104 protein-coding genes, 1 tRNA gene and 1 pseudogene (2 of these 106 cut by a window edge) are annotated in these 115,343 nt (G+C 37.4%); 69 read left to right on the top strand and 37 right to left on the bottom strand.

What is annotated here, in order from left to right; genetic code table 11:
* Both H6607_01710 and H6607_01715 read right to left on the bottom strand, forming a co-directional pair.
* A protein-coding gene (locus tag H6607_01710; protein ID MCB9261077.1) for a hypothetical protein crosses the window boundary here: on the bottom strand, nucleotides 1-35 show its start. The gene continues 2,752 nt to the left of window position 1, outside the view; 35 of the gene's 2,787 nt are visible here — the first part of the coding sequence; the start codon lies at nucleotides 33-35; its stop codon lies beyond the left edge, outside the window.
* Nucleotides 36-47: 12 nt separating this feature from the next.
* A complete protein-coding gene (locus H6607_01715) occupies nucleotides 48-581 on the bottom strand; it encodes a sigma-70 family RNA polymerase sigma factor (protein MCB9261078.1) in 534 nt (177 codons plus the stop codon).
* Nucleotides 582-702: 121 nt separating this feature from the next.
* On the opposite strand from H6607_01715, the gene H6607_01720 reads away from it, so the two are divergent.
* The 4 genes from H6607_01720 to H6607_01735 all read left to right on the top strand — a co-directional run bounded on the left by H6607_01720 (nucleotide 703) and on the right by H6607_01735 (nucleotide 5,022).
* On the top strand, nucleotides 703-1,167 hold the full coding sequence (locus H6607_01720; GenBank protein MCB9261079.1) for a hypothetical protein: 465 nt from the start codon (nucleotides 703-705) through the stop codon (nucleotides 1,165-1,167).
* Nucleotides 1,168-1,248: 81 nt separating this feature from the next.
* Nucleotides 1,249-1,617 carry a DUF1801 domain-containing protein gene (locus H6607_01725; protein MCB9261080.1) on the top strand — a complete coding sequence of 123 codons (369 nt, stop codon included), beginning with the start codon at nucleotides 1,249-1,251 and terminating at the stop codon, nucleotides 1,615-1,617.
* 112 nt (nucleotides 1,618-1,729) lie between these two features.
* Nucleotides 1,730-3,805, top strand: a complete 2,076-nt coding sequence (locus H6607_01730) for a tetratricopeptide repeat protein (protein MCB9261081.1) — start codon at nucleotides 1,730-1,732, stop codon at nucleotides 3,803-3,805.
* Between the two features lie 11 nt (nucleotides 3,806-3,816).
* Nucleotides 3,817-5,022 carry an adenylate/guanylate cyclase domain-containing protein gene (locus tag H6607_01735; protein ID MCB9261082.1) on the top strand — a complete coding sequence of 402 codons (1,206 nt, stop codon included), beginning with the start codon at nucleotides 3,817-3,819 and terminating at the stop codon, nucleotides 5,020-5,022.
* Between the two features lie 4 nt (nucleotides 5,023-5,026).
* Here the strand turns inward: H6607_01735 and H6607_01740 are convergent, their stop codons facing one another.
* Nucleotides 5,027-7,873: a response regulator gene (locus tag H6607_01740; protein ID MCB9261083.1), complete on the bottom strand. Its 2,847-nt coding sequence runs from the start codon at nucleotides 7,871-7,873 to the stop codon at nucleotides 5,027-5,029.
* Between the two features lie 435 nt (nucleotides 7,874-8,308).
* Between H6607_01740 and H6607_01745 the strand changes: the two genes are divergently transcribed.
* Complete coding sequence (locus tag H6607_01745) at nucleotides 8,309-9,409, top strand: T9SS type A sorting domain-containing protein (GenBank protein MCB9261084.1); 1,101 nt, start codon at nucleotides 8,309-8,311, stop codon at nucleotides 9,407-9,409.
* A 363-nt stretch (nucleotides 9,410-9,772) separates the two neighbouring features.
* A complete protein-coding gene (locus tag H6607_01750) occupies nucleotides 9,773-11,080 on the top strand; it encodes an adenylate/guanylate cyclase domain-containing protein (protein ID MCB9261085.1) in 1,308 nt (435 codons plus the stop codon).
* A gap of 44 nt (nucleotides 11,081-11,124) precedes the next feature.
* Here H6607_01750 and H6607_01755 read toward each other — a convergent pair whose 3' ends face one another.
* From H6607_01755 to H6607_01765, 3 genes are all read right to left on the bottom strand, one after another.
* A complete protein-coding gene (locus H6607_01755; GenBank protein ID MCB9261086.1) occupies nucleotides 11,125-12,879 on the bottom strand; it encodes a patatin-like phospholipase family protein in 1,755 nt (584 codons plus the stop codon).
* A gap of 23 nt (nucleotides 12,880-12,902) precedes the next feature.
* Nucleotides 12,903-13,388: an HD domain-containing protein gene (locus H6607_01760; protein ID MCB9261087.1), complete on the bottom strand. Its 486-nt coding sequence runs from the start codon at nucleotides 13,386-13,388 to the stop codon at nucleotides 12,903-12,905.
* A gap of 108 nt (nucleotides 13,389-13,496) precedes the next feature.
* The gene (locus H6607_01765) at nucleotides 13,497-14,381 is read right to left on the bottom strand and encodes a YitT family protein (protein MCB9261088.1); all 885 of its coding nucleotides are present in this window, start codon (nucleotides 14,379-14,381) and stop codon (nucleotides 13,497-13,499) included.
* A gap of 216 nt (nucleotides 14,382-14,597) precedes the next feature.
* Here H6607_01765 and H6607_01770 point away from each other — a divergent pair, with 216 nt between their 5' ends.
* The 10 genes from H6607_01770 (at nucleotide 14,598) to H6607_01815 (ending at nucleotide 23,471) form a co-directional block, all read left to right on the top strand.
* Nucleotides 14,598-14,918: a hypothetical protein gene (locus tag H6607_01770; GenBank protein ID MCB9261089.1), complete on the top strand. Its 321-nt coding sequence runs from the start codon at nucleotides 14,598-14,600 to the stop codon at nucleotides 14,916-14,918.
* Between the two features lie 3 nt (nucleotides 14,919-14,921).
* Complete coding sequence (mutL, locus tag H6607_01775) at nucleotides 14,922-16,733, top strand: DNA mismatch repair endonuclease MutL (GenBank protein MCB9261090.1); 1,812 nt, start codon at nucleotides 14,922-14,924, stop codon at nucleotides 16,731-16,733.
* A gap of 6 nt (nucleotides 16,734-16,739) precedes the next feature.
* The gene (locus H6607_01780; protein MCB9261091.1) at nucleotides 16,740-17,480 is read left to right on the top strand and encodes a rhomboid family intramembrane serine protease; all 741 of its coding nucleotides are present in this window, start codon (nucleotides 16,740-16,742) and stop codon (nucleotides 17,478-17,480) included.
* A gap of 15 nt (nucleotides 17,481-17,495) precedes the next feature.
* Complete coding sequence (locus H6607_01785) at nucleotides 17,496-18,410, top strand: rhomboid family intramembrane serine protease (GenBank protein MCB9261092.1); 915 nt, start codon at nucleotides 17,496-17,498, stop codon at nucleotides 18,408-18,410.
* Nucleotides 18,411-18,456: 46 nt separating this feature from the next.
* Complete coding sequence (locus tag H6607_01790) at nucleotides 18,457-19,494, top strand: endonuclease/exonuclease/phosphatase family protein (GenBank protein ID MCB9261093.1); 1,038 nt, start codon at nucleotides 18,457-18,459, stop codon at nucleotides 19,492-19,494.
* Complete coding sequence (locus tag H6607_01795; GenBank protein ID MCB9261094.1) at nucleotides 19,494-20,138, top strand: O-methyltransferase; 645 nt, start codon at nucleotides 19,494-19,496, stop codon at nucleotides 20,136-20,138. The genes H6607_01790 and H6607_01795 overlap by 1 nt, the downstream gene beginning before the upstream one ends.
* A gap of 155 nt (nucleotides 20,139-20,293) precedes the next feature.
* A complete protein-coding gene (locus H6607_01800) occupies nucleotides 20,294-20,863 on the top strand; it encodes a peptidylprolyl isomerase (protein MCB9261095.1) in 570 nt (189 codons plus the stop codon).
* 96 nt (nucleotides 20,864-20,959) lie between these two features.
* Nucleotides 20,960-21,613 carry a peptidylprolyl isomerase gene (locus H6607_01805; GenBank protein ID MCB9261096.1) on the top strand — a complete coding sequence of 218 codons (654 nt, stop codon included), beginning with the start codon at nucleotides 20,960-20,962 and terminating at the stop codon, nucleotides 21,611-21,613.
* Nucleotides 21,613-22,818, top strand: coding sequence for a phosphoglycerate kinase (locus H6607_01810; protein ID MCB9261097.1), 1,206 nt, complete (start codon nucleotides 21,613-21,615; stop codon nucleotides 22,816-22,818). Before H6607_01805 ends, H6607_01810 begins: the two co-directional genes overlap by 1 nt.
* A gap of 62 nt (nucleotides 22,819-22,880) precedes the next feature.
* A complete protein-coding gene (locus tag H6607_01815; protein MCB9261098.1) occupies nucleotides 22,881-23,471 on the top strand; it encodes a hypothetical protein in 591 nt (196 codons plus the stop codon).
* Here the strand turns inward: H6607_01815 and H6607_01820 are convergent.
* From H6607_01820 to H6607_01840, 5 genes are read right to left on the bottom strand one after another with little or no spacing between them, the layout of a single operon-like run.
* Nucleotides 23,468-24,571 (bottom strand): DNA alkylation repair protein, encoded by a 1,104-nt coding sequence (locus tag H6607_01820; GenBank protein ID MCB9261099.1) that lies wholly within the window; start codon nucleotides 24,569-24,571, stop codon nucleotides 23,468-23,470. The two genes, H6607_01815 and H6607_01820, sit on opposite strands and share 4 nt — an antisense overlap.
* 1 nt (nucleotide 24,572) lies before the next feature.
* Nucleotides 24,573-25,142: a nicotinate-nucleotide adenylyltransferase gene (locus H6607_01825; protein MCB9261100.1), complete on the bottom strand. Its 570-nt coding sequence runs from the start codon at nucleotides 25,140-25,142 to the stop codon at nucleotides 24,573-24,575.
* A complete protein-coding gene (gene gmk, locus H6607_01830; GenBank protein MCB9261101.1) occupies nucleotides 25,139-25,711 on the bottom strand; it encodes a guanylate kinase in 573 nt (190 codons plus the stop codon). Before gmk ends, H6607_01825 begins: the two co-directional genes overlap by 4 nt.
* Nucleotides 25,711-26,580 (bottom strand): YicC family protein, encoded by an 870-nt coding sequence (locus H6607_01835; GenBank protein ID MCB9261102.1) that lies wholly within the window; start codon nucleotides 26,578-26,580, stop codon nucleotides 25,711-25,713. The genes gmk and H6607_01835 overlap by 1 nt, the downstream gene beginning before the upstream one ends.
* Nucleotides 26,577-27,467, bottom strand: coding sequence for a DMT family transporter (locus tag H6607_01840; GenBank protein ID MCB9261103.1), 891 nt, complete (start codon nucleotides 27,465-27,467; stop codon nucleotides 26,577-26,579). Before H6607_01840 ends, H6607_01835 begins: the two co-directional genes overlap by 4 nt.
* Before the next feature lie 179 nt (nucleotides 27,468-27,646).
* On the opposite strand from H6607_01840, the gene H6607_01845 reads away from it, so the two are divergent.
* Nucleotides 27,647-28,243, top strand: coding sequence for a nicotinamide mononucleotide transporter (locus H6607_01845; protein MCB9261104.1), 597 nt, complete (start codon nucleotides 27,647-27,649; stop codon nucleotides 28,241-28,243).
* Here H6607_01845 and H6607_01850 read toward each other — a convergent pair.
* The 6 genes from H6607_01850 to H6607_01875 form a co-directional block, all read right to left on the bottom strand.
* Entirely contained in the window at nucleotides 28,227-29,405 is a 1,179-nt protein-coding gene (locus H6607_01850) for a hypothetical protein (GenBank protein ID MCB9261105.1), read from the bottom strand. The genes H6607_01845 and H6607_01850 overlap by 17 nt on opposite strands.
* A gap of 2 nt (nucleotides 29,406-29,407) precedes the next feature.
* Nucleotides 29,408-30,793, bottom strand: coding sequence for a hypothetical protein (locus tag H6607_01855; protein MCB9261106.1), 1,386 nt, complete (start codon nucleotides 30,791-30,793; stop codon nucleotides 29,408-29,410).
* Nucleotides 30,790-31,716, bottom strand: a complete 927-nt coding sequence (locus H6607_01860) for an ABC transporter ATP-binding protein (GenBank protein MCB9261107.1) — start codon at nucleotides 31,714-31,716, stop codon at nucleotides 30,790-30,792. The genes H6607_01855 and H6607_01860 overlap by 4 nt, the downstream gene beginning before the upstream one ends.
* Nucleotides 31,717-31,800: 84 nt before the next feature.
* Entirely contained in the window at nucleotides 31,801-32,367 is a 567-nt protein-coding gene (gene frr / locus H6607_01865) for a ribosome recycling factor (protein ID MCB9261108.1), read from the bottom strand.
* Between the two features lie 44 nt (nucleotides 32,368-32,411).
* Entirely contained in the window at nucleotides 32,412-33,359 is a 948-nt protein-coding gene (locus H6607_01870; protein ID MCB9261109.1) for a hypothetical protein, read from the bottom strand.
* On the bottom strand, nucleotides 33,356-34,858 hold the full coding sequence (locus H6607_01875) for a hypothetical protein (GenBank protein ID MCB9261110.1): 1,503 nt from the start codon (nucleotides 34,856-34,858) through the stop codon (nucleotides 33,356-33,358). The genes H6607_01870 and H6607_01875 overlap by 4 nt, the downstream gene beginning before the upstream one ends.
* Here H6607_01875 and hflX point away from each other — a divergent pair.
* From hflX to H6607_01900, 5 genes are all read left to right on the top strand, one after another.
* Nucleotides 34,807-36,081 carry a GTPase HflX gene (gene hflX / locus H6607_01880; protein MCB9261111.1) on the top strand — a complete coding sequence of 425 codons (1,275 nt, stop codon included), beginning with the start codon at nucleotides 34,807-34,809 and terminating at the stop codon, nucleotides 36,079-36,081. The genes H6607_01875 and hflX overlap by 52 nt on opposite strands.
* A gap of 234 nt (nucleotides 36,082-36,315) precedes the next feature.
* Nucleotides 36,316-37,518 carry an ATP-binding protein gene (locus tag H6607_01885; protein ID MCB9261112.1) on the top strand — a complete coding sequence of 401 codons (1,203 nt, stop codon included), beginning with the start codon at nucleotides 36,316-36,318 and terminating at the stop codon, nucleotides 37,516-37,518.
* A gap of 92 nt (nucleotides 37,519-37,610) precedes the next feature.
* Nucleotides 37,611-38,519, top strand: coding sequence for an ATP-binding cassette domain-containing protein (locus H6607_01890; protein ID MCB9261113.1), 909 nt, complete (start codon nucleotides 37,611-37,613; stop codon nucleotides 38,517-38,519).
* Nucleotides 38,520-38,580: 61 nt separating this feature from the next.
* Complete coding sequence (locus H6607_01895) at nucleotides 38,581-39,849, top strand: ABC transporter permease (GenBank protein MCB9261114.1); 1,269 nt, start codon at nucleotides 38,581-38,583, stop codon at nucleotides 39,847-39,849.
* An 88-nt stretch (nucleotides 39,850-39,937) separates the two neighbouring features.
* On the top strand, nucleotides 39,938-42,430 hold the full coding sequence (locus tag H6607_01900) for a transglycosylase domain-containing protein (GenBank protein ID MCB9261115.1): 2,493 nt from the start codon (nucleotides 39,938-39,940) through the stop codon (nucleotides 42,428-42,430).
* A gap of 5 nt (nucleotides 42,431-42,435) precedes the next feature.
* On the opposite strand, the gene H6607_01905 is transcribed toward H6607_01900, so the two are convergent.
* Nucleotides 42,436-44,505 (bottom strand): ComEC family competence protein, encoded by a 2,070-nt coding sequence (locus H6607_01905; GenBank protein ID MCB9261116.1) that lies wholly within the window; start codon nucleotides 44,503-44,505, stop codon nucleotides 42,436-42,438.
* Between the two features lie 30 nt (nucleotides 44,506-44,535).
* Nucleotides 44,536-45,252 carry a hypothetical protein gene (locus H6607_01910; GenBank protein MCB9261117.1) on the bottom strand — a complete coding sequence of 239 codons (717 nt, stop codon included), beginning with the start codon at nucleotides 45,250-45,252 and terminating at the stop codon, nucleotides 44,536-44,538.
* A gap of 153 nt (nucleotides 45,253-45,405) precedes the next feature.
* On the opposite strand from H6607_01910, the gene H6607_01915 reads away from it, so the two are divergent.
* A complete protein-coding gene (locus H6607_01915; protein ID MCB9261118.1) occupies nucleotides 45,406-45,999 on the top strand; it encodes a thymidine kinase in 594 nt (197 codons plus the stop codon).
* Nucleotides 45,996-47,294: an HTTM domain-containing protein gene (locus tag H6607_01920; GenBank protein MCB9261119.1), complete on the top strand. Its 1,299-nt coding sequence runs from the start codon at nucleotides 45,996-45,998 to the stop codon at nucleotides 47,292-47,294. Before H6607_01915 ends, H6607_01920 begins: the two co-directional genes overlap by 4 nt.
* Nucleotides 47,295-47,325: 31 nt before the next feature.
* Here H6607_01920 and H6607_01925 read toward each other — a convergent pair.
* A tRNA-Val gene (locus H6607_01925) sits at nucleotides 47,326-47,400 on the bottom strand.
* 311 nt (nucleotides 47,401-47,711) lie between these two features.
* On the opposite strand from H6607_01925, the gene H6607_01930 reads away from it, so the two are divergent.
* Entirely contained in the window at nucleotides 47,712-50,123 is a 2,412-nt protein-coding gene (locus H6607_01930) for a hypothetical protein (protein ID MCB9261120.1), read from the top strand.
* Here H6607_01930 and H6607_01935 read toward each other — a convergent pair whose 3' ends face one another.
* From H6607_01935 to H6607_01960, 6 genes are read right to left on the bottom strand one after another with little or no spacing between them, the layout of a single operon-like run.
* Nucleotides 50,124-50,312, bottom strand: a complete 189-nt coding sequence (locus tag H6607_01935) for a hypothetical protein (protein MCB9261121.1) — start codon at nucleotides 50,310-50,312, stop codon at nucleotides 50,124-50,126.
* Complete coding sequence (gene lptC, locus H6607_01940; protein MCB9261122.1) at nucleotides 50,309-50,884, bottom strand: LPS export ABC transporter periplasmic protein LptC; 576 nt, start codon at nucleotides 50,882-50,884, stop codon at nucleotides 50,309-50,311. Before lptC ends, H6607_01935 begins: the two co-directional genes overlap by 4 nt.
* A 17-nt stretch (nucleotides 50,885-50,901) precedes the next feature.
* Entirely contained in the window at nucleotides 50,902-52,224 is a 1,323-nt protein-coding gene (locus H6607_01945; protein MCB9261123.1) for a hypothetical protein, read from the bottom strand.
* An 18-nt stretch (nucleotides 52,225-52,242) separates the two neighbouring features.
* Entirely contained in the window at nucleotides 52,243-53,508 is a 1,266-nt protein-coding gene (locus tag H6607_01950) for a hypothetical protein (protein MCB9261124.1), read from the bottom strand.
* Nucleotides 53,509-53,554: 46 nt separating this feature from the next.
* On the bottom strand, nucleotides 53,555-54,271 hold the full coding sequence (locus tag H6607_01955; protein MCB9261125.1) for a type III pantothenate kinase: 717 nt from the start codon (nucleotides 54,269-54,271) through the stop codon (nucleotides 53,555-53,557).
* Nucleotides 54,262-55,050, bottom strand: a complete 789-nt coding sequence (locus H6607_01960; protein ID MCB9261126.1) for a biotin--[acetyl-CoA-carboxylase] ligase — start codon at nucleotides 55,048-55,050, stop codon at nucleotides 54,262-54,264. The genes H6607_01955 and H6607_01960 overlap by 10 nt, the downstream gene beginning before the upstream one ends.
* A 9-nt stretch (nucleotides 55,051-55,059) precedes the next feature.
* Here H6607_01960 and rsfS point away from each other — a divergent pair, with 9 nt between their 5' ends.
* Nucleotides 55,060-55,428 carry a ribosome silencing factor gene (rsfS, locus tag H6607_01965; GenBank protein MCB9261127.1) on the top strand — a complete coding sequence of 123 codons (369 nt, stop codon included), beginning with the start codon at nucleotides 55,060-55,062 and terminating at the stop codon, nucleotides 55,426-55,428.
* A 1-nt stretch (nucleotide 55,429) separates the two neighbouring features.
* Here the strand turns inward: rsfS and H6607_01970 are convergent, their stop codons facing one another.
* Nucleotides 55,430-56,056 carry a hypothetical protein gene (locus H6607_01970; GenBank protein ID MCB9261128.1) on the bottom strand — a complete coding sequence of 209 codons (627 nt, stop codon included), beginning with the start codon at nucleotides 56,054-56,056 and terminating at the stop codon, nucleotides 55,430-55,432.
* 6 nt (nucleotides 56,057-56,062) lie between these two features.
* On the opposite strand from H6607_01970, the gene H6607_01975 reads away from it, so the two are divergent.
* Nucleotides 56,063-57,367, top strand: coding sequence for a chromate transporter (locus H6607_01975; GenBank protein ID MCB9261129.1), 1,305 nt, complete (start codon nucleotides 56,063-56,065; stop codon nucleotides 57,365-57,367).
* A gap of 28 nt (nucleotides 57,368-57,395) precedes the next feature.
* Nucleotides 57,396-58,061: a carboxypeptidase-like regulatory domain-containing protein gene (locus H6607_01980; protein MCB9261130.1), complete on the top strand. Its 666-nt coding sequence runs from the start codon at nucleotides 57,396-57,398 to the stop codon at nucleotides 58,059-58,061.
* Nucleotides 58,062-58,072: 11 nt separating this feature from the next.
* Here H6607_01980 and rfbC read toward each other — a convergent pair whose 3' ends face one another.
* Nucleotides 58,073-58,720: a dTDP-4-dehydrorhamnose 3,5-epimerase gene (gene rfbC, locus H6607_01985; protein ID MCB9261131.1), complete on the bottom strand. Its 648-nt coding sequence runs from the start codon at nucleotides 58,718-58,720 to the stop codon at nucleotides 58,073-58,075.
* Nucleotides 58,721-58,741: 21 nt separating this feature from the next.
* Between rfbC and H6607_01990 the strand changes: the two are divergent.
* Nucleotides 58,742-61,006, top strand: a pseudogene (locus tag H6607_01990) (UvrD-helicase domain-containing protein).
* Here H6607_01990 and H6607_01995 read toward each other — a convergent pair.
* Nucleotides 61,003-61,374, bottom strand: a complete 372-nt coding sequence (locus H6607_01995) for a response regulator (GenBank protein ID MCB9261132.1) — start codon at nucleotides 61,372-61,374, stop codon at nucleotides 61,003-61,005. The pseudogene H6607_01990 and the gene H6607_01995 overlap by 4 nt on opposite strands.
* 134 nt (nucleotides 61,375-61,508) lie before the next feature.
* Entirely contained in the window at nucleotides 61,509-61,928 is a 420-nt protein-coding gene (locus H6607_02000; protein ID MCB9261133.1) for a DNA polymerase III subunit psi, read from the bottom strand.
* 467 nt (nucleotides 61,929-62,395) lie between these two features.
* Between H6607_02000 and H6607_02005 the strand changes: the two genes are divergently transcribed.
* Nucleotides 62,396-63,508 carry an OmpA family protein gene (locus H6607_02005; GenBank protein MCB9261134.1) on the top strand — a complete coding sequence of 371 codons (1,113 nt, stop codon included), beginning with the start codon at nucleotides 62,396-62,398 and terminating at the stop codon, nucleotides 63,506-63,508.
* On the opposite strand, the gene H6607_02010 is transcribed toward H6607_02005, so the two are convergent.
* Entirely contained in the window at nucleotides 63,505-65,382 is a 1,878-nt protein-coding gene (locus H6607_02010; protein ID MCB9261135.1) for a hypothetical protein, read from the bottom strand. The genes H6607_02005 and H6607_02010 overlap by 4 nt on opposite strands.
* 47 nt (nucleotides 65,383-65,429) lie before the next feature.
* Here H6607_02010 and H6607_02015 point away from each other — a divergent pair, with 47 nt between their 5' ends.
* Nucleotides 65,430-66,509, top strand: coding sequence for an FAD-dependent oxidoreductase (locus H6607_02015; protein ID MCB9261136.1), 1,080 nt, complete (start codon nucleotides 65,430-65,432; stop codon nucleotides 66,507-66,509).
* A gap of 449 nt (nucleotides 66,510-66,958) precedes the next feature.
* Here H6607_02015 and H6607_02020 read toward each other — a convergent pair whose 3' ends face one another.
* The 3 genes from H6607_02020 to H6607_02030 are packed head-to-tail and all read right to left on the bottom strand — an operon-like array spanning nucleotide 66,959 to nucleotide 68,038.
* Nucleotides 66,959-67,465 (bottom strand): HAD-IIIA family hydrolase, encoded by a 507-nt coding sequence (locus H6607_02020; GenBank protein MCB9261137.1) that lies wholly within the window; start codon nucleotides 67,463-67,465, stop codon nucleotides 66,959-66,961.
* 3 nt (nucleotides 67,466-67,468) lie between these two features.
* Complete coding sequence (gene iscX, locus H6607_02025) at nucleotides 67,469-67,705, bottom strand: Fe-S cluster assembly protein IscX (protein MCB9261138.1); 237 nt, start codon at nucleotides 67,703-67,705, stop codon at nucleotides 67,469-67,471.
* 6 nt (nucleotides 67,706-67,711) lie between these two features.
* Nucleotides 67,712-68,038: a 2Fe-2S iron-sulfur cluster binding domain-containing protein gene (locus H6607_02030; protein ID MCB9261139.1), complete on the bottom strand. Its 327-nt coding sequence runs from the start codon at nucleotides 68,036-68,038 to the stop codon at nucleotides 67,712-67,714.
* A 107-nt stretch (nucleotides 68,039-68,145) separates the two neighbouring features.
* On the opposite strand from H6607_02030, the gene H6607_02035 reads away from it, so the two are divergent.
* Together H6607_02035 and H6607_02040 are read left to right on the top strand one after the other, a co-directional pair.
* Nucleotides 68,146-69,285, top strand: coding sequence for a hypothetical protein (locus H6607_02035; protein MCB9261140.1), 1,140 nt, complete (start codon nucleotides 68,146-68,148; stop codon nucleotides 69,283-69,285).
* Entirely contained in the window at nucleotides 69,257-70,015 is a 759-nt protein-coding gene (locus H6607_02040) for an SIMPL domain-containing protein (GenBank protein MCB9261141.1), read from the top strand. Before H6607_02035 ends, H6607_02040 begins: the two co-directional genes overlap by 29 nt.
* On the opposite strand, the gene H6607_02045 is transcribed toward H6607_02040, so the two are convergent.
* Nucleotides 70,002-71,264: an aspartate kinase gene (locus tag H6607_02045; GenBank protein ID MCB9261142.1), complete on the bottom strand. Its 1,263-nt coding sequence runs from the start codon at nucleotides 71,262-71,264 to the stop codon at nucleotides 70,002-70,004. The two genes, H6607_02040 and H6607_02045, sit on opposite strands and share 14 nt — an antisense overlap.
* Before the next feature lie 92 nt (nucleotides 71,265-71,356).
* On the opposite strand from H6607_02045, the gene fbp reads away from it, so the two are divergent.
* The 6 genes from fbp to H6607_02075 all read left to right on the top strand — a co-directional run bounded on the left by fbp (nucleotide 71,357) and on the right by H6607_02075 (nucleotide 76,675).
* Nucleotides 71,357-72,328 carry a class 1 fructose-bisphosphatase gene (fbp, locus tag H6607_02050; protein ID MCB9261143.1) on the top strand — a complete coding sequence of 324 codons (972 nt, stop codon included), beginning with the start codon at nucleotides 71,357-71,359 and terminating at the stop codon, nucleotides 72,326-72,328.
* A gap of 4 nt (nucleotides 72,329-72,332) precedes the next feature.
* On the top strand, nucleotides 72,333-73,208 hold the full coding sequence (locus H6607_02055) for a YegS/Rv2252/BmrU family lipid kinase (GenBank protein ID MCB9261144.1): 876 nt from the start codon (nucleotides 72,333-72,335) through the stop codon (nucleotides 73,206-73,208).
* 84 nt (nucleotides 73,209-73,292) lie between these two features.
* The gene (locus H6607_02060) at nucleotides 73,293-73,754 is read left to right on the top strand and encodes a hypothetical protein (GenBank protein ID MCB9261145.1); all 462 of its coding nucleotides are present in this window, start codon (nucleotides 73,293-73,295) and stop codon (nucleotides 73,752-73,754) included.
* Between the two features lie 63 nt (nucleotides 73,755-73,817).
* Nucleotides 73,818-74,789: a flotillin-like protein FloA gene (gene floA, locus H6607_02065; GenBank protein MCB9261146.1), complete on the top strand. Its 972-nt coding sequence runs from the start codon at nucleotides 73,818-73,820 to the stop codon at nucleotides 74,787-74,789.
* Nucleotides 74,790-74,869: 80 nt separating this feature from the next.
* The gene (locus H6607_02070; GenBank protein MCB9261147.1) at nucleotides 74,870-76,141 is read left to right on the top strand and encodes a T9SS type A sorting domain-containing protein; all 1,272 of its coding nucleotides are present in this window, start codon (nucleotides 74,870-74,872) and stop codon (nucleotides 76,139-76,141) included.
* A gap of 75 nt (nucleotides 76,142-76,216) precedes the next feature.
* Complete coding sequence (locus tag H6607_02075) at nucleotides 76,217-76,675, top strand: DinB family protein (protein ID MCB9261148.1); 459 nt, start codon at nucleotides 76,217-76,219, stop codon at nucleotides 76,673-76,675.
* Nucleotides 76,676-76,899: 224 nt separating this feature from the next.
* Here the strand turns inward: H6607_02075 and H6607_02080 are convergent, their stop codons facing one another.
* A complete protein-coding gene (locus tag H6607_02080) occupies nucleotides 76,900-77,436 on the bottom strand; it encodes a dCTP deaminase (GenBank protein ID MCB9261149.1) in 537 nt (178 codons plus the stop codon).
* Nucleotides 77,437-77,536: 100 nt separating this feature from the next.
* Between H6607_02080 and H6607_02085 the strand changes: the two genes are divergently transcribed.
* A complete protein-coding gene (locus H6607_02085; protein ID MCB9261150.1) occupies nucleotides 77,537-78,118 on the top strand; it encodes a 4'-phosphopantetheinyl transferase superfamily protein in 582 nt (193 codons plus the stop codon).
* Nucleotide 78,119: 1 nt separating this feature from the next.
* On the opposite strand, the gene H6607_02090 is transcribed toward H6607_02085, so the two are convergent.
* On the bottom strand, nucleotides 78,120-79,802 hold the full coding sequence (locus H6607_02090; GenBank protein MCB9261151.1) for a thioredoxin family protein: 1,683 nt from the start codon (nucleotides 79,800-79,802) through the stop codon (nucleotides 78,120-78,122).
* Nucleotides 79,803-79,893: 91 nt separating this feature from the next.
* Between H6607_02090 and H6607_02095 the strand changes: the two genes are divergently transcribed.
* The 29 genes from H6607_02095 to H6607_02235 all read left to right on the top strand — a co-directional run.
* Nucleotides 79,894-80,151 (top strand): hypothetical protein, encoded by a 258-nt coding sequence (locus H6607_02095; protein MCB9261152.1) that lies wholly within the window; start codon nucleotides 79,894-79,896, stop codon nucleotides 80,149-80,151.
* A gap of 258 nt (nucleotides 80,152-80,409) precedes the next feature.
* Nucleotides 80,410-81,768 carry a LysM peptidoglycan-binding domain-containing protein gene (locus H6607_02100; GenBank protein ID MCB9261153.1) on the top strand — a complete coding sequence of 453 codons (1,359 nt, stop codon included), beginning with the start codon at nucleotides 80,410-80,412 and terminating at the stop codon, nucleotides 81,766-81,768.
* Complete coding sequence (locus H6607_02105; protein MCB9261154.1) at nucleotides 81,765-83,222, top strand: sodium:solute symporter; 1,458 nt, start codon at nucleotides 81,765-81,767, stop codon at nucleotides 83,220-83,222. Before H6607_02100 ends, H6607_02105 begins: the two co-directional genes overlap by 4 nt.
* Entirely contained in the window at nucleotides 83,206-83,913 is a 708-nt protein-coding gene (locus H6607_02110) for a TIGR00730 family Rossman fold protein (protein ID MCB9261155.1), read from the top strand. Before H6607_02105 ends, H6607_02110 begins: the two co-directional genes overlap by 17 nt.
* A gap of 120 nt (nucleotides 83,914-84,033) precedes the next feature.
* Nucleotides 84,034-85,203, top strand: coding sequence for an ATP-binding protein (locus H6607_02115; protein MCB9261156.1), 1,170 nt, complete (start codon nucleotides 84,034-84,036; stop codon nucleotides 85,201-85,203).
* 19 nt (nucleotides 85,204-85,222) lie between these two features.
* Nucleotides 85,223-85,729, top strand: coding sequence for an ORF6N domain-containing protein (locus H6607_02120; protein MCB9261157.1), 507 nt, complete (start codon nucleotides 85,223-85,225; stop codon nucleotides 85,727-85,729).
* Nucleotides 85,730-87,079, top strand: coding sequence for a tRNA uridine-5-carboxymethylaminomethyl(34) synthesis GTPase MnmE (mnmE, locus tag H6607_02125; protein MCB9261158.1), 1,350 nt, complete (start codon nucleotides 85,730-85,732; stop codon nucleotides 87,077-87,079). It begins immediately after the preceding gene.
* Nucleotides 87,080-87,296: 217 nt separating this feature from the next.
* Nucleotides 87,297-87,692, top strand: coding sequence for a helix-turn-helix domain-containing protein (locus tag H6607_02130; GenBank protein ID MCB9261159.1), 396 nt, complete (start codon nucleotides 87,297-87,299; stop codon nucleotides 87,690-87,692).
* A gap of 7 nt (nucleotides 87,693-87,699) precedes the next feature.
* Complete coding sequence (locus tag H6607_02135; protein MCB9261160.1) at nucleotides 87,700-88,806, top strand: site-specific integrase; 1,107 nt, start codon at nucleotides 87,700-87,702, stop codon at nucleotides 88,804-88,806.
* Nucleotides 88,806-89,879: a hypothetical protein gene (locus tag H6607_02140; GenBank protein ID MCB9261161.1), complete on the top strand. Its 1,074-nt coding sequence runs from the start codon at nucleotides 88,806-88,808 to the stop codon at nucleotides 89,877-89,879. Before H6607_02135 ends, H6607_02140 begins: the two co-directional genes overlap by 1 nt.
* Nucleotides 89,880-90,000: 121 nt before the next feature.
* Nucleotides 90,001-90,303, top strand: a complete 303-nt coding sequence (locus H6607_02145; protein ID MCB9261162.1) for a helix-turn-helix domain-containing protein — start codon at nucleotides 90,001-90,003, stop codon at nucleotides 90,301-90,303.
* Nucleotides 90,304-90,365: 62 nt separating this feature from the next.
* On the top strand, nucleotides 90,366-90,584 hold the full coding sequence (locus tag H6607_02150) for a helix-turn-helix domain-containing protein (protein ID MCB9261163.1): 219 nt from the start codon (nucleotides 90,366-90,368) through the stop codon (nucleotides 90,582-90,584).
* A 25-nt stretch (nucleotides 90,585-90,609) separates the two neighbouring features.
* Nucleotides 90,610-92,856 carry a DUF3987 domain-containing protein gene (locus H6607_02155; GenBank protein ID MCB9261164.1) on the top strand — a complete coding sequence of 749 codons (2,247 nt, stop codon included), beginning with the start codon at nucleotides 90,610-90,612 and terminating at the stop codon, nucleotides 92,854-92,856.
* Nucleotides 92,857-92,940: 84 nt separating this feature from the next.
* A complete protein-coding gene (locus H6607_02160) occupies nucleotides 92,941-93,231 on the top strand; it encodes a helix-turn-helix transcriptional regulator (GenBank protein MCB9261165.1) in 291 nt (96 codons plus the stop codon).
* A 10-nt stretch (nucleotides 93,232-93,241) separates the two neighbouring features.
* Nucleotides 93,242-95,293, top strand: a complete 2,052-nt coding sequence (locus H6607_02165; GenBank protein ID MCB9261166.1) for a hypothetical protein — start codon at nucleotides 93,242-93,244, stop codon at nucleotides 95,291-95,293.
* On the top strand, nucleotides 95,293-95,706 hold the full coding sequence (locus H6607_02170; protein MCB9261167.1) for a transcriptional repressor: 414 nt from the start codon (nucleotides 95,293-95,295) through the stop codon (nucleotides 95,704-95,706). Before H6607_02165 ends, H6607_02170 begins: the two co-directional genes overlap by 1 nt.
* Before the next feature lie 444 nt (nucleotides 95,707-96,150).
* Nucleotides 96,151-100,470 carry a CusA/CzcA family heavy metal efflux RND transporter gene (locus H6607_02175; protein ID MCB9261168.1) on the top strand — a complete coding sequence of 1,440 codons (4,320 nt, stop codon included), beginning with the start codon at nucleotides 96,151-96,153 and terminating at the stop codon, nucleotides 100,468-100,470.
* An 11-nt stretch (nucleotides 100,471-100,481) separates the two neighbouring features.
* Nucleotides 100,482-101,714 (top strand): efflux RND transporter periplasmic adaptor subunit, encoded by a 1,233-nt coding sequence (locus H6607_02180; GenBank protein MCB9261169.1) that lies wholly within the window; start codon nucleotides 100,482-100,484, stop codon nucleotides 101,712-101,714.
* A gap of 10 nt (nucleotides 101,715-101,724) precedes the next feature.
* Nucleotides 101,725-102,315, top strand: a complete 591-nt coding sequence (locus tag H6607_02185; protein MCB9261170.1) for an isoprenylcysteine carboxylmethyltransferase family protein — start codon at nucleotides 101,725-101,727, stop codon at nucleotides 102,313-102,315.
* A gap of 62 nt (nucleotides 102,316-102,377) precedes the next feature.
* Nucleotides 102,378-102,740, top strand: coding sequence for a hypothetical protein (locus tag H6607_02190; GenBank protein ID MCB9261171.1), 363 nt, complete (start codon nucleotides 102,378-102,380; stop codon nucleotides 102,738-102,740).
* A gap of 94 nt (nucleotides 102,741-102,834) precedes the next feature.
* A complete protein-coding gene (locus H6607_02195) occupies nucleotides 102,835-103,728 on the top strand; it encodes a DUF3347 domain-containing protein (GenBank protein ID MCB9261172.1) in 894 nt (297 codons plus the stop codon).
* A gap of 51 nt (nucleotides 103,729-103,779) precedes the next feature.
* Nucleotides 103,780-104,493 carry a heavy-metal-associated domain-containing protein gene (locus tag H6607_02200; protein ID MCB9261173.1) on the top strand — a complete coding sequence of 238 codons (714 nt, stop codon included), beginning with the start codon at nucleotides 103,780-103,782 and terminating at the stop codon, nucleotides 104,491-104,493.
* 12 nt (nucleotides 104,494-104,505) lie between these two features.
* The gene (locus H6607_02205) at nucleotides 104,506-106,746 is read left to right on the top strand and encodes a multicopper oxidase domain-containing protein (GenBank protein ID MCB9261174.1); all 2,241 of its coding nucleotides are present in this window, start codon (nucleotides 104,506-104,508) and stop codon (nucleotides 106,744-106,746) included.
* A gap of 10 nt (nucleotides 106,747-106,756) precedes the next feature.
* A complete protein-coding gene (gene cadA / locus H6607_02210) occupies nucleotides 106,757-108,781 on the top strand; it encodes a cadmium-translocating P-type ATPase (protein ID MCB9261175.1) in 2,025 nt (674 codons plus the stop codon).
* A 38-nt stretch (nucleotides 108,782-108,819) separates the two neighbouring features.
* Nucleotides 108,820-109,365, top strand: coding sequence for a helix-turn-helix transcriptional regulator (locus tag H6607_02215; protein MCB9261176.1), 546 nt, complete (start codon nucleotides 108,820-108,822; stop codon nucleotides 109,363-109,365).
* Between the two features lie 252 nt (nucleotides 109,366-109,617).
* A complete protein-coding gene (locus H6607_02220; protein MCB9261177.1) occupies nucleotides 109,618-109,896 on the top strand; it encodes a hypothetical protein in 279 nt (92 codons plus the stop codon).
* A gap of 87 nt (nucleotides 109,897-109,983) precedes the next feature.
* A complete protein-coding gene (locus tag H6607_02225; protein ID MCB9261178.1) occupies nucleotides 109,984-113,721 on the top strand; it encodes an efflux RND transporter permease subunit in 3,738 nt (1,245 codons plus the stop codon).
* Nucleotides 113,711-114,949: a TolC family protein gene (locus H6607_02230; GenBank protein MCB9261179.1), complete on the top strand. Its 1,239-nt coding sequence runs from the start codon at nucleotides 113,711-113,713 to the stop codon at nucleotides 114,947-114,949. Before H6607_02225 ends, H6607_02230 begins: the two co-directional genes overlap by 11 nt.
* A 10-nt stretch (nucleotides 114,950-114,959) precedes the next feature.
* Nucleotides 114,960-115,343 carry the start of an efflux RND transporter periplasmic adaptor subunit gene (locus tag H6607_02235; GenBank protein MCB9261180.1) on the top strand. Its footprint extends 1,416 nt past the window's final position, so 384 of the gene's 1,800 nt are visible here — the first part of the coding sequence; its start codon is at nucleotides 114,960-114,962; its stop codon lies off the right edge, out of view.

The raw sequence follows: 115,343 nt of genomic DNA on the forward strand, positions 1-115,343 counted from the left end.
GTTCCGGTCAAATATTTTTCGATTATCTCTTCCATTGTCTGTTTTCGTTATTGATTGTAAAACTCTAACGCCTTTTGTTTGGCAAATTGTAAACACTTGTATTTCTGTGTCTTAGCCGATTGGTCGGATGTAAAACCGAGTTTTTTGGCAATGTCGGTCATGCTGATTTGTTTTAAGTAAAACAACTGCAACAACTGTCTGCAACGGTCAGAAATAGCCTCCAACGCTTTAAAAGCGATGTGCAATTTGGTTTCCTTTTCTTTGTGTTCGTCCACATCGTTCGAGGCGGCCAGTTCCACCTCTGAAAGTTCGGCAGCTTCGGGCTTTTGAAGGCGTTTTTGGTTGTAAAAAACAAACCTCGACACCCCAAAAAGATAGGTTTCTATACTGCTGGTAAGCTCGAAATTGGGTTGACGGCATTTTTGACAAAATACCAATAAAGCCTGCTGATAAATATCGGCGGCATCATTTTTAGAGCAGCCATTTGCCAACAGCCACTTTTTTACCACCGGAAAATAGGCATATAGTTTCTTCGAGACCTTGCCTTCTTTTACCTGTTCTATCAATTTATTTGTTTCCATTTATCAGTTTATGTAACCAAAGTGGAAAGGTAACCGAAATTTTTTTTAGCCTGATAAAAATCCTTTCAAGGGTTTCAAACCCTTGAAAGGATTTTTGGCAATTTTCTTACTTTCGTAAACTATGATTCAAAAAATTCTATCTTCTTCAATGTTGACCCTATTTGTTTTGGGCGGTACAACCCACTATGGTTGCCAACATGTACAAAAGAAGATAGCAGTTAAGAATGAAATTACCGATTCAATCGAAACAAGTTTTCCATTTTATGCAATCCAAAATGGCAAAGCCAAAATCAGTCATATCGAATACAAAATCGGAGACGAACCCCATGTGGATGTATACATGAATTTGAATACGGTATTTGTATTAGACTCTATTTCAAAAGACTATGCGTTAAAACTTGTCTCATACTTTATCCAGTTTTGTGGGAATACCCCTCTAGAAATTACGGAAAAACAAGCTGAGGAATTTTTGGTCAACGAAAAATACGCAATGGAGCTGCATTACGAAGTAAAAAATAAAGAAACGGTTTCAATAACTTGTCTATTTTGGAGTTCGGATAGGTACGTATTTTTTTATTTGAATTAGACCTGATAAAAAATCCCTTCAAGGGTTTCAAACCCTTGAAGGGATTATAAAAAACAATAACTTCGGCCAAAAATTAAAAATATGAAGTCAGACATAAGCTCGGTGGAGCAGTATATAGAATCTTTTCCTTCTGAAGTTCAAACCATGTTGAGAGCCATCCGGGAAATAATTATCCAAAAAGCACCTGAAGCGGCTGAAAGCATTTCGTATGGCATGCCGGCCTATAAAACCTTTGGCAAACCTTTGGTTTATTTTGCGGGATATGCCAAGCACATCGGCTTTTATGCCACACCAACGGGTCATACCCAATTTGCAGAAGAATTGGCAAAATATAAACAGGGTAAAGGGTCGGTGCAGTTTCCAATAAATGAGCCATTGCCAACAAATTTGATTGCTCGAATCGTTGAGTTTCGGGTGGCCGAAAACGCTCTAAAAGCCGCCAAAAAATAGAATTTTATTCAACAGCCTTCCTGCATTTTATTTTCGAACGACGCGGCAAAGTGGACGTAAATGGAAAAGGTTGATTGACATGGATTTTGTACATTTGGCGTAATTTTTTGTTATGAAAATTCTCAAGCTGGCGTTTGTCGCTTTGTTTTTAAGTATCCCGTTTCTATGTCAATCTCAAACCAAGCGATTGGACTCGTTACTCAGCGTATGGCACAGCACGACTAAATCAGATAGCATTAGAATAAGTTCCTACCAAGAATATTTGAATCTTAAATACGCCCAAAAACCAGATTCTGGTCTGTTAATGATTAAGGAGTTGGAAGAATTTGCAACTCAAAAAAACGAAAAATATGGCTTGGCAAACGCCATGATGTATAAAGCCACATTGCTCGATAAAATTGGAAGACTTGATGAGTCTATTGAATTAAACCAAAAGGCAAAGAAAATATTTATTGAGTTGAAAGACTCTGCAAAATTGGGACTAATTATGCTAAACATAGGGGCTAGTTATTCTACTTTGGGAAATCAAAAAGAAGGATTGTATTATGCAAAACAAGCACTTGACATTTACAAAAAAACCAAGAATAGCCAATTGGTTGTGGCCACAAATAATTTAGCAACAATTTACCACAAAATGGGCGACTACAACAGTGCCATAAAATATTATCAAGAGGCACTGGAATTGAACAAAAAGAAAAACAATGCTAAAATGCAAGCGTCGCTAAATATAAATCTTGGTGGACTATACACCGACATATTGAATGATTATGCCAAAGGGCTACAATATTTTGAAGAAGGTTTAACTATTTCCAGAAAAAATAATCTGAAATCGTATGAAGGTTTGTGTTTGCTAAATATGGCCGTAAATTATGATAAAAGAAAACTCAAAGATAAAAGCAAAACGTTGCTCAATGAGGCCATTATGTGCTTCGAAAAAGTTGGAGACGAACAAAAATTAAACTACTGCAGAGGGCTAATGGCCGATCATTACATTGCAGAAAAAGAGTATAACAAGGCAAAAGTGTTGTTGGATTCTATAATGTATTTTGCAAAAGAAACCGACAACGAAGGGTTGATTATGCTTACAAATCAATCGTATGGTATTATATGTCAGAATCAGGGAAAATTAGAGTTAGCCAAATCACACTTTCTTTTGGCATATCAACTTGCCAATAAACTTCAAGAATTCACTTCTCAATCGGAATTAAGTGAGAGTTTATATGAAGTGTACAAACAATTGAAAGATTACAAGAATGCTCTTTATTATTTTGAGGAGTCTAAAATGTATTACGACTCCTTAAATCAAAATGATGTTGCAAAAAAAATGCAGCAGCTCGAATTTGATAAAAAACTGTTTGCAGATAGTTTGAAGCAAGCCCATGAAAAACAAGAATTGGAACTTTTGCACAAACAAGAAATAACCAAACAAAATAGAATCCGTAACACACTCATTGGTGTTGGACTTTTTGCCTTGCTCTTGGCGGGAGGGTTTTTTAGTCGTTGGAAGTATGTAAAACATACCAATGAGATTATTGCCTCCGAAAAAGAACGGTCTGATAATTTATTGCTCAATATTTTACCTGCCGAAGTAGCCGAAGAACTCAAACAAAAGGGTGAAGCAGAAGCACAAGATTTTAATGAAGTAACCGTTTTGTTTACCGATTTTGTGTCGTTTACTAAAAAATCAGAAAGCATGACGGCTCAGGATTTGGTTTCCGAAATAAATTATTTTTTCAAAGCATTTGACGAAATAAGCACCAAATACAACATCGAAAAAATTAAAACCATTGGTGATGCATACATGGCCGCAGGTGGGCTTCCCGTTCCGTCAGCCAATTCGGCAGTGAATACAGTGCTGGCAGGATTGGAAATGCAACAATTTGTTTTAGACTACCAAAAAAAGCAACGTTCCGAAGGCAAAGAACTCTTTGAAATGAGGGCAGGAATAAATACCGGCCCAGTAGTGGCTGGTATTGTGGGTATCAAAAAATTTCAATACGACGTATGGGGCGACACCGTAAACACTGCTTCCCGAATGGAAACCAATGGCGTATCGGGCAAGGTGAATATTTCGGAAACCACGTATCATTTAATTAAAGACGACAACCGATTTGTTTTTGAACCACGCGGCAAAATGGACGTAAAAGGAAAAGGCATGATTGATATGTATTTTGTGGGATTGGCATAGGTAATATTTCAATGAAATTACAGAATAATATTCTAAAACAATCGGGCTTGTCAGACAAGCAACTTCAATACCACAATAGAGGATTGTCGGCCAATTTAATGGCTATATCCTATTGGTTTATGGTTTTGGTCTATTTTCTCCTTAACCATATTTATGATTGTGTGCCAATTTTACTTTTTAGCATATTATCATTCGTAGCTACGCTCATCATGTGGCATCGAAGAATTTACAACACCCCATGGGTATTTGGCAATATCGTTGTGCTGGTTTTAATCTGCTACCTTACCATTAAAGTAGGCTGGAAGGCTGGCTTTCAATTTATACTTTTCCCCAGTATAATTTTTGGGGAGGTAAATGGGCGGAAACACTCAAATTTGCTCACCTTGGTACCTGTTCTTTTGGCTATTGTCTTTTGTGTACTGGGTTTTGTAACCTTTAACCAAGTACCTGATATTACATTACCTAAAAATCATCTTTTGTATCTATTTGAGTTTAATGTAATGGCGGCACTTTTTGGTCCAATTTTTTCGCAAAGAGCTTACTTAATAAAAACGTCAGACTTAGAAGAGCAATTAGAACATTCCCTCTCGGAAAATGAAAAACTACTCCACAATATTTTACCCAATTCCATTGCCGATAGATTAAAAAATGAAGATGACGAGATCGTAGAACGCTTTGACAACGCCTCCATCCTATTTGCCGACATTGTTGATTTTACGCCATTTGCCGAAAGTCATTCGCCAGAAGAATTAGTTCAAATATTAAATGGTTTGTTTTCAAGATTTGATATTCTTACCGAGAAATATGAATTGGAAAAAATAAAAACCATTGGCGATGCCTACATGGTGGCCTCCGGTGTACCGGTTCATCGAGCTAATCACGCAGGTATTTTGGTCAAATTTGCACTTGAAATGTTAGAAGAGTTGGAAAAATACAACAGTATTAAAAATAAAAACCTAAAACTAAGAATTGGCGTGAGCAGTGGCCCATTAATTGCTGGAGTAATTGGCAAAAAGAAATTTAGCTACGATATGTGGGGCGACACGGTAAATATGGCTGCACGAATGGAGACAAGTGGGCAGGCGAGCAAAGTGAATATATCTCAATCCACTTTTGAAATACTACAATATGACACCAGTTTTGTCTTTGAACCACGCGGCAAAGTGGATGTAAAAGGAAAAGGAATGATTGATATGTATTTTGTTCGTTTGGCTTAAATTTTTAAAAATAATCCGATACTTTTTTGCCAAATCGTTTGTAAAACTCCGTGTTAAAATAATGCGGATTGGAATAGCCCACGGCATTGCTTATTTCTTTGAGTGTGCTGTATTTTTGAGTTTGAACCAGTTTTTGAGCTATGTTCAATCGGATTTCTTTGATGTAATCGGAGCATGAAATGCCAATGGTTTTAAGCAGTTTTCTGTCCAATGTTTTTTCGGTAGTAAAGGTAAGGTCGGCAATTAACGTTCGGCTCAAATTTCGGTCGTCTATTTTTTTGGTAATTGTTTCTTTGATATTTAGCAACCATTCAGGTTCTATGTTTTCTTCGACAATTTCTTCTGTTGAATTGCTGTTATGCAATTTGCGGTTTTCTAAGTTAGTGAGAATATTGCTTATTCGAGCCAATAGCTCCCGAGCATAAAAAGGCTTGTTCAAATAATCGTCCACACCCATTTGAAGGGCTTCCAATTTGTTTTCATTGTCGGCCAATGAGGTGAGCATAATTACGGGAATATTTTTATATCGTTCGTCCGATTTTATCTGTTTTACCAGTTCAAACCCATTCATTTGGGGCATCATTACATCGCTGGTAATCAAATCGATACGTTCACTTTGCAACAATTGCAACGCGTCATTACCGTTGGCCGCTTCCAATATTTTAAACTTGGTTTGCAGTGTGGATTTTATAAATTGTCGTATTTCAACATTGTCTTCCACCACCATAACGGTGTATTTGTAATCGTCTATTTTAGATGACCACTCAACCAATGATTCGTTCTCAAAATTGGTGGGTAATTCATAGTCAACCGCTTCTTTTTCAACTTGTTCTATGTATTTTTCGGCGGTAAATGTGCAGTCAAAAGTTGCTCCACCTTCTATATTGGTTCGCACTTTTATATCACCACCAAGTAGTTTGGCCAATCCTTGACTAAGTGGCAAACCAATTCCACTTCCTCCTTTTATTTTGCCTTCTTCGGTTTGTGCAAACCGCTCAAAAATTTTGTCCACTTCGGTTTCGTTAATGCCTTTCCCCTGATCGGATATTTCAACGTGATACGTATTGTTTTCGTTAAACAGATGCACCTGAATCACCCCTTTTTCGGGCGAATGTTTGAGTGCATTGTCGATTAAATTGATGATAATTTTTTCAATTTTCAATAGGTCGGTAAAAAGGGTTAAATCCTTACCCAAAGCGGTGTTTAGCACTATTCGAACTTCTTTTTTTTGTGCCAACGATTCAAAACTTTGTACGATTTCTTGCACAAGCTGAATCAATTTAACAGGCACCAAGCTCACGTCCATTTTGCCTTCCTCCAATTTGCTTAAATCCAGTATTTCATTGACCCTTATTTTTAACTTTTCGGCATTTTTTAGGCTTAAATTTAAAAGAGCTTTGGCCGATTCAGTCAAATTGTTTTTTTCGTCATGCAACACATTTTCAATAGGACCCACCATCAAGCTGAGCGGAGTTCTTAGTTCGTGATTAATGTTGGTAAAAAACTCGGTTTTGGCGATATCCAATTCTTTCAGAGATTTGGCATTATTTTCAGCTCCTAATTTTTCGTAGGCCATTTCTTCTTTTTGTCTATTTAAAAGTATATACCTGTAAATTATGGACAAACTAATTGCTATAACAATGGAAAAACCTATTACAGCTCTGAGTATTCCTTGATGAGTTTGGTCCGTGTTTTGTGAAATGTTCACCATAATAAGACCTGCAAGCATCACAAAACTCAAAACAAAAACACCGCCACTCATATATTTAACCAGAGGTTTGCCCTTTATAAGAAGATATCCAGCCATTACGAGTAATGGCACAAAACCCAAACCTAAAAATATATGTGCATTATTGCTCCAAATACTCCACTTAATATTGGCCAAACGCAACCAAGTGTTTACAATGGCAAATCCCAACATATAGGACATACAGTATTTGATGTATTTATTAATTCTTTTATGTGCGTTAAATGTTGTTATCGTGGTTGACCAAATTTGCAACAGCGATATATAAAAACCAATAGATACAAGGGAAAAAAAGAATATAAGAAGAAGGGGATGCTCCGGGAAAACCAGCCGAAAAATACTGTTTACAAAACCTAAGTAAGCCTGGTCGGTTATAAAGGCAACCAAAAAAATGATATACCACAGATATATATTCTCCCGAAGATTGACATAAAAAAAGAAGGAAATAATTAAAAATACAATCACTGCACCAGCAACCATGAGGATAAAAGACCTTGTTAAATTTTGTTCAGCACCCAAGTTGCCATGCTTATTCAGCAATTTTAATTGAGGTTTTAACACAAATGATTCTCTCAATTTGAATCGAATCCACACGTCACATTTGGAATCATTAATTTTGTCTAACGACAATATGGTTGGGAAAAATATCTCGGGTTCGTCCCTTTTAGATGCGGGCACACTCGTTCCTGTACTGCCTAATTTTACAAGTTTATTGTCTTGTACCAAAAACATGTCTATTTTATCAAAAGTAATTCCCCAAGGCATGCCGTTCCCGTTTCGGTAGAGACCTAAAACCTTATGGTTTATGTCATCATTATTTTGAAATTGGATTTTAAACCAATAGTTGGTATGGGCATCGTATGCGAAACTGCCTTTTTTTGAAAGTTCAATATATTGAGCATCAGCAAATTGATGACCAATTAAATGTTGCTCGGTCAATGGAACATTTCCTTCTTTTAGCACCCATTTTAATGCGGGCAAATATTGGTTTTCAGGATAATTTGCATCTATTATTAATGACGGTTCAATGGGTTGAGTTTCACATGTTCCGCCAAAAGGAAACAAAACTATGAACAAAAGGAACGACCAAATTCTACTTTTCATGTCTATTTTATGGGTTTTATCATACAAGCATACCAATTTAGCTCACAGAATACTAATAAAATTGATGTCGATGGACATTTTAACATATAACTACTACTACCAAAATGATTGAATTTTGTATAAACACAAAAGAAAACAATTTTTTTCCAAATCGGTGCAGTTTACCCCAAGTTGTCCAATTATTGAGTGGTTTTGTCCAACTTTTGAGTGTTTCAAGGTAAAAACTTTTTATCAAAATAATATTGTTAAACCTCTATTTTTCAATACTTTAAACATTTTATACCACACACTTTTTTCCTTTTTTGGAACAGAAAAATTTAATTGTCTAAAAAAATTAATCAACCCATATTTTGTCGCATTTCTGAGCTTTTTTGTCCAATCTACCTTTTGAACGCCCCATAGGTTTGCAGTATCAAATTTTTAAAAAAGTCAATTATGTTAAGTAGTAGTTTAAAAGTAGTGGTTACAAATATTTCAGATAATATTAACCAGTCGATTGCAAGTTCAATTCAAGTTTCAAAAGTATTAGCAGCAGCTCTTGTGCTTGTGTGTGTATCATTTAGTAGCAAAGCTACCGTATATACCTCGGTAGGAACGGGAACAAGTTCAACTCCTTTAAAATGGAAAGACTCCACCTCATGGACAACCAGAAGCAATGCCGGAAGCAACATTTACATTATCTCGGCCAACGACACCGTGGATGTTGATGTAAATACCGCAGCCAGCATTTTGGTAGATACGGTTTACGTGTATGGGCATTTGTATTTAAACAAGGTAATAAATATGGCTCCTACCGGAATAATTTATGTGCTCAACGGAGGTTCAGTTATAACCGATGCATCTGCCGGAAAAATAAGTTTTGGCTCAGGTGCAAGCTGTCACATTGGTGGTGGATACGAAGTATTTGGCCCAAACGAAACAGTTACAACCATTAATTGCACCAGTCCATCTCATTGGAAATATGCCACAATACCTCTACCAGTAGAGCTTATTCGTTTTAACGCCACCGTAAAACAAAACCAATTTATATTGTTGGAATGGTCAACTGCATCAGAAACCAATAACAGCCATTTTGAGGTAGAACGTAGCTTGGACGGACAAAATTTTGAAGCCATTGGAAACGTGCAAGGTAACGGAACCAGCTCAACCATTTTAAATTATAGTTACACTGATTTAAATGCATTTGGAAACAGCAACATTGCCTATTACCGCATCAAACAAGTGGATTATGACGGCAACTTTGAATATTTCGATGCCATTAAAATCGATTTGTCTGAAATGAACGGAACGCTTTCAAACCAAGTATCAATGTACCCAAATCCATTTACCGATAATGTAAACATATCGATAAAATCGGACAGCGAATACGATGCAACGCTTACAATTACCAACAGTTTTGGACAAGAGGTAAAAGTGATAAACCTTGGATATGGCGACAACCAAATTCAAACCAGCGACCTCGCATCTGGTGTATATTATTTTACCCTAAACACGGGCATTTCTTCCAATGTATTTACCTTATTTAAAGCCAATTAGTATAGATATAAGATTTACGTTTAATTATAGGCAATAGAATAAATATACTCTACAATGATGATTAATCAGCTCTGTTTCAAAAAAAAAATGGTAGCATAATGAAATGGAGAAATGATGAAAGTGGGCAGCAATGCCCACTTTTTTATTCTGAGTTTTAATAAAGATGAATGACATATTAAAAGGAATTGGCATGAATACGGCAACATATCCCATCATTTTAAACATTTCTGCAAAATGTATTTGATATTTAAGAAATCAATCACTTGTTTTGAACATCACATGAAAATCAAAAGCCTGATTTCCTCTTTTATCGTTCGGTCTGCTATCAGATTTGGGTTTGTGTTCATTTTTTGCTTTTCAACTATGGCAAAGGCAGAATCGATAGAGCAGCTGGAAGGTTTGCTATCTCAGGCCACCAACAAAAAGGACAAGGTAATAGCTAGTTTGTTGCTGGGCGATTGGTATAAAAATCAAGACAAGACACGGAAAAGTTTAGAATACTATCTATTGGCCGAAGAAAATTTAAGCGGCAACAACATAGATTTGTCTGTGCATCTTGAGGTGTATCAAAAATTGTTAGACACCTACAAAATTTTACACAAACAGCCCAAGGTAGAAGACTATGCGGCCAAAATTGACAAACTGAAGCTGCAACTATCTAATCAAGATTTGGAAAAGAATAAAAACAAGTTAGAACAATCAAGAGCAGAACTTAGTAAGCAAGAATTGGTCATAGACCATCTGATGCAAGATAAAGAGGTGCATTTGGACTCGATTATAAAACTGGGTTTTGAATCAAACTTGTTAAAAGAACGGTTGTTTCTCGACTCATTGCTGCTTTTTGAAAAAGAGCAACGATTGCAAAATGAAGTGAAATTGCACGAAATTACTTCGCAAAAAAACAAACAACTAACCTATGGATTAACCGCAATAGCCACGCTTGTTTTAATACTTTTGGCCGCATTTTATGGAATTAGTAAGCGAAACAAGGTTATTGCGTCGCAAAAGCAGGAATCAGAACGGTTGCTGCTCAATATTTTGCCAAAAAGTATTGCCGAAGAGTTAAAAACAATGGGTAGTGTGAAACCCAAAAAGCATAAAAATTGCACTATTATGTTCACTGATTTTGTTGATTTTACCAAAATTTCTGAAAAATTAAATCAGTCGGAACTACTTGATTTAATAAACGAATATTTTACCGAGATTGACAATATTTTACTAAAGCACAACATTGAGAAAATAAAAACCATTGGCGATGCCTATCTTGCCGTTAGCGGTTTGGATGATAAGGATACCTCCGACAGCATTTACGACATGATTTATGCTTCTCAGGATATTTTGCAAATTATTGAACAAAAAAAGGAGGAGAAAATTAAAGCCGGATTGGCATATTTCGACATCCGAATAGGCATTCATACAGGTATGGTATTGTCGGGTGTGGTGGGTAAAGTGAAATATGCCTACGATGTGTGGGGGCATTGCGTGAATATAGCCGCCCGAATAGAAAAAGCATGCAATCCAAATTCGGTTACCGTATCAAAAGAAGTGGCAATAAAAACCAATAATAAATTTAGGTTTGACAGCCCCAAAACGGTTACAATCAAAAATACAGAAGGGTTGGAGTGTTATCAACTTTTGGGCGAAAAAGAAAATCACCAAACCCATACGTAGAGCAGGTTTGGCTTAATCTTAAAACTGGGTAAAAATCAATAAATTTAGGGCAATTCCAGCAATTCGGGTAAACTTTCGTTTTGCAGCACATGTTTCATTTCGTCATAGCCTATTTTTAGAATCTGATTCATCGATTTCCAATCCAACAGCCCATGTTTTATTTCCGGATTAATATAAATATCAGAGAGTTCTTGCATTTGTTGCTGTTTGTTGTTGCTACCCAACGTAATGGATTGCATGATTACCGATATGACCGATGGAACATATTTTTTATCGATACCCAAAAGTCGTTTAAAATATTGTTGGTTATTCAAATGGTAAATCTCTTTTATTTTCCGAATCTTAGCTTTGTTCAAATCAATGGTAATATTATAACCTTGAAAATAATTTCGCATAATATCTACCGGAACATTGTGCATTATTCCGCCATCAACCAAAAGTTCTTCATGCACCAATTTGGGCGGCAACACACCCGGAATGGATGCACTGGCAGCAATGGATGTATCCATATTGCCTGCTAAAAATACCTCAATATTTTGAGTAGATAGGTTTGAGGCCACACAAAAAAAGTTCTTCCAAGTATTTTCGATTTTTATGTTAAAATGTTTTTTGCATAATTTTTCCATTTTATTTCCTCTCACCAAAGAGACAAATGGAAATGTATAATCACTTAGTGGGTTTGATTGGCTAATGTCTGCACGCACTTTATCTTCAATTTCGGCATACGTCCAATCTTGCGATACGGCACCGGCTATGATGGCTCCAAAACTTGTTCCACCCACAATGTCAATTGGTATATTTGCCTCGTTAAGGGCTTTAAGAACGCCCAAATGTGCAAATCCTTTGGCTCCACCACCACCCAAAATTAGACATATTGGTTTTCCGGCAATAATTCTGGCTATTCTGTCTAAATGCAGTTGGTTTGTTGTTTGGCATTTGAAAATTTTTTCGGCTCCAAAATGGGGTAGCCATTGTTCCACATTTGTTGGAGATTCGTTTTCGTTGTAGGTTAGCACTAAAAAATTATTGTCGGTTGCCGCAGAGGTGTTTAACAACTCAAAACGGACTGTATCGTCTTCTTTTCCAACATAATAAGCATGGTCGCAGTTGTTCATAATCCAATTGTTCCATTGCTCATTTTGCGTAGAAAGCATAAAAATAAAGTCGCATTTTTGCTCCAAATGATACAGTTGCAGCTCGCTTTTTGTGGCACTGTTGTTTTCAAAATAGGAGCTGTTAAACCGGCCAATCCTAAATTTTGAAGACCAATATTGAATAAAATATTCCTTAATGTCGGCATGTAAATTTCCTCCAATATCCATGAGGGCTATTACCTTGCAGAAATTCGCTTTTTCATGTAGGTTTTTGTTTTTTTTGTTTAATCTGTCAATAATGGTGTTTGATAGTTGAATAATAACATCTGGATGTTGGGCATATAAATTCTTGAAGTTGTTTTCAGATATCTTAATCAAGGTGCTATCGCGGGCAGCACGTATAGAGGCAGTTCTTAAACCCTTTTGTAGCAAGGCCGTTTCTCCAACGCATTCACCAATGTTGATGTGGGCAATAGGTTTTTCTGAGGATGAGACGATTACGTGAAGTTTGCCGCTTATCAGAACATACATGTCATCGGCCGGGTCGTTTTCATGAAACAAATATTCTGTTTTGTGCAATTTTACGACCGATAGTTGATGGATGAAATTACCGATATTCTGGCCAAAATAATTGCTCAAACATTTTTCAATATGGTCTAAGTCGTTTTGTTCAAAAAAAATATTACCTAAATTTAATTTTTCCATAACAGTATGGCTGTTTTACAATTTTATACCCCGTATTTTTTCTTTAATTTTAGAAGATGTCTTAACTTCAAAGCTTCATAATGCTCAATGCAAAAGCGGGTATGATAATGATGCTTGCCAATAAAATCTATCTGTATCATATCCCATTCTTCTATTAATAATTTGTTGTTAAAGTGGTTCATTTCTTTAAAAAGAAGTGCAGATTGATTGATGAATTGTGGTGTTCCGAGGTATGAAAGATCGGCATCAGCCACAATTGTATCCAGCCTATTTTGAGGCGATTGGGGTATTTTGGTGGCCATAATCATGGAGCAAATTTGATCAATTTCAGAAGTCGTAATTCCAAAATTAGGCAGTTCCTTTTTAACTAATTGACAGCCTATTTCTTCGTGATTTTGTCTTTGCACAGTGTGGCCGATGTCGTGTGTAAGTGCGGCAATTTTTACCAGTTTAAGCGTTCGGCCAGTTACGTTCTCACTTTTTGCTATCAGGGCAGCTTTGTTTATCACGTACTCAACATGCCAAATGTTGTGATAAAATAGCCATTTCGGAAAATTCTTCCTTTGATACTCAATGAAGTGTCGATATATTTTACTATTCCTATTCATTTTGTCGCTTTAATGATGGGCTTTGCGTTTTACCTCGCCACCTCTCACTTCTTTAATGGTTTGTAAAAAAATAAAAGCATGGGGGTCTATTTCAAATACTGCATCCTGAATTTTTCGGGTTTCCAGTCGGCTCACAACCGTTACAATTATATCGCAATCATCCTTTATATGAAAGCTGGACGGCAGATAGCCGCGTTCTCCTTTATACACCGAAATGGCTTTTTTGAAATCATTCACAATCACCTTTTTTATCTCTTCTTCTTTGCGACTAACAATAGAAATGGAGGTATATTCTTCAAACCCTTCCACCACATAGTCGGCGGTTTTTATTGCCGTAAAAAAGGTAAGAATGGAATACATGGATTTGTCCCACCCAAACTCAATGCCGAGCAAAATAAACACTACCGACACCACGGTAATCATAATTTCGTTGGTGGTAAATTTTGATTTTTTTCGGGTATAGAGTGCCAATATTTCAAGTCCGTCTATTACACCTCCGGCTCTGATAACCAAGCCAATCCCTAAACCAATAAACAAACCACCGAATATAGCTATCAACACCTTGTCGTAAGTAACTGGTTGAAATTGTACAAAATGGGTTGCGGTGGCCAAAAGAAGAACGGCTAAGAAAGCCTGAGCAGCAAAGGTTTTATTAATTTTATAATAACCAATGGCAATAAACGGGATATTGAGCAACACCAAAGGGATTGCCAAATTAATATCAAATGTTTCTGATATGAGTATCGATATGCCGTTTATTCCACCATCAATAAAATGGTTTGGAATCATAAAACCCTTAAAGGCAAACACCGCAGAAGCTACGCCAGCTAGGGTAAATAGGAGATTTTTGGGCGAAAAAACGTGTCGCCAATTAACAACATTTTTGTCGCTCATTAGTGTTTCGTGATTTTTAGTAGTAAATACAAATTCATATAAATGTTCGACTAAAGTAGCGTATTTTTATCAAAACAATCGACTATTCAAGTGTTCTATTATTCACAGTAAAAAATAAATGAACAGTAGTATTCAAACATCTGTCAAAATTAAACTAAAAAGTGCCGTTGGTCAAATATCAATATATGGTTTATTACAAATCACTACCTTTGAACTATGGAATTACCTCGAGTAAAAATTGGCAGAAGGCATCATAAGCAGTTTAACTATATACCTGTTTTTTATGATGAAGATAAAGAGGATTTGCACAACCGAATTGAGAAAGCTAAATCCGAAAGAGACGGAACGGTGGAAGGATTTGAAAACCGGATAAGAATGGCTTATAAACACCGTGATGTAGTGCCAATCGATAATCATGCCCGCAAAATGAAGCTGGTTTCTCAACTTAGGGTACTCATGTTTGTCATTGTTTTTAGCATGATTGCCTACTTAGTTTTCTATACCAACACAATTAATATTATTTTCGAGGCATTCTAAGAAATGCCCGATTTAATTCGTTTACTTCCCGAGTCTATTGCCAACCAAATTGCCGCCGGAGAGGTGGTGCAGCGACCTGCTTCGGTAGTAAAGGAGTTGCTCGAAAACAGCCTCGATGCCGGTGCAACCTCGGTTAAACTCATTTTTAAAGATGGAGGGCAAACCCTCATTCAAGTTATAGACAACGGCAAAGGCATGACCGAAACCGATGCCCGTATGTGTTGGGAACGACATGCCACATCCAAAATAAAAAAGGCCGATGATTTATTTAATTTGAGCACTTTTGGGTTTCGAGGCGAGGCCTTGGCCAGCATTGCGGCGGTGGCTCAGGTAGAAATGAAAACGAAGCAACCCACATCCGATTTAGGTACTCAAATTATTATTGAGGCATCTGAAGTAAAAAGTCAGCAGCCTGCAAATACACCGGTTGGCACCTCTATTGCGGTAAAAAATCTTTTTTTTAATATTCCGGTTCGGCGAAATTTTTTAAAGTCAATTTCGGTAGAAACCAAATACATCATTGAAGAATTTCAGCGGGTGGCGTTGAGCCGCCCCGATGTAGAAATGCACCTTTTTAATGGACAAAATGAGGTGTATAAATTGGCAGCAACCAACCTCAACAATCGTATTGAAGATGTGCTGCTAAAATCTTCCAGAGGTCAGCTGATAGAGGTAAATGAAATTACGGAAATAGTTTCGATAAAAGGGGTGGTGGGTAGCCCGGAATTAGCCAAAAAAACCAGAGGCAACCAATTTATGTTTGCCAACCAGCGGTATATCAAAGAGCCCTATTTTCATCATGCCATTGCCACCGCTTTTGATGGCCTTATAGAGAAAGATTTTCATCCGTTTTATGTGCTTTTTTTTGAGGTAAATCCCTCAAAAATAGATGTGAATGTTCACCCAACAAAAACAGAGGTAAAATTTGAAGATGGCCGCTCGATGTATCAAATCATTTTGTCGGTAATGAAAAAAGCGTTGGCCGGATATAATCTTTCGCCAGCACTAAAAAGTGATGGTTTTATACCGGATTTTGAAAGAGCCTATCGACCGGAAAACAGGCCATTGACTCCTCCAACTATTAAAACCAATAGCGGCTACAACCCCTTTGGCAACGAAACAAAAACCAAAAAGAAAAGCGAAACACATTGGGAAAAACTCTTTGAACCCTTTCGCGATGAGCCATTACAAAGAGAAATTGAGCCACTAAAGACAAAGCAAATTGAGTTTGCACCTCATAAAAATAGGGTAGAAATTGGAGCTACTTTTCAGTATTTACTCAAATATATTGTGGGTTTGATAAACAACGAACTGTACGTTATCAATCAACAAAAAGCTCATGAGCGAATTTTGTACGAAACCTATCTAAATCGATTTCGGCAACGAGCCGCAGCCAGCCAGCAGTTGCTTTTTCCGCGAACCATTGAGTTCCACCCCGCTGATTTTCAAATTATTTCGGGGCTGATAGACGAAATAAACCAATTGGGTTTTGATATTAGCCAGTTTGGTAAAAACACCTTAATAATAAACGGAACTCCGGCAGAAGTGGTGAAAGGAGAGGAGCAAGAAATGTTGGAAGGAATATTGGAAAACTACAAGCTAAATCAACAAAATTTAAAGCTAGAAAAGCACGAAAACCTGTCGAGAGCAATGGCCAGAAACGCGGGAATAAAAGCCGGGAATATGTTGGAGCCGGAGCTGATAAAACAACTTATTGTGGATTTATTTCACTGCGAAAACCCGGGTTTTACACCATCGGGCGATGCGGTTTTTGTTAAAATTGATCAAAATCAAATTGCCAATTTTTTTGTTTAACACATTATGCAGTACAGAGCAAGCAACTACAATGCTATAACCCCGATGGTTAAAAATCTATTGATAGTCAATGGATTAATGTTTTTAATAAAGGTGGTGTATGCACAAAAATTTGGTAAAGATTTGAACGACATTCTTGGGTTGCACAACCCTATTATGTCCGGTGATTTTAAACCCTGGCAAATTTTAACACATTTCTTTATGCATCATGATTTGGCACACCTATTTTCGAATATGTTGGGATTGTTTTTTTTCGGTAGAATGCTGGAAATACGATGGGGTGGCCAACGTTTTTTATATTTTTATATGATAACCGCTTTTTTTGCAGCTTTGTTGCATTTTGGGGTTCAGCAACTTGAAATAATGTCGCTAACTTCGTCCATCAATCCCGATATAGTGGAAAGTATAAGAACAGGAATCAATATAGAATCAGTTCCAGACACATATCAAAATGCGAAGTTGTATAGCCTTATACACAGTGTATCATACGGTGCTTCCGGAGCTATTTTTGGAATTTTAGGGGCTTGTTTTGTATTGTTTCCCAACACTATTCTGTACCTCATTTTTCCTCCAATTCCTATAAAGTTGAAAGTGGCTGTAACATTATACGGCCTGTATGAGTTATATAGAGGCATACAAAATAATCCGGCAGACAACGTGGCTCATTTTGCCCACTTGGGTGGTTTGGTGGCCGGTATTATTATTGTAAAATATTGGAACAAGACACGAAGAGACAGCTTTTATTAGTTATCTTAGCATCAAATGAAAAGTGTAAAAGACTTTATATATCAGTTTAAAAACATTTATTCGCCTATGAAAAAGCTGATTGTAATTAATACAATTGTCTTTTTCTTGGCACTTATTTTTGATAAAACCGGTATAACAAATGGCCAATTAGGTGCCTATTTGTCTGTTCCGTCTTCAATCAAGGCATTTGCCTTGCAACCGTGGTCGCTAATTACCCATGCATTCTATCATTCTGATGATTTGTTTCATCTGTTGGGCAACATGATTTTTCTGTATTTCTATGGTCAGATATTGCTCAACCTGCAATCAGAAAAACGATTTTACGAACTATTTTTCTACGGATGTTTGGTTGGAGCTTTATTGTTTTTAGGTGTTTCAGTTTCGTTTATGCTTGCCGGAAAAACGGTGCAATTGGGCAGCCTTTATGGAGCCTCTGCTGGAGTTATGTCGGTGGCAGTGGCCACAACTTGGCTTTTTCCCAATTTTGAGTTAATGCTTTTTGGAGTATTCCGAACCCCGATAAAATGGGTAACCATAGCGGTAGTGTTGCTCGGGTTTTTAAACATTAATGTTACCAACCCCGGAGGCCAATTGGCTCACTTGGGAGGAATTATTTTTGGAAGCATTTATGCATTCCAGCTTCAAGGCCGCATCAACACAAGCATTTTTACCTCCATTAAAAACCTCTTCAAACCAAAATATACGGTAGTTGATGAGCGAGATTTTATGAAAAAACAACCACCCAAATCCAAAAATCCGTTTGTAAAAGTCAATGAGAATAAGGCCAACAGAGCCAATCATTCCGAATCAGGGAAAACCCGAAAACCCAATCAAGACGAGATTGATGCCATTTTGGATAAGATAAATCAAAGCGGCTATTCCAGCCTCACACAAGACGAAAAAGACATCCTTTTTAGAGCAAGTGAGTAATATTTTTTAAAATTGTTTTCTTGTGTCGGATATTTGCATCCTTTGAATGAAAAAATTTTTTAAAAGTATAATATCTGTAGTCAATTATCTGATTATATGTGGATTATTGCTCAGTTATTTGGCTCCTTTCATTTCGCCAAATACCTTTTGGCCAATGGCATTTTTTGGGTTGTCTCATTTGGTTTGGCTCTTGCTATCGTTGGTTTTTCTGTTAATTACTTTCATTCTAAAAAGTTCTTCATGGAAATACAGCCTTGTTGCACTATTACTGGGCATCCCGTTTTTTAATAGGACTTATTCGTTTGGCAAATCATCAACGCAAAATACTGATATTAAGATTGTTAGTTTTAATACGTATGCATTAGGTGGTTATCCAAAAAACACTTCAACCCAAATTGATTCCTATCTTAATTCTACAAATGCAGATGTGGCTGCACTAATTGAGTGGAGGTCTGAATATGGCAAAATCAGTAAACAAAATTTTCCGCATCAAAAAACCTTGAATTTGACGGAAGTGAATTTTAACAAAATGTTGATTGTTTCAAAATACAAAATTGTCCATTCCGGCTTGATTGATTTTGGCATGAAAACATATAATTTGGCTGGTTTTGTTGATTTAGATGTTCATGGCAAGGTCATTCGGATGTATGTGGTTCATCTGGAAAGTAGCCAATTGAAACCGAAAGATTATCACGAATTAAAAGAGGTTGATTTTGACACCAGTTACAACCGAAAGGCCAAAAATGTTGTTCAAAAACTAAAAACTTCATGGCAAAAAAGGGCAAATCAGGCGTTGATAATTCAGCAACATATTGAGCAGTGTCCGCACCCTGTTGTGTTGGTTGGCGATTTTAACGATACACCACAAAGCTTTGTTTATCAAACACTTAAATCAAATAAAAAAGATGCTTTTATGCAGGCCGGTCATGGTTTTGAAACCACTTTTTTAAAACCTTTTCCGTTGTTGCGAATCGACCACATATTGTATGATAGTCATTTTGACTGCGTAAAATACGGCTCAACTAAACAAATTTTTTCTGACCATAAACTCATATTTGCAGAGCTTAAAGTAAAAGAAGAATAATGGATTTTATCGACGAAAAAATTTCGGAATATGCCGAAAATCATACCACTGCTGAAAACGATTTACTGAAAGAATTAAACCGCGATACCTATGCCAATGTTTTGATACCCAGAATGTTGAGTGGACATATACAAGGGAGAATATTGAGTATGTTTAGCAAAATGCTTCGGCCAAAGGTAATTCTTGAAATAGGCACATACACTGGCTATTCGGCGTTGTGTTTGGCCGAGGGTTTGTCCGATGGTGGCACTTTAATTACCATAGACAAAAACGAGGAGTTGGAAGACATGGTTCGGAGTTATTTTTCAAAATCAGAATATGCAGATAAGATTGATTTTAGGGTAGGCGATGCCGTTAAAATTGTTCCGGAAATTAATCAAACATTAGATCTTGTTTTTATTGATGCCGACAAAGAAAACTACTGCAACTATTTTGATATGGTCATTGAAAAAATGCCGAGTGGCGGTATCATCATTGCCGATAATGTGCTATGGAGCGGTAAAGTGTTGGATAGCAATCAGTTAAAGAATGATTTAGAAACCCGCGAATTGGACAACTTCAATAAAAAAGTGATGAAAGACCTACGCGTAGAATGTGTGTTAATGCCCGTGAGAGACGGGCTGATGGTGGTGAGAAAAAAATAATGAAAACATTACCTTTGCGGGGCTTTTAAAAGACGAAGTTTATGAAACAATTTTTAACAATAATAGCAGCAACGGCATTTATTTTTATGACAATGAGCAACACAACAGAACCCAACACAAACAACTACTCGGAGACGAATTCGGCAGACAGCATCATGTTAGATTCACTAAAAAAGAATCATGGCGATGGTTTGTATGCACATTTTGTGCTTACGGCTGGCGATTGTTGGATTAAATTAGAAATGGAAAAAGCACCTTTAACAGTGGCAAATTTTGTGGCCTTGGCCGAAGGAACCATGCCAAATCAGGCACGCGGTGCAGGAGTTCCATATTATGATGGATTGACTTTTCATCGGGTTATTTCTGTGCCAAATGGCGATGGACAAGATTTTATGATACAGGGTGGAGACCCCACCGGAACAGGAATGGGTGGCCCGGGCTATCAATTCAAAGACGAGTTTATTACTTCTTTGAAACACGACAAACCCGGTATTTTGTCGATGGCCAATGCTGGACCAGGCACCAATGGAAGCCAATTTTTTATAACTGTTACAGCCACACCGTGGTTGGACGGAAGACATTCCATTTTTGGACACGTAGTGGAGGGGTATAACTCGGTTTATGAGACTTTGCAAGGACATTTGATGATGAGTGTAAAAATACACCGAATAGGCGATGCAGCTCAAAAGTTTAATGCATTAGAAACATTTAACAAACTCAAATAAATTTCATTTATGAAACAGAATATTGTTATCCTTTTTGTTTCCGTTTTTATCTGGTCGTGCGGCGACAAAAATCAAAAGGAAAATACAACAAACCCAATGTTTGATGTAACCGAAAAAATTGTTGAACCGCCAAAGCCCATTATCGATTCGGTTATTGACAACACATTGCTCAATAAGCCTGAAGCATTGGCCATTAAAGCCAAATATGGCGATGGCATTTATGCAAAATTTGATGTTAGCAAAGGGCAATTTTTGGTAAAACTTGAAATGGAGGAAGTACCCATTACTACAGCCAACTTTGTGGCTCTGGCTGAAGGTAAAATGCCCAACACTGCCAAGGCTGCGGGTGTTCCATTTTACGATGGACTTAAATTTCATAGGGTAATTTCTTTGACAAATGGAGATCAGCAAGATTTTATGATTCAAGGTGGTGACCCACAAGGAACCGGAGAAGGCGGCCCCGGCTATCAGTTTAGAGACGAGTGCAAAAAAACCTTAAAACATGATTCGGTAGGTGTCTTGTCAATGGCCAATAGCGGGCCACACACCAACGGTAGCCAGTTTTTTGTAACACTTGCCCCTACACCGTGGTTGAATATGAAACACACCATTTTTGGCCATGTAGTAGAAGGGTATGAAAATGCGTATAAAACCAAACAAAATGATGTAATGAAAACCGTTACCATCATCAGAGTAGGGGAGAGAGCTGTAGGATTTAATGCATTGGAGACATTTAACAAATACAAATAATGCGAACGGTAAACGATTTGAATTTTTCTGGGAAAAAGGCTGTGGTGCGGGTAGATTTTAATGTGCCGCTTAATGCCAATTTTGAAATAACCGACGATGCCCGAATAGCGGCTGCCGTGCCAACTGTCAAAAAGATTTTGAACGATGGTGGTTCGGCTATTTTGATGTCTCATTTGGGAAGACCGAAAGAGGGTTTTGAAGAAAAATTCTCTCTAAAACATTTGGTCAATCACTTGGCGAAATTAACCGGAGCAACGGTTCATTTTGCAAACGATTGCATAGGTAGAGAAGCCTCAGAAAAGGCGACCTCATTAAATGCTGGTGAGATTCTATTGTTGGAAAATCTTCGTTTTTACAAAGAAGAAACCGCAGGTGATGTGGAGTTTTCAAAAAAATTGGCCAGTTTGGGCGATATTTATGTCAATGATGCATTTGGAACTGCCCATCGGGCTCATGCGTCAACAGCAGTAATGGCTCAATTTTTTGGTGCCAATAAATGTTTTGGATACATCATGGCCGACGAAGTGGCCAATGCCGAAAAGGTAATGGGAAATCCGGAAAAACCATTTGTGGCCATTGTGGGTGGAGCCAAAGTTTCTGATAAATTATTGATTATCGAAAACTTGATGAATGTGGCCGATACTATCCTTATTGGTGGCGGAATGGCATACACCTTCAAAGCCGCCGAGGGTGGAAAAATAGGCAACAGTTTGTTTGAAGCCGACCGAGTGGAGTTGACAAAAGAGCTAATGGCTAAGGCAAAGGCGAAAGGCGTTAATTTGGTTTTACCTGTTGATTCGGTTTGTGCTGATGGTTTTACAAATGATGGTGGAGTATCTACCTGCAATAGTGACAGCATTTCGGATGGTTGGATGGGATTAGATATCGGCGAGAAAGCTGTAAAAGAATATACCGACATAATCAAAAATGCTAAAACCATTTTGTGGAATGGCCCCATGGGGGTTTTTGAATTCAGCAATTTCGAAAACGGAACAAAAGCGGTAGCACTTGCTGTGGCTGAGGCAACAAAAGCTGGGGCTTTCTCGTTGATTGGGGGTGGCGATAGTGCGGCGGCTATAAAGAAGTTTAATCTGGTAAATGAAGTTAGCTACGTTTCTACCGGTGGTGGTGCGTTGCTCGAATATTTTGAAGGAAAAGAACTTCCGGGCATCGCTGCCATTGCCCATGCGGCAACGAATGGATAATGAGTTTTAGAATAAAAAAATATCTAACGGCCCGGCCAACTTTGTTGGTTGGGCTTTTTATTTTGTCTTTTTTAAGAAATGATGTGGCATTGGCACAAAACAAAGCCATGTTTGGTTTGGGATTTGGCTACGGAAACAAATGCCTCGCTGAGGATGGAGGTTTGCATGCTCAAGGCGTTTTTTTCGAGCGGGTCAATCTTTCGGTTGGGGTGGCCACCAATCGATATGGAAGTCGCGGTTTTTCGTATGAAATTGGTACTGCCCTCACCAAAAAGTTTGGTTGGAATCCGTGGGTAGGGTTTTCATACATCCAATCGGGCGGGGTGGCTATATATATGGATCAGTTTAAAGAAAACGAAGGTTTGTATCATATAAATGGGAGAACCCATTACAACTCAGCGTTGGGAGTAAGAAAGAATCTTTATCAGCAAAACGGCTACGGCAAAGTGTATTTTGAGTTGATTCCCTATATATCGTATCGTACCACCGCCAACTATAGCTCGGTTATTTTTGTTGAGGGCGTTTCTGAACTGCCCCGAGAGCAAAAAATGAACGACAATTTGAATAGCGGATTTGGTTTCGGAGCCAAGTTTACCGTGTATTTTGGCAATGTAAAAGTAAAGGAGAAAAAAACTCCCGAATCAGCCAATTAATTCAGTTCGAAGCTCAAAACCCCCTTTTCGCAACCATTAACCAAAATGGACAATTTCTGAATTCCTGAATAGAAAACTCGTGTGGTTATTGCCCGAAAGGAGTGTTTTTTTGTAATGGTTACAAACTGGTTGGGTAGATAATTTTTCTCACTGATTTTGAATATTTTTTTGCCGTATTCTCCACTTTTCAGAAGGTAATAGATAGCATATTCCACTCGAATGAGTTGTTTTTCTTTCTCCAAATTGGTTAATGAAAACTCAAAATGGAGGTTGTTTCCAATGCCAACTTCTGGAGTAAGTATCTTGAAATCAGAGACCTTGGTATTAATGGTAGATGAAAGGCCGAACAATTTCAACGCCCTTGCATCGCCTTTTTTTAGCAGAGTTCTGCAGGCGTGTTTTAGCAGAGTGTCGGTGTACTTCGTTTTTCCAAACCAATTTTTGGCAATTTTTAAAGTAATTTCCGGGTGGTCTTTGGCAATATCATTGAGGTTGTTGGCCACACTTCTTCTTACATATTCCGATGGGTCGTTTTTTAGGTTTTCCAAAATGGGTAAAATGGGCTTTGGGTCTGTTTTAAATAATGTCAAAGCCATTCCCCATGGTAGCCTGGGTCTGCACCCCTCGCTGGCCAACCGCCTTACATGTTCATTTTTATGTTTGCTCCACTGGGTCATGGACGTAACCATTTGGTTCGGATAGTTGGCTATAAATGGTCTCACGGCAAACTCACACGTAACAAATGTGGTCAGTTCTTCAAATATTTTTATTGATTTTTCAGGAAAAAGAAGTCCATTTTTTTCTATCCATTCGGGCAAAAATAAAAATTCAATTCCTTGAAAATCAAATGGTTTTGATTTCAGTTTTGCTGATAAGTCTAAAATAATTTTGCACGCTTGGTCAAAATTTTGAGGCAAATAAGTGTGCAACACCGAAGTAGTATGTTTTTGCCGCTCTTTAAGTTCTTTTTCAAACCAGTCTTCACAAAAAATGGATTGCACAAATTTCTTTTTATCAAAAGGTTGAATGAACTCTTTTAAAATATCGGCAAAAGAATCGAAGAAATCGGGAGAGTATAAATCTTTTAAGGGTGTGGCCAACTTATTCTTTAAGATGCGTTTCGAGATATTCTTCCACTTCTTTCGGAACCATAAACTTTATGCTGCGACCAATCCTCAAATAGCCTCTAATTTGGGTAGAAGAAATGTTTAGCATCGGGCCTTTTATCATCCGAACTTTTTGATTTTTCGAGAAATCTCCACCAGCGTTGTTTTCGCGGTTATACACAATTAGCTCATATTCCAACAAAATGCGTTCGTGGTCTTTCCACTTGTCAAAATGTTGCAAATTGTCGGAGCCCAAAATAAGGGCAAATTCGTCTTTAGGGTGCTTTTTGCCAAGGGCCAAAAGGGTATTGTAAGTATAGGAAGGTCGAGGCATTTGGAACTCAATGTCGCAAGCCTTAAATCTCGGTTGATCTTTAATGGATAGCTTCACCATTTCCAGTCGGTGATTTTCCGGATAGAGGTCTTTCATTGATTTTAAAGGGTTTTGCGGCGAAACCACAAACCAAATTTCATCCAACTTGGCCTGTTCCAAAATAAACTGACTCAAAATCAAATGACCTTGATGTATGGGGTTGAAGGAACCAAAAAACAAGCCTATTCTCATACCGTTCTGATGTTCAAAAAATATTCTACCAAACTTTCTGCCTCTACAAGTGTGTGGGCTAAATTATTATTAATCAACACAATATCAAACTCTTTTTCAAATTTTAGTTCTTCTGTGGCTTTATTTATCCGTTGATTTAGTTCATTTTCCGCCTCGGTTTCGCGGGCTTTTAACCGATGGATTAGTTCTTCCACACTTGGTGGTCTTAAAAATATGGCCAATGCTTGATGGCCGTATTGATTCTTAATATTCATGCCACCCACCACATCAACATCAAACATTACGGTTTTTCCCTCAGCCCAAATACGCTCTACTTCTGATTTAAGTGTGCCATAATACAATCCTGGATAAACCTGCTCATGCTCTAAAAACTCTTGGTTTTCCAGCTTTTTTTCAAACTCTTCAGGTGTAAGAAAATAATAGTCTTTGCCATCCACCTCATTGGGTCTTTTTTTACGGGTGGTGGCAGATATGCTAAAAGCAAGTTTTTTGTTTACCTCAAGCAAATGCCGCACAACCGTTGTTTTGCCAGAGCCGGAAGGGGCAGAAAATATTATTAACTTGCTCATTATAAAATATTTAGGCTTTGTTCTTTTATCTTTTCTAATTCTTCCTTCATCACAATAACAATTTCTTGAATGGGGGCAAAATTGGCTTTGCTACCCAGCGTGTTTATTTCCCGCCCCATTTCTTGCGATATAAAACCCAGTTTTTTGCCGCTGGGTTCTTTTTTTAGGGCATTGGCAAAATGCTGGCAATGTGCCATCAATCTTGATTTTTCTTCTGCAATATCAATTTTTTCAAGGTAATAAATCAGTTCTTGTTCAAATCGGTTTTGGTCAAATGCTGTATTCGATTTTATTTCTTCGAGGTTTGAAATAAGTTTTGATTTTACCTGTTCTATCCGTTCGGCTTCCAGCGGTTCTATTTTGGGTAATAGATTGATAATGTTGTTGTTGTATTCGTTTAATACCTCTGCAATTTCCTTACCTTCTGTTAGTCGAAAATCGTCAAAACGGTCAAACGCCTGTTCCATGGTCAATACCAAATCGTCCCAGTCGCTATCATCCAGAGTTCCATCTTCACTTTTCATCACGTCGGGCAGCAACAATACGGTTCGCAACGCATCGCCATCGTTTGTTTTTAGTTCGTCGGCCAGGGATTTTATTTGCGAAAAATAATGAATGGCCAAGGGTTTATTCAGTTTCATAGAGTCAGAAACGTCAATGGCTTCCATGGTAACAATGCACAAAACCGAACCTCTGACAAGTTTTTGAGAAAGTAGTTTTCGCAACACCACTTCTTTTTCGCCCAATATTTTTGGAGCTCTTAAATTGAGTTCTAAAAACTTGCCATTCAAAGACTTAATTTCAACTTTGATGTTAAATTTATGGTTCATTTTTTCGGCAATACCATAGCCGGTCATCGAACGTATCATGCTTGTTTCTTATTAAAACTCACCAAATAAACTCCTGTAAAAATTACCCCAGCAAAAATAATCTTTTCTAACGAAAGTGATTGATTTACAGTATTTACGGCAACAAAAATTGCCACAACCGGTTGCAAATAAATATAACTCGAAACCAACGCCGGAGTAGCACGCTGCACAGCCCAAGCATTCAACAGATAGGCTACAAATGTGGTTAATATTGCAACGTAACCAATTGAAATCCAAATAGAAGAGGGAAAATTCGAGTAGTCTGCACTCACAATATCGGCAAGTCCAAATGGTAGAGCTAAAAAGAAGCCAAAAACAAATAAATGCCTGATGACGAAAAGAGTTGAATATTTTTCGAGCAATCGGGTTACATAAACAAGATACATGGCAAAACTGATGGCGTTTAGGGTAACCATTATGTCTCCTTTTACCGTTTCGCCGCCAAATTGGAATTTGGTGCCACCTATAAGTAATATCGCTCCGGCAGCCGCGATAAGTATGCCCGCCACCTGCTGTTTTGAAACAGGTTTTTTGTATAAAAAAAAGGAGAAAATCAACACAAAAATGGGGGCATTTTGCATCAAAACCGATGCGTTTATTTCGGTGGTATGTGCCAAGCCATTGAAAAATAACAGCATATTGCCCGCCACGCCAAATGTGGCTGCAATCAATAGTTGTCCATAGTCTTTTTTAGATTGAATTTTTTCTTTTTTACGGCTAAAAATAGCCACCACATTAAAGAGCAGAGCAGCCACCCCAATTCGGATAAGTACAAAGCCGGAAGCCCCCAAATATTGGGGCATAACCCCTTTGGCCACCGTATAATTGACCCCGTAAATAACGGCTACGGCAAACAAGGCTAAATGCACCGCGAGGCTTTTATTCATGGGGCAATATTAGTTGCTTTGCTGCTTACATGTCGCGAAAATTAGTTCATTTTAACCTTTCTTATTTATCCATAATTCGTTTCGCCTAATGAAACTTAATTTTCTCTCCGGCGAACTCGTCTTAATGGTATGAAAAAAGATTGTTTACTCCGCACACCACAAACCACTATTTTCGCCGGATGTTTTGGGAAGAAATCAGCATTTTTTTGACAAGTAGCAGTGCCGAATGGACAGCCTTGGTGCTGAACTTGTTGTTTGTGGTGCTGTTGATTTTTGAACGAATTGAGGCTTGGTTTTTTGGTGTAATGGCCTCACTGTTAAGTGTTTTTATTTTTATTGAAGCAAAACTTAACTCGGAGGCCTTGCTGTATTCGGTTTATGTAATTCTTGGTATTTACGCATGGCTCACTTGGAAAACGAACAGCAAAAAACAACCCATGCCCATAAAAAAAATTACCCCAAAACTGCTTTTAACCACTTTTGGTATTGGGCTATCAGTATGGCTTTTTTTGGGATGGTTCACAAGTCATTACACCAACAGCGAGCTGCCGTGGGCCGATGCTTTTAGCACATCGTTTGCCTTTGTGGCCACCTATTTAGAGGCAAGAAAAATTTTAGAGTCGTGGCTATGGTGGGTGGTGTTAAACATTTTTAGCGTATGGCTTTATACCCAACGAGATTTAACCATTATGGCGTGGATGATGGCAGGCTTTGCAGTTTTTAGTATTGTTGGTTTTATCGCTTGGCAACGAAAATTGACTACTCAGACGGGTTGATGTATTTACTTTCGTAATATACTGAATAAAAGACTGTTGATGCAATCATTACCAAACTAACCAATAGCATAAGCGTTTTTTCTTTGATATGGTCAAAGTCGATAAAAGCCATAACCAAAAGTGGAGCAAGCAAATGAATGCTGATAGACAAACCCCGCCGAATACTTTTATTTATCCTTTGGCTGAAGGATAACCGAATCATAACCACCAGCACCAGAAGAATGATAAACCTAAACATAAACAAAAAGTTGCCATCCAGCTTAAATAGAAGAACCAATGACCCCATAGTAACTCCAACCACTGTAGGAGCTAAAGCCGCAAACAGTAAAGCCCAGCCAAAATCGGCAGCAGAGGTGCTGCAAACAACCAAAAGCAACATAGCCAGAGCCGTGGCCAATATTAAAAAAATAAGAAACATTTCGGCGGATCGGTAATGGAATATGCCATTTCTACCCTGAAAATCGGTGCAAAGCGAAAAATTGATTCGAATTTTTGAGTAGTTATCTACAAGATAATATTTATCATCGAAAGGCATTTTATTCAAATGATTTAGCAGCTCCTCTTTGCTTGGTTTGGTTTTTTTATCCCAATATTTGAGCATGAGCGGTGCCAATTTGATTAATTTAGTTCGAATATTGCTATCATATTCGGTATTTGTCCGACCCAATTCACTTCCTTCAGCATCTTGATTCAACCTGTTATTTTCGTAAATGTAAGGATAAAAATCGTTGTAATGCTCATAAAATATTGAATCATCCATAATTAGCTGTTCTTCACTTTTCTCTACTACATAAAATCTGTAGCCCATATTGTGGGCAAAAAACAAATATTCCAAACTCAAAAAAAACAGAATAAAAAAGAGGAAAAAGCCCAATCGGCTATTTGCCGGAAGTTTTATATGCACCCGCTTGTTGTTGAACTTTATTTGACGCACCACATAAAGTATGGCAAGCATTATACAAACCAGAGAAATGGGGAGTACTAATGGGGTGTACATCAGTTCCCAAGCATTTCTCTGGTATAGTTCTAAATCGAAGGTAAAAAAGCCGACCAGCATAAAAATGGAATAAAGTATCACCAAAACCGGAACATAAATATGAATTCCAAGCACCCAAAATCGGGGGAATTTTGTGATAAAATATTGGTCGTATTTTTTAAACATTTTTAAGATGGATTGATGTATTTCCGTCTATAATACCTTCCAAAAATATATGTGGTAGCAAAAACACTCATCACAAAAAATGCCCATGCCAGCCACTCAAATGTGGGTTTATCTATGGCATAATGACAATTGCAATTCCAATCTTGATGCAGCCAGCAGCAGTTTATAAGTTCTTCAAAAAGAAAAACATAAGAAATCAAAACAATGGGAATGAAAATGTGCAATGCAATGGCAAATGCCCGTTTTACTGCCACTTTTCTTTTACTAAAAAATGCAAAATAAATTGCGTTTAGAAGCAGAACTGACATGATGGCGATAACATAGATTTCAGTTTTGTGTTTGAAATACGGCGTAGTACTTTCTAATGTGCCGAGCAAAATGCCAAAAACGGTAGGATGCAAGGTAGCCACCAACATACCCCATCCAAAATGGGCAAAATCGGTGTGGCAAACAATAAACAAGAGTGCAGAAATGGCCAATGCCAAAAACAGATAAAACTGCCAAAATTCAATTTCTGCCACCCAAAACAACCCCGATTTTTCGTAAAAATGGTCATAAAATTCCATTTGATTTTCGAACCTAAAATGGTTTTTAAAATGGTTGTAGGCCGTGTCCACATCGTCTTGATATTTTACATGTTTTTTGGCGGCTACGTTTTTACGCAAAATCTCGTGTGGGTCGGTCAGTTTTATATCTCCCTCATATTTGCCGGAAGCGGCCATAAAATCTCGCATCTCTTCATAGACCTGATTTAGTGGAATGGTATCAAAACTGTTGTACCGGTAATTTATTTTATCTTGCAATGAAGAACTCGGATATATCGGGAAATCCCGCCGAAAAATGAGACTGTCTTTGGTTTCGTTCAAATAATACTGCTCATAATAAGTGTAGTATTTGTCCTCTATCTCTGCGGTTTGCATCAAATAAAAATGCGTGTAGCCATTTACCAACGCTTCGATATCTTTCTCAAACTCGGTTGTTTTTAAGGTGTTTTTAGCTTTTAGATAGCCCGCCACGTTAGCCACAAATGGCAAAGCGGAAATGGCAAAAAGCGTAATGAAAAAATAAACGAACGTAAAGAACGATTTAGAGTAGGGCAGTTTTAAATGTACCCTCTTTGTGTTGAACTTTATTTGTCTGATAATAAATAAAATAAACAGCAAAATGGCAGGCAAAATTAGAATTTGGTTGATGTTGGAGAAAAATCCTCGATAACTCGACCAATCAGGCAATGGGTTGAGTGGATAAAGCCAAGTGGCCACAAACAACAGCAAGCCCAAAACCAATATTAGGGGCCAAAAAATGTGCACACCCAGCACCCAACCCAACGGATTTGTTCTGATAAACCGTTGGTTTATTTTCTCGAAATAGTGTCTTAGCTGTTTCATTGGTTAAAAAGTCTTTTGGTTGATTTACTGATGTTTCTAAAATACTTGATGATAAAACCATGTTTTATGGCCGATGTCAAAAAGTCGTTTGATGCTTTTTCCGTGTTTTCATCGGGTTTGTCAATCATTACCTGTATATATTCTCCGGTTTGTTTGTATTCCCAGGTTTGGTGGGTTACATATTTTAAGAAATCCTCCAATTGCTCATGGTTTACCTGTAGTTCAAAAACCAATTTTTCATTTTCTGATTCAAGATTTGTTATAGAGCCACTAAAAACAGCCTGCCCTTTTCTCAAAAAAATCATTTGGTCGCTTACAGTTTCAATTTCGTGCAATTGCTGACTGCTCAATATCACAGCCGTTTGATAGTCTTTGTTTTTAAGAATATTCTTTAAATCGCTCAAAAACTTTTGCTGCGTGTTTATGTCAAGGTTGGCCAAAGGCTCGTCAAGCACCAACAATTTTGGCTTCCCAATCAGCATTCGAGCCAGTTCAAATCGCAAACGGTATCCGGTAGAAATTTCTGTCCATTTTAGGTGTTTATAGTCCATCAACCCTAAAAATTCCAATATCTCATCCAAATAAGTATCAATTTCGGTTGGAGCTATTCCATCTAAAGCGGCTTTAAGCTGCAAATTTTGAATAAGGCTACCAAACCATCTGGGTATGCGTTGTGGTATAAAAGCAATCTGCGATTTCAGCTCCATCCAGTTGCTATTGCCCGTGGCATTGCTGCCAAAATAGGAATATTGCCCATCCGCAAGCAATTCGCCTGCAATAATATTGAGCAGGGTAGTTTTTCCGTTGCCGTTTTCGCCCACAACGCCAACAATGCTGCCTTCGGGCAACTCTATTTTCGGAACGCTCAGATTAAAATTTGACCGAGGAAATGTTTTAGAAATATTCGAAGCACTAAAAATCATAGTTTGAACAAAATAATTGCCTCGAATTTAAACGGATTTGGCTTTTGATATGCCAAATCCATACGAAAAGAAGGTTTTTTCTGACTAAACAGTCATTATTTCTTTTTCTTTAACCACTAAAATAGCGTCGATTTTTTCAGTAAAGGCATCGGTAAGCTTCTGAACTTCGGCTTCTCCATCTTTTGCCATGTCTTCAGAAAGGCCGTTGTTTTTTAGTTTTTTGATGCTTTCGTTGCTATCTCTTCTGATATTGCGTAGGCTAACCTTGCCATTTTCGGCTTCTTTTTTGGCATTTTTTACCAAATCTTTTCTTCTTTCTTCTGTAAGTGGAGGAATATTAATAATGATAATTTGTCCATCATTTTGAGGGTTGTAGCCTAAATTGCTGTTTATAATGCTACGCTCAATGTCATGCAAAAGGTTTTTTTCCCAGGGTTGCACCACAATGGTTCGTGCATCAGGAGTATTCACGTTTGATACTTGACTCAGCGGTACATGTGAGCCATAATATTCAACCATTACCCCATCAAGCATAGAAGGAGAGGCTTTTCCGGCTCTAAGTTTAACCAATTCTTTATTCAGGTGGTCAATGGCTCTATCCATTGCTTCTTTTGTAGAGTCTAAAATTGATTTTAAAGATGCGTCGTCCATTAATGCATTAGATTTTCTGCAAACATACTGATTTTGGCCTTTATCTAAAACATTTTGAGGATATAAGCCCATTTCACCATGAACAGTGCAAAGACCAAAGCTATGGTAAAAAGGTTGGCTAACAGCCGATTCTTCATGTGAAACATGCCCAAGCTAATAAGGCAAATGATGGGCAAACTCAAAAACATGGCACTTTTTGAGGTGTCAACTCCGCTAAATAAAGTGATGGTAAAACCAAAAATAAGCAGCAGCACCATTGAATTGACAAAATTTCGGCTTTGCGTTTGAACATATCGAATAATGCCTGAAACCACTGGAAAAAGCAGTAGCAAAGCAACAGCAATGACACAATAGCTGTAAAAATATTCGGGTAAAAGCACCGCTGTAAAATCAGTTGAAAAGCCCAAACTGTGTATTTCTGAATTAAAAATATTTGGAAAAAACACCCATAACACGCCCAACACTCCAACCACCACAATCAAAAAAGTTTGAATGGCAAGCAAAAACTTGTTTAGGTTTACAGAAGTAATAAGGCCTGTAATAACAATAATTAACGGACTCAGATAAATAGTTTTTGGATAGAACAAGCAGGCCATCCCAAACCAAAACCCAATATCAATAAAAAGGGGTAGGTTTTCTTGCGTGTCATCAAAAGCAAAAAGGGTTCTTTCAAACAAAATGAGCCAAAAAAAATTAGATAAAATAACTTCCCAAGCCAAAAACTGTTCGGGGGTAAAAAAGCCAACCATCATGGCCACTACTACAGGCCAGAGGGTGCGTTGCTCAATCAATCCAAGTCGGGTAAGAAGTTGGCTCAACCAAAAACTCTGAACAACCAGCAAAAAAATGGATAAAATGGTTTTTATTAAAAAACTGATTGACAGCTCACCGAGTACAAACCACTTGTAAAACAACGGCCAGCAGCACCCCGCAATTAAAAATAATGCAATGGCCACCGAGAAAATGCCGCCCTTTTTTATTGTAGAAATCAATGCGGATATTCCAATTTAAGCAATGAAAACTTCCTGTCTTTTGTAACGGGCAATATTAATTTATTGTACCCAATTTGAAGAGCTTCTGAGGGAATTATCGAAACAAAATTATTATCGCTTCGCACCAATATTTTGTATGTAACTTCACCCTCTGGCGTAAACTCATATTGCATTACATCGCCATTGGTTCGCAGTCGGTCGTTATACAATACATACAAATTTGAACGGGTATTTGCCACTACAATCGAGCTGTAATACCCGTTGTCGTTGAGCGAACTTTGGCTCTTTCTTATCAAATATTTCCATCGGATATTACTGGCGGAGTCGATTGAAAACACCAATACATCATCAAAATTATAAATGTTTCGGGCGGTGGTAGAGGGCATTCCGTTTATATAGGTAACGTCTTCTTCGTTTGATACGGATGAGCGTTCGGCAAGAATGGTAATGCCGCCATCTGTGTTTGGAATTACTTCAAGCAAATCAAAGTTTTTTATATCCGGAAAAACAGTAAGTCTTTCTTCTCCAAACAGTTGGCGTTTAAAGTCGGGCGTAAATTCTTTGTAGGTTGATTTTGGTTTGATGGCGGTATCAATGGGCAATTCAAAGTTGAACAATCCTTCAATAACAAACGGATTTTTGCCAGTGTAAAGGGCGGTTAAGTTGATTTTATTTTTGGTTACATCAAAAGTGAAAATTGTTTTTTGAAGATTTTTTGAGGAGTCAAGTATTTGATAATCAATAAGTCGTTTGTTTTTGATGTTGAATTGGTAAACCCAAGCGTTGGCTGGTGTGTTTTCTTTTTTATTGTCAATTTCGTGTTGACTTACCATAAAAAAGGCGTTTCCAGAATTGTCAACCAGCATGTCGGGCATAAAAAAATTGTCGAAAGATTTGGTCAATTCATACTTTTTATAGGCCAACAAACGCATCTTTTTGTCGAAGATAGAAAAGCAAAGAATTCTTCCATTTTGCTCCGATTTCTCGGTATGACTTATTAAAATGCGTTCTCGATTTGGTGAAAATTTTATTCGAAAATCGCCCTTGTCATAATAGTCAGAAATGGCCGCAGTAGTGGCAATTCTGGGCTTATCTATTGGGTTTATATTTTTGTCGTACCATTGATATCGAACCTCGTTTTTTGCATCCACTCTATTGTAATAAGTGGTAAAAATGATAAATCCGGTGTCCTGCAATTCGATGAAAAGAAGTTTAGATTTCTTTAGAGAAATATTTTTGGAAACATTAAAGCCGAGGTTTTCAAAATATCTTTCTATCAAAATATTGTGCGTTAGACTTTTGTAGTTTCTAAAACGGAGCACATACAAACCATCCTGATTTTGACCAATAACCCGCGAGTAAATAGCACTACCTTTTAGTTTCCGCGGATTCGACCATTCAAGGTTTTGACTAAGGCCAATGCTGCATGAAAATGCCAAAGCCGCAAATGCCCCAAAAAATCTCCGAAATATGTTCAACTTTGCAGCCCTCTTTGTCATACACAACAAAGAACGTTATAAAAGATTTCTTAGCATTGAAAAAGAAGAGCTTTCAGGTAAATACGGCAAAAATTGTGGAAACAGCCGTGCTTGTTTCGGTTGAAAAGCAGGGTCAAAACCGACAAGAAACGGAAGATTTTTTGGCCGAACTGGAGTTTTTGGCCACCACTGCGGATGCAGAGGTAAAAAAATGGTTTATTCAAAAGCTGCAAATGCCCGATAGCAAAACCTACGTTGGCACCGGAAAGCTCATAGAAATCGCCAATTATATAGCCGATAAGCAAATAAACACAGCCATTTTTGACGATGAACTTTCTCCCTCACAAATCCGAAATTTGGAAAAGGCTTTGGTGTGCAAAATCATTGACCGCAGCACACTTATATTGGACATATTTGCCAAAAATGCCAAAACTACTCGGGCAAAAACGCAGGTAGAGCTTGCACAAAGCGAGTATCTATTGCCTCGATTGACCCGCATGTGGACGCACCTTGAAAAGCAACGGGGCGGCATAGGTATGAAAGGTCCAGGCGAAAAGGAGATAGAAACCGACCGAAGGATTATTCGTGACAAAATATCGTTGCTCAAAAAGAAGTTGGAAGATATTGATAAACAAAGTGTTACACAGAGAAAGGGCAGGGAAGGGGAGTTGAGGCTGGCTTTGGTGGGATATACCAACGTGGGTAAATCAACCATTATGAATGCTTTGACCAATGCGGAAATTTTGGCTGAAAATAAGTTGTTTGCCACGCTAGATTCCACCGTGCGGAAGTTGGTTTTGGTAAAAGAAGCGGAGGAATATATCCCACCTATTGTCACACTGATTAGCGATACGGTAGGGTTTATCAGAAAACTTCCACATCAGCTCATCGAAAGTTTTAAATCAACCTTAGACGAAATAAAAGAGGCCGATTTGCTGCTGCATGTGGTGGATATTTCGCATGTAAATTTTGAGAGCCACATAGAAGTTGTTACGGAAACTCTCTCTGAAATTGGAGCAGGGAATAAACCGATACTGACTATTTTTAACAAGATAGACGGCTATAATCCGCGAGCTACCGCCGAAGATATTTTTGAAGACGAAACCATTTACAACCTTGAAGAGTTTAAAGAAACTTGGTTTGCAAAACAAAATTCACCAGCCATATTTATCAGTGCTTTTGATAAAGCAGATATTAACCTACTTCGCGAAAAGCTATTTGAACTTTGCAGCGGCTTGAGGTAGCCAAAGAAAGCCGCGGCCTGTTGGTGTTTCGGGAGCCAATTAATTACACATCCTTTCTTTTGATAAATAAACTCATCAAAAATCAACAAAAAATGATAAATGTACTTATCAATATTTTATAATATTGGCAAGTGTATTTATCACTTTTAAATAAAAATGATAAATGTATTTATCAAAATAATAAATTAATTGATAAATATACTTATCAATTATGTATATTTGTAGTTGTTTAGTATGGAAAACATTGAAAAAATATATGCCGAAAGCAGCACGTATCTTAAAAACTTAGACCCCCTATTTCGTCGAGATCAAATAGAAGATGTTGATTGGGCAGAGCGATTGTTATTTATCAAAGGTTCGCGAGGTATTGGCAAAACCACCTTGATTTTGCAACACATACAGGAGCAATATGGCTATGATTCAAAAGTGCTATATGTATCAATGGATAGCTTGCAACTACTTGACTATAAGCTGATAGAGTTAGCGGAATATCACTTTAATCATGGCGGAACACACTTGTTTGTTGATGAAATTCACAAATACCAAAACTGGAGTTTGGAGCTTAAAAACATCAACGATTTGTACAAAAAGCTCAATGTGGTGGTTTCGGGATCCTCTATTTTGCATTTGTATAAAGGCAATGCCGATTTAAGCCGACGTGGGGTAAGTTTTAAACTCAGGGGGCTGTCGTTTCGTGAGTTTTTAAATATCGAAACAAAAAGCAATTTTCCGAAATATAGTTTGGATGATTTGCTCCAAAACCACTTGCAAATCGCTGCCGATATTGGCCAGGTGGTAAATCCGTTGCAATATATTAAGGAATATCTAAAATATGGTTACAACCCATATTACTTGGAAGGAAAGTCCAGTTTTCATCACAAATTAAACAATACGGTAAACCTTATTATAGAGACAGACATTACGCAACTTTTTGGGGTGGATGTGAGCAAAATAATTAAGCTGAAAAAGTTGCTGTATGCCATTGCCGTCAATGTTCCGTTTCAGCCGAATACCTCAAAGTTGGCCACCAGTTTAGAGATAAGTCGAAGCACGTTGAACGCATATTTGCAATACTTGCATGAAGCCGAAATTATACACTTACTTTGGAAGAGCGGCCAGTCGTACAGTCTGATTTCAAAGCCGGAAAAAATTTATTTGAACAACACCAATCTGTGCTTTTTAGTGCCAGAAAGCTCGGTAAACGTTGGCAATTTGCGTGAAACTTTTTTCGTAAATCAGGTATCGGCCATGCACGATGTTTTTGCCAGCACCATTGGCGATTTTTTGGTTGACGATAAATACATTTTTGAGGTGGGTGGCCCCAACAAAAAGTTTACCCAAATTGCCAATCAGGCGGGAAGCTACAAAGTGCAGGATGAAATTTTAATAGGGGCAAAAAACAATATTCCACTATGGCTGTTTGGGTTTTTGTATTGATTTTTTAGTCATTCAATCAACTCAATAAGCCATTTCATCGAACAAAAAAAACGAAAGTCCGCACCTATTTTATTTTCGCTTAAAAAAATGGTATGGCGTTTTTAGAAGTTCGAAATGTTACCAAAGCCTACGAGGGGCATCTGGCCATAAAAGACCTCAACTTTTCGATTCCGGATAAAAAGATTTTTGGATTGTTAGGCCCTAATGGTGCAGGAAAAACGACACTTATTCGCATCATCAATCAAATAACAGCCGCCGATAGCGGGGAGGTAATTTTTGATGGAGAAAAATTGCAACCAAAGCACATAGAACGCATTGGATACTTGCCCGAAGAACGTGGACTTTATAAAAAAATGAAAGTGTTGGAGCAGGTTGTTTATTTTGGCAGATTAAAGAATCTCTCAAAGCAAGAATCTGAAAAAAGAGCGTTGCACTGGCTCAATAAATTTGGACTAAACGATTGGAAATACAAACGCATTGACGAGCTGAGCAAGGGCATGGCTCAAAAGGTTCAATTTATTTTAACGGTTTTGCATCAGCCCGATTTAATAATCCTCGACGAGCCTTTTAGCGGTTTCGACCCAGTAAATACTGAACTGATAAAATCAGAGATTAAGGAGTTAAACAAAGCTGGAGCGACCATCATTTTTTCTACACACCGAATGGAATCGGTGGAGGAAATTTGCGACTATGTGGGCATGATTAACAAATCGCAAAAAGTGTTGGAAGGCAGTGTGATGGACGTAAGAAATTCGTATAAAAAGAATGAATTTGAGGTGGAGTATAAAGGAAGCCTCGATGGTTTTGTGCCTCAGCCGGCAAGTGTGGAAATAAATGATGATACGAAAGTGAACAAAGCCACCTTTGTGATTGATTGGAACGAAAAAAAGGAACTAATAAATAAGTTAAATCAACAAGTTGATATTGAGTCGTTTAATGAAAATTTACCAAGCATAAACGATATTTTTATTGCAAAAGTAAAGGAGGGAAACAATGGGTAAAATTGGATTAATAACCTGGCGGGAATACATTACCAGAGTTCGAAAGAAATCATTTTGGATAATGACCTTTTTGGGGCCGGTGCTCATGGCAGGGTTTTATGGTTTAGTTATTTATGTTTCTCTAAATGATAACATCTCTAAGAATGATCAGAAAATTTTGGTGTATGACGAATCCGGTATTGTCAAAGACAAATTGCAAAACACAGATGATTTGGCTTTTGAATACGGCACGGGTTGGAAAGAAAAGAATGCCAATACGTTGAAAGAAGTTTACACAGGATGGTTGTTTATTCCGGAAGGATTTGATATTTACAATCCGCAAAAAATTGTTTTTGAGTCGGAAAACAATATTTCTATAGATGCCAAAGAGCGAATTTCTGACAGAATAGAAATGGCCATTCGCAATGAAAAAATGAAAAAACTTGGCGTTTCGCAATCATCAATAGACAGCGTGAAAACCACAGTTAGCATAACTGCTCTTACCATTGATGAAACGGGCGAGGCCAAAACCAGTAGCATAGAGGTAAACACCATTGTTGGCATGGCCATGTCTTTTGTTATCTATTTCTTTATCTTTTTATACGGTGTTCAGGTTATGAAAGGTGTAATAGAAGAAAAAACAAATCGGATTGTAGAGATTGTTGTATCAAGCGTTAAACCATTTCAGCTCATGATGGGAAAGGTATTTGGTTTGGCTCTAGTAGGGCTTACACAAATAGGAATGTGGATTGGGCTGACAGCCGTTTTGTCTGTCATAATCACAAAGTTTGTGGTTTCGGGCAATATTGCGGAGGCCATTGAGATGGCAAAACATGCACAAACAATGCCCATAGAGCAAATGGCTCAAATGGATACAAGTCCATTTTCGGGAGCTTTGAGTGGTTTCTTTAATTTGAATTTGCCTTTTATTGTTCTAATGTTTGTCAGCTATTTTATTGGAGGATATTTGATGTATTCGGCTCTTTTTGCCGCCGTTGGAGCTGCCGTAGATGCCGAAACAGAAACACAACAATTTATGATGCCAATTACTTTACCACTCGTTTTTTCAATGGCTATTTCCTTCAGTATGGTGGTTCGCGACCCCAACGGCCCAATGAGTTTTTGGTTGAGCATAGTGCCATTAACCAGCCCGGTGGTGATGATGGTAAGAGCTCCGTTTTTAAACTTAAGCACTCAATGGTGGGAGGTTTTGCTATCGTTGGGATTGCTGGTGGCCACATTTACTTTCACTATATGGCTGGCAGGTAGAATATATCGCACCGGCATATTGATGTATGGCAAAAAAGCAACCTACAAAGAATTGTTTAAATGGCTGTTTTATAAGGGCTAAAAGCCTTCAATAAAAGGCTTAGAAGCAATAAAAAAAACTTTACCAAGCAATCGTGCTTTCCAATACATTTGCTGATGTTTTTCGGTATATGAAATGGGATAAAGCAATTGAGTTTTTGCGAAAATATCTGCTGATAATTTGGCACTACATAAAAGTTGGTTGGCAAAAATATTGGCAGTTCTCATGGTTTAATAGGGCAGCACACAAACAGAGCAGTTTTGGTAAAAAAACACTCCGATTAGGTTATACTTTTTTTGCCATTTTGTTATTATTTTTATTTCTTATAGAAACAAATTTCTTGTGGCTTTTTGGAGCCTCTCCCGGAATTAAAGAAATAAAAAACCCAAAAATTCCGATTGTTTCAAAAGTGTATTCATCTGATAATGTGTTGATTGGGCAGTATTATATCGAAAAAAGAGAACCTGTAACTTTTGAAGAAATAGATACCAACACCATCAATGCATTAATAGCCACCGAAGATATTCGATTTTACAAACATCATGGCCTCGATTTTTATGGCTTAGCTTCAGCAGTTGTCTCTACCATAAAGGGTAATAAGCGAGGTGGGAGTACCATTACCAATCAATTGGCTAAAAATCTATTTAAAACACGAAAAAATAAATCGAAAGGTTTGTTTGGATATATTCCGTTGGTCCGCACGTTGGTAGCCAAAGTCAAAGAGTGGGTCATAGCCTTTAAGTTGGAGTTTTTCTTCAGCAAAAACGAAATTCTGACCATGTATTTCAATACGGTAGATTATGGCAACAACGCCTCTGGAATTAAGTCGGCTTCCACATTTTATTTTTCAAAAAATCCTAAACAGTTAAAAATCGAAGAATCGGCAGTGCTTGTTGGTTTGCTCAAGGGAATAACGAAGTATAACCCAAAATCAAATCCCGAAAATGCCAAGGATAGGCGAAATGTGGTATTGCGTCAAATGACAAAATATGGCTATTTAGATTCTACCAAAATGGAAAAGCTGTGTTTAAAACCGATGAAGCTGAAAATAACGGAAATAGTGAAAGACAAAGGTATTGCCCCGTATTTTAGAAGCACACTCGAAAAGGAATTACACCAATGGTGCGATGAAAACAATGTGAATGTTTATGTGGATGGATTGCAGATTCATACCACCATTGACAGCAGAGTACAAAAATATGCCGAGCAGAGTGTGGCAGAAAATATGCAAAACATACAAGCCAATTTCAAAGCTTCCATCGGTGGTAAATATTGGATTGATAAGACTATTGCCGAACAGAAAAAAGAATTGAAAAACCAAAACGAAAAAACCAAAATGGAGGAAGAGTTCGAGAATTTAGTAAAGCAAAGTGAGCGATATAAATATCTAAAAGCCAGTGATTTGACTGATGAAGAAGCCATGGCCGAAATGGAAAAAAAGCACGCCACCACAATTATTGTTGGAGGCAAACTCAAAAATGCGACTATTTCATCTATAGACTCTATAAAAAATGATTTTGAACAAATGCATTGTGGCATGGTATCCATCAATCCTAAAACAGGCGAGGTATTGGCCTGGGTAGGTGGCAGCAATTGGGAGCAAACAAAGTTTGACAATGTGTGGCAGGCTCGCCGTCAGGTGGGTTCCACATTTAAACCATTGGTATATGCCACAGCCTTAGAGCAAGGCATGGAGCCTTGCAAAACCATGGTGGACAAACCATTAAAGTTTGAAACCAAAATAAACGGAAAAAACGTGACTTGGAATCCAACCAATTCGTATGGAGGATATGCAGGTAGCATGACATTAAGACAAGCACTGGCTCGTTCTTCAAATACGGTTGCCGTGCAATTGGCTCAAGAGGTTGGAGTTAAAAATGTGGTAAAATTTGCCCAATCATGCGGCATTACTTCCGAAATGGAGGCCGACTTGAGCATTGCTTTGGGCACAGCCTCTGTAAGTCTTTTTGAAATGGTTCAAGCCTATGGAGTTTTTGCCAATGGCGGAAAATTGAAAAAAGTGCGATGGATTAACAAAATTTTGTCGAATGATGGTGAGCTTTTGATGGATAATACCAATAATGACGAGGAACAAGCCGTGATGTCGGCAGAAAATGCTTACGCCATGACCTATTTAATAAGAGGAGGGGTGGAAGAAGGAGGTGGCTCAGCTCGTGGGCTGCATAATTACGGGGTAACAGTGGGCAATGAAATTGGTGGAAAAACAGGCACCACCAACGACTATCGCGATGGTTGGTTTATATCCATGAGCCATGATTGTGTGTCGGGAGCTTGGGTAGGAGGCCGCGATATGAGGGTACACTTTGGTTCGGCCTTGGGGCAAGGTGCCAAAACTGGTTTGCCCATTGTTGGAAGGTATCTTCAACTGGCATACAACGATGCAAATTGCCCAATAAAAAAGGGAAAATTCGACCGCCCGGAAGACTATGAAAAGTTTCTCTATTGCTATATCGTACCGGATACAAGCGTAGTCAACGACAGCACACTGCAATTGGCAGATAGCCTTTTTATGGAAATGATTGAGGACAGTTTTGATTTTAAAGAGCTGGACTTGAATGCCCTTCCGGTTCCAACACCTCAGGCGGTAGAAACTGAGCAGTAAGGAAATTAAATTTTCATTTTATAAAATCCGGTTTTACATTTTGATGTATCAAAACCTTGTTTGGAAAGATATTTCAGGAAACCTTCTTGTTTGAAATGGCTCACACTTTTGTCAAGATAAATAATGCCAGTATAATGGAGAAACATATTCCAGTTATAGCCATGGAGATTTTTTAACCAAATTATTTGGTAATCGTTCAGTGGTTGATGATTCCATTTTTTATTTGAAAAAGAATCTATAATCAGAATATTTTCATGGGCTATTTTAATTTCTGCCGGATTGTTTCTAATTACCCACTCGGGTTGCGATATGGGTTGATTTTGTCCCAAATAACCCTTTGAAGTGATGTGCGGAATGCAATGAAACTTAAAATCAGACTCAACAAAGGCAGGAAAAACACACGAAACACCTTGCGGATTTTGAATAGTGAGCAAAGAATATTTTCCCATATCATAAAACACCAATTCGGTGGTATGTGTTAGAGTATTCTTTCGAAAATTTTGAGTCAAAAAGAAGGTTAGGAAGCAGGAAATGCCTGCCAACAAATAAGCAGGTTTGTTTCTTTTTTCAGAAAAAATCAAAAACAAAATGATTGCAAGCGATACCAAAATCAACTCAATTGCGGAAATATAATACCCCTCAATAAACGCATTCGGAATGTTTTGAATAATATCAATTACAGCACGAATAAACCATAGATAGGCTGATAGAAAATAGGCTAAAATGCTACCAACAAGGGGGATAGAGTGAAAAATAAATAAGGCCACAGCAAGATATACCGCCACAGTAATGGCAGGAATAACTATAAGATTGGAAATGAAAAATAGCACCGGAAATTGCTGAAAATAGAATAATCCTAATGGGAAAGTGGCCAATTGTGCAGCCACTGAAACAGCCAATAGGGTATAAACTTTATCTAAAAACCAGGAAGAGGTGGACGACAAATTTCGGAGTTTATTTTTGAGGTAAACGATGCCAGCTACCGCCAAATAAGAGAACTGAAAACCAACATTCATTAAGTTTAGTGGGTTGATAATCAGCAAAATAAAGGCTGAAAAAGCCAGTGTATTATAGATGTTTGTAAACTGTTTTAAATGTTTGCCAAGAGCCAATACCGTAAACATAAGGGCTGCTCTGTTTACCGATGCCGAAAATCCAGTGAGAAGAGCAAAACCCCATAATACCAGAAGAATCAAAGCTAACTGAATGTTCCTTTGCCGCGTTGTTTTATCCAAAAAGCCCAAAAGTTTACTCACCAACAAGAACAAAATGCCCACGTGCAGCCCGCTAACCGCCAACACATGCATGGTGCCAGTGTGAGAAAAGGCCTCCACGGTGTAGTCGTCCAATTCAGATTTGTCTCCCAATAGCAAAGCTTTAACGATCGCTTGGTCAGAGGGGTTGGCAAGGTATTGTTCAATCACCTTTTGCAGAGATTCGTTTAGCCTAAAACCGATGTGAAGCAATTTATTTTTTGTTCCTACACCAACAATGCAATAGTTGTTTTTTCGGGCAAATATTTGATAATCAATATTTTTGTAATGTAAGTATTTCTGATAGTCGAACTCATTGGGGTTGGCTGGAGGTGGTATTTTTATTGGCTCACCATGTATATCCACAATATCGCCATAGTTTGGAATATGTTCTTTTGATAAATAGACCAATATTTTGCCCTGCGTGGTGTGTTCCATACTGTCAAAAACCGACAACACCTCCGCTTCACATTTCCAGAATTTAGTGGTTTCTATGGGTGGTTGAGTCAGGCGAACTCTCAGCTTTGTGGTATCAAAAAAGCCGAAATAATTTGGTTTATTTCTATCAAAAGAAAAGTGGCTTAGACTATAACCCAACAAACCAATTATGATAAAAATCTGAATGCCTTGTGCCGTTTTTAACTTAAATTTAAGCGAAGTTTTTACAAAAAATAAGACAAAATATCCGGCAAGTGCAGCAAGCAAAATAAATGCAATAATGGGCGACCAAAATGGAAAGAAAAAGTAGGCCGAAATGCCCAAAAGGAGCGGAATTAGTAGCCGAACAAAAGGTGCTTCTTTCCAAAAGTTGTTAGTTTGCATAAATGTTTACTTTTTAGAAATTGTATTGGGTTACATATATCGCCGCAAAATCAGTGTTTTTAATTCTTCAACCAATGCGTCATCCATATCCCAATTGCCCGATTCTCCCAAATTGGCCAGCAGCAGTGCGGCCTCATCAAAATTGTTGGCCGTGTCGAGAGCCGATATAGAGGCATTGTATTTTTCGGGATTGTTGCCAAACAATTCGTTTTGCAACTCATAGCGTTTGCTGATGCTGATACCCTTTTTAATAGATTCAAGCTTCGTAAATTTTAATCGCTCATATACATCATTTACCTGCACCGGAGGTGTAGGTTTCGGGGGTGCAACAGGGTTAGGTTTTGGGGCTACGGGTTCTTGTTTTGCAGGTTCTTCAACAATCGGTGCTGTCTCGGGCACAATAGGTTTTACCTCAACAACCGGTTCGGGTTTGGGGGTTGGCAAAACCACGGGTTCAGGTCGAGTAACTTCCACAATAACTTCTGGTTCTTTCTCCAATTCAGGTTCAATCATTATTGGTTCAGGAATAAACTTAGGTTTTGTGATAGGTTGCACTGGTTCCGGCACTTTTATTATTTGTTTGGCAATAGAAAACTGGTCGCATAGGGTGTAAAGTTTAACAATGTGGCTTTGCATTTGAGCCAAATCAATTTCGCTATTCGAATCGTTTATAACCATTCGTTGATGATTGATTTGCAGGAGCTGCAAGGTATTTTCAATTTCTTTTAAAATATCGTCTCTACTCATTGTTAAAACTTTTGTAGAGGCAAAAATAAGGGTAAAAAGCAAAAGATTTTTGGAACTATGATTACCTCTATCTATCAATCAAAGAAAAAAAATCAAATGCCACAAAACAATCAAATTGAAATACATTTGCCTAAATGCACAACCGATAAGCACATGTTTGTAGAACCCAAAGTAGAAAAAGGATGGCTTGAAGTGATATGCGGCTCAATGTTTTCGGGAAAAACCGAAGAGTTGATTCGCAGGGTAAAACGGGCAAAAATTGCCAATCAAAAGGTGAAAATTTTTAAACCAATGATTGATCAACGATATCATCGTAGTGATGTGGTTTCGCATGATTCCAATAGTATAGAGTCGTTTCCGGTAAACAAAAGTGAAGAAATTATGGCTTTGCTGGGCAATGCAGACGTGGTGGGAATAGATGAGGCTCAATTTTTCGACAATCGTTTGCCCGAGGTTTGTAATCAGTTGGTTAAAAGGAAGATACGAGTAATAGTGGCCGGACTGGATATGGATTTTAAGGCCCAGCCATTTGGCCCTATGCCATCACTGTTGTGTCAGGCACAATATGTCACAAAGGTGCATGCCATCTGCATGAAATGCGGGGATGTGGCCAGTTATACATTCAAAAAAATACACAACGACCAAACAGTAGAATTGGGCGAAAGAGAACTGTATGAAGCTCGATGCCGAAGTTGTTATGATGAGGGTATGGCCACCATTAAAGAGCAGATTAAGATGGATTTATGAACCTTTCGCAAAAACTTTTTAAACCGGTAGAATCGTATCCTGTTGCCATTTGGAGAATATTATTTGGGTTGGTTTTGGTTTTTGAAACAATTGGTTCAAATTTAGTTGGCTGGACAAAAACAGTATTTATTGAGCCAAAGTTTACCTTCACTTTTATTGGTTTTGAGTGGTTGCAACCGCTTTCGGGCAATGGTATGTATTGGCTGTTCTCACTTTTGGGCTTGTTGGCTGTTTTTATAACCATTGGATTTTACTATCGCTTTAGTATGGTAATGTTTACTGTGGGGTGGGCGGCAATTTATTTTATGCACAAAACCAGCTACAACAATCATCATTATCTCATGCTTCTGTTGTGCGTTATGATGATTTTTACTCCTGCAAATACTGTTTTAAGTTTCGATGCAAAATCAGGTAGAATACCGAAAAGTGAATTCATTCCGGCACTGTTTAAATGGCAATACATGTTGCTTTTGGGCATTGTTTACACGTATGCATCCATAGCCAAATGGTATCCGGATTGGATAAACGATGAGGTGTTTTATTTCTCCAAAAATCATCCTGTTTTTGGTTGGTTTTTTGTCTGGCCACATAGCGGAAAAGCTATTGCTTGGGGCGGCATTTTGTTTGATTTACTCATCATTCCGGTGTTGCTATTTTCTCGCACACGGGTGCCGGCATTTCTTATCTCCATAGTTTTTCATTTGTTCAATTCTGTAACCTTCCAAATCGGGACATTTCCATATATGATGATTGCGAGTAGTGTATTTTTCTTTTCCGAGAGCAGAGTTCGCCGCTTTTTTCGGATAAAAGCTATACCCACCGAACCACCAGAAATGGCATTTTCTGTTGGATACAAAAAAGTGGCAACGGCAGTTTTTGTTTTATTTTTCTGTTTTCAGTTGTTGTTGCCTCTCAGACATCATTTTATCAAGGGGTATGTCACTTGGACAGAAGAAGGACACAAACTTAGTTGGAGAATGATGCTCAGATCTAAAACCGGAACAATACATTTTAAGATAATGAAAAATGGGAAAGAAATAAGCCACACGCCTTCCGAACATCTTACCGGTCAACAGTTGGCCACCATGAAAGTGCATCCATGCATGATTTGGCAATATTGTCAGTTTTTAAAAAAATTATACGGAGAAGAAATTGAGATTTATATAATAAGTTTTGTGAAACTAAACCAACACGAGCGGCAACAATTTATAGACCCAACGGTGGATATGGCCAAAGCCGAGTGGCATTTTTTTAAACATGAAGATTGGATATTGCCTTTTGATAGAACTAAATAAAAAGCCCCGACTTTCGTCGAGGCTTTTTTTGTGGGCCCTGCTGGATTCGAACCAGCGACCCTCTGCTTGTAAGGCAGATGCTCTAAACCAACTGAGCTAAGAGCCCTTTTTTTTTGCTCTAAACCATCCCGATAACTATCGGGAGAGCTAAGATGCAAGTTCCCCTTTTTTGAGGGCTGCAAATATATATTTACCAAAATTGATTTTTTATCATTTTTTTTTATTTTTTTCTAAAAAATATTGTGCCAATGATTTTGGACACATCAAAACGCTCTGTTTATTCGTTATTTCTTGGCATTTTCAAAGAATTGTAATCTTTGCTGATTGCAGAAAATTTAGGAAAATTTGAAGGTTCAACAATCTATTTCGTTTTTTCATAAGTCGTTGTGGGCAATGCTTTACATCACGCCAATAATATTGGCAGTATATTACGTTGGGGGCATTTTTGTTGAACGCACTGCCATTGCCGAACTAAATAAACAATTAAATGTAGAAGTAAAAGTAGGGTCAATAAATCTGAATGGATTAAAAACTTTTCCAAGGCTGAGTCTGGAGTTGAGAGATATCCGTATTCAAGAATCAATGCCTCATTTTAATCGGGAGTTATTAAAAGCTCAAAAATTGGTGGTGGTTTTCAATCCTATAAAACTATTCAAAGGCCAAAATCAAATAGAACGAATTGAATTGATTGGCGGTTGGGCTAATATGTATAAAGGAAAAAATGGTAGCGTGAATTTTGCAGTATTAAAACCATCCCTCGAATCAAACAATGAAGCTGAAGCTGGCCTAAACTTAGATTTGAAAAAAGTAATTCTACAAAGGTTTAGACTAATATATGAGGATGAAGTGGCCGAAAAGCAAATCAACTTTAAAGCCGAAAAAGTAAAACTTGCAGGTAAATTTGATAACGATAAATTTGAGTTAAAGGTTGATGGAGGAGGATTTTTGAGCGAACTAATCAATAATAAAACAGGCTACATAATGGGCAAATTCATCGAAACCGATTTGGATATTGATGTAAACAATACCATAGGCAGTTATAAAATAAAAAAGGGAACGATACGCATAAACGATTTGGAAATAGATGCACAGGGCAGCATTTTAATGGTAGGGGACAACCCTGATTTTGACGTGCAGTTGCACGGGCAAAATATTGATATTCAATCTGTTTTTTCGCTACTTCCCAATGAAATGGCTTACAAACTGAAAGGCTTATCAAGCTCTGGAAAAATAAACCTCGATGGAACCATAAAGGGTATTTTTAAAGAAGAAAAGCTGCCCGAACTGGACGTTCGTTTTGGATTTGAAAAAGTGAAACTTTATTGGAATGAAAAGAATTTCGATTGTAGAAATTTGGATCTTGTTGGCAAAATTTCTAATAAAAATGCCTTGCACAAAACCCAATTGGATGTTAATCTGACCGATTTGAGTACAAAAAAATCATCGGTAAAAGGAACATTAAAAATTAATGATATATCAAAACCTAATATCCAATTTGTTGGGAAAGGTTGGATAGATGCCAAGGATTTTGAGGGTTTTGTGAGTAATAATGGAAGCATTTCGGGTAAAATATTATTTAATTTAGATGGGAATTTGCCATACAGCGAAGCAACTGAGACGATGGATTATGCAAAGTCAACGATGGTAGGAGATATTGATTTTAAGAATTTTAACTATAGTATTGACAAATGGCAACTGCTAAAAGATGTAGCGGCTTCGGCACGAATATCCGGCAACAATTTGACTCAAACCAAAATAGACGGAAACATCTGGAATAGTGATGTAAATTATGAAGGTTCAATCGAAAATTGGCAAGGTTTCACTTTCCAAAATCAGCGGTTGAAATTAGTCGGAAGTTTGAAGAGCGATTATCTCGATTTGAATTTTAGCAATCCGAATAACGGTGTTTCAGCTGATACCACTCCGTCAGAAATTAATACCGACTTAGGGGTAGATTTTAATTTGAAAATAGACGCAAAAAAATTGGTTTGGGAAAAACTCAACATTAGTCAACTTACGGGTTCGATTGACTGGGATGCAACGGCCATAAAAATGACGAACACCAATTTTGAAGCATGGCATGGGAAGAATAGTTTGGATGCATTTATAACCAAAATTGCGGGAGGCTATGAAGTAAAATCATTTTCTGAAAGCGAAAGGGTAAAAGTGGAAGAGTTAATGGCAACTTTCGACAATTTCGGACAAACCGAGTTTACACCCGAAATAGTTCAGGGAACGCTCACTGCCAAAGTTGATTTTTATGGAGAGTTTGACAACTATTTTGAGGCATTAGAAGATAAAATACTGTCTAGGATAGAGCTTTTAATTGAAGATGGCCGATTGGTTAATTATGAACCCATGGAAGAGCTTTCTAGTTTTGTGGAGTTGAATGATTTGCGTGACATCCGTTTTGAGCAATTGAGCAATGTTTTAGAAATAAGAAACAGGATGATTTCGATACCCAAAATGACTATTAATAATAATGCTATGAATGTAGAAATTGGAGGCACTCACAATTTCGATAATTACATGGATTATCATTTAAAAATTAAAGTGGCCGACTTGTTAGCCGACAAATCTGGTTGGGTAAAGAAAAAGCAAGAAAAACAACTTGAATCAGAGAAAAACGGCGGTTTGAGTGCATATATTTTGATGACAGGAACACCAGATGACTTGAAGATACGATATGATAGAAAGGCAGTGACAAAGGCCATAAAAGAAGAAGCCAAGAATGAGACAAAAACATTTTGGCAAGATTTAAAGAAGGATGTAAAAGGTCAAAATACGCCTGTTTTGCAAAATGCCCAAAAAACCCAATGGGATGAATAATTAAGAAAGACTGCGGCTTTGTCTTTTACGTATATAATACATGGCAATAGAAACCGCAAATGCACCCAACATCAGGTAAAAACGGTCGTTGTGGCCATCCATTTTTGCTTTGTAGGCCTCCACCGCTGTAATGGCCGCCATGGCAAGCCACAAAAGTTGTATGATTCTGTTTATTCTTTTAGAGTTCATTCTATTTCTTGTAAAGGAGACTCTGTGACCGAAACCGAGCCGGCAGGTTTTAAAATTCTCCATTTAGTAAAAGTTTCATTGCTCTCAAACCCCTTACCCCGAAGGGTCTCTCCGTCTCGAACAATTTTAACAAATGTTTGCGTATAAATTTTTTTCGTTTTTTGATTCCAATACAACTCCTCACATTTCAATTCTTCTCCCTGTTGATTGTAAACCCGCACACTGTCTTTTAGTTTGATAAGTTTTTGAATTTCATAGTTTATGCCGTAAGCAGCCGATATTTTACTGTCTTCTTTCCCCTCTGTATTAAAAAAAGTTGCGTTCAAGCCTTTGGGCATTTCTGTGTAGGGTTCTTTTTTTTGAGGGAATCTAATAAGCAGTGGCGTATTAATAATGGCTTTTAGTTTCGCCGAGTCATTATACTGAACCGTGACATTCTCGGCTCGTTCAATACTTAGGTCTTCAAGTTGTTGCTGCAACCGATCTAATTCTCCTTTTCGGGCATTTCTGCAAGAAAGCAAAAAACCGGTTATCGTCAGTAGTAATAACACCTTCAATAACCGGTTTCTCATTTTATTTATAGTTGTAATTATTTGCGAAATCTAATAGTGGTAGTCACTCCCAAACAAGGCACGGAAATGCTATCTCCTTCATGCATCGATGCTTTAAATACGTCTTCTGAACTTGGGAAATTAGCATAACACTTATTCATTAATTCTTGTGCAGCGGATTCCACACTCGGATCCAATGATTTTGCTTTAGCAGCTCTATCGTAGGCAGCTAAAAAGGCAGTGCGACCACCTAAACCATCGGAAGTGCATGAGCCGGAACTCTGAGCAAAATAGGAGGCAATAATCAAATGTGCTTTGCCGTCATTTGGATTGATACTCAATACTTTCTCAGCATATTCTTTGGCCTTCGCCAAGTTTCCCATCCGAGTATAGATTGAAGACATTTCACTATATATTTTGGCTTTTTCCGAAGCATCATTAACAGAGCCAAGCCCTTTATTATACCATTCCAAAGATTTTTGGTCGTTACCCTTTACATTGTGATATCTGGCTAAATTTATTGCAGCTTCACCAGATGGGTCAAGGTTATACATTTTTTCCGCAAGGTCAAGCGAGTAGTCGTTTCCATCGCAACCTGCAACCTGCAGCATATGATTAACCCGTTTTAATAAGTCCATAGAGACGTTGGGGTCGTCTGTTTTAGCCTTGTATAATTCCTCAATTTTTTCGCATGTCATAAATGGGCGGATTGCAAAATTAATGGCAGTATCCACCTTTCTCCAGGTTTCTGCTTTGGCAGTATCTGCATCGATGTTGTAGTTGACAACATCAAGAAGGTCAAAATATAATTTGAACAATCTATCTGCTTCATAATTCTTTTTTGCATACTCGTTTAGAGCATAATAGAAGTAGTTATACACCACCTTGGCATCTGTCTCATTTCCTAAATTTCTAAAACAACTGTCAAAAAGCACTAAGGCTGCCGTTGTGTCTGCCTTCCAGTTAATCATGTCAATGGCTTTGTAGCCGGCAACTTTTCCTGCTTCTCCCCAGTAATAAACCCGAACATCATAGTTTAAAAGCATAGTATCGATTAAACCATTCTTTCGTCTGTTAAACTCTTGCGGATCGTTTTTTTGAAGGTGCAATAAATATTGCTCTACCAAATAGGAGCCAACCAAGGTAACCCTTTTGTTATAGCATGGGGCATTTTTAAATTGATAATACCAATAAGGGAAAGCCTCTACATAGTTTTTGTTTTGCCAGTGCATATTAAACAAACCCACATTTTTTACAGTTTCGGCACTGTCAGAGCCATATTTTGATTCGCAAGGATGCTGTGCAGATGCCCCCATCCAAGCTATCAGGGCTAATGCTACCAATCCAAATCTCTTTTTCACTTTCATCTTCTTTACGTTTTAATTATACTTTCTTTTGTTGAACCACTTGTCATTGAGAGTTAGGCCAAATTTTATGCCAAGAATATTTTCTTCTATCAAGTTATTATCGTTTTGACCTCTCATAATGTACTCTACACCAACGTTGACTCTTGACACCATCCTATATTCAATACCATTTATTTTATAAACGGTATAAAATGGCAAACCAACGCCCAAGCTGACCGAACGTTCGGAAATGGGTGTTCCGGCAATGCCAGTATAAAGGTTGGCGGATCTATACCCAGCATAATAGCGAATGTTTTTGATGTAATCTACTCTTCTATCTCTTGCCGATAACTTGTCGCTTTGTGGCTGTTTTTTTATTTGATAATAACCCCCAATAGATAGTTGCGTTTGGTCGTAAAAGCTATTTAATCCTTTAATATCTTGCACTTTAGACCACAGTTGGGAGTTGTATTCGGCACCTATCATCCAGGCATTTTCATTTTCTAAACTCAAAGCGAAGCCATACCAAGAAGGTAGCTTAGATGTGGTTGCCAAATCTTTTTGGTTTAATACGGTATCTATCGGGTATCCAACTACAGAGTTTGCCGTATATACCAATTTGTCCGTACTTCGTTTTAGATTAGATTCCATACCACCCTGCAAGCCGATGGCGAGATTTTTTTCGCCCCAGATTTGTCTATTATACTGTACGCCTCCATTCCATTTTGCTCCGTTAAAGTAGCTGATAGAATGCTGCACGGTGCTAAATATGGCAGAATTGTTTGTGAAACGTCGAACGGTAATATCTTGAAGGTTTCCGAACAAAAAGGTAGCACCTACACCAACCGAAAATCCTTTAAAAACCTCAATACCATAGCCAAGTTTAAGCTGATTAATGCCCCCATACCCATTAAAACTATCGAGCGTTGTATTCGTATCGACAGATGAATAAATGTTAAATAGGTAGTCTATGTTTGAAAATTGGTTGAGAGCTACTGAAAACCCCATGTTTTTCTTTAAAGGCATTCCTAAAGAGAAATATTCCAGATTTCCTTTGGTGTGACTTGCCTGTGAATTGTTCTGCTGTTGCTGAACATAGTTTAGATTAACCCCGGTTTTTAATATAGAATATTTCACCGCACTCAACGAGGCAGGATTTACCAACGAAAAACTGCCTTTATTTCTTGTTGTTGAACCAAGTCCACCCATGAGCTGCTGATAAATAAAGGCATCAGAGTTGATTAAGCCATAGCTGCCATACGTGTATGGTTCGCTTGTTGATTGAGAAAATCCTGACAAACTTGCCAGAATACAAAGACTCAATATGTTGAATTTCAATAAGTTGTTACGCATTAAATTGTAAGATTTTATGCAATCCCAGCAATACCAAATTTTGGTTCGCGAATATCTTGTTTTTAATACGATTGACAAAATATCGAGCTTCTCCACCGCAAATTATGGTCTTGAGGTCATGAAAGGTTGAAGAATAGGCCGAAATAGCCCCATCTATTTCATAAAATAATCCGTTTAAAACACCGCTGGCAATGCTTTCTGTAGTGTTTTGCCCAAACAAAAGTTCCATATCATAGTCGTCCACTAAGGGCAATGCTCCGGTAAATTCATTCAGAGCTTTGAACCGAATTCGGACACCTGGGCTGATGTTTCCACCTAAGTATTGATTGTCGGCTGTCAAAATATCATACGTTATACATGTACCCGCATCTATTACAAGCAGGTTGCCCTCCGGATATAAAAATCTGGCTCCAATAACAGCAGCAATCCTGTCTTTGCCCAGAGTTTCAGGGGTTTTATACCGGTTTATCAAAGGAATTTTAGTTTTTTCGGTTAATACAAACGTGGGAGCCATTTTGCTCCAAAATTCATAAAGAGCGTCTTCATTTTTTCTGACGGTGCAAATCATAATCGAAGTAATTGAAAAATCTTTCAATTTTTCGAGCATTTCCTCGTCGGCATGGTTGCTATAAAAAATTTTGTGAATGCCATTGTTAATAAAAACAGCGGCTTTGGCTCGGGTATTCCCCACATCAATAATCAATTCCATTGTATTTTCCTTTCGTTGTGAATCAGTTTTCTTTTTTCCATTTTTTCGTTTTCAAGAATAAGTCTGCCATCCAAATCAACCCCCAAAACAGTCCAGCTTGTGTGTTCCAATATTATTTTTTCGTTAAATTTATACAAATGCTTTACGAATAACTCATTAATAAGTTTCGACCCGTTGGTTTGTTGGAGCAATCGGTAGTATTTTTCGATGTATTCGCAACAAGCCTCTATTATTTTTTTTCGGTCGGTTAATTCATTTTTTTCAATACGGATAGAAGTTGTATTAAGTGTTTGAAAATCAATTTGGTTGACATTAATTCCAACTCCAATCACACATTTGTTGGTGTTTCCAATAATATTTTCAATCAGAATTCCGGCAATTTTTTTGTCATTCACAAAAAGGTCGTTGGGCCATTTTATTTTAATTGTTTGTTCGGGCAAAAATTGATTAAGAGCATGGCAAACAGCAACTGCCACAAATTGCGAAACAATGGCCATGTGTTCGGTAGGCAAAAAAGAAAAATTTAGAAAAAGGCTGAAAAGAGCATTTTTGCCTTCTTGACTGCTCCAGATATTATTATTTTGCCCTCTGCCATTTGTCTGAAAATTGCTGTAAACCAACATGCCATTGGGAATGTTTTCGGAAGCGATGCGGTTTTTTAAATAGGTATTGGTAGAGTCTATTTGCTCAAAAAATACCGAGCAATGACCAACGAATAAGGTTTTGGGGGACAGAATCTCCAATTTTTTCCGACTTTTGCCGCAAAAATCGTAATTCAATAAATATTTATGCCGAAAAAAAATACGGCCATTGACAAGCTCGCGGATATTGTGGTGATGGGAATGCTTGAAAAAAAAGCACATAATGTGGTGAAAATAGACCTCAGAGACCTGAATGTTTCGGTTACTGACATCATGATTATTTGTCATGGCGATAGTGACAGACAGGTGGCGGCAATTGCCGATAGCGTAGTGGAAACTGTAAAAAAACAAACTGGCGAAAACCCCTTTAGTAAAGAAGGAATGAGATTGGCAGAATGGGTTTTGGTGGACTACATAAACGTGGTGGTACACATTTTTAAAAAGGATTTAAGACAATACTACGCCATCGAAGATTTGTGGGCAGATGGTATAGTTCAGGAAATAACCACAGATTAGGTTATTGAGTGGCCTGTTGGTTGAGATAAGATTTTAACAAAGGGTTTTTGCTCGCTATCTCATTCAAAACCTTTTCTACTTCATAGCTAATTCGCTGAAATTCAGGTTCAAAACCATATATACTTTGATTTAGATCGGTGGCATCACGCAGTGCGGTTTCTGCATTTTGCATTTCTAAAGCAAAATATTTCTTGAAATCGGTTTTGCTCATTTCGCCACTTTCAACCGATTTTCGTAAATCAGCAGCCTGAGATTTAAGAGTTTTAGTCTGCTTCACGGCATTATCATAATTTTTTAAAAAGCTGGTATAGTTCTTTTTAATGGCCTTGTATTTTGCCAAATCGGTCGAAAAGTCGGAAGTCATCAAAGTGGTGGTGTCATAAAATTTGTTAATGTATCTAAGATGGTCAAAAATGAGTTTTTCTCTATTCGAAAGGGTTTTTGTGTCAATATTCAGAGCCATTTCGGACTGTTTTATTTTCATATCAAGCGAGTCTAATTTTTCAAAATACCGAGCATCTATTTTTGTACAAGAAACATTTAAACTGCCTATGGCAAACAAAATGTAAAACACCGCGATAATTGTCAATTGTCTTGTGCCTGTCATATTTTTAGCGTAATTTTCCATCTTTAAATGAGCGGCTCAAAAGTAAAAAAAATTAAACGGTTCATCTTTCTAAAAGATGTGGCTGTTTTAGCATTAACAGCCTTTGGAGGACCATCCATGCACATTGCCCTTTTTGAGCGAAGAATGGTTCAACTTAAAAAATACCTAACCGAAGAAGAATTGTTGGAACTGTATTCATTAGCCCAGATGCTGCCTGGCCCCAGCAGTACACAAACCATAACGGCAATGGGATACAAATTTGGAGGGCCATTTTTAGCTTTTTTAACACTAATGGTTTGGGTGTTGCCGGCATTCCTACTCATGACGGCCTGTTCCTTTTTATTTGTTTTTCTCGACCAAGAAGTAACCCAAAGAGTCTTTAGATTTATTCAGCCTTTGGCCGTTGCATTTGTATTTACGGCAGGATTAAATATGGCTTTAAAAGTTAATAAAGGAAGCCTGAGATTTGTGTTGATGGGGCTTGCATTTGTTATAGTTGCCCTGCTCAGACATTGGTTAGAGCAGTATGTAAAAACACCGTGGATGTTTCCGGTTATATTAATTGGTGGGGGAGTGGTAAGTTATTTTTTGGGTAAAAAGGACACCGAATTAGTTAAAAATGAGCAGGAAATAAAATCCAAAATTGTCGTTAAATGGCGATATTTGGTCGTATTTGCCTTAATTTTCGTCTTAGCCGGATTGCTTGTAAAATTGGGTGCGGGTCAAGATTCCGGTTTTGCACATCGCAGTTTTGTGTTGTTCGAAAATACGTATAGATTCGGAAGTTTGGTTTTTGGCGGAGGTAATGTGTTGATACCCATGATGTTTGACCAATTTGTTCAATATCAGCATTGGATTTTGCCAGAAGAATTTTTGACCGGAATTGGGCTAAATCCTGCAGTTCCCGGACCAGTTTTTACCGTAGCAACCTATAGCGGCGGATTGATAATGCGGGATTTTGGTATGCATGCTCAAATTTGGGGGTGCTTTATTGCCACCATTGGCATATTTCTTCCTGGCACGCTCATGATTTTTTTTGTATATCCGATGTGGGATAGCATAAAAAACTACAAAATCATCAGAAGGTCGCTTGATGGGGTCATTGCTGCTTCATCAGGGTTGGTTTTGGCTGCCGGATACCTGCTGTTTATGCCGGTGGCCTTTCGATGGAAGGTGAAAAATAGCTTTCATTATACCAATCTTCAAGATGTAGATTTTGTGAACTATTTTAACATAGCGTTGGTTATACTTTTGGCACTAATGTTGCAAAAGTTTAAAATTCCGACACCAATTTGGGTGTTATTGTGCATTTTGGCTGGTATCATTTTTTAATTTTGTTCGTATAAGTATAAAAACGATTTTGAAACAATACATTTTTATCACACTTTTCCTTTTTGGTTTTACCCTCAAGTCGGTTGCTCAAACCGCCAAAAAAAATGATTCAACCAATATGGAATTGGTGCAGTTTTCGGGTGTAGTAATGACCTCAGATAGTTTGGTGGGCATACCTTATGCTGCAGTGGCCATTCAGCGAAGTCATGCCGGAACCTATACTGACGTATTCGGATATTTTACTCTTGTGGCCCGAAAAGGGGATACTTTAAACTTTTCTTGTATTGGTTTTAGACCAAACAAATATGTCATTCCCGATACATTTAGCGATTTTAAATATTCGATGATAATTCTACTTACAGCTGATACGATGCATTTGCCAACGGTAGTTGTAAGGCCGATGCCACGGCGAGAGTTGTTTGATTATTATTTTGTAAAATCAGATATACCCGATGATGATTTGGAACGAGCCAGAAAAAATCTGGAGCGGGAAGAGTTGAAAGAAAGTAGGGAAATTCTAAAACCGGACGGCATAGAAGTTTCCAAATTGCACCTCTCTCAACAAACTCAAAAGTATTACTATGCAGGTCAGGTAGCACCCAATAATTTGCTCAACCCATTTGCGTGGGCACAGTTTTTTGAAGCTTGGAAAAGAGGAGATTTTAAAAGAGAGGTAAAAACCTCTGATGAGTAAAAGATATTTTTCTAAAAGGGCGAATCCAGTACATCAAGAGTAGGATGAACCTTGTCTTTGTCGGACAAGTTAACGTCTTGCAATTGCCAATCGATGTTCAGTTTGGGGTCGTTAAAAAGCAAACCACCTTCAGAAGCAAGATTGTATAAATTGGTACATTTATAAGAAAAAATGGTATTGTCTTTTAACGTGCAAAAGCCATGGGCAAATCCTGAAGGAATCCAAAACATTAATTTATTTTCGGCGGAGAGATTGATGCTGAAACTTTGGCCATACGTTCTGCTATTTTTTCGAATATCCACTATTACGTCTTGCACTTCGCCCGAAATAACCCGAACTAATTTGCCCTGATCGTGGGGTGGGTGTTGAAAATGAAGCCCCCTTAAAACACCTCTATGGCTCATAGACTCATTGTCTTGAACAAAATCTAAGTTTAAGCCAGCTTGTTCAAATTTAGAAGCACTATAACTTTCAAAAAAATAACCTCTATGATCCCCAAATACTTTAGGCTCAATAATTTTAGGCCCCGCAATAAATATTTCTCTAAACTCCAAATCAAAAAAATCTAAGCCGCAAATTTGTAAAACTTTGGCCAATATGTTGATAATAAAATGACTTTTGGCCGATGTTCGGGCAACGGCTCTTCTTAATTTTGACATGTGAATAATAATACCCAACAGGATTATTTAAAAGGCCTCAATGAGCCACAAAAGCAGGCAGTGTTGCAGGTTGGTGGCCCTGTGATGATTGTGGCGGGAGCAGGCTCCGGAAAAACAAGGGTGCTTACCTATCGTATAGCCCACATGATAGCCAGTGGCATTGACCCCTTCAATATTTTGGCACTAACTTTTACCAACAAAGCTGCACGCGAAATGCGGAATAGAATTGAAAAGGTTATTGGCGGCGAGGCAAAAAATATTTGGATGGGAACTTTTCACTCTGTTTTTGCCAAAATTCTTCGATTTGAGGCTGATAAATTGGGTTATCCAAGCAACTTTACCATTTATGATACCGACGACAGCAAAAGTTTGTTGAAAAGCATCATCAAAGAAATGAAGCTAGACGACAAAGTGTATAAACCAAACGTGGTTTTAAACAGAATAAGTGCCGCCAAAAATAGCCTCATAACCTATAAAATGTATGGCAATGCCGATGAGCTGACCGCCTATGACGGAGTAAGCGGAAGGCCACACATAGCCCAGATTTATGAAACTTATGCCAAACGTTGTTTTCAATCTGGGGCGATGGATTTTGATGATTTGTTGTTAAAAACGTTCGAACTTTTTACCAAACACGTGGATGTTTTAAACAAGTATCAGCACAAGTTTAAATATGTAATGGTTGATGAGTATCAAGACACAAACCATTGCCAATACATGATTGTAAAAAAACTGGCTGCCGTAAATGAAAATATCTGTGTTGTGGGCGATGATGCCCAAAGTATCTATTCTTTCAGGGGGGCAACCATCCGGAATATTTTAAACTTTGAAAAGGACTATCCTGATTTGAAAGTGTTTAAACTTGAACAAAACTACCGAAGCACACAAACCATTGTAAATGCAGCAGGGTCAATCATTTCGAAAAACAAAGAGCAATTAGAAAAGAAAGTTTGGACCGACAATAATCTTGGGGACAAAATAAAGGTAATGCGGGCTGTTACCGATAATGAGGAGGGGAAACTGATAGCCCAAAGCATTTTTGAAGAAAAGATGCGAAACCAATTGCCCAATAAGGATTTTGCCATATTGTATAGAACCAATGCACAATCCAGAAGCTTAGAAGAAGCCTTGAGAAAACAGAATATTCCTTATAGAATATACGGAGGTATGTCTTTTTATCAAAGAAAGGAAATAAAAGACCTATTGGCATACCTCAAGTTGACCGTTAACCATAAAGACGAAGAGAGTTTAAAAAGGGTCATAAACTATCCTGCACGTGGCATTGGCAATACAACCCTGGATCGAATTCAACTCAATGCGGCAGAACAAGGTGTTAGCTGGTGGGAGGTAGTGGCCAATGCCCAGTTATTCCCAAATCTTGGGTCGGCGGCCACAAAGTTGAATGATTTTACCACCAAAATTAGAAGTTTTGCAACCCTTTTAAATACAAAAGATGCATACGAAGTTGCAATGCACATCGCCAAATCAACCGGATTGTTGACAAATTTATATGATGATAAGACCGTAGAAGGTATCAGCCGATATGAAAATGTGGTTGAATTGCTCAATGGTATCAAAGAATTTGTTGAGGATGACACGAGCGAATTGGAGAAAACACTCGGTATTTATCTTCAGGATATTGCCCTTATAACCGATGCCGACAAAGAAGACAATTCGGATGATAAAGTATCCTTAATGACCATCCATTCGGCAAAGGGTTTAGAGTTTGGCTACGTTTATATATCAGGCATGGAAGAAAACCTATTTCCATCGCAAATGAGCACCGGAAGTAGAAAAGAGCTGGAAGAGGAAAGAAGGTTGTTTTATGTGGGAGTAACCCGTGCCGAAAAAAGATTGTATCTATCGTATGCAAATTCACGATTTAGATTTGGCCAATTATTACCCTGCGAACCAAGCCGATTTATTAGTGAAATAGACGAAGATTTTGTTGAACTCGACAAGAGTTTTAAAACCAAAGAAACCAATGTTAATCAAGGATTAAATTTGTTTGCAAACCGAAATAAAGAAAAGGCTGACTTTGGTAATAAATTTGGCAAAACCAACAACTTGGTCAGAGAGACTAAACTTCCGCCACTGATACCAAACTTTGAAGCCGAAGACACCTCCAATTTAAAGGTAGGTGATAGGGTAGAGCATCAACGATTTGGCAAAGGAGAGGTGGTGTCGCTTGATGGAGATTTTGGAAACGCCAAAGCCACCATTGATTTTGAAATAGGCGGGAAAAAGCAGTTGGTATTAAAGTTTGCTAAATTGAGGTTTATTTAAGCGGCAATTATTCCGTACTTCTCAAACATATCCTGCATTTGACTAATGGCGGTAGATTTGTGAATATATTCATTCATGCCACTATCCATAGCCTTTACCATCACTGCATTTTGAGGTAGAGAAGTAAAAGCGACAATAGGCGTTTTTGAGTCAAAGGTTCTAATAGCACGTGCCACATCATACCCGTTTTCTTTGGGCATGTGTATATCCAACAATATCAGTTTATACGAATTTTTTTGGAGTAGAGTTAGCGTGTCTTTTTGATTTTGAGCTGTATCAAAAGAAATTCCCATCTTGCTGAACATAATGCTCATAAACAAACTATTGATTTCATTATCATCCACAATAAGAATTTTATTTGAGTCCATAATAAGTAGTAATAAAACAGTAAAGATAACTATACAACATGTATGCCTTATTGTAATTCACTCATTATTAATGTTTTGCGAAGCATAGTGTAATCGGTTTATTCCCAATTTTGGGAATTTATATTCAATGTGGGTTATTTGAAATGTAGTTTCAGGCAATGCCAAAGCTCTTTTTTTAAGGTCACATTGTGAGCAATTTCCGAAAGACTATGGCAGTAAATTTTGCCATTATTCAATTCATACAATTTGTTTGGTGTATGATTATATCCAAAAAGAATAATAAAGTCAGTGTTAAAATTCTGATAAGAACTAAAAGACGTGATAATTGTGTTTACCCCTTCTTCAAGTTTAATAGCTGCCATAATATTTTCCAATAGTGTTTTATCGGAAGAGCTTAGACTCATGTTTTCAAGGGCAATGACAACTTTATAATGAGTAGGGTTCACTTCGGATATGGCGTCTTCGTTTGCCACTGTTTTATCTGAAATGACGTAAATGGTGTCGAATAAATCAATGATTGAACGATGAGGAATTTTCCAAATATTATTGAGCATGGCACAAATTTACATAATTTAAAAATGCTTGTATTAATGTGTGCTCATTAAAGTAATCCCATTTTGGGACAAATATTATGACTAAAAACCCTTTAAAAATGTTTTATATTTAAGTATGTGCCGAATATTCTAATAAATAGACAATGTTGTCTATTTTTGGGATAAAAGTTTTAGTTGACACTTTTTAATGCCTTGATTATCAATAGTTTAAAAAATGGCATTGCTTTCGATATTACCGCTATGTATCTTTCGAGAGAAAGAGCACATGGTTAATAATTTTCATCATAAGTAGTAGTTTAGTATTTTATCTTTGATTTTAAGCCCTGACCTATATGGTTGGGGCTTGTCATTTATACACAAATCTAAAATTTTGCTAATTAACATTTTTTTGCTAACTTGCAGAACAATTTACAGAATAAATAAAAGATAATTTCGTTATCACTCAAAATTAATGTGCCTTTTTAGATATGAATAGGCTTGTAAATATCTCAGTTCTGACATGCTTCATTCTCGCATTTAGTGCTAAATTGTCTTTTGGCCAACCACCTGTTTCTTTTGATAAAAAAGTGCTGAGTATATATTTTGATTCGAACAAGGATGATATTTCTGAAAGCTCCAAAAAGAATATTAGAGAGTCTTTGATGGAACTGAGCTCAATGATAATTAAAGAGGTTTACGTGGCAGGTCATACCGATGTAGATGCCTCAACCCTCTACAATATGTCTTTGGCTGCCAATAGAGCCCAAAATGCATCAAAATATTTGACACAATTGGGCATAAAACCTGATATTATCAAAGAGGAGTCGTTTGGCGAAATTCAGGCAAAAAACGACGATAAGAGGCTCGACCGCAGAGTGGATATTACATTTATATACCTTTCTGAGAACGAAACTATTGAAACAATATCAAATGGTAGTCTTAAATACGTAGTAGTTCAAACTCTTAATGCAAACACAAGAGAAAAAATTCAATGCGACTATGCTTTAGAAAGGGGCGACAAAAATGCTTTCTCAAAAACTTCAACAACAGGGGTATGTTTATTCAATTTTAACTATGTTACCCAAGTCCCCACAACACTCATGTTCTCAAGTTCAGGTTATTTAAACGAAAAGGTTGAGATAAATCCGGAGAGGGGTAGCGTAAGCGGAGATACATTGAAATTGAATGTACTTATGCGTCCGGTTGAGGTGCAGCAAAAATTTAGATTTGACAACATTTTCTTCTATACCGATACAGATAAGTTTAAACCTGAATCTAAACCAGAACTCGAAAAGTTGGTGTTGCAACTTAAAGAAATGCCTAATATGTACATCGAAATTCAGGGCCACATGAGTTTTGCCGAAAATAGAAAGGCCAACGTATTTCAACAGATTTATAACCATGACTTATCTCACAAGAGAGCTAAGGCGGTGTACAATTATTTGATAGAAAATGGCATTGAAAAAGAACGTTTGACCTATATTGGACTAAGTAATTTTAGAATGATTTTCCCTGTTCCAAAATCCGAAAATGAAGCAGACCAAAATAAAAGAGTTGAAGTTTGGACCTTAAATCTTGTAAAGCCCGAGGAGGCTCATTAGTTGAACATTCGCCAATCAATTCCAAAATTTACCATTCTTGACATTTGCGGGTATCCAAATGCAGAATAGGTGTCGTTTTCGAAAAATCCTTGACTCACATTTTCTAACGATACGAAGAGTTTTACTGTTTTAACCTTGACATCAACAAAAAAATCTATTACCGGGTATCCACCAATAGATTGGTGGCTTACTACATATCGGCGAATCAATGGGTTGTATGTGTAGCCATCAAAAGCAGAATAATATCCGGCTTGAACACCGGCTCGACCGTACATATTTTTTTTAAACAAAAACCCTTCTTTATAAATTCTTCCGGTATAAGACAGACGAGGAACAGGAAGCACTTCAGCCAAAGAATTTTGAACGGAAATTCGCTGATGTAAATGCCAACTATTACCAATTTTTGTATGATGGGAAAGCCAAAATTTAGAGTATTTAAAAGCGTCATTCCATTGTTTGCGGTATCCGGAAGAGTCGAAATACACAAAATTGGTGGCGTGACGAAAGATAAAACCAACCGAAAACTTGTTAGGGTAGCTCATTTGACAAATGATTTGATTGGTAGTAACGCTGCTGAGTCTCTGATGCCACAGATAATTATTACTGGCAAAAAATTGGGATAAATAATCCGGACGTCTCTTTTGTGAAGTAATGCCAGTAGTAAAATAGAACTTTTTAATTGGAATTTGAGTTCTAATAGTGGCTTGATAATCACTCTTATAAAACCCCATCACATCTGTCTGGAAGGCCGATTTTAAAGATAGTTTTTCAAATTTTCTATCAAAAGAAGCAGCAAGTCTTAAGTGCTGAAATTTGCTTTTATAAAGGCTCAAAACCGAAACATTATTGTATTCGTGTTGTACGAATAGTGTGGTAAAAGTGTTTTGTGTCCGTATATTTTTCCCAATTTTGTTAATGAAAGAGTATAACTTGGTTGAATCTTTTGTAGTCAATGTAAAATGTCGAATTGGATATAAATCTGTATTTGGGTTGGGGTCTGAAAACAACGTTTTTTCGGTTCTATATTCGAACGTATGAAACCATTGATTTTTAACTTTGGTATTTTGCGAATCGGCTAAAGCAAGGCTATCATTGAGGGAGTTTCTAAAATATTGGGTAAATCCTGCCGATTTATTCCAAAAAACATTGGTAGCTTTTGCAAAGGCTGCCTCCGCCGAAAAAAAACGATTTCTGCCCGAATAGGTATAAAAAGCGGAGTCGTTTAGTATAGAATTGGTTTCTTTTAGGGTTAATTTATTGCTGGTATAGTGGGCTAATAGTTCATAATTTCTTTTTTCAGTACGGAAGTGCGAAAAAACGTTGGTGGCATAGAGGTCTGACATTTTTTCACGATTAAAAAAGTCAAGGTTTCCGAAAAAGAGATTGTTGCATTTTATTCGCGAATAGTCCAAACCATAGCTCCAATATTTGTTGAGATTTTGCGAATACTCGGCCTCAATTAGCAATAAATTGGCGGTGCCTTGTGCATATTTAAAATTGGTTCTGGGTGTGTTCGATTCATAATATTTTATGCTGTCCGGATTTTTGAAATAGTATTTTGTAGGGTTTTGGTCGTTTAAGTGAAACGTTCCATTATCCACCATCGAAGGCTCAACCCCCTTAGTGGGCGATGCAATTCGACCTAAATTAATAAAGTTTAAATCGGTCTGTTTTTCTTTGTTTAAAATATGAACATTTTTAAGCAACGTGTCTTCTGTCTGCAATTCAAAGTTAAACTTTTCAATTGCCGACTTAGTCAAATAGCCGGATAAATCACTTTTATAATGAGTAGTGTCAAAAAAATGTTGTCCATAAAGTTGCTGAGCAAGCAGACAGGCAACAACTGTAAGAATTTGTTTTAAAGCAATATTCACCATGCAAAAGTAAGGGCTGTGTGGTATAAAAATTTCAAAATATAGAAATGGAAAACATCAAAAGTATTTTTGCAACCAAAGATATTGTTTTGAAAGATTTTTTCATTGTAGGGCAGGGGTTGGCCGGATCCGTATTGGCAGTAAAACTTGAGCAAATGGGCAAGAGTTTTAAAATTTTTGACAGCCCCAATCCAAATACATCTTCTGCGGTGGCCGCAGGAATAATGAATCCGGTTTCTGGCAAAAGATATGTTCCGGTTTGGCGGGCTTCCGAAATTTTTTCGGTTGCTTTTACATTTTATAGGTTTTGCGAGACAAAGTTGGCGGGCAATTTTTTTTACGAAATGCCTCTTTATCGAATTTTTGGAAGCATTGCAGAGCAAAATGAGTGGATGGGCAAAGCAGGAAATGATAAAGTAGCTCCGTTTTTAAATGAGCATCCTGATTCAATTTTAAAATTAAACGAAGAAATATATTCAAATCCACACTACTCGCTTTCTTTAAAAGGTGGAAGGTTAGAAGTTGCCGAATTTGTAAATAAAGTAAGAAACAGGTTGGTGCATCAAGGAATCTTTTCCGAAAGACATATCTCACCATCCATAGTAATGCATTTCAAAAATCATGTTTCAATTGATGGAGAAGAGGCCAAACAAATCATTTTTTGCACAGGATTGGATGATGGTTTTTGGTCGTTTTTGCCTTTCATTGGCGTTAAGGGCGAGCTTTTGGAAGTTGCTTCTGATGCCTTAGAAAGGGACAGAATTGTAGTTGGGGCAAGTTTTTTAACACCCTCTGCAAAACATTTTTATTTGGGAGCCACTTACAATTGGGATGATAAATCGCTAATGCCAACAGAACAGGCTCGGGAAGAATTAATCAATAACTACTACAAGTTTGCAAAGCCACCAATCGAAATCAAAAATCAACGAGTGGGTTTTAGGCCAACCGTGCGAGATAGAAAACCATTATTAGGAATGCATCCGGAATATCCAAATCTATTTCTTTTTGGAGGCCTGGGCAGCAAGGGTGTCTCGCTGGCTCCATACCTTGCCGACAGGTTGTTGGAATTTATTATACATGAAAAAGGGTTGGATAGTGAGATAAACTTAAATCGGTTCAAGAAATAGAAAGTCGATATAAAAAAGAAGCCCTGCTCAAAAAGAGCAGGGCAAATAAACCAAACTAACCATGAAAAAAATGCCTCCTTTCGAAGGCACTTCAAAGGTAAGCACATATTTTTGAATTGTGCAATCTTTTTTTATTTTTTTTGAGAATTGGGATTTGATATAAAAAAGAAGCCCTGCTCAAAAAGAGCAGGGCAAATAAACCAAACTAACCATGAAAAAAATGCCTCCTTTCGAAGGCACTTCAAAGGTAAGTGCATGTTTTTGAATTGTGCAAACTTTTTTTTATATTTTTTAAGAATCGAAATTTGATACAAAAAAGAAGCCCTGCTCAAAAAGAGCAGGGCAAATAAACCAAACTAACCATGAAAAAAATGCCTCCTTTCGAAGGCACTTCAAAGGTAATGTCGTTTTGCTGATATAACCAAAAGAAAAAAATATTTTTTTTAAACTTATTTTGTAATTTGCTGGTTTACAGTTAGTAATGTATCAATAATTTGTCGGACACAGCCTTCGCCACCGTTAATTGGCGACACAAAATCAACCGAAAATCTTACCGAAGGCATGGCATTGGCAGGGCAGCACGAAAACCCAACCAGACGCATCAAAGGTAAATCGGGTTCATCATCACCCATCATCAGGCATTCTTCGGCTCTTAAATCATTTTGTGTTATCCATTGTTCGAAGGTTTCTACTTTGTTTTTTACCTGTACAAATACATCATTCACTCCAAGTCGTGTCATTCTATGAACCACACCCTGACTGCCTCCGCCACTAATTACGGCAATTTTGTATCCTCTTTTTAATGCCTGACCAATAGCATATCCGTCTTTAACATTGGTAGATCGGGAAAAAACACCATTGTCATCCACGTAAATTTTTCCATCAGAAAGCACCCCATCAAAGTCGAAAATCAGAGCTTTAATGTTTTTTAATTTTTGAAGATAAATTTCTGACATAAGTTATTGATTATCACGCCACTCGTAAACCCAACTGGATTGAATCATCTCTAAATGGCCTTCATTGCAATCCTCTCGTTTGCCCATAAAGTTTGGAAGTTCTAAAACCCATTCAATCAAATCGGTAAACCGAATTCGGTAAATTTTTCCCTCATTAAAGTCATCGCCAAATTTTTCATAAAGAGCCATGGCAATATCCTCATAATCATTCCAATAAATTGGTAGTTCAAACTTTTGCATCTGTTATTAATGTCCGTTAAATTGACTTTGATCAGGAATAGTCACCACCACATCATCCGAAATTTTGCACTGACAGGCCAAGCGTGAATTAAGTGTAGGATTAATGGCTCTGTCAATAAAGTCTTCCTCTTTTTCGGTAATTTCGGGCAACGATTCCATACCGCTTTTTATATATACGTGGCAGGTGCTACAGGCACATACCGCACCACAGTTGTGATGGAGGTGTACATCATTATCTAAAGCCACATCTAATATGGTTTCTCCTTTTGAGCAGCTTACTTCAATGGGCTGAAGATTTTTGTCTTCGAATTGAAATGTTATTTTATAACTCATATTTGAGTGGGCAAAACTACCTATTTTTAAACATTCTAAATAAAAAAATGTGGCAACCTTATACTATATAAAAACTGTCACGTTAATTTGAAGAGAATTTTTAAAACATGACAAAGTTTAAAAAAGTTGGTATTTTATTTCTTTTTATTCTGCTCAATGCTACCACAAGAGCCGAAATATTGACGGGTTTTGCCGCTTTGATAGGGCATTCACCAGATAATCCTGCCTTGGCGGGTTTATTAGCCGAATTGCAGAATGAGCAAATAAATACGGTGTTTAATGCCGCGGCAGACGTATATGAGATAAAGTCCTACGATAGAGGTATTTCACTCATATTTAATCGAAACATGGTGCTGAAAGAAGTTCAGATGTACGACAGTGGTTATTTGTATAAACGTTATGCTGGGAAAATGCCTTACGGGCTAACATTTGACGATAAGTTGTCGGACTACAACATGTATCAGCAGAAAGAATACACAACTACCTTGTTTAATCCGTATATATACACTAGAGTGTTGGAGCGGTTTACCATCAAATTGTATTTTAAAGATGAGAAAATTGAATTGATTAAATTAATTGGCAACAAACAATATATAAATCAAACCGATTCTGTGTTGAGAGCCATGTGGGGTTTTAGGGTAATACCCGATGGAAAATGCGTTGAAGGAAATTGTATAGAAGGAACAGGTAAAATGACATGGGATGGCAACTTGAGCTATGTCGGAGCCTGGAGCAACGGAATACCGCATGGTGTGGGAGTGCTGAAAAATTTGGATGGATTTATGTATTCTGGCGGCTTTCAGGCTGGTTTTTTTTGGGGAAATGGAGAGCTGCAAATGCCTGATTCTCTAACCTATAATGGTTTATTTATATATGGTAAAAAGAATGGTGAAGGAAATATTGCTTACCAAAACGGAACTCGTTATAACGGATATTGGATAAACGATTTATTTCATGGTCAGGGGCAATTTTGGTTTTCAGAAAACTACTATTATGTCGGGCAATTTGCTTACAACCAATTTAATGGAAATGGGGTAATGTATAGTCCGGAAGGTGAATTGAGCGGCACGTTTAAGGATGGAAAACCTCATGGATATTGCGAACAATTTGTAACAAGAAACCATATAACGTTGAGCGGACTTTGGGTGGATGGCAAGAAGGAGGGAGAATTTTATTTGAGCAATCCGATAACCGGAACCACTAAAATGTATTTTAAAAATGATGTGGAAGTACCTGAAAATGAATAATATTGAAAAAATAAAGTGGCCGATATTGGTGTTATTGTTGGCCACACAAGTAAGTTGTAAAGCACAAGAAATGACTACAATTAAGCAAAGTAGAACTATAAACGTGACAGGTACCGCCGAAAAGGAAGTTGTGCCAGATATTATTGTGTTCAATATTTCTCTTGCAGAATATTGGAAGGAGGAATTTGAAGATGGAAAGAAGTATGAAGATTATAAAACCAAAGTACCCATGACCGAAATTGAGCCTTTAATTTTGGCTCAATTAAAAAAAGTGGGAGTAAAAGAAAGCCAAATAAAGGTTGGAAACATTGGCAATTATTATCGACAAAGAGGGAAGGAGTTGATGATTAGCAAAAATTTGATTTTAACGTTAAATAACTTTGAAATAGTGGATGAAATTGCCAAAACCATCGATTCAAAAGGGGTTAGTAATTTGTATATCAGCGAATTAAAACACAGCAAAATGGCCGAATTTGAAAAACAAGTAAAATCGGAAGCCGTGAAAAATGCCAAAGAAAAAGCGGGCTATATGGTGGAAGCCATTGGCGAAAAACTGGGAGAAGTAATAAATATAACCGAGTCGGAGTATGGATACAACCCACAAACCCCAATAGTTTACGAAAGGAGGATGGCACTCAAATCGTCTGATGGTGGCGGTGGAGCGGCCACGGAGCTAAAAACCATAACCATAAGATTCGAGGTATTGGCCACTTTTGCTATCGCAGGATAAGCTGCAAGGCATTTTCGTTTACATGCTCTAATATTTTTTGTTTTCCGGGGGCAATAGCCTCTAAATCAATTGATTTTGCAGGATTGAAAACAGTGAGCAATTGAAGGTTTTCTACTTGTTCAATCAAATAATTATCCTTAACAAACTCCAGAAACTTACCAATTCTGTATGAATCGTTGGTGGTGCAAAGCGAAAAAGACGTGGCGGTGTTTTGCATCAAATTAATTTGAATGCCTGCAGCGGCCAACGAACTAAAAATTTGACTTAAATTATCCTCAACAATAAATGCTAAATCCTTGCTGCTGAGCGAAATCAAAATTTGATTGTCTTTAAAAATATAACACGGTGCGTGCACCACATTTTTTCCATCATGTTCCATAACTACAGTTCCAGAATTTTCGGGACTTAAAAAAGATTTTACATACAACGGAATTTTCTTTTTCATCAAGGGTTGTATGGTTTTTGGGTGAATAACCGAAGCTCCATAATAAGCCAATTCGATGGCTTCTTTGAATGAGATGTCAGATAAAAGAGTGGTTTCAGATATTCTTTTTGGGTCGGCATTCATCACACCCGGCACATCTTTCCATATAGTAACCGACTGTGCATCAAGGCTGTAGGCAAAAATGGCGGCTGTGTAGTCACTACCTTCTCTACCCAACGTGCTGTTGGTGTTTTCTGTAGTTCTGCCTATAAATCCTTGTGTAATGGTCAGTTGTTTTTCTATCAATTTTTTAGCCTTTTTGCCAATCAAATTTTCGGTAGTATCCCAGTTTATGCGAGCTCTTCGGTGGTGTGAGCTGGTTACTACAAAATTTCGTGCATCAAGCCAACGGTTTATCATCCCAATTTCATTGAGATAATGACTCACAATTCGGGTACTGATTAATTCGCCATAGGGTACAATTTGATCGTAAACAAAATCGTAACCATTGGTGCTAACCTCGGTTTCTAAAGCACATTCCAACTCAATAAATAGGTTTTCTACCTCATAAAATTTGTCGGCCTTTTCGCCCATCAAATCAGCAATAATTTCGCGGTGATAACGCTTTAGTTCGGTCATAGTATCATTGGTGTTTTGTTTGTTAAAATACTGATGAACAAGTGTTTCCAGCAAGTTGGTCGTTTTCCCCATAGCCGAAATTACCACCAAAATACTTTCGCCATTAAACCGCCGAAGCACGTTGGCCACATTTTTTACCGCTTCCGCATCTTTTACCGAAGCACCGCCAAATTTGAAAACAAGCATATAATTAATTATGAAAAGGCAAGTCTATATTTGCCGCTTCAAAGTTAAAAATTTAACAGTATTCAATTTTCATGAGTTCAACCAACGTAAATATGCGAAACAGAGTTATAACCCTCAGTCAGTTTATTGCCGATGAGCAGGCAAAATTTCCAGAAGCTACCGGCGATTTGTCCACCATTTTTCGAGACATAAAGTTGGCAGCCAAAATTGTGAACAGAGATGTAAATAAAGCAGGTTTGGTTGATATTTTGGGCGAACATGGCTCCACCAATATTCAAGGAGAAGATGTGAAAAAATTGGATGTTATTGCCAACGAAGAGTTCATTGAATCGTTGTCTTCCGGGGGTGATTGTTGTGCCATTATTAGCGAAGAAGAAGATTATATCAGAAAATTAAACCCCAATGCCAAATATATTGTGGCCATGGATCCATTGGATGGCTCGTCAAATATCGACGTGAATGCCGCAATTGGGACAATTTTTTCAGTTTATAAAAGAAAAAGTGCTGTTGGAACAGAGGTGTTAGACTCCGACTGTCTGCAAACAGGAGTTCATCAAGTGGCAGCCGGATATGTTATTTATGGCAGCAGCACCATGTTGGTTTATACCACCGGAAATGGCGTAAACGGCTTTACGTTAGATAATTCCATTGGCGATTTTTGCCTGAGCCATCCAAACCTGAAAACCCCTGAAAATGGTAACATTTATTCTATCAATGAGGGAAACTATAACGAATTTTCGGAAGGCATAAAAAATTACATTGCCGATTGTAAAGATAAAACGTTGAGTGCAAGATATATCGGTAGCATGGTGGCCGATTTTCATCGCAACCTCATAAAAGGTGGAATATTTATGTATCCGGCCACCAGCAAAGCACCAAAAGGCAAATTAAGATTGATGTATGAATGCAACCCAATGTCGTTTTTAACCGAGCAGGCAGGCGGTATGGCTTCTACCGGAAAAGGCCGAATAATGGAAGTACAACCTACAGAATTGCATCAGCGAGTGCCAGTATTTATGGGTTCAAAAGCCATGGTGAGCCGTTTGCTCGAATTTGAGAAATAAGGAAATGTTGGACAAAATTCTGGTTGTTTTTAACCCCACCGCGGGTGGGGGGAAATCAAAACAGATTTTTGAAAAATTCAACCAATTTTGCCACGAAAATGGCTTAACTTTCAAAGTTTATACCACCCAAAAAGCCAACGATGTAGATGGAATTAATGGTGCTGCGGCAGATGTGGGCATTGAAATTGTGTCAATTTTTGGTGGAGACGGAACGCTGAACGACGTTGTAAATTCAGAAAATTGTCGGGCAAAAAAACTTCATATAGTCGGCAGTGGCAGTGGTAACGATTTTTATCGGCTTCTATACAACGAAATAAGTTTGCAGCAATCTTTTGAAAAAATTATAAATGGAGTTTTAAAACCAATAGACTATGGCATTTGCAATCAAAAATATTTTATAAACGGCGTAGGCATTGGATTTGATGGGCAGGTGGCTTATGAAACCGCCAGCAATACATCCAAGTTTATAAGCGGAAAGACAAAATATTGGTTATCCATTCTTAAAAATGTTTTGGTCTATAAAAGTGCAGAATACACTATAAAATCTGAAAAAGATAGCATTAACACCAGAGCATTTATGATTTCGGTGGCCAATGGAACCGATTATGGCGGAGGCTTTAAAGTTTCACCACAAAGCGTACCCAATGACAAATATTTTAACCTGATTGTGATAAACAAGATGTTGCCAATTTTGCGGCCATTTCGCATACCATTGGTCGAAAAAGGGGCACATTTAAACAAGACCTACGTAACACAAAAAATGGTAAAAAAAGCAAAAATAAGTTGCACGAAAGAGCAAAAGGCCCACGTAGATGGCGAGGTTTTGAGCGGAAAGGTATTTGAAATTGAATGGGTAGGTCAATTAAATTTTTTGGTTTGATTAAACCAATTTTCTGCACATTTGGTTGAAACTTCTATATCAGGTTTGCGTATATGGTGTATATTGCACACATATTTTTAAAGCATGCAACTAAGTATCATCATTTTTCTCATTGCAGTAGGGCTTTTACTTCTTCTTGTCGAAATTTTGGTTACTCCCGGAGTAATGCTGGGCATTGTTGGGCTTGGTTTTATTGCCTACGGCGTTTACAGCACCTATCAAGTATATGGCAATTCTGTTGGTAGCATTACGTTGTTTGTTGTTGGCCTAATTACGATTGGCAGCGTATTGTTTGCGTTAAAAAGTGGGGTGTGGAGCCGAATGGCCTCGAAAGAGAAAATTGAAGCAAGAGCATTGGAAGACATGACCTTGCTGGCAAAAGTGGGCGACACTGGAAAATCTCTTTCCATGATTCGGCCCATGGGAACGGCGTTGCTAAATGGTAAAAAAATAGAAGTTTCGTCGTTGGGCGAGGTGATAGATAGTGGGGCGGAATTAGAAGTGTTGAGAGTAGAACAAAATAAAATATTTGTAAAACAGATTTAATAGAAGTGTATGACTAATTTTTTAAGAATGAGCATTTTGCTTGAGTCGGTTCCAAGTGGCGGAATGATGATTTTGGCTATCGGAGCCATACTTATCATGCTTTTTGTGTTCCTTTATTTTGTGCCAATCGGGCTATGGTTTACTGCATTGGTTTCAGATGTTCGGGTTAGCATTGTGCAACTGGTTTTAATGCGAATCAGAAAAGTACCACCATCAATCATCATCAATGCCCAGATAAATTCGGTAAAAGCCGGATTAAAAACCACCATAAATTCGCTCGAAACGCACTATATGGCCGGAGGTAATGTAAATAATGTAATAAAAGCATTGATTAGTGCCGACAAAGCCAACATTCCACTCGATTTTAATTTGGCCGCCGCCATCGATTTGGCAGGTAGAGATGTGTTCGATGCGGTGCAGTTAAGCGTTAATCCACGGGTAATAAACACACCACCCGTTGCCGCCGTTGCCAAAGATGGTATTCAGCTTATAGCCAAAGCAAGGGTAACGGTTCGGGCAAACATTCATCAATTGGTGGGTGGAGCAGGCGAAGAAACCATTTTGGCCAGGGTGGGAGAAGGTATCGTAACAACCATTGGTTCGGCCAATAATCATAAATCAGTACTTGAAAACCCCGACCAAATTTCTAAAACAGTATTGGCCAAAGGGCTTGATAGCGGGACGGCTTTTGAAATTTTGAGTATAGACATAGCCGACATTGACATAGGTAAAAACATTGGAGCCGAATTGCAAGCCGACCAAGCCGAGGCCGACCTAAAAGTGGCCAACGCAAAGGCCGAAGAAAGAAGAGCCCTTGCCGTGGCTAGCGAGCAAGAAATGAAAGCCGAATCGCAACGGGCTCGGGCACAAGTAATTTTGGCAGAGGCAGAAATTCCAATGGCCATAGCCGAAGCCTTTAGAAGCGGAAATTTAGGTGTTATGGATTACTATAAACTCAGAAATATAGAGGCCGACACCAATATGCGAGACTCTATTTCTAAGCCCGGCATCAAGAAAAAAACAGATAAAGATTAATCTGGAAATGTCATTTTTTTGTGGGTTAGATTTTGGCTTTAAATTTTTAATTACTTTTGATAAATATTAATATATCATCTATGAAAAAGTTATTACTTCTTAGTGCAGCATCCATTCTTGGTATTAGCACTTTGTTCGCATCAAACTATCCTTGTGTTATCAAAAGTTCAGGAAGTTGGAAAATTTCGGAGTTCAGCAGCGAAACAGGTTTGTTTTTGAACACAAATGGCGTTGATTTAGGAGCCACCTATTCAAGAAATACCTTTGTTCAATATCCCGAATCAGACCAATTTGCCTATGCTACGTTTGACGGCACATCATCTACTGTGCACATTCGCAACGCGAGTGGAGGACAATCAGAATTTTTCAGGTTGAACGACAGAATTTTGTCGTTGGATTTGCTGAACAGTGGCAACAAATTGGTGTATTTAGCCACCGGAAAAGTGCCAAACTATTATGACTTTTTACCTCAAGATGTAAGCATTACGGTTTTAGACCTTCAAGCAAATACAAGCAAAAAAATCATTTTAGATAATTTTTCAGTATTTGTAGATAATCTTCCATTCGTTGGGGTGTCAAACAGAGTTGACAACCGAGGACTTAATTTGGCATCCAACTATGCCATCAGTTCTCCAACTATAATTCCAGAATTGAATGAGTTTATGTTTGTGGCTAAAGATATTCCCGGGGTAACTAGGTTGGTAAGACTAAACCTAAATACCTACGAGGTATTTACCGTTGTTGTTTCTGAAAATGTGTTGAGTGTTAGTTATTGTGGAAACACAAACACCATTAAGGCATTGGTTTTCGATAAAAATACTTCCACAGGAGAGAGTACGTATTCATTGGTTGACCTGAACATCAATAACGGATACGTGTCAAACAAGTTGGCCTTGGTAAACGGAACAACGCAAACAACAGAAAAGAATGGTGCATTGACATACGATGAAGACAACAAAAGCATTATAGTTTCTAAATTGATTGGGTCTTCCAACATGGTTTTTGTGGTAGATTTAGAGAAAAATGAAGTTGTAAAGCAATCCGATGTTAAAATGGAATCAGACATTTACGTTCCAACCAAAGCAGTGGCAACCGTACAAAGATCTTTAGATGTAAATGTAAAAATGTATCCAAACCCATCACAAGATCAGGTGACAATTGAAACTGAAGGAGGATATTATGCGGAAAAAATTGTTATTTCTGATGTAACTGGCAAAACGGTTCGTTCTATCGAAATTGATGGAAAGCTTAAATCTTGTAACATAGATGTTTCAGAAATGATTGATGGTATGTATTATATCACAATCAGCTCGGGCGACCAAAATCACGTTGAGAAATTTATTAAACTTTAAAAAAAGTAAAATATTGTAAGAAAGGCGGTGCATGAGCATCGCCTTTTTTGTTTTAATTTAGACCCCAAAAAAAGAATGAGAGCATTTGAAATTCTGAGGGAAACCAGAAAAAATATAGTAAAGGTTGTTGAGGGTTTGAGCATCGAGCAGTTAAATGAAATTCCAACGGGTTACAATAACAATATGATGTGGAATCTGGGTCATATTTTGTGTACGCAACAGGCCTTAAATTATCGGTTAACAAATCAGCCAATGAACATTGAAATAGGCTATATCGAAAAATTTAAAAAAGGAACGCAGGCGGCGGTGTATGTTCAGTCTGATTTTGATTACTTTCTAAATCACCTTTTTGAGTTGGTAGATATTTTGGAAACAGATTACTCCGAGGGGAAATTCAAAGAATTTATGCCCTACGAGACAAGTTATGGCATAAAACTAAACAATATTGAAGAAGCCATAGAGTTTGCGGCCATTCATGAAGCCCTGCATTTGGGATATATCATGGCTCAAAAAAGAGCTATTTTAGGAGAATAAAAAAGGCCGGTCTCCCGGCCTCGTTTTAAAAGTAAAGTTAAACCATAAATTCTAATTAAATGAGTATTATGCTTAATAAAAATTGAAAGTTAATCAAAAGTAATCAAATTTTATTATAAGTCAAGCAATTTCTGGACTAAATCGTATTCAAAATGATTATGACAAGAGATACACCAACCTAAAATGCTGGGTTTAAAAAAGTTGTATAAAAATCAGATAGAAACCTAAAACTGGTTCTTCCACATCATACTCTCCACCGGTTTGATGGTGCGTTGATTGTATTTAGCATTCTGTTTGGTGTTATACATCGTTTTTATATCGCCTTCAACCACAAAATATATAAGCTGGCCTATGGGCATACCTCTATATATTCTAACGGGTTGAGCACAAGAAATTTCAAGAGTCCAAGTGTTGCAAAATCCTACATCGCCCTTTCCGGCGGTGGCATGTATGTCAATTCCTAAACGACCGGTGCTTGACTTTCCTTCCAAAAATGGCACATGAGCATGGGTTTCGGTGTATTCTTCGGTCACACCAAGATAGAGTGTATTAGGTTGTAACACAAAACCCTCTTCAGGTATTTCAAAATGTTCAATTTCGTTGTGTTTTTTAGCATCAAGCTCTCTATTTTTATAGGTGGCAAGCCATTTTCCCAAGTGCACGTCGTAGGAGTTGGTGCCAAGACATTCAGGTCTGTATGGCTCAATAAGAATGGTGCCTTTTTCTATTTCTTCTAAAATTCGTTTATCGCTTAAAATCATGCTCAAAAAATAACCCTACGAAATAAAATTATTTAACACAAAAACACTTTACGATTGAACAACTTGTGCAAAACAATACCGAATTCATACTTTTGAAGCCGTGCCACTTTACAAAAAAATAGTTTTGGAGCATGCCGAAATTTGCCTATGGGAAAATTCGGACGATGATGTTTTGTTGAAAAACAACGAAACCATTGCCGACAGAGAACTGCAATGGTCATCGAGCCGCCAAGCACTTTCGGCATTAAATATTGATGTAACACAAGTTGAAAAGGACGAATTTGGCAAACCCCATTCAGCCGATGATTTTCAAATATCAATCAGTCATTGCAAAAGTTTTAGTGCGGCGATAAAAAGTAAGAAAGAAGTAGGAATTGATATTGAGGAAATTACCCCACGCATTGAGCGAATTGCCTCCAAATTTCTAAATGAAACGGATGAAAAATTTGTACAACAAAACAATCGGCTACAAGCCTTATACCTTGTTTGGTGTGCAAAGGAGGCCTTATATAAACTTTATGGTAAAAAAGCGGTCGACTTTAAGAAGCATATAGTTGTAGAGCCATTTTTGATGAACGAAAAAGGAAGTTTTACCGTTCATTTTCTGAAACACGAACCAACACGTTTTACAGCTCAATATGAGATGGTGGAGAGTTGTATGTTAGTGTGGGTTGTTGGGTGAATTATTGCTTTTCAAGAAAGTCCTCAAATCCCTTCTTTCCGGAAGCGAGGAAGTCCCTAAATTTTGTATAGTCTTTATTGTAACCCTCAAATGAACCATAAACGTTCTCATTCCAGTCTAGAATAAAGTAAAAGGGTTGACCCAGTTTGCCAAATTGTCTTGAAAGACGATCAATATTCACATCGCCCATTGTTTTGAGGGTCTTGCCATTTTTGTCTTGCACCCACTCCGTTTCTGGTAGCTTAAAAGTTTCATCGCAAACAAGGCTCAAAACAATAAAACTATCTTTTAAGTAATTAAGAACTTCTTTTTCCGGCCACACGTATTCCTCCATTTTTCTACAATTGGCACAGCTATTTCCTGTAAAGTCGATAAAAATGGGTTTATTCTGTTTCTTCCCTTCTGCTAAGGCTTCGTTGTAGTCAAAAAATTGATCAATAGGCAAATGGGATTTAATTTTGACCTCATTTGCATATTTATGGTTGCTTAAAGCAACTTCTGACGAAGTCCCTGTTTCTGAAATATGAAAATCTTGGGTTGACATCGGCGGGATAAACCCGGCAAGAGGTTTTAAAGGAGCACCCCATAAACCAGGAACCATATATAGTCCAAAGATGAATGCTGCCACCGCTGCTAAAAATCTGGGAACGGGAACCCTATCTAAATCACTATCGTGCGGAAATTTTATTTTCCCCAAAAGGTAAAATCCCAAAAGAATGGACAACACAATCCAAATGGAAAGGAAAACATCTCGATCCAATATTCCCCAATGATAAACAAGGTCGGCTTGAGAAAGAAATTTAAACGCCAATGCCAGCTCTAAAAAACCTAAAACAACTTTCACAGAGTTTAACCAACCGCCGGACTGTGGCAAACTATTTAACCATTGCGGGAAAAAAGCAAACAATCCAAAAGGCAAAGCAAATACTAAGGCAAAACCAAGCATTGCAGCGACAGCTTTAATGATCATTCCTCCTGAAGATAAAATTGCCACTGTTCCAACAATTGGTGCAGTGCATGAGAATGAAACCAAAACCAGCGTAAACGCAATGAAAAAGATACCAATATACCCCCCTTTGTCACCTTTTGCATCCATTTTATTCACAAATCCAGAAGGTAATGTAAGCTCAAACATGCCTAAAAATGCCATGGCAAAAACCAAAAAGACGAGAAAAAACAGTGTGTTAGGTATCCAATGAGTACTCAATGTATAGGAAAAGGCTTCCCCAAAAATTACGGCTATTCCAACTCCAAGTATCAAATAAATTAGAAGAATCGAAAAGCCATAAAAAAGAGCCTTTTTTTTACCTTTTGCCTTGTCCGTTTCTTTAGTGAAAAAAGCTACAGTCATTGGTATCATTGGATAAACACAGGGGGTAAAAAGTGCTCCTAACCCCCCAATAACCCCAAGAATAAAAAGACCCCAAATGGATTTATTTTTTGCATTTTCCGAAGAGTTGCCATTATCCATTTTTTTAGAGGTATTGTCAACTTTATTCTCTCCTGAATTTCGATTCTTTCCGGTTGTGTCTAATTCCCTGTTTTCAATTGTGTCAATGGTTTTTGGATTTGTCTCAGGAGTCTCAATTTTGGGAGTGGTTGGAGTTTCCTCTTTTTGTGAAACCGTAATTTTTGGAAGTGAAAATTTATGTGCGAAATCCAGACAGAGCGATTCTGAACACATCTGATACCAAAATTCGCCAGTCACGGATGGATTGTTGCCGGTAATTTTTATTTTTTGTCTGAATTCTGCTTTCCCCGAAAAATCGGAAACATTGCACTCGAATATATCGTCAAAATATTCGTGCGATTTTATTCCGTCAAAGATTCCGCCAACAAATGAACAGTCCTTGAGTTTTAGTAACTCCTCATCAAACCAAGGTTTTTTAGGGCCAATTTCACAATCTCCTTTGGTGGCGTATATGTGTAATCCAGAGGCAACTGGAGCTTTGAATATTAGCTCAACAACATCGCCAATCTGTACCTCTGTTTTTGAAACCGATGTTGAAAAATTTGCCGCCCCGAATTTCTGAGAAAACCCATTTACAAATAACCCAACAATCAAAACCAACAATCCTATTACTCTTCTCATATTTCTTTTGTATGTATAAACTAAAATACTTGACATTCTGGTGTCAAAGATGATTATATTTTCAATAAAAAACCTACAAACTCGTTATTGGTTTTAATTATTTAACTATCAAAAAACTACACTATGGCCGTTTGGATTGTGTAAAAGTGTATAATTTACATTATCAAAACATTGGTGCCATTTTAATTTCGTGGAAATTATGAAACGAGCATTCATACTCATATTTCTATGTTTTGGTGGTTCATTTGTTGTCTTCTCGCAAGACAAAATGACCCGTGAACAATATATAGAAACGTATAAAGAATTGGCCATTGCCGAAATGTTTAGAGCAGGTGTTCCGGCAAGCATTACCATGGCTCAAGGCATTTTGGAGAGCAACAACGGCAATAGCCGTTTGGCCAAAGAAGGAAACAATCATTTTGGAATAAAGTGCAAAGCCAATTGGACGGGCAGAACCATTCAGGCCGATGATGACGCTCCTGATGAATGTTTTAGAGCATACGATTCTCCGGAAGAATCGTATCGTGACCACTCGGATTTTTTGAGAGAAAATTGGAGATACCGCGAACTTTTTGATTTGCATATCACTGATTATTTGGGGTGGGCCGAAGGTTTGAGAAAGGCAGGGTATGCCACCAATCAGTCATACCATACCATGATAATAAATCTTATTGAAAAGCATCAACTCTATACTTTAGATGTGGCTCCGGAACCAATTATGCCTCGACCTTTGGTAATGCAAAACGATGTGCCGGTGGTGTATGCAGGCAAAGATGAAACGCTTGAAACCATTGCCAAATCAAACGATATTACCAATCGGCAGATTTATAAATACAATGATTTAAAAGAAGGGGATAAAATAAATGAGGGTGACATTGTTTATTTAAAACCTAAAAGAAGATATGGCTCAGAGCGGTATCATACGTTGGCAGAAGGTGAAACAATGTATCAGATTTCGCAGCAATATGGTATTAAGTTGAAACATCTTTACAAAAGAAATAGGCTTGAAATGGGAGAGGAACCTACCGATGGAGCCAAAATTTATATGAAAGGTAAAAGAGCCAAAGAGGATACATTGCAGGTAAAAACCGTTGAGCAAGTAAAAGAGGTAACAGAGCGATTTGTAAATCCACACAGTATTGAAAAAGCTCCTCCGTTGGAAGATGACAATATAGAATTGCCTGAATATCATGTGGTTGCAGCTGGAGATAATATTTATAGAATTGCTGAAAAATACCACATTTTTGAGGAAGATTTGGTAAAATGGAACCAAATTAACCCTTTGCAACTTTCTAAAGGTCAAAAAATTTACCTTACAGAAGAAAGTGCTAAACAGGCACTTTCAGATAAAAAAGTATTACAACCCAAGCCAATTGAACAAAAAGCAACAACTACCACAACCACATCAACATCAACAAAATATCATGTAGTTGAAAAAGGTGAAACGGTTTACAGTATCACAAAAAAATACAACATCACCGCCGACCAACTGTCCAAATGGAACAACTTGGTAGGCAATCAAATTAATGTTGGCCAAAAGCTAAAAGTTTCTGAATGAGTGCATGGACAAATTTAGCCATATTATTGGGCTATTTTGGTCTGCTGATAGTGGTTTCATGGCTGGTAGGCCGCAAGTCGGATAGCACTTCTTTTTATACGGGCAATCGAAAATCGCCGTGGTTTTTGGTGGCCTTTGGCATGATTGGGGCTTCTATTTCGGGGGTAACGTTTATTTCTATACCCGGTTGGGTGGCCAACACACACTTTGGCTATATGCAAACCGTGTTGGGCTATATGGTTGGTTACATGGTTATTGCATTGGTGCTTTTGCCGTTGTATTACAAAATGAATCTGACCTCCATCTATACCTATTTAGAAAAGCGATATGGCTTTTGGGGGTATAAAACGGGAGCAGCCTATTTTATCGTTTCACGAATTATTGGCTCGGCTTTTCGGCTTTATTTGGCGGCAGAGGTGTTGTATCTGGCCATTTTTGAGCCATTACACATTCCCTATTGGCTCGCCGTGGCCATTACCATTGCCTTGGTTTTTACATACACATCAAAAAGCGGTATAAAATCTGTGGTTTATACCGACACACTTCAAACGTTCTTTTTAATTTCGGCAGTAGTTTTGACCATAATTTTTATATCTAACCAATTGGGTTATAGCTTTTCGGGATTGATTGAAAGTATAAAAACCGACCCCAATTCGCAAATTTTTCATTGGGATGCCAAAAGTAGCAACAACTTTTTTAAACAGTTTATTGGTGGTGCATTTATTGCTTTGGCTATGACCGGATTGGATCAGGATATGATGCAAAAAAATCTGAGTATCAACAACATAAAGTCGGCTCAAAAAAATATTTATGTGCAAATGTTTATGTTTATAGTGGTAAACATTGTTTTTTTAACTTTGGGTTTGTTGCTTTACCAGTATGCTGCACATATCAAGCTTGAGGCATTGGCTAAAACCGACGATTTGTTCCCGACAATTGCTCTCAAAAATGCGACACCGTTTATTAGTACAGCGTTTATTATTGGCTTGGTGGCGGCAGCCTACAGCAGTGCCGACAGTGCTTTAACTGCTTTAACCACCAGTTTTTGTGTTGATTTTTTGGGATTTGAACGAAATAAACCCACCAATTTAAAGGTAAGACAAAAAGTGCATATTGGCTTCGCTGTGGTGCTATTTTTGGTGATAATCGGTTTTAGTTATTGGAATAATGATGCCGTTATAAAGCAATTGTTTACCATTGCAGGATACACGTATGGGCCATTGGTAGGGTTGTTTTTCTTTGGCATTTTAACCAATAAAAAAGTTGACGATGCCGGAATTTTGCCTATTACATTGCTATCCATAGCATATACTGCAGCCTATAGCTATGTTATGCCAAAATGGTTTGACGGTTTTAAACCGGGCTTTGAATTAATTTTGGTAAACGGGCTAATAACCTTTGTTTTGTTGGCGTTAATATCTAAAGAACAGAAAAAAAATGAAATTAGAAGATAGAATACAAAAGGCCTTTGAATTGAAGCAATGGCCGGAGATAAAAAGTTCGGATAGCTGGAATATTTTTAAAGTGATGGCCGAATTTGTAGAAGGCTACGACACATTGGCAAGAATAGGGCCATGCGTATCCATTTTTGGTTCGGCACGCACCAATCCTGGTACAAAATACTACGAAATGGCTGCCGATATTGGCCAAAAACTTGCCGCTGTTGGGTTGGGCGTTATCACGGGTGGTGGCCCCGGTATAATGGAAGCCGGAAACTTGGGAGCCAGTAAAGAAAAAGGGGCATCCGTTGGGTTAAACATCGAGTTGCCGTTCGAGCAAACCTCCAATCCCTACATCGATAGAGATAAATTGATAAACTTTAATTTCTTTTTTGTAAGGAAAGTGATGTTTATGAAATACTCACAAGGGTTTATTGTTTTGCCTGGTGGCTTTGGCACGTTGGATGAATTATTTGAGGCCCTTACCTTAGTGCAAACTCAAAAAACAGCCAAATTTCCAATTATATTGGTGGGTACTGACTTTTGGAGTGGCATGATAGACTGGATTAAAAAAGTAATGTTGGAAAAAGAAAGCAACATTAGTCCTGAAGATATGTACCTATTTAAGGTGGTAGATACTGCCGATGAGGCGGTAAACGAAATTCTTGAATTTTACAGCAAATACAGTATGAGTCTGAATTTTTAATTTTATGTAAATATGCATTTGTTTTGCAGATTTGCATAAATTTTTATTCAATAAAATCAAATATTTATGTAAATCTGCATTTTGGTTGCAGATTTACATAAATAATAATACCTTTGTGTTATGTATGTAGGCAGAGAACTCATCGGACACATGAGGTATATCATTTCTAAATTTCCGGCAATGTCGGTAATGGGGCCTCGGCAATCAGGCAAGTCTTCTTTAATAAAAAATGAATTTTCAGATTTTGCCTATTTTAATTTGGAAGATATTCAACTGCGTGAGCTGGTAGCCTCAGACATAAAGGGTTTTTTGGCAAATAATGGGCAAAAAATTGCCATTGACGAAGCTCAAAATCTACCTGAATTGTTTTCGTATGTACAGTTGGCTGTGGACAACGACCCTGATAAACGCATCATTTTATCCGGTTCACAAAGTTTTTTGTTACACGAAAAGATTGCTCAAAGTTTGGCCGGAAGAATTGGCATAACAAGGCTTTTACCATTTTCGGTAAAAGAACTTAAAGCCGGAAGATTTGAAACAAGCGATTTGGCACAACTAATTTTTACCGGAGGGTATCCAAGAATTTACGATCAAAACATCAACCCGATTCATTTTTATCCAAATTATATTCAAACGTATGTTGAGCGTGATTTGCGAACATTGAGCAACATCGGAGATTTAACGTTGTTTGATGCTTTTGTGCGATTATGTGCAGGAAGAGTGGGTCAAATAATCAATTACTCCTCCATGGCCAATGATTTAGGAGTGAGTCTAAATACTATCAAAAATTGGATTTCGATTCTAAAAACTTCTTTTATAGCCTTTGAGTTGAAGCCTTATTATCGAAATTTTAGCAAACGAACGGTCAAGTCGGGTAAGTTGTACTTTTACGATACCGGCTTAGTTTGTTCGCTGCTTGGCATGACAGACAAGAGCCAATATCAAACACATTTTTTAAAGGGTGGCCTGTTTGAAAACTTCGTGATTGTGGAGGTTTTAAAGCATTTCTACAATCAAGTCAAAGAACCGAAACTTTATTTTTGGCAAGATAGCAACAAAAACGAGGTAGATTGCATTGTAGAAGTTGACGGAAATACCTTTTCATTTGAAATTAAAGCGGGGGCTACGTGGAACAAAGACTTTGCTAAATACCTGATAAAATGGAATGATTTGACGGGTTTTGATGCGGCAAAATCGGCGGTAGTATATGGTGGCAGCGAAGAAATTGTTATTTCCGGAGTTCGATTTTTGCCGTGGTTTAATTTTTTGAAGCAGTTTGAAATTTCATAAAATGAAAGAATAAATAGTCATGAAAATAGAATTAGTAAAAGATAGAATTGTTGAAATTCGAGGTCAAAAGGTTATGCTTGATTTTGACTGGGCCGAGCTTTATGAGGTAGAAACTAGGGTCCTTAATCAGGCAGTTAAACGAAATATAGAACGTTTCCCAAATGATTTTATGTTTCAATTGAGCGAAACAGAATGGGAAAGTATGTCGTCACAATTTGTGATGACATACCCCAATAAGCGACCTAAATCTGCCAAACCCTTCGCATTTACAGAGCAAGGTGTAGCAATGTTATCAGGTGTTTTGCGAAGTAAAAAGGCGATAGAGGTTAATATCTCTATAATGCGAGCATTCGTCCTTATTCGTCAATTTGCACTTTCTCATAAAGAACTCACAGACAAGTTGAAAGAGATTGAAAATAAATATGACAAGCAGTTTAAGGATGTATATGAAGCGTTAAATTATCTCATTGATAAAGAGAAACGACAAGAAAAATATAACAATCGAAAAAGGATAGGATTTAAATAAATGCAAAAACTTCAAGATACCATTGTTGCACCTTCTACACCTGCCGGGGTTTCGGCCATTGCCGTGGTGCGAATGTCGGGTGCGGAGGCCTTACAAATTATTTCTAAATGCTTTTCCAAAAATCTCGAAAAGGTGGACGGATATACCTTGCATTACGGATTTATTCAGGACGAAAACACTCGAATAGACGAAGTATTGGTCAGCGTTTTTAGAACGCCACATAGTTATACAGGCGAAAATTCGGTGGAGATTTCCAGTCATGGCTCTCCGTATATTGTTAAACGAATCATGGAAGTTTTACTAAAATGTGGAGCTAGAATGGCCGATCCGGGCGAGTTTACGCTTCGTGCGTTTCTTAATAAAAAGTTGGATTTGGCACAAGCCGAGGCCGTGGCCGACATGATTCACAGCAATAGCGAGGCAGGTTTGCAAATGGCTATCAGCCAAATGCGGGGTGGCTTTAGCAATGATATTTCGGCATTGCGGCAAGAGTTGATTGATTTTGCTGCACTTATTGAGCTGGAAAATGATTTTGGAGAAGAAGACGTAGAACTTGCAAATAGGCCACAGTTAGAACAATTGGTTGAAAAACTCTTGGTTCAAATAGAAAAGCTTAAAGCCTCTTTTGCCGCAGGAAATGTGCTTAAAAATGGCATTTCTACCGTGATTGCGGGCAAACCCAATGCCGGAAAATCAACCTTGCTCAATGCATTGCTCAATGAAGAAAGAGCCATTGTGAGCGACATTGCAGGCACCACACGCGACACCATTGAAGAAGTATTTACCTTAAACGGCGTCCAGTTCAGATTGATAGACACCGCCGGATTGCGGGAAAGCGATGACACCATTGAACAAATTGGGGTGGGAAAGGCCAAACAGCAGATGGAAAAGGCGGAATTGCTAATTTATCTGCACGCCCCTTCTTCGCAGCAGACAGTGGCAGAAGTGATAAGCGAATGGAACAGGCTACCCCAAGTCAAACACAAGTTGCTTGTATTAAATAAAATAGATGCTACCCATATTGACAAAAGCGATTGGCCGACCGAAACCCTATTTATTTCCGCCAAAACAGGAAACATTGAATCCTTAACCCAAAAACTGACAGAAATTGCGGCCAACTACCAATTTGGCAACGAAACCATTGTAAACAATGTACGTCATGCCGAGGCACTGGGCAATAGTGCCACAGCTTTGCAAGCCGTTTTAGATGGTTTAAACACCGGCATCAGCAGTGATTTAGTGGCTTTAGACATAAGAAACGCCCTATACCATCTCGGCTTGATTACAGGCGAAGTGACAAACGAAGATGTGTTAGATTCGATTTTTTCGAGGTTTTGTATCGGGAAGTAATAATATTTCTTTTGTTTGCCAACCCCTTGTTTTTATTGACTTTATAGCATTTTAACTTCTATTATTTGTTGCCAAATAGCTCTTATTTGCGTATATTTGTTGCCTAACTGTTGCCAAGGCAACACGTTTGTTGCCCAAACTCTATTCCTTATTGAGGTTGGCGAAATGATGCACCAACAAGCACCATTCAGCAACAACGAGCAACATATAGCAACTAATGAGCAGTAATATTAAAATACCAAAGTTTTGTCAGTTTTGTGGACAGGCATTTGTTGCCCAGACTACAACAACAAGGTATTGCTCTAAAACTTGTAACAGCAGACACTACAAGCAGAAGAAGCGAGAAGAGAAAGTTCAAGCGGCTTTACAGCAAGAAATGAACACACCTTCTCAAATGGAACAGATGCAAACTTTGCAAACTCTTCCAATTAAAGTTGGTAACCACGTAAATCTAAGAGAGAAAGAATTTCTAAGTGTACAGGAAGCTGCCGATTTAGTTGGTGCAAGTAGGTGGACGATACAACGTATGATAAAGCGTGAGCAAATCAAAGTTGGTAAGTTAGGCAGACGTACAATTATCCCAAGAACAGAAATAGATAACCTCTTTAAATAACGGCATTATGAAAGTAACACTTAGAAAAAGAAAGAAAGGAAACAAGATAACTTTATACCTGGACTATTATGACAAAGGCAAAAGAGAGTATGAACATTTAGGTTTATATCTCACACCTGACCCAGAGAAAGGAAGTTTAACAAAAGCTCAAAGAGACGAGAACAAGAAAATTTTAGCACTTGCTGAAAGTATTCGTTCTAAGCGACACCTTGAGGTTCAAAATAACATATATGGTTTTAGGGATAAGGAAAAATTAAAAGGTAGCTTTCTAACTTACTTCAGTAACCTTACTGAAAAGAAAAGAGCCAGTAACGGTAATTATGGTAATTGGGATAGTGTAAGAAAGCATTTGAAAAAATACTGCCCTAAGGACGTTTCTTTTGAGAGGTTAGATAAGAAGTGGGTACAAGGTTTTAGGGATTACTTAGACACAGAGGCAACAACTAAAACAGGAAGTGGAATTTCACTCAATACAAAGTATTCCTACTTCAATAAATTACGTGCAGCACTAAAACAGGCCGTAAAAGATGGTGTGATGAAATTTAATCCTTCCGAACAAGTAGAACCATTTCCACAAGACGAGCCTCAGAGAGAGTTCTTAACCTTAGACGAACTCAAAACACTTTCCAAATCACATTGCAAGAATGATAATTTAAGACGTATGTTCTTATTCTCTTGCCTTACAGGTTTAAGATGGTCTGATATTGAAAAATTGAAATGGTCTGAGATACAGCACTCGAAAGAACTTGGTTACTACATACGTTTTAGACAAGCTAAAACTAATGGTATAGAGACACAACCCATTTCTGATGAAGCAAGAGCCTTACTTGGTGAGGAAGGTAAACAGGATAAAAAAGTCTTTACAGGCTTTAGTTATGGCAATTGGAATAAGACACTTTTAAAAGATTGGTTGATGGAAGCTGGCATAACAAAGAAGATTACATTCCATTGTGCTCGTCATACTTACGCTACGCTTCAGTTGACGTTAGGCACTGATATTTATACGGTCAGTAAATTACTTGGTCATAGACATTTGAAGACTACAGAAATCTATGCTAAAGTGATTAACGAGAAGAAGGTAGAAGCAGCTCACAAAATAAATATCGGATTATAATGGAATTAACTATATACAAGAACGTGCTATATGGCACATTAAAACCTTGGTTAATTCCAAGTGATGCTGAGAAGTTTTATCGTCAGAATATGACACCGAAATTTCAGAAACCGTCTGAAAGTATTTCAGACTATTACCGAGCATTAAAAGAGCTACATTCAGATAAAAAGACATTATTTACTGATGATGGTTTAGATATTTATAAATCATTGCCCAAGTCAGAAAAAGCCTATTCTATCTTATCACCATTGGTTGATTTACCCCTACCAACACCAGTAAATTCAGTTCAAAAATTCTACCATTACTTATTGGTTAATGAAACGACCAGATTAACAGATAGGATTTACAACAGCTTTGTCAATTCTGATGATGAACTACTACAAAAAGACATTGTACTAAATGCTGTTAGATCTACAAAAGACTTGCTTTTAAAGATTGGCTCAGATAGAGAAGCATTTCCTAATGACGACTTAACAACATTTGTTTTAGAAACCTTATCAAATTGCATAGTAAGGTTATTAAAGGAAACTGAATTTTTATATCCTTCATTTCTTAATAGTATTCCGACTGATAAGACAGAAGCATTTGCTGAACTTCTGCAAGCAGAAGTACCAGCTTATGATATTGACAAAACTACACCGCTATTTACTACTGTTATGGGTACTCTAATAGGTGCAGATAGCTACAACTTACAGAGTGATGACAGGTTTGCTTTCGGATATAACCAAAGAAATACAGACAGTCTAAAAACTGTTTTATATGCCTTACAGCGTGAGATAGAATTAGTTAATGAAAATGAAAATACTGTTGATGACTTATTAGCAATCCTTACAAGTAAGGATTTGCAATTAGGGGCTAAGCCAGTTAATCTATTTTGTGAGACTACTCAATTCAGCTACATAGTAGCTAAAATGGAGTTGCATTTTACTAATTTCAACCCAACTTCAATTGAAAAATCAAAGCTCTTTATATCCAAAAAAGGAAACCATATTAAGAGGAATAATCTATACAAGAACAAAAGCCAAAACTGTAAAAAACAGCAACAAATAGACACTATACTAAAGGGGCTGTAAATAAAAACAGTAAGATGAGTAAGATATAGTAGTAAGACGTTACCGTCTTACTGATTACCAGAGTGTTACGATAGAAGTTTGTCGAGTAATTATTTGATAAACATTTAAAAATCGTAACATTATGAGTAACGAAAATTTAATCTTAGAAAGGCTCTCACAGATAGAGCAAAAAATTGATGAACAAGCATTGCTAAAAAAAGAAGTTCTCAACTTCAATGATGCCTGTAAGTATTTAGATATAAGTGCTTCTCACTTATATAAACTCACTTCTCAAAAATTAGTGCCACACTTCTGCCCACAGGGTAAGAAGTTGTACTTCAATCGTGCTGAACTGGATGAGTGGTTACAACGTAATCGCCAAAGCTCTACTGATGAGATTGAGCAAGAAGCTGCAAACTATGTCATTAACAACAAAAGGAAATAGTTATGGGCTTTTACAATCCTTTAGACGAGAAATTGGAACAGATTGAAGACCGCTTAGATGATATGCTTCTAATGCTTAAAGACAAGCAAAGAACTAATCCAGAGCAAGTCTTTTTCGACAACCAAGAGTTCCTGCAAATTATGAATATCTCAAAGCGTACCGCCCAATATTGGCGAGATAGCGGACAGATTGGATATTGCCAAATCGGTCATAAAATCTATTACCGCTTATCAGATATTCTCGCTTTGCTCGATAAGAATTTCAAAACACCAGTTCAATAATGCACAACTTCAAAAATTTAATATAATGGCTTCTTCAACAATATTTAAAAATTTCAATCAACCTATAGAAAATAAAGCAATACTACTTATCACCAAAGACATTGCGGAAGGTAAATACAAAGACCTTGTAGAACCTATTAGAATGGCAATAGGAATGGGTAAAGCTGACCGAGTAGATAGACTAAAAAAAGAATTACCAGCTTTCACACCTTCTGGAACATTTGAAGGTGGACGTAAGATGGAGTATTTAAAAATGTATAGTGGTTTTGTTCACTTAGACTTTGACAAACTCAGTCCTGATGAATTGGCTAAAGCCAAATCACAGGTACAAGAAATGCCTACCACTTTTGCTTGTTTCACAAGCCCAAGCGGTAACGGCCTAAAAGTTTTTATTGAAGTAGATAGTAGCTTAGAACACCACAGTATAGCATATAAGCAAGTACAAGAGTTTTACGAGCAATCTTTGAGCATAGAAGCAGACCCAAAGTGTAAAGACGTTACACGGCTTTGCTTTGTGTCTCACGACACAGAAGCATATCGTAACATTCAAAACGAAAAGTTCAAAATTGAGTTGCCACCAGACAATTTACTGGAGCAAGTGCCGAAACCTACGGTTACGCCACCTATTGTAGATAAAGAGTATAATCCATTCTTGGAAGAGCAATTAGCGGAATGTGTACGATTTACTGAAAACAAATATCAGTACTATGATGGCAACAGGAACAACTTCGTATATCAGTTAGCGTGTAATTGCAACAGAAAAGGTATTGCCTATGATGATACATTGGATTTTATCAAGCAAAACTATGACCTAAAAGATTTTGAAATTACCGCTTCTGTTAAAAGTGCTTACAATCATAACGCTACACAATTTGGGCAGTATAAAAAAATAAAACCACCTAAGTCAAGCAATCAATCTTTAGAAACAGACTATCGTATAGAAACACCAACATATAGTGATAAAATATTTGAGGCACTACCCGATATTCTAAGAATAGGTTCACAAGCATTTGATGATAAAAGAGAAAGAGACGTATTTCTCACTGGTGCAATAGCAATACTTAGTGGTTGCCTTCCTAATGTTGTGGGTGAATATGCAAGAGAGACAGTATATCCCAATTTGTTTGCATTTGTTATAGCACCTGCCGCAAGCGGCAAAGGTGCATTGAAATTCGCCAAAAACTTAGGTGATAAATACCAGGATCACCTTTTAGAATGTCATAAGGTAGCAAAAGAACAATATGAGGCAGAATTAGCTGAACATAAAGCAGCACAAAGAGACAGAAAGAAAGGTGAACCTGTTAATACAGAAGAACCAGAGAAGCCACCGTTCAAAGTAGCTTTTATTCCTGCCAATAGTAGCTATGCTAAAATATTACAACATATACAGCAGAATGAAGGAACAGGAATAATATGTGAAACAGAAGCGGATAGTATGGGTAATGTAATGAAACAAGAATGGGGTGGTTATTCGGATATGCTTCGCAAATCCTTTCACCACGAGACCATAAGTTTATCTCGTAAAACGAATGATGAATATATATCTATCAAAGAGCCTAAAATATCTATTGCTTTATCGGGTACACCCGGACAAGTTGGTAATTTAATTTCTTCAGCAGAAGATGGTTTGTTTAGTAGATTTATATTTTACACTTTCAAAGTTGAAGAACAACTTTGGCGTGACGTGTCGCCTTACGGCAACCCTATCAATCTAAACGACCATTTCACAAACTTGTCAAGCCAAGTTTTTTCAATGGTTCAGTTTTTCGAGCAATCCAATACTATCATAAAACTAACTCGTGACCAATGGCTTACTATAAATGAAGTTGGGCAGAAGTGGCTTACAGAGATTACTATTTTTACTTCACAAGAAGCTGGAAGTGTAGCCAAGAGGTTAGGGGTTATTCTTTATCGTTTAGCAATGATATTTACCGCATTAAGAAAATTTGAAAATGGTGAAGCTACCCAAGAAGTGTTATGTACAGATGAAGATTTTGAAATAGCTCTTAGCATAGCAAACACTTTTATAGAGCATAGTGTCATTATGTTTAACAACCTGCCTTCACAAGAGAAAGAAATGCCATTTAAGAGTAGTAATAAGCAAGCATTCTTTGTAGCACTACCGCATAAATTCAAACGAGAAGAAGCTGTTCAAATTGGAATATCACATAATATAAAAGAAAGAACAGTTGGTTCATTGCTAAAAAAGCTACTTGAAAAAGGCTTACTAACCCAACCAGAATACGGCTTTTATCAAAAGGTTAGTTCATAACAATAATTCCATTCTATTTTTATTGTCTTATTTTCTCTTGTTTGTTGTACATTTGTCATTTAATGTCAAGTGAACATTTGTACAATGAATAATTTTGGAGAACTTATTAGAGCCAAACGAGAAGATAAAGAAATGCTTCTGAGACACCTTGCAGCTCAACTGGATATTGATACAGCTCAGCTTAGTAAGATGGAAAGAGGCGAAAGAACTGTAAAGCGTGAACACGTTACACAGCTAATCGACATTTTTAATCTTGACCCAAGTAAGGCATTCTCAGTTTGGTTGTCTGACCAAATTGTTGCCTTAATCACCAATGAAGATGAAGCACTTAACGCCTTAAAGATTGCAGAGAAACAAATCAAAGATTTAAAGTAACTACTAATATATGGAGCAAAAACTTAATATCAATATAATTCCATTTAGCCACCCCTTTGCAAGCAAAGAGTTTGGCTTTTATGCAGAGAAAAAAGAAGGCACATATCCAGTCCATAGGTCTGAATTGCCACAGCCTCTTTGGGAACAGTATGAAGAGGAATTTCAAGACATTAAGTATCTCTATTCTGACTTTGTTTCAACTGATGATACAGACTATAAAGCTGAGGTTGATTTTAAAGAAAGTTCACGTTTTGCAAAGCATTTTTATACCACTAATATTTTAGCATATTTTGAAGATAAGGCTGATGCTATTAAGAAGAATTTTGTTGGCGATATACAGTTATGGTTTAAGGATGAAAGCCTTTCGGCTTCCAGCTTTACAGCCTATGAAAAATACACATTAAAAATAGAGTTCTCAAGACTTACTTCCAGTCCTGCATTACTTATTACTTATGATGGCATTTCTAAGGTGTCAACTAAAAGTATTGCTGAAATAGATACACCAACGGATAACTTCAAAACCATAATTTTCAGAAACAGAATAACAAAGTTTGACAGGTTAGATGAAGAAGCTAAACAGAACTTAACTGAAGCAAATCCATTGCTCTCTATTACTTTAAAAGAAATTCTTAAAATACCTCAGAATAGACCAAAGCGAGTAAATAAATACATACCATACTACGAGAAGATAAATAAATTCTATAATCAGTACTTGAATAATGAAGCATTTAGAAAGTTAATCCCATTAGACACAAAAGGGTTCTTCAATATTCCAGAGAAAGAAGTTTTTAGAATAAACTACAAATCCAATAATCTAAAGTTTTATAATGGTACAGAAATAGATCCACAGAAAGGAATGAAAATGGGGCCATACAAAACAGCCCAAAATCCGAATAACATTAGTTTCTTCTTTGTGTACCACAAATCAGACAGAGCAAAAGCTGTTGCACAGCTTTACTCTTATTTTACCAAAGGTTATGTAAAGAATGGTAACACTGTCTTTAAACCTTTGAAAGAATATATTAAACAACCGTTTCACATAGCTAAAGATGATAGTATAGCCTTTGATAGTCCAGAAACAGCATTAAAGGAAATTAAGCAGCACTTGATAGACTTTAACCCTAAACCTAATACTCAATATGTTGCAATCTATGTCAGTCCGATTAGTAAGAACGAAAGAGACCCGGAAAGGATAATGCTTTACTATAAAGTCAAGGAAGAACTGTTAAAGCACAACATTACTTCTCAAGTAATATACAATCAGAATATTTTTAACGATTACTTCAATTACTACTTGCCAAATATCGCTATCGCTCTATTGGCAAAAATTGGTGGCATTCCTTGGCGTTTAGATAGAGACCCTTCACAAGAGTTAATAGTAGGTGTTGGAGCATTCAATTCTATTACAACCAAAAGTCGTTATGTCGGTAGTGCATTCTGTTTTAATAATGAAGGAGAATTTAAAGGTTTTGACTGTTTCAGAAATAATGAAATGGATTTATTGGTAGGTGCTATTAGGAAGCAAATCCTTACCTACTTAATTACCAATGGCGAGAATGCAAAAAGACTAATCATTCATTATTACAAAGTATTCAGTAAAGATGAATTAGACCCAGTTCAACGTATGTTAGGTAAATTAGGCTTAGATATTCCAGTTATAGTAGTAACAATAAACAAAACGGAGAGTAAAGACTATGTAGCTTTTGACACAAATTCTGATGCTCTTATGCCTTTAAGCGGAACTATAATAGACATATCAAAAACAAAACATTTACTTTTCAATAATACACGTTACTCTGAGAACGGCTATCCGCCAAAGGACAATCCTTTTCCAGTAAAATTACAACTGTATTGTACAGAGGAAGGCTATTTTGATGACCCAGCAGTAAAGAAAGAAATTATAGACCAGGTATATCAATTTAGTAGAATGTATTGGAAGTCTGTAAAACAACAGAACTTACCTGTAACTATAAAATACCCAGAAATGGTAGCTCAAATATTCCCATTTTTTGAAGCTGACAAATTAGAAGATTTTGCTAAGAATAACCTTTGGTTTTTATGATGGATGAAAAAATAGAAAATAGACTCAATCAAAGGGATATAAAACCTACTGCAATGCGAATCCTTGTTCTGCAATATTTGATGGAGCAAGACAATGCAGTTTCATTACAAAGTATAGAAAATGCCTTTGAAATAGCTGATAAGTCCACACTGTATAGAACACTTAAAACCTTTGAGAAAAACAAATTGGTTCACACCATTGATGACGGTACTAAGCAATTAAAATATGCCCTTTGTTTAGAAAGTTGCGAATGTGAAACCATTGACCAACACTACCACTTTCATTGTACAAACTGCCAAAACACATTCTGCCTTACCAATCAGAACATTCCTCAGATAGAACTACCCAAAAACTTCAAAATGCAACAGGCCAATATGGTTATCAAAGGTTTATGCGAAAACTGCAATCGTTAAACTTTGCAAGTGGGTTGCAGTAAACTTGTTTTACCTTTGAGGTCATAAATGAGATTATTTGCATTCATATTATCGCTATACATTACAGCACTATCAATAGTGCCGTGTGCTGATGGTATGCCGCAAACGTCCACTGATACAGACGTTGAAATCTCAGCTAATGAGCAAAACCATAATCATTCAGACCATAAAGATGATTGTACACCATTTTGTGTATGTGTTTGTTGCGGTTCTATGATTGCAATGCCTTATTCGCCAACTTTAGTTAAAGGCAAAGTGGATATATCTACGGACCTTCTTTTCCACTACAAATTCGATTATTCCTTTGATTACAGCGAAGGAGTTTGGCACCCGCCAGCCCATAGTTAAACCACTTTTCAAGGGACAACTATGCCCTTTTTTATCATAGTCAAGGTTTAACTTTTTTATAAAAATCAAATATTAATGTTCGATAATATTATCGCTTATTCGGTAAAGAATAAGTTTGTTGTAGGGCTTTTTGTAGCAGCCCTCATAGTTTGGGGATTATTTTCTCTCAAACAGCTACCCATAGATGCTGTACCTGATATAACGAATAATCAAGTACAGATCATTACCATTTCGCCTACCCTTGCTACGCAAGAAGTAGAGCAATTTATTACTACTCCCGTAGAGCTTGCCGTGCAGAGTTTGCAAAAGACAGAAGAAATACGGTCTATCTCTCGTTTTGGCTTATCCGTAGTAACCGTAGTTTTTGAAGAGGATTATGATATTTATTTGGCTCGCCAATTGGTAAATGAAAAACTCAAAGAAGCTGAAGAAGATATTCCCAATGGTTTAGGCACTCCCGAGATGGCTCCGCTTTCAACTGGCTTAGGAGAGATTTATCAATACGTAGTCCGACCCGAAGAAGGGTTTGAAGACAAATATTCACCAACAGAACTAAGAAGTATTCAAGATTGGATAGTTACCCGTCAGCTTTTAGGAATAGAAGGTGTAGCAGAGGTTAACTCAATGGGCGGCTTTCTGAAACAGTATGAGGTGGCAGTAAATCCAAATCTTCTGAAATCTTTAGGTATAAGCATTACAGATATATTTTCGGCATTGGAAAAAAGCAATGAAAATACAGGCGGAGCATACATAGAAAAAAACTCAAATGCCTACTATATCCGTTCAGAAGGATTAGCTAAATCTTTAGACGACATTGGAAACATAGTAGTAAGTGATGCAAGTAATATCCCTGTCTTGGTAAAAGATGTGGCTACTGTTCAATATGGCAAAGCTCCTCGTTATGGAGCATTGGTTAGAGATGGTGCAGAAGTCGTTGGCGGTAAGGTAATGATGTTTAAAGGTGCAAATTCTGCACAAGTAACAGAATTAGTAAAAGAGCGAGTCATTCAAATCCAAAAATCATTACCCGAAGGAGTAGTTATTGAACCTTACTTGGTAAGAGATAAATTGGTGAGTACTGCCATAGGTACAGTGAAAAAGAACCTCATAGAAGGTGGCTTAATTGTCATATTCATTTTGGTTTTGCTATTAGGAAATTGGCGAGCAGGTCTAATTGTTGCTTCTGTCATTCCATTAGCTATGCTCTTTGCTGTTTCAATGATGAACTTATTGGGTATCTCGGCTAACTTAATGAGTTTAGGAGCGATTGATTTCGGGCTTATTGTAGATGGTGCAGTAATTATTGTAGAGGCTATAGTTCACCGATTGCAAGTCAGTAAAGCAGGAAAAGTATTGTCCCAATCCGATATGGATAGTGAAGTGATTACCTCTTCTCAAAAAATAAGAAGTTCGGCTGCCTTTGGCGAAATTATTATTCTAATGGTCTATATACCAATATTGGCATTAGTTGGTATTGAAGGTAAAATGTTTAAGCCTATGGCTCAGACAGTAATGCTTGCCATTGCAGGAGCATTGATTTTATCATTGACCTATGTGCCAATGATGGCTGCCTTGGTGCTCAAGAAAAAAGTAGTGAATAAAGAAACCTTTGCAGATAAGATTATTGCATTTTTTCAAAGAGGCTATACTCCCATACTCAATGCAGCACTTCGTTTTAAGACCGTCTTTGTGAGTGTTACGGTGGTAGCTTTTCTGATAAGTCTATTTGTGTTCAGCAGAATGGGTGGGGAGTTTATTCCTACCTTAGAAGAAGGCGACTTGGCTATGCAGCATATTCTACCACCGGGCAGTTCACTTTCTCAAAGTGTAGAAACTGCCAAGATGATACAAAACAAACTCTTAAAAGACTTTCCAGAAATAGAAGATGTGGTGGCCAATATTGGTTCTGCAGAAATTCCAACCGACCCAATGCCTGTAGAAATTGCAGATTATGTATTGGTAATGAAACCTAAATCAGAATGGACTTCTGCCACCAATAGGCAGGATATGTTTGAAAAATTAGAAGAGTCACTGCATAGTATTCCTGGCGTAGGGTTTGAATTTTCTCAGCCTATACAATTACGTTTTAATGAATTAATGACAGGCTCTAAGGCTGATATTGCCATAAAACTATTTGGTGAAGACTTAGACCTATTATTTCAAAATGCAACAAAAGCTGAAAAAGTAATTAAGCAAATTGATGGTGTTGCTACCGTAAATGTGGAGCAAACTATTGGTATGCCACAGGTAATGGTGAAATACGATTATCAACGAATGGCACAATACGGATTACACATTCAAGAAGTAAACCAAGTGATCCGTTCTGCCTTTGCAGGAGAAAAAGCAGGTACTATTTATGAAGGAGATAAACGATTTGATTTAGTCATTCGCTTAAATGAAGAGAATAGGAAAGGAATAGAAGATGTAGAAAACCTTTTTATTACACTCAACAATGGTAGTCAAATTCCTCTCAATAATGTGGCTAATATAGATTTGATAAATGCTCCTATGCAAGTGTCCAGAGAAAACACCAACAGAAGAATTGTCATAGGAGTAAATGTGGGAAATACAGATGTAGAATCACTGGTTGAAAAGATTCAATCAGAATTGGATGCTAAAGTTCAACTTCCTTCTGGCTACTATTTCACTTACGGTGGTCAGTTTGAGAACCTCAAAGCCGCCAATGCACGGCTTTCAATTGCCGTGCCTATGGCACTGGCTCTCATATTCATTCTGTTGTATTTCACTTTTGGCTCAGTGGCTCAAGCAGGGTTGATTTTTACAGCCATTCCTTTATCTGCCATTGGTGGTATTTGGGCTTTACAGCTAAGAGGGTTGCCTTTTAGTATATCAGCAGGCATTGGTTTCATTGCCCTTTTTGGAGTGGCAGTACTTAACGGGATAGTTCTTATTGGTTATTTCAATCAACTCAAAAAAGAAGGTATGATAGACATAAAAGAAAGAATAATTACAGGAACAAGGGTACGATTAAGACCCGTAATAATGACGGCAGCAGTGGCCTCATTGGGTTTTCTCCCAATGGCTATTTCTACTTCGGGTGGTGCAGAAGTACAACGACCTTTGGCTACAGTGGTCATTGGCGGTTTGCTTACAGCAACCTTTTTAACCTTAGTAATATTACCCATTCTTTATTTGTGGTTAGAAAAATGGAAGGAAAGAAAATCAAATGGTTCAGCCCTAACTAAAGGCGGTTCTATAGCCTTGCTCTTGATATTTGGTATCTCCTTTTCAGCACAAGCTCAAAATAAACCAATTGATTTGGATAGTGCTATTACTATGGCATTGACTAATCACCCCAATATAAAAGCTGCCTCATTGGACGTAGAGAAAAACCAATCATTACAAAACTTAAAATACAATTTAGGTTCAACAGATATTTCTTATCAAGGTGATGGCTTATTTGATACGCAATTTGGTCAGCAAGTAAATCAAATTGGTATAGTACAGAACTTTCCGAGTCCAGGTGTTACCAAGGCACAGAATAATTTGCAAGATGCCTATGCCAATCAGAGTGCCACGCAGAAACAAATCACTGAAAACGAACTCAAATGGAAAGTGAAGCAAATTTACTATGACATTCAGTACAAGAAGGAGTTAGAGAAGCTATACGCCAGTCTTGTTTCCACCTACAAAGAATATCATAGAAAAGCAACAGTAAGAGTACAGGCAGGAGCTGCAAATCGCATTGAGTCACTCACACTGCAATCTAAATGGCAAGAATATGAGTTGTTATTAAACCAAGTAAAAATAGAGCTTGCTAACTTAAATAAGCGGTTTCAGTTATTGCTCAATACGTCTGAATTAGTCACTACGGCAGATAGCCTCGTTACCACTAACTATTCCAATCAAATAGATACCATTACTAATCCACTTCTATTGCAGAGTCAACAGGCAATAATGATAGAATCTGCGAAGGTAGAGGTGATGCAATCTGAACTTAAACCCAGTTTCAATGTCGGATATGCTGCACAAAATTTTAACCAAGGTGGTTGGCTTAATGCGGCACAAGTAGGTGTATCTATTCCATTATTTAATGGACAGACAAAAAAGCGAATTGATGCTCAAAAGATGCAAATAGATATTGGTAACTATCAGTATCAGAGTAAGCTACTTGGGTTACAACAAGACCAGTTAGAAGTACAAAACACCTTAGCCTTATACAAGGCTGGTGTTGATTTTTACAAAAACCAAATCGAAACCATTAATCCAGATATTGTAAGAATTAGTGAATTGAATTACCAAGCAGGAGAAATTTCTTACTTGGAACTATTAAACACCTTACAGTTAATGGCAACTAACAATAAAAATTATTGGGAGCAGATTGTAGCTTACAACAAAGCTGTAGCTGACTTTCAATTTCTTACAAACCAATAAAAGATAATATAATGAATAACATAAAATATATAATAATAACATTTTCAATAGTACTTGTATTGTTTTCTTCCTGCGGCCAAAAACACAGTGAAGGTGATGGTCATAATCACGGCACAGAAGAGAATACACATTCTGAAAGTGATGAGCATAACCACGGTGAAGGTGAAGAAGAACACAAGGAAGGATTATTTCTATCAAAAGACCAGGCGGAAACCATAGGATTAGAATTTGGGGATCTATCTTCTATAAAAGTAAATGACTTTGTAAAAGCAACAGGTACATTAGGATTACCTCCCAATGCACTTTCTTCTGTATCTGCCAAAACCAATGGTATAATCAAAGGCACTAAAAAGTTTGTAGAAGGAAACTATATCAAAAAGGGTACAGTTATAGCCTATTTAGAAAACCCAGACTTTATTGTTACACAACAAGATTATTTAGAAGCTAAAGCACAGCTCAACCTAAAGCGTTTGGAAGTTGAACGACAAAAAACATTGGTAGAATCCAATGCGGGAGTTACCAAAAACCTTCAAAATGCACAAGCAGAGGTGGCCGTGCTGGAAGCTAAAACTCAAGGTCTTGCCAAGCAGCTTTCATTTTTAGGTATATCCACTTCCAACCTATCGCCCGGTAACATAAGGCAGCAGATAGCAATAGTAGCTCCTATGAGTGGCTACATTTCTAAAATAAGTTTTCACAATGGTATGTATGCCCAGTCTTCTATTTCTTTAATGGATATTATTTCTTCGGAGCATTTACACTTAGAGTTAGATGTTTTTGAAAAAGATATAGCAAATATTAAGATAGGTCAGAAAATAAGCTACACAGTCCCTGCACTTGGTACAACTATATATTACGGTAGTGTTGATGTAATTGGAAAAGAATTCAACTCAAGCTCTAAAACGGTACGTGTACACGGCCATTTAGACGGAGTGAAACCCCAATTCTTAAAAGACCTCTTTATAAATGCGAAGATATTTCTTACAGATGCAGAAACTACTGCACTACCCGAAGATGCCATTATCAAAGACGGAGAAAACAGTTATATCTATGTAGCTCGTAGTCAAAAAGATGCAAAGGAAATAGAATTTGAAAAAATCAATATAATTCCAGGCTCTACAGAAAATGGCTACACAGCTGTAAAATTGATAGACGATATTCCAGAGGGTATGCAAATAGTCACTAAGGGAGCCTATTATGTATATGCTCAATCAAAAGCAGGAGAATTAGAACACGAACATTAAACCAAACATTATGTACTTATTTATATTTTTTATCCTTTATTTTTTCTTAGTATTTGTGCTAAGGTCCTTTCTACTTTGGAAAAAAACCAAGGTCAATCCACTCACATTTAATAAAGGAGATGATGCCCACGGTTACAATGGGAAAGTCTTTGGTATTATTTCAATCATAGAGCTTTTTATAGTTTCCATTTATGCCTTTATCCCAAGTTGGCATAAGTTTCTTATGCCCTTTTGGTATTTAGAAAATGAATACTTCGTTTATGTAGGTTGGGCTTTGCTTATAATCTCATTGCTATTTGTATGGTTTGCACAGGGAAATATGAGAGAGTCTTGGCGTATTGGAATAGATGAAGAAAACAAGACAGCATTAGTAACAGATGGTTTTTTCTCTTTCTCACGTAATCCTATTTTCTTAGGTATTATGATAGCCAATATTGGATTGTTTTTAGTATTGCCTAATGCTTTTACTCTATTAATTATAGCCCTTTCTACGGTTAGTATCAATACGCAAATCAGATTAGAGGAGGAATTTCTCAAAAAGGAATTTGGCAATCAATACATAGAGTATCTAAGCAAAGTAAACAGATGGATAACAATTTAACACTAATCAACACAACAAAGATGCAGAATAGAAAAAAAAATCGTAACTTCGCAAGAATAAGAATGAAGAAAATAATTTACATACTAACATTGCTTCTACTCGTGATACCTGCGAGTAATGCACTTGCTTGTGGTAACTCTACCACAGACAAAAAAATGTCCTGTAGTAAATCGAACAATGACCACGACAGCGAAAAAAAATCTTGCTGTGATTCAAGTGATGAAAATGGCGACAATGATTGCAACGGAAAATGCAATGACAAAAATTGTCATTGTCCCGTTAGTGTAAATATTCCCATTCCTGTTAACAATTTAGTGGTATCTCTTAATCCACTTATTTATGTTGAATCAAACACTTGGGCTTATGTGCAAAGCATACCCAAAGACGTTTATCTTCCTATTTGGCAACCGCCCAAAATAAGCTAACATATATACTTGACAGCCATAGGTGTGTCTTGTCGGTACAAGCCAACAACAGCTTGTAAACTATAGCTTATTTAATAATTTAAAATTTTATACAATGAACTTAACAATAAAATTGTTGGTAGCCTTAATGGTACTATCAACCACAGCGTGCAATGCACAAAAAATTAAAAATCAAAAAACAGAAACCGTACATATATACGGAAACTGCGGAATGTGTAAAAACACTATTGAAACTGCAGGAAACATAAAGAAAGAAGCCAAAGTAGAATGGAATAAAGAAACCAAAATGGCTTCCATTACTTACGACAGTTTGAAAACAACAAGTAGTGAAATCTTAAAGCGAATTGCTTTGTCAGGGTATGACAATCAGCTTTTTATGTCGCCAGATGACACCTACAATAATCTACCAAATTGTTGCCAATATCAACGTGCTAAAAAAGATGTAAGCACCACCGAACCAATGTCAGAAATGACAGAAAATCACAACCAACATTCTCATTCCGATACGATGAAAATGACCAAAACCAAATCTGAACCAAAGGAAGAAATCACAAAAACGAATGATTTAAAATTGGTTTTTGACGATTATTTCACATTGAAAAATGCATTGATAGAATCTGACGGAAATCTTGCTTCAAGCAAAGCAAATGCCTTGGTAAAATCATTGGAAAGGGTACAAATGAACGACTTAGAAATGGATGTGCATATGGTTTGGATGAAAGTGATGAAAACACTAAAAACTGATGCTCAAAACATAGCCAACAGTCAAGACGAAAAAGTACAACGAACATACTTTATTTCGCTATCAGACAATATATACCAACTGCTAAAAGTAGCAAAATATGAAGTGCCTGTATATTATCAACATTGCCCAATGGCGAATGATGGCAAAGGTGCCAATTGGTTAAGCACAGAAAGTGCGGTAAAAAATCCGTATTACGGTTCTATGATGCTCAACTGCGGTAAAGTAGTAGAAACCATTGATTAAAAATAAGGGCGAAATGCCTCGGCATTTCGCCCTTTCTTAAAAATTAAAAAAATGAAACATACATATAAAATAGCAGGAATGACCTGTACCAGTTGCGAAGCAAAAGTAAAATCTGCTTTGCTAATGGTAGAAAATATAACGTCTGTTGAAGTTTCAAAAGACAATAATTCTGCCACCATTACTATGGATAAACACGTCCCAATTGCTGCCTTGCAAAACGTATTGGATGATAAATATAAAATAACTGCCGAACAGCATAATGAAGCCACCGAAGAAGTAAAATCTTGGTTGGAAACTTACAAACCTATCTTACTTGTTTTCGCCTACATTTCAGGAATTACCCTATTGATACAGACAAAAAACGAAAGTCCAAATTGGTCTGAATGGATGCGTCATTTTATGGCAGGATTCTTTTTGGTATTCTCGTTTTTCAAAATGCTGAACCTTAAAGGATTTGCAGACAGCTACAAAATGTATGATGTAGTTGCCAAAAAATTTCCTGCTTGGGCAAGCATTTACTCCTTTGTAGAACTGGCATTAGGTATTGCTTACTTGGTCAATTTCAACCCAATGATTACCAATGCAGTAACATTTGTTGTAATGACCGTTAGCATAATTGGTGTATTACAATCGGTACTCAACAAACGTAAAATTCAATGTGCTTGTTTAGGGGCAGTTTTCAATTTGCCAATGAGTACAGTAACCATTATTGAAGATGCACTAATGATTGCAATGAGTGCTTTTATGTTATTTCAATTCATTTAAAAATCAAAAAAGATGAAAAATTTTATAAATGGGTTGATCGCATTCATAGCATTGTTTTCAACCACTTCGCTTTTGGCCCAAAAAGTAGTAAGATACGACTTAACGATTACTGACACCATTGTAAATTATTCGGGAAAAGACAAACGAGCCATAGCTGTAAATGGACAGATTCCAATGCCTACGCTAACTTTTACCGAAGGCGATACTGCCGAAATTGTAGTACACAATCAATTAAAAGAAAGTACCTCTTTGCATTGGCACGGCTTATATCTTCCCAATAAAGAAGATGGAGTTCCGTATTTAACGCAAATGCCTATAGAACCAGGCGAAACTTTTACCTATCGTTTTCCTATTATTCAAAACGGAACGCATTGGTATCATAGCCACAGTGGTTTGCAGGAGCAAATTGGAATGTATGGTTCGCTGATTTTAAAAAAGAAAAAAGACGACCCTACTTTAAGAAAAGGTATTGATGATGTACCGCAGGTTCCCATTATTTTAAGCGAATGGACAGACATAAAACCAGAAAATGTACATAGAATGTTACACAATGCAAACGATTGGGGTGGTATTAAAAAAGGTACAGTGCAAAGTTATTCAGAAGCCATAAAAGCAGGTCACTTCAAAACCAAATTAGGCAATGAATGGAAGCGAATGTTAGCAATGGATGTGAGTGATGTCTTTTATGATGCCTTTTTGATAAACGGGAAAACCGAAAGTCAATTATCTCAATTTAAAGGTGGCGAAAAGGTTCGACTTCGCATTTCAAATGGTGGTGCTTCGTCTTATTTTTGGCTTAATTGGGCGGGTGGAAAAATGACTGTTGTTGCGAATGACGGAAATGATGTAGAACCAGTAGAAGTGGATAGATTAATTATTGGTGTTTCTGAAACTTACGATGTAATTGTTACCATTCCAAAAGATGGCTTGTCCTATGAATTTTTGGCTACGCCAGAAGACCGAACAAAATCGGCTTCCATTTATTTGGGAAATGGCAAAATTCAACTAAAAAGTAGAATGCCAAAACTCAAATATTTTGAAGGAATGAAAATGATGAATGATATGATGAATATGGATGGCAGTATGGACGATATGGGAATGAATATGAGCAATCAACAAATGGATATGAACACCGTTATGTATCCTGAAATAACAGGTGGTTCTAACAAAAAGTCCAAGAAAATGAAAATGGATGAACCAATGGAACATTCTAATCATTCGCCAAACAATTTACAGAATATTATAACTCTTAATTACGGAATGCTAAAAGCACCACAACCAACCAACTTACCCAAAAATGCCCCTGTGAAAGAACTACGCTTTGAATTAACAGGAAATATGAATCGCTATGTTTGGAGTATGGACAATAAGGTGCTTTCAGAAACGGATAAAATTTTAATAAAAAAGGGAGAAAATGTTCGTATTGTGCTGTACAACAATTCAATGATGCGACACCCAATGCACTTGCACGGTCACGACTTTAGAGTACTAAACGGACAAGGCGATTATGCACCACTTAAAAACGTGTTGGACATTATGCCTATGGAAACCGACACCATAGAGTTTAATGCTAATTTAGAAGGTGATTGGTTTTTTCATTGCCACATTTTGTATCATATGATGGCAGGAATGAACCGAGTTTTTTCTTACGAAAATCAAGCACCCAATCCATATTTACCCAATAAAAAATGGGCGTATAAAAAACTGCAGAAAGAAAGTAACCAATTTCATTTAATGGCAGAAAACGATTTTGCTACCAATGGTAATGATGGAATGATGATGCTGCAAAATACACGATGGAGTATTGGAACAGAATGGCGATTGGGGTATAATGACCACCACGGCTATGAAACTGAAACCCATATTGGTCGCTATATTGGAAAAAATCAGTTTTTTATGCCATTTGTTGGTTTTGATTGGCGGTATAGAAAATTAGGTATCGATGAACACGAAAAAAATCTTTTTGGACAAACCAACACTAAAGACCAACGAGCCTTAGCAAGTTTAGGATTCGTTTATACCTTACCTTGGTTGGTTAATTTTCAAGCAGAAGTTTTTCAAGACGGTAATATTCGTTTACAGTTAATGCGAGAAGACATTCCTATTACACCGAGATTACGTTGGGCATTTATGGTTAATACAGACAAGGAATATATGACAGGATTTAAGTATATCGTAACTCGGAACATAGCCCTTTCAACCCATTATGACAGCGATATGGGTATTGGGTTTGGTGCAACATTTAATTATTAATCATTTTAAGATGACTACTAAAAAACACATACACCAGTATGATAGCAACGGTAAACAAATCTGTTGCTCATTAGAGGAAAAAATAGATGCAAAGACGCCACCGCCTCTGTTGAATACAGCACATAGTATAGATGATGGACACGACCACTCTCACGATCATTCTCAAGGTAGCGATAGTATTTGGAAGGAATATCTGCCAGCAATTATAAGTTTTGCCTTATTAATTTCTGGTATAGCAATGGATTACTTTGATGTTGCCTTTTTTAATGATTGGGTAAGATTAGTTTGGTATGTTGTGGCATACATTCCTGTAGGTTTTCCAGTAATAAAAATGGGATTCAATGCTTTAAGAAAGGGAGAAGTTTTTACAGAATTTTTCCTAATGAGTATTGCTACCATAGGTGCTTTTGCCATTGGTGAATATCCCGAAGGAGTTGCAGTAATGTTATTTTATGCGGTTGGTGAATTATTTCAAGGTGCAGCAGTAAGAAGAGCTAAAGATAATATCAAAGCACTTTTAGATGTAAGACCCCAAATTGCACATATCCTAAAAAATGGAACTTTCGAAACAGTTCACCCTGAAGAAGTAACGATAGGTGATACGATACAAGTAAAAGTAGGAGAGATAATACCCTTGGACGGGAAATTGCTGTCAGATAAAGCAAGTCTCAATACAGCCGCTATTACGGGTGAAAGTAAACCACAAAGTATCTTACAGAATGAGAATGTCTTAGCGGGTTCTATAAATATGGAAGGTGTCATTGAAATTAAAGTCACTAAAATTTATAAAAACAGTTCGATTTCAAGAATTTTAGACTTAGTTCAAAATGCCACTTCTAAAAAGGCAAAGACAGAATTATTGATTAGAAGATTAGCCAAAATTTATACGCCCATTGTTGTATTCTTAGCCGTATTGGTGTGCTTTCTTCCTTACTTTTTTGTTGATACTTATGTCTTCCAAGATTGGTTATATCGTGCATTAATTTTCTTGGTGATTTCTTGTCCTTGTGCATTGGTAATCTCTATACCATTGGGCTATTTTGGAGGTTTAGGAGCAGCTTCCAAAAACGGTATTCTCTTTAAAGGAGCAACCTATATGGATAAGCTAAAAGAAGTGAATACAATGGTAATGGATAAAACAGGAACCGTTACCAAAGGTGTTTTTAAAATCAGCAAGATCAAAACTTTTGGCAATTGGTCTGAGGAATCTTTAATGCCATTACTCTTATCTATTGAATCTAAATCTACTCACCCTATAGCGAAAGCCATTATGGAATATAAATCAGACGTTCCAATAAAAGAAGCTACTGAAATTAAAGAAATAGCAGGAAAGGGATTGACTGGTTTAGTTGAAGGGAAAAACGTAGTGGTTGGCAATCACAAATTGATGCACCAGTTCAATATTACTACTCCACCCGAAATTGAAGAAATAGTAGAATCAAACGTATTGATTGGAATAGACGGAGAGTTTGCAGGATTTGTAACCATTGCAGATGAAATAAAGGAAGATGCTAAAGAAACTATTAAAGCATTTAAAAAAGAGGGTATTAATTACATAATGATGTTATCGGGAGATAAGAATAGTATTACTCAAAAGGTGGCCAAAATACTCGGTATTTCAAAAGCAAAAGGCGGTTTGCTCCCAGAAGATAAATTGAATGAAGTAGAGCTACTTAAAAAAGACCCCACAAAAACAGTTGCTTTCATTGGAGATGGTATCAATGATGCTCCTGTATTGGCAGCAAGTGATGTTGGTATTGCTATGGGTGCAATGGGAAGTGATGTAGCTATTGAAACAGCAGATGTTATTATTCAAACCGACCAACCCTCAAAAGTGATAACAGGAATTAAAATTGCTAAATCGACTCAAAAAATCATTTGGCAAAATATCTTCTTAGCTTTTGGAATAAAAATCATTGTACTTATAATGGGAGCAGGTGGATTAGCTACTATGTGGGAAGCCGTATTTGCAGATGTAGGAGTAGCATTATTAGCAATATTAAATGCAGTAAGATTACAAAGAATGAAGTGGTAAATCTTAAATTTATAAAATTGATACTACAAATTAAAAATATGGTCTGTCCTCGATGCTTGAGTAGTGTACGAACTATTCTTGATGATATGCAGATAGAATATAATCAGATAGAATTAGGCATTGTCGAATTAAGTAAAGAGATTACCCATAAGCAAAAGGAAAAACTTTCTGAAAAACTTCAAACACAAGGTTTTGAATTACTGAGCAGTAGAGAATCTAAAATCATTAATTCGATAAAGTCCTTCGTGATTAACAAAGTCCATTATTTAGATAGCAGTCAGCGTTCAAGTTATAATCTATCTGATGAACTCAGTAAGGAATTGCATATAAGCTACTCAAAATTGAGCAAAACGTTTTCTCGTGTCGAAGGTATTACGATCGAGCATTATTTTTTACAGCAACGAATTGAGAAGGCAAAAGAATTATTGAGCTATGGAGAAAAAACCATTTCTGAAATAGCTTTTGACTTGGGTTACAGTAGCACCGCTCACCTTTCAGCTCAATTCAAAAAGATTACCGGAATGCCGCCTTCGGCATTTAAAAAAATCACAAAGAATCGGAGAAAGTCGCTGGATGACATTTGATATTTCCAAATAATATAAAGAATTGCCAAAACGTTATAATTGATAATCCTAATAAATTTAGTACCTTTGTAAACAATGACAAGAAGTCTTTCACATAGAATTACCGCCATTTCAATGGCTTTGTTGATGATGCTATCGTCAACGGGATTCTCTATGGATATTCACTATTGTCAAGATCAGTTAAAGAGTGTCAGCTTATTAGGTAAAGCTAAATCCTGTCACGAAAAGCAAGAAACGCCACCTTGTCATAAGATGAAGAAGTCTTGCCACCACAAAGAAGATAACGTAAGCAAAGCAGATAAAGATAACTGCTGTCATAATGAAACGGTTGTCATAGAGAAAACAGATTTGGATGCCACGGCTACCCAAATGGCAACCGTTCAGGATATACAGATTGACTTTGTAGCTGCTTTTGTTGCGGTTTATGTCTTTAACTACAGCGTGCAAGCTGACTATCAGCAGTATGCACAATACAAACCACCCTTGCCAGATAGAGACGTTCAGGTACTCTATCAGACTTTCTTGATTTGATTCATTCATTTTCATTGATACTTCATACCGCTATTTGGCAGTATGAACCTATTTCTATTTGTAAAATTTTAAGAATGAAAATGAATAATGTTAAATCAAATAATCAAATTTTTTATAGACAATAAACTTGTCGCTTGGCTTCTATTGCTGCTATTTATCGGCTGGGGCGTAGTTACCGCACCCTTTGATCTTGGTGTAGATAGCCTACCCCGTGATCCCGTTGCGGTTGATGCCATACCAGATATTGGTGAAAACCAACAAATCGTTTTTACTAAATGGATGGGAAGGTCTCCGCAAGATGTAGAAGACCAAATTACATATCCGCTCACAACGTCTTTGTTGGGCATTCCGGGGGTCAAAAGCATTCGTAGTAATTCAATGTTTGGCTTCTCCAGTATCTATGTAATTTTTGATGAAGGTGTAGAATTCTACTGGAGTAGAAGTAGAATACTTGAAAAGCTAAACTCACTTCCATCAAACCTCTTACCCGATGATGTACAACCCACCTTAGGCCCTGATGCAACTGCTTTAGGACAAATCTATTGGTACACCTTGGAAGGTCAAAACGAACAAGGAAATCCTACCGGTGGGTGGGATCTGCACGAATTACGATCAATTCAGGATTTTTATGTAAGGTTTGGTTTATCATCCGCTTCTGGTGTTTCAGAAGTAGCCTCTATAGGTGGCTTTGTTCAGGAATATCAAGTGGATGTTATACCGGACAAAATGAGAGTGTATGGCATTACCCTTAATCAGGTAATGAAAGCCATAAAAGAAAGCAACTTAGACATTGGTGCTCAAACACTGGAAATCAATCTTGCCGAATATTTTGTCAGGGGCTTGGGATATGTAAAATCAGTAGAAGATATTGAAAATGCTGTGGTCACAGCCACCGATAATGTACCCATTCGCATTAAGGACATTGCCGTAGTAAATATTGGTCCAGCTACTCGTAGGGGAGTTTTAGACAAATCAGGTGCAGAAGCTGTTGGTGGCGTGGTAGTAGCAAGATATGGAGCAAATCCATTAGAAGTAATTAACAATGTAAAGGCTAAAATTGATGAAATAGCTCCAGGATTACCTACTAAAAAATTAGCCGATGGCACAGTTTCACAAGTGACAGTTGTCCCATTCTATGATAGAACAGATTTGATCAATGAGACTTTAGGCACTTTAGAAGAAGCATTGGGTTTAGAGATACTTATTACAATTATAGTGGTGATTCTGATGTTACTCAATTTAAGGTCGTCATTGTTGGTGGCGGGTTCACTTCCAGTGGCTGTTTTAATGTGCTTTATCGCAATGCGATACTTTGGTGTCGATGCCAATATAGTTGCTTTATCAGGTATTGCCATTGCAGTTGGAACGATGGTCGATATGGGAATTGTCCTTACGGAAAGTATGATCACACATATCAAAAAAGCTCCACCAAAGCAATCCATTTCAATTACGATTTACAATGCCACCACCGAAGTTGCCTCAGCAGTTATTACAGCAGTAGCTACTACGGTTGTAAGTTTCTTGCCGGTGTTTACTATGGTAGCCGCAGAAGGTAAACTATTCAGACCATTGGCATTTACTAAAACCTTTGCCCTTATAGCTTCGATAGTTGTAGCTATTACCATAGTCCCGCCATTGGCAGCTCAGTTGTTTGGGATTAAAACAAAGTCAAAATGGCTGTCTTTTGGCTATAATATTGGATTGGTGGTATTTAGCATTTTCCTATTATTTGGTCAGTTCTATTATTTAGGCATAATTGGCCTTGTAGTTGGGATCACTGGAATAATTAGTTACTGGCTAAAATCATTTCAGAATGGAAAATTCCATTCCTATTTTGAAATAGCAAGAAACATTGTCTATGCCCTGCTGGTTGCTTGGCTTCTCGCCAAAATATGGATGCCATTGGGTGTTACAAAAACTGTACTTACCAATTTTCTATTTGTTTCATTTATTTCAGGTATATTAATCGGAAGCTTTTATATAGTAATTCATTTCTACGAAAGGATTTTACGTTTCCTACTTAGAGTAAAGTTGTTATTCCTGTTACTCGTTGGCAGCCTAATTTTCTTTGGCATTCAAATCGCAAAAAATACAGGTCAGGAATTTATGCCTGCCTTAGATGAAGGGTCATTTTTACTGATGCCTACTTCGATGCCACATTCAGGTATGCAAATGAATGTGGCAAACCTTCGGGCTTTGGATATGGCTGTTACAGCTATACCAGAAGTGGAAACAGTAGTTGGAAAAGCAGGCCGGGTAGAAAGTGCTTTAGATCCAGCTCCAATGTCAATGTATGAAAATGTAATTCTGTATAAATCGGAATATATGACCAATGCGGATGGTCACCGTTTGAGATTTAAGACAGATAAGAATGGAAAATATTTGTTGTCAACAGGTGGGGCTATCGAATATGAAAAAGCTCTATCAGGTGGCATTCAAATCAGCGATTTAGTACAAGATGATAAAGGGTCGTATTTCCGCCAATGGAGAGAGCACATACATTCTCCAGATGATATTTGGAACGAAATTGTAAAGGCCACTAATCTTCCTGGTGTTACGTCAGCACCAAAACTGCAACCCATAGAAACACGATTGGTGATGCTACAAACGGGGATGCGAGCACCAATGGGCATAAAAGTAAAAGGTTCAGATTTAGAGACCATAGAAGCATTTGGCTTGGAATTAGAAAAGCATTTGAAGAAAGTAGATGGAGTAAAAGCACCTGCTGTATTTGCAGAGCGAATTGTAGGTAAGCCCTATATGCTGTTTGATATTGACCGAGAAAAAATAAGCCGATATGGATTATCAATAGTAGATGTACAGAAACAGTTGCAAGCTACGGTCGGTGGTATGGTAATGACTTCTACTGTGGAAGGTAGAGAGCGATACGGCATTCGTTTACGCTATCCAAGAGAACTGAGAAACGACCCTCAAAGCCTTAATAATATTCTGGTTTCCGCACCGAATGGATTGCAAATTCCATTGGATGACCTGGTAGAAATAAAATACGAACAAGGACCTCAAGCAATAAAAAGCGAAGATGGTTTTTTAGTTGGATATGTACTGTTTGATAAAGAAGTAGGCTTTGCAGAAGTGGAAGTAGTTAACAATGCACAGAACTATTTACAAAATAAAATAGATAATGGCGAATTGACATTACCAGCAGGAGTCAATTACAAGTTCGCAGGAAATTATGAGCAACAAGTCAGAGCTAACAAACGGCTATCCATTGTCATCCCTATTGCACTGGCTTTAATTTTTCTAATTCTTTATTTCCAATTCAGTTCTATTACTACTTCACTGATGGTATTCTCAGGTGTGTTTGTAGCATTCTCAGGGGGCTTTATTATGATATGGTTATATGGTCAGCCCTGGTTTATGGACTTTGACATTTTGGGAACCAATATGCGAGACCTGTTTCAAATGAAATCCATTAATCTCAGTGTAGCAGTTTGGGTCGGTTTTTTAGCCCTGTTCGGTATTGCTACGGATGATGGCGTTTTAGTCGCTACATTCTTAAAAGATAGTTTCAAACGAAATACACCCGCCACAGTTCGTGAGATAAGAGATGCGGTTGTAGAAGGCGGTTTACGCAGGGTAAAACCAGCAATGATGACCACTGCTACTACCATTTTGGCTTTACTGCCGGTGCTTACTTCCACAGGTCGTGGGGCAGATATAATGCTACCAATGGCCATTCCTTCTTTTGGTGGAATGACTTTACAAGTGATTACGATGTTCACTGTTCCCGTTCTGTATTCCTTATGGAAAGAAGCACAACTGAAATTTTCTAAGAATACTCAAATGTTAAAAGATGAAAACTAAATATATAGCAATACTGCTTGCTTTAATGGCTTCGACCTTTACGGTCAAAGCACAGACTTTGGACAGTCTGCTAAAAAAAGCGTATGATAAAAATCCGGCATTAAAGGCATTACAATTAGAATACGAAGCGGCCTTGCAAAAAGGACCACAGGTCAGTCAACTACCAGACCCAACTGTTGGTGTTGGAGTTCCAATTCTTCCAGTAGAAACCAGATTGGGGTCGCAAAATCTCATTATCTCAGCCAGTCAAATGTTTCCTTGGTTTGGAACACTAAAGGCAAAGGAAGATGTCGTCTTGACAATGGCAAAATCTAAATACGAACGAATAGCTGCTGAACGATTAGACATAGATTATCAGATCAAAACAGCCTTCTTCAATCTATATCTATTACAGGAGCAGCAAAAAATCATTCAAAAGAACATTCGCATTTTCGAAACCATTGAAAAGGTGGCCTTGGCAAAAGTAGAAAGCGGAAAATCTATTGCTTCTGATGTGCTCACAGTTCGGATTAAAGTAGCAGAACTGAAACAGCAAATACTAATTCTTGAAGAACGAAAGCAAGGCTTTTCAGCAAGTATTAATAAAGAGATAAATAACCCAATTACTGATACCATTCAAGTCGATACCACCAAAATCACATTAGCTGAATTAGCCTACGACTTAGAGCAAATCAAACAAAAGATTGAATCAAATCACCCATTGATTAAACAACTGGATTGGAATATAGAAGCCTCAAATAAAGCACTTGATTTAAATGCCTTGGATGGGAAACCTACTTTCGGAATAGGCATAGATTATGGTTTGGTAAATGGCAGAATCGATGCCATTCCGGCAAACAATGGGAGAGATATTCTTATACCCAAAGTAATGGTCTCTATACCAATTTACCGTAAAAAATATACGGCTAAGAAGCAGGAAGAAGAACTAAAACAGCAAGCTTTTGAACTTCAAAAAGAAAGTTTGACCAATCAAATGATGAGCAGCATTCAGGGCTATGAATCGGAATACGAAAGTGCAAAATTGATGTATGAGTTAGCTAATAAGCAAATTGAAATATCGAATAGTGCTTATGACATACTCTTAACGGATTATAGCAGTAAAGGAAAAAGATTTGACGAGTTGATGAAGTTGCAAAGTGACATAAACCGCTATGAAATAGCCATTGTTAACGCCATAGTGCAATCCTACTTAGCCAAATTTAAAATAGATCGTTTAACGGATTTCTAAAATGAATGAAATGAAAAAATATAATATATATATCGTTGCCATTATAGCCGTTGGAATTGGCTTACTACTGGGTTGGTTCTTGTTTAAGAATACTACTCCAATTGTGCAAGACCACAGCGAACTTAATTCAGTCAAAACAGAAGCAGAAATATGGACCTGCTCAATGCACCCGCAAATTCGTCAAAATGAACCAGGCGATTGTCCCATTTGCGGAATGGATTTAATTCCAGCCAGTCAAGCAAGTAGTGATAGTGAAATAGGTTTTCAAATGACCGCTGATGCTATCAAATTGGCTAATATTCAAACAACTATTATTGGCAAGACTGAAGGATCTGATGGAGCTGCCCTAAAACTCAATGGCAAAATACAAGCCAATGAAACAAAATCTGCCAGT

The sequence above is a fragment of the Flavobacteriales bacterium genome (genome assembly GCA_020635395.1).
Lineage (GTDB): Bacteria > Bacteroidota > Bacteroidia > NS11-12g > UBA9320 > UBA987.

Coding starts and splice junctions, on each gene's coding strand:
- H6607_01730 (MCB9261081.1), top strand. CDS start 1,730: ATGAAAATTCTCAAGCTGGCGTTTGTCGCTTTGTTTTTAAGTATCCCG.
- iscX (MCB9261138.1), bottom strand. CDS start 67,705: ATGCAAAAGTTTGAACTACCAATTTATTGGAATGATTATGAGGATATT.
- H6607_02145 (MCB9261162.1), top strand. CDS start 90,001: ATGAGTAACGAAAATTTAATCTTAGAAAGGCTCTCACAGATAGAGCAA.
- H6607_02110 (MCB9261155.1), top strand. CDS start 83,206: ATGAAATTAGAAGATAGAATACAAAAGGCCTTTGAATTGAAGCAATGG.
- H6607_01850 (MCB9261105.1), bottom strand. CDS start 29,405: ATGTTTAAAAAATACGACCAATATTTTATCACAAAATTCCCCCGATTT.
- H6607_02220 (MCB9261177.1), top strand. CDS start 109,618: ATGAAGAAGTCTTGCCACCACAAAGAAGATAACGTAAGCAAAGCAGAT.
- H6607_01860 (MCB9261107.1), bottom strand. CDS start 31,716: ATGATTTTTAGTGCTTCGAATATTTCTAAAACATTTCCTCGGTCAAAT.
- H6607_01770 (MCB9261089.1), top strand. CDS start 14,598: ATGGAATTACCTCGAGTAAAAATTGGCAGAAGGCATCATAAGCAGTTT.
- H6607_01900 (MCB9261115.1), top strand. CDS start 39,938: ATGAAATGGGATAAAGCAATTGAGTTTTTGCGAAAATATCTGCTGATA.
- H6607_01750 (MCB9261085.1), top strand. CDS start 9,773: ATGGCAAAGGCAGAATCGATAGAGCAGCTGGAAGGTTTGCTATCTCAG.
- H6607_01895 (MCB9261114.1), top strand. CDS start 38,581: ATGACCTTTTTGGGGCCGGTGCTCATGGCAGGGTTTTATGGTTTAGTT.
- H6607_01840 (MCB9261103.1), bottom strand. CDS start 27,467: ATGAATAAAAGCCTCGCGGTGCATTTAGCCTTGTTTGCCGTAGCCGTT.
- H6607_01725 (MCB9261080.1), top strand. CDS start 1,249: ATGAAGTCAGACATAAGCTCGGTGGAGCAGTATATAGAATCTTTTCCT.
- H6607_02090 (MCB9261151.1), bottom strand. CDS start 79,802: ATGTGTTCAGAATCGCTCTGTCTGGATTTCGCACATAAATTTTCACTT.
- H6607_01845 (MCB9261104.1), top strand. CDS start 27,647: ATGTTTTGGGAAGAAATCAGCATTTTTTTGACAAGTAGCAGTGCCGAA.
- lptC (MCB9261122.1), bottom strand. CDS start 50,884: ATGAGAAACCGGTTATTGAAGGTGTTATTACTACTGACGATAACCGGT.
- H6607_02000 (MCB9261133.1), bottom strand. CDS start 61,928: ATGCTCAATAATATTTGGAAAATTCCTCATCGTTCAATCATTGATTTA.
- H6607_02080 (MCB9261149.1), bottom strand. CDS start 77,436: ATGATTTTAAGCGATAAACGAATTTTAGAAGAAATAGAAAAAGGCACC.
- H6607_02015 (MCB9261136.1), top strand. CDS start 65,430: ATGGAAAACATCAAAAGTATTTTTGCAACCAAAGATATTGTTTTGAAA.
- H6607_01975 (MCB9261129.1), top strand. CDS start 56,063: ATGAGCGGCTCAAAAGTAAAAAAAATTAAACGGTTCATCTTTCTAAAA.
- H6607_01720 (MCB9261079.1), top strand. CDS start 703: ATGATTCAAAAAATTCTATCTTCTTCAATGTTGACCCTATTTGTTTTG.
- H6607_02190 (MCB9261171.1), top strand. CDS start 102,378: ATGAAGAAAATAATTTACATACTAACATTGCTTCTACTCGTGATACCT.
- H6607_02165 (MCB9261166.1), top strand. CDS start 93,242: ATGGAGCAAAAACTTAATATCAATATAATTCCATTTAGCCACCCCTTT.
- H6607_01920 (MCB9261119.1), top strand. CDS start 45,996: ATGAACCTTTCGCAAAAACTTTTTAAACCGGTAGAATCGTATCCTGTT.
- H6607_02215 (MCB9261176.1), top strand. CDS start 108,820: ATGGTCTGTCCTCGATGCTTGAGTAGTGTACGAACTATTCTTGATGAT.
- rfbC (MCB9261131.1), bottom strand. CDS start 58,720: ATGTCAAAATTAAGAAGAGCCGTTGCCCGAACATCGGCCAAAAGTCAT.
- H6607_02150 (MCB9261163.1), top strand. CDS start 90,366: ATGCTTCTAATGCTTAAAGACAAGCAAAGAACTAATCCAGAGCAAGTC.
- H6607_02120 (MCB9261157.1), top strand. CDS start 85,223: ATGAAAATAGAATTAGTAAAAGATAGAATTGTTGAAATTCGAGGTCAA.
- H6607_02225 (MCB9261178.1), top strand. CDS start 109,984: ATGTTAAATCAAATAATCAAATTTTTTATAGACAATAAACTTGTCGCT.
- H6607_02045 (MCB9261142.1), bottom strand. CDS start 71,264: ATGCTTGTTTTCAAATTTGGCGGTGCTTCGGTAAAAGATGCGGAAGCG.
- H6607_02130 (MCB9261159.1), top strand. CDS start 87,297: ATGAGCAGTAATATTAAAATACCAAAGTTTTGTCAGTTTTGTGGACAG.
- hflX (MCB9261111.1), top strand. CDS start 34,807: ATGCCCCAAAAAATCTCCGAAATATGTTCAACTTTGCAGCCCTCTTTG.
- H6607_02020 (MCB9261137.1), bottom strand. CDS start 67,465: ATGTCAGAAATTTATCTTCAAAAATTAAAAAACATTAAAGCTCTGATT.
- frr (MCB9261108.1), bottom strand. CDS start 32,367: ATGGACGACGCATCTTTAAAATCAATTTTAGACTCTACAAAAGAAGCA.
- mutL (MCB9261090.1), top strand. CDS start 14,922: ATGCCCGATTTAATTCGTTTACTTCCCGAGTCTATTGCCAACCAAATT.
- H6607_01935 (MCB9261121.1), bottom strand. CDS start 50,312: ATGAACTCTAAAAGAATAAACAGAATCATACAACTTTTGTGGCTTGCC.
- H6607_01955 (MCB9261125.1), bottom strand. CDS start 54,271: ATGGAATTGATTATTGATGTGGGGAATACCCGAGCCAAAGCCGCTGTT.
- H6607_02160 (MCB9261165.1), top strand. CDS start 92,941: ATGAATAATTTTGGAGAACTTATTAGAGCCAAACGAGAAGATAAAGAA.
- floA (MCB9261146.1), top strand. CDS start 73,818: ATGATGATTTTGGCTATCGGAGCCATACTTATCATGCTTTTTGTGTTC.
- H6607_02055 (MCB9261144.1), top strand. CDS start 72,333: ATGTTGGACAAAATTCTGGTTGTTTTTAACCCCACCGCGGGTGGGGGG.
- H6607_02185 (MCB9261170.1), top strand. CDS start 101,725: ATGTACTTATTTATATTTTTTATCCTTTATTTTTTCTTAGTATTTGTG.
- H6607_01795 (MCB9261094.1), top strand. CDS start 19,494: ATGGATTTTATCGACGAAAAAATTTCGGAATATGCCGAAAATCATACC.
- H6607_01745 (MCB9261084.1), top strand. CDS start 8,309: ATGTTAAGTAGTAGTTTAAAAGTAGTGGTTACAAATATTTCAGATAAT.
- H6607_01890 (MCB9261113.1), top strand. CDS start 37,611: ATGGCGTTTTTAGAAGTTCGAAATGTTACCAAAGCCTACGAGGGGCAT.
- H6607_02170 (MCB9261167.1), top strand. CDS start 95,293: ATGGATGAAAAAATAGAAAATAGACTCAATCAAAGGGATATAAAACCT.
- H6607_01785 (MCB9261092.1), top strand. CDS start 17,496: ATGAAAAGTGTAAAAGACTTTATATATCAGTTTAAAAACATTTATTCG.
- H6607_01740 (MCB9261083.1), bottom strand. CDS start 7,873: ATGAAAAGTAGAATTTGGTCGTTCCTTTTGTTCATAGTTTTGTTTCCT.
- H6607_01810 (MCB9261097.1), top strand. CDS start 21,613: ATGCGAACGGTAAACGATTTGAATTTTTCTGGGAAAAAGGCTGTGGTG.
- H6607_01835 (MCB9261102.1), bottom strand. CDS start 26,580: ATGATACGTTCGATGACCGGCTATGGTATTGCCGAAAAAATGAACCAT.
- H6607_01915 (MCB9261118.1), top strand. CDS start 45,406: ATGTTTGTAGAACCCAAAGTAGAAAAAGGATGGCTTGAAGTGATATGC.
- H6607_02195 (MCB9261172.1), top strand. CDS start 102,835: ATGAACTTAACAATAAAATTGTTGGTAGCCTTAATGGTACTATCAACC.
- H6607_01790 (MCB9261093.1), top strand. CDS start 18,457: ATGAAAAAATTTTTTAAAAGTATAATATCTGTAGTCAATTATCTGATT.
- H6607_02060 (MCB9261145.1), top strand. CDS start 73,293: ATGCAACTAAGTATCATCATTTTTCTCATTGCAGTAGGGCTTTTACTT.
- H6607_02205 (MCB9261174.1), top strand. CDS start 104,506: ATGAAAAATTTTATAAATGGGTTGATCGCATTCATAGCATTGTTTTCA.
- H6607_01995 (MCB9261132.1), bottom strand. CDS start 61,374: ATGGACTCAAATAAAATTCTTATTGTGGATGATAATGAAATCAATAGT.
- H6607_01905 (MCB9261116.1), bottom strand. CDS start 44,505: ATGCAAACTAACAACTTTTGGAAAGAAGCACCTTTTGTTCGGCTACTA.
- H6607_02005 (MCB9261134.1), top strand. CDS start 62,396: ATGAATAGGCTTGTAAATATCTCAGTTCTGACATGCTTCATTCTCGCA.
- H6607_02075 (MCB9261148.1), top strand. CDS start 76,217: ATGAGAGCATTTGAAATTCTGAGGGAAACCAGAAAAAATATAGTAAAG.
- H6607_02030 (MCB9261139.1), bottom strand. CDS start 68,038: ATGAGTTATAAAATAACATTTCAATTCGAAGACAAAAATCTTCAGCCC.
- H6607_01825 (MCB9261100.1), bottom strand. CDS start 25,142: ATGAGAATAGGCTTGTTTTTTGGTTCCTTCAACCCCATACATCAAGGT.
- H6607_01875 (MCB9261110.1), bottom strand. CDS start 34,858: ATGACAAAGAGGGCTGCAAAGTTGAACATATTTCGGAGATTTTTTGGG.
- H6607_02175 (MCB9261168.1), top strand. CDS start 96,151: ATGTTCGATAATATTATCGCTTATTCGGTAAAGAATAAGTTTGTTGTA.
- H6607_01715 (MCB9261078.1), bottom strand. CDS start 581: ATGGAAACAAATAAATTGATAGAACAGGTAAAAGAAGGCAAGGTCTCG.
- H6607_02140 (MCB9261161.1), top strand. CDS start 88,806: ATGGAATTAACTATATACAAGAACGTGCTATATGGCACATTAAAACCT.
- H6607_02200 (MCB9261173.1), top strand. CDS start 103,780: ATGAAACATACATATAAAATAGCAGGAATGACCTGTACCAGTTGCGAA.
- mnmE (MCB9261158.1), top strand. CDS start 85,730: ATGCAAAAACTTCAAGATACCATTGTTGCACCTTCTACACCTGCCGGG.
- H6607_01765 (MCB9261088.1), bottom strand. CDS start 14,381: ATGAGCGACAAAAATGTTGTTAATTGGCGACACGTTTTTTCGCCCAAA.
- H6607_01885 (MCB9261112.1), top strand. CDS start 36,316: ATGGAAAACATTGAAAAAATATATGCCGAAAGCAGCACGTATCTTAAA.
- H6607_01970 (MCB9261128.1), bottom strand. CDS start 56,056: ATGGAAAATTACGCTAAAAATATGACAGGCACAAGACAATTGACAATT.
- H6607_02135 (MCB9261160.1), top strand. CDS start 87,700: ATGAAAGTAACACTTAGAAAAAGAAAGAAAGGAAACAAGATAACTTTA.
- H6607_01910 (MCB9261117.1), bottom strand. CDS start 45,252: ATGAGTAGAGACGATATTTTAAAAGAAATTGAAAATACCTTGCAGCTC.
- H6607_01755 (MCB9261086.1), bottom strand. CDS start 12,879: ATGGAAAAATTAAATTTAGGTAATATTTTTTTTGAACAAAACGACTTA.
- H6607_01780 (MCB9261091.1), top strand. CDS start 16,740: ATGCAGTACAGAGCAAGCAACTACAATGCTATAACCCCGATGGTTAAA.
- gmk (MCB9261101.1), bottom strand. CDS start 25,711: ATGAGCAAGTTAATAATATTTTCTGCCCCTTCCGGCTCTGGCAAAACA.
- H6607_02105 (MCB9261154.1), top strand. CDS start 81,765: ATGAGTGCATGGACAAATTTAGCCATATTATTGGGCTATTTTGGTCTG.
- H6607_01735 (MCB9261082.1), top strand. CDS start 3,817: ATGAAATTACAGAATAATATTCTAAAACAATCGGGCTTGTCAGACAAG.
- H6607_01855 (MCB9261106.1), bottom strand. CDS start 30,793: ATGAAACAGCTAAGACACTATTTCGAGAAAATAAACCAACGGTTTATC.
- H6607_02100 (MCB9261153.1), top strand. CDS start 80,410: ATGAAACGAGCATTCATACTCATATTTCTATGTTTTGGTGGTTCATTT.
- cadA (MCB9261175.1), top strand. CDS start 106,757: ATGACTACTAAAAAACACATACACCAGTATGATAGCAACGGTAAACAA.
- H6607_01805 (MCB9261096.1), top strand. CDS start 20,960: ATGTTTGATGTAACCGAAAAAATTGTTGAACCGCCAAAGCCCATTATC.
- H6607_02180 (MCB9261169.1), top strand. CDS start 100,482: ATGAATAACATAAAATATATAATAATAACATTTTCAATAGTACTTGTA.
- H6607_02040 (MCB9261141.1), top strand. CDS start 69,257: ATGATGTGGAAGTACCTGAAAATGAATAATATTGAAAAAATAAAGTGG.
- rsfS (MCB9261127.1), top strand. CDS start 55,060: ATGCCGAAAAAAAATACGGCCATTGACAAGCTCGCGGATATTGTGGTG.
- H6607_01800 (MCB9261095.1), top strand. CDS start 20,294: ATGTTAGATTCACTAAAAAAGAATCATGGCGATGGTTTGTATGCACAT.
- fbp (MCB9261143.1), top strand. CDS start 71,357: ATGCGAAACAGAGTTATAACCCTCAGTCAGTTTATTGCCGATGAGCAG.
- H6607_02155 (MCB9261164.1), top strand. CDS start 90,610: ATGGCTTCTTCAACAATATTTAAAAATTTCAATCAACCTATAGAAAAT.
- H6607_02230 (MCB9261179.1), top strand. CDS start 113,711: ATGAAAACTAAATATATAGCAATACTGCTTGCTTTAATGGCTTCGACC.
- H6607_02115 (MCB9261156.1), top strand. CDS start 84,034: ATGTATGTAGGCAGAGAACTCATCGGACACATGAGGTATATCATTTCT.
- H6607_02070 (MCB9261147.1), top strand. CDS start 74,870: ATGAAAAAGTTATTACTTCTTAGTGCAGCATCCATTCTTGGTATTAGC.
- H6607_02035 (MCB9261140.1), top strand. CDS start 68,146: ATGACAAAGTTTAAAAAAGTTGGTATTTTATTTCTTTTTATTCTGCTC.